Raw genomic sequence first — 115343 nt, forward strand, 5'->3', positions numbered from 1 at the left:
GATATGTGCACCTCTCAAACCCCTCAAGAACAGATCGACAAATCCCATGGGCTCGGGCCTGTAATAGATGATGAATCGGCCGCTCAAAGTCATGCCATTACGCGCCTCATGGCGGGGTTCACCCTAGACCAAATGGTTTCAGAATATCGCGCCCTCAGGTCGAGCGTACTCAGACTCTGGCTGACCCAAGGATATTCAGGGGAAGACCATCAAATTCTGGACATGATCCGATTCAACGAGGCAATCGATCAGGCGCTTGTCGAGTCCATAGCAGCGTATGGACAAGCGGTGGAGACGACTCGAAAAACAGTATTGGGCGTGCTGGGACACGACCTTCGCACACCATTGGGTGCTGTGACGCTGGGTGCCGATCTGTTGAGGCAAACGGAGGAGCTGGGCACTCGTGGACAAAGAATAATTGCGCAAATTACTACAAGCGCTCAAACCGCCAACCAGATGGTGAATGACCTGCTGGACCTGGCACGCTGCAACCTGGGCACTGGAATCCCGGTACGACCGGAAAAAACTGACCTGACGTCTGTTTGCCAGTCAGTCGTGGATGAGCTCGCCACCGCGCACCCAAACGCACAAATCATTTTCACCGACTCGGGAACGGTAACCGGCCAGTACGACCCATCACGCATGGCACAGGTTTTCTCGAATCTCATTGGCAACGCCGTGCGACACGGCAAAGTGCAGTCTCCAATTAACGTCACCCTGAATGGGGATGGCGCCACCGCTTGCTTTTGCGTGCAAAATTACGGAGAGCCTATTCCACCCAACGCCCTCGCCTCTCTCTTTAATCCGAACAGGCGTTTCTCCAAGTACTCCCAGGGAGAAAAAGGAGCATCATCTGGCCTCGGGCTGGGATTATTCATAGCGGCTCAGATTGTCGAGGGCCATGGAGGAAAGATAGAGGTCGAGTCGACACTGGTGCAGGGCACAATTTTCCGTGTGAATTTGCCCATTCGCTAATATCCATGGTTCTGTCGTTCAAGTACTGCCGAATCTGTCGTGCTTATGGTGAACGGCTGTGAGGCTGGTTTGCCTGAACCAAGAAGATCCGAGGATGCTCCGCGGAGCTCGGAAGCATTGATGCGCAACCCGCTCGGTATGCAAACAGTGGTACCGGTGCTGCTCGATGAAGCAGAACCGAAGCCCCCAATCTGCCGTGTTATACAGAGATCGTAGCTAGTGCGCATACATTGGCAGGGAATACTCGGAGCCCGACGATGCCATTGAGAAAAGCAAGTGCCCTCTTATCCGCCTTTTTTGTATTCACGACAACGGGCTGCCAACCCTCCAACGTTCAGCCGTTATCAATCACTGGAGATGCCTCAGCACGGTCTCAATCGGCGTGTCAAAAGGAGGATTTCATCTGGAATTACAAGATTGTGCCTTCGGTCTACGGTTCTGAACTCCCAGCGCTGACTGCGCCAAGCATCGGCGATACCTTAACCTTGGCAATGTCGAGTTTTACGGTTAAGTCGCTGACTGCGCAAGGAGATGAGCTGGAGCAAGGGCGGCGAAAATTGGTGCATGCATATGGTGCAGAGGCGCGCTTCCGGTTTGTGGCGAACCATGCAGTGGAGAGTAGCTATACCGGCATCTTCCAAAGCGGCACCGACTGCGTGATTGGTCGTCTTTCGTTGGCGACCAAGCCGACGGATACCCACTCTGTGCCAGCCTTGGCTTTGAAGTTTTTCATTGACGGTAATCACCCGTCGGTCAATTTACAGGTTATGAATTCCATCGATGGCCAAGAGAGATACAATTTCTTCGAGAAGACTTTCAGCAACATCATTCCACCCGCAGGCTCTTTTTCGACGCGCTTACTCGCCGGTTTCTTTGAACGGGCAGCCATACGTTTTGGGGCTAGAGATTCAGACCCCGGTCACTTGACCGTTGAGCATCTGGCCGATATTAACGTCGATGGCTCTGAAGTGGCTGCGCCAAGGGCGCCTTACCAACTTCTTTTTAAGCCGCGGCCGGCAGCAACTGCTCGCTTCAACGGGGTGACAATGCAGGATGACTTTCGGATAAGGTTGACTGACTTCCCTGTCGGAGAGGTGCTGTACGACGTTTACGCCTTGGATAAAGGCGAGACGGTCGAGCAGGCTAAACTTTTAGGTCAACTGGTTCTAAATTCCAGGATCGTGGCGTCTCGGTATGGCGACGAAAAGCTCTACTTTCAACACAATATGCAAAGATAATTCCGCCGTTGGACAACGGCAGCTTTGGCTCGTTTTCTGCCGGTCATGCCCATTAAGCGTTCTGGTCCAAAATCAATGAAGCTGCCGTTGCCTCTGTAGTTCCCTCTTCAGCCAGGTGCGTGCCGGTTGTGCGCCTTCTGGACATCGCACCTCATAGGCTCGGCCACTCATACTGCTTCTAGTGGCAGCAAGATCGATGAAGTCTTCTGCGCTGTTCACCATATTCTTGCCTTCGAGATAATTCAGCTTCTTCTCCAGATGCGCCCGAGCCCGGGGACCAGAGAATTCGTCCCCGTTACGCACAAACTGACATTCACTATGCTCGACAAAGTCCAGCAAGCCCTTTATCTCTTGAGTGGTTTGAGGTGTGGCTTGAGCCTGCACATTGGTTACGATTGCGATAAGGCTGATACCAGTTGCCATCATGAACTGGCTGATGGGCCTGGTCGCCGCTCCTATCCACATACACATGATTCATCCTCGTGCTGAAAGTGGAATGAATGTAGCAACCTCCAACAGCTACTACCTGTGCCAAGGGCTTTGCGAAACTCTTCGTCGATGTGTTTTTGTTGCTGCGCCGGCAAGTCATGTGCGCTGTATATCGCAAAGCCCAAAAATACGATGAACGTCCGTAAAATCAGTTCGAGCCCGAACCTGATCCAGAATGAATCGTCCATACCATGCAGCCCGATGATAGTCCTTGAGTTGTACTGCCTGTAAACGTCTAATGAAATCGAAGGCCACCTTGCTATCGTTATCCTGGGTGGGTTAGTGACCTCGCGCACGCGTTGCACGTTGGAAGCGTTGAAAGGTGGGAGGTCGCATCGTTAGCCGCGTCACGCCCCCTCCCCTGTAATCGAAGAAAACGAAACCCGACTTGGCCAAGGCGATCAGCGTTGCGTCCTTGGGGCGCGTGATGCGGAAAATGATATCGCCGCCGTATTTGTTGAAGTCCATCAGGCCGACCTCAAACAGCAAAACATCGCGTGCGTGGGCTTCAGCGCTGTAGACCGTGGCCAGATCGGTGACGATGATGTCGTCGGCGTTTACGTCGTATTCGAACAGCATCCTTGCCCGAGCCTCGGAAATCATCGAGATCATCGAGTCGTTTGCCAGGTGTTTTGCCGTGTTGATGTCGGTGACCCTTACGGTCATTTGCGTGGTGAACACATACTGATCATCGGGAAATGCAAGTTGCAGTCGGGCCATGTCTTGCTCTCGTCGCTTGGCGAAACAGCGGGCGGAATCAACCGCCCGCAAATGGGATTTACTGGGCCGGTTTAAGCTGCTGCACCTGTTGCATGACCTTCGCTGCCTTGAGCGTCTGGTAGTTGATGTTCGCAGGGTTGAGATTGACGCCTTCCTGGAACGGATACTGTGACAGCGTGGCGAGAAACTTCTGGACCTTGTCCTGTACCGGCACGAACAGCCAGGCCTGATCCCCCATCCAGCGTGCGTACATGCGTGACTCGTAGGGCGCCGTTTCGTAGGGATCAGCTTTCAGGTTGGTGATGATCGGCATATTGCTGACCTTGCGCGAACCTGACGCGACACCGCCTTCGACGTTGGCGAAACTCACCTTCCAGTCACGCCAGCGCAGTGCATTCAACTCACCGCCCATGCCGAAATAGAAGTACTCCTCACGGGGGCTCTCCTTCGCATCGCCTTTGAAGAACGGCAGGAAATCGTAACCATCGAGATGCACCCGGAATTGTTTGCCATTGAGGGTCATGCCCTTGGCCAGGTTCTCAGGAAGATTGGGCAGGCCCGCCGCAGTTGCCAGGGTTGGCATCCAGTCGTTATGCGCAATCAGCGTGTTGCTGTGACTGCCCGGCTTGAGGACACCCGGCCACTTCACCAGCAGCGGTACCCGATGCCCGCCCTCGAACGATGACCCTTTCTCGCCGTGAAACGGCGAGCTGCCTGATTCGGGCCAGGTTGCCTTCTGGGATCCGTTGTCGGTGGTGTAGATCACGATGGTGTTATCGGCGATACCGAGATCGTCGAGTTTCTTCAGCAACTGGCCGACCTGTTCGTCGTGTTCGACCATGCCGTCAGGATAAAGGCCGATCCCTGTCCTGCCATCCGAGCCTTCCTTCAGGTGAGTCCAGACGTGCATTCGCGTGCTGTTGAACCAGACGAAAAACGGTTTTTTTGCCGCATGGGATTTATCCATGAAATTTTCGGCGGACTGCACAAACTCATCGTCGATGGTCTCCATGCGCTTTCTGGTCAGTGGCCCGGTGTCTTCGATCTTGCCGTCTGCGTAGGAGTGGATCACCCCACGCGGGCCGTATTTCTTCCGGAACTCAGGGTCCTTCGGGTAGTAGTAGGTTTCCGGTTCTTCCTCAGCATTCATGTGATACAGGTTGCCGAAAAACTCGTCAAAACCGTGTTTGGTCGGCAGGTGTTCGTCACGATCACCGAGGTGGTTCTTGCCGAATTGTGCGGTGGCATAACCCTGTTGTTTCATCGCATCGCCGAGGGTCGGCGCCCAATCCGGAATGCCATGGGGCGAACCCGGCATCCCGACCGTCAGCAGCCCGGTGCGAAACGGGTGTTCGCCGAGGACGAACGCAGCGCGCCCGGCAGTGCAGGTTTGCTCACCGTAGGCATGGGTGAACAAGGTGCCTTCCCTGGCGATACGGTCGATGCTGGGCGTCTCGTAGCCCATCAACCCCTGGTTGTAGGCGCTGATATTGCTGACGCCGATATCGTCGCCAAAGATCACCAGGATATTCGGTTGAGGTGCAGCCTCGGCCAGCGCGATGCCTCCAAACAGCGGGACAGCCACCAACGCAATGCGTAGCAAGCATTGTCGAGCACTCAGCATTTCTTGTTCTCCGATCAACGAACTGTGGCAACAGAGCAGCGAAACAGCCCGGCCTGGGCTTGATCGCACTGATTGAATGCCACTGTTGTTCACAACCGGACGATGATCGGTAGCACCATCGGACAAATTGTATTCATGCCCGGTGATATGACCCTGGTTGATGACGGCCTATCGCGGGGGCTGATCGCAATCTACTTTGTGGTGGCAGGCCGCTATGGGTCGGATGCAGCCGTACGTCAACGCAAGTCCCAAGACCGGTTACAAGGGGTATAACTATCAGAACAAAAGGCGCCTGCGGCGCGGAGCGATGTGATGAGTTCCAGAGCATGGCGATGGGCTCGCAAGAGCCTTCTTGGCGGCATCGGGCTGGCCTTGCTGGTCGCTCCACTGTGCGCCAGCGCCATGTACAAGTGCCAAGCCAGGGACGGAGCCATCAGCTACACCAGCCAAGCCATCGCCAGCGCCCGCTGCACTCGCGTCAATGGCATGGCGGGCGCCGGTGTCGGCGCCAAGACAACGGCCCTGCCACGGCTTGTGCAGGACGACAGCTCCGGCGCGGTGCGGGTTCGGGTGTTCACCTTCATCCACAGGGGTGTTCGTCAATATGTGAGCCGGCGCCCCGTCGGGATTTCCGCACGGGTCGATGTCCTTGAGCTCTATTACATCAAGGGCTGCTATCTATGCATGGCGCCGAAGGATTTCAAGGTCGCCTCACTGCGCCTGGACACCCAATCCTATCGGCGGGAGATCGAAGCCGCTTCGGGTCTTTATGGTGTCGACCGGGCGCTGGTCCGCGCAGTGATACATGCCGAATCGGCGTTTCGCCCCTACGCCATTTCCGAAGCCGGCGCCCAGGGGCTGATGCAGTTGATGCCCGCCACCGCCGAGCGCTTCGCCGTGGACAATCCGTTCGACGCACGACAGAACATTCGTGGCGGCGTGCGCTACCTGGCCTGGCTGCTCAAGCGCTTCAACGGCAACCAGGTGCTGGCGTTGGCAGGTTACAACGCCGGCGAAGCGTCCGTGGTCGAGTACAACGGAGTGCCTCCCTACGCCGAGACGCAATCCTACGTCACCCGAGTGCAGTCCTTGACCGAACGCTATCGCAACCATCGCTAGTACCGTAGGGCGCATAACCCGAAACAGGTAATACGCCGGACGGGGAATGACCCAAGCGATCTTCCACGCTCACCGGTCGCTATCGGCTGTGGATTCAACCGGTCGTTGCAACAGATTGGCTGAATCGTTCAGCGGGCGTTTCGCAATTCCGTGTTTTCCGAGGGCGGCTATTGAGCTGCCTTGGTTCTCCATCAGCAATTACGACGAATAGAGCTACGCTTGTCTGCAATGGAGGGACTTTGCGCAATCCTACATAGGGCAGCGGAGCCAAAAGACATGGGCATTGAACAGGATGTTTATCCTGCGGCTACCGTTCTGGTGGTCGATGACACGCCAGACAACTTGATGCTGATGACCGACCTGCTCAAGGACAGGTATCGGGTCAAGGCCGCCAACAGCGGCGAAGCGGCGTTGCGCGTGCTACAAAGTAATCCGCTGCCGGACCTGATCCTGCTCGACATCATGATGCCGGGGTTGTCGGGTCATGACGTGGCCCGGCAACTGCAGAAAGATCCGCGTACCCGCCAGATTCCAATCATTTTTCTCACTGCCCTGGCGTCAATGGAAAACGAAATCCAGGGCCTGGAGCTGGGCGCGGTCGACTACATCACCAAGCCGATCAGTCCGCCATTGGTCCTGGCCCGGGTGCAGACCCAACTGAAGATCAAGGCCGCGGCTGACTTCCTTCGCGATCAGAACGACTTCCTCGAACAGGAGGTCCAGCGCCGCACCCGTGAGGTGATGGCCATTCAGGACGTCACTATCCAGGCCATGGCTTCGCTGGCCGAAACCCGCGACAACGAGACGGGCAACCACATCCGCCGCACCCAACACTACGTCAAGCTGCTGGCTGAACTGTTGCGCGATCATCCGCGTTTCAGTCAATTCCTGAACGATGACAGCATCCGCCAGCTGTTCAGGTCGGCACCGCTGCATGATATCGGCAAGATCGGCATTGCTGATCACATCCTGCTTAAACCGGGGCGTTTCACCCCGGAAGAATTTGAAATCATGAAAACCCACACCACCCTGGGGCGCGATGCCATCCAGCGTGCCGAGGATCAGTTGGGCCTTTCGGTGGACTTTCTGCGCATGGCCAAGGAAATCGCCTACAGCCACCAGGAAAAGTGGGATGGCAGTGGCTACCCGCAGGGACTGGCTGGCGAAGAAATCCCGATGAGTGCCCGATTGATGGCGGTGGCAGATGTCTATGACGCGCTGATCAGTCGTCGTGTGTACAAGGCTGGAATGCCGCACGAACAGGCCGTGGAGATCATTCGGCAAGGACGCGCGATCCACTTCGACCCGGACGTCTGTGATGTTTTCCTTGCCAACGCCGAGCAATTCCATGTCATCGCCGAGCGTTTTGCGGACAGCGACCAGGACATGGCCCGGCTGGCCGACCTGCAACGCACTTCCCAGAAACCCTGAACGGTCAACACGCCGGGTTTACATCTACGGGGACCTACAATGACCAGAGTGCTCGCCCTGCTGGAAAAACTGCCCCTGCGCATCAAGTTGATCCTCGGTTTCGCGACGCTGGGGATGCTGGTTCTGGTGCTTGGCGTGCAGAGCCTGCGTACCCAGGATTTGCTGCAAACGGATATGCAGAGGCTGTACCAGCAAGAGTTGGCGGGCATCGAACCCTTGCAGGAAGCGCGGGTGCTAATGCCGCATCTCATGCAGGGGTTGCAGCATGCCGTCGGCAGCAACAGCGAAGATGATCGTATCAAGGGCGTCGAGCAATTTGGTGAGGCTCGACAACATCTTCAAGTGGCGCTGCTGCAGGTACAACCGACCCTCTGGCGCCAGGAAAACCTGGAGCGATTCGCCATGTTCGAGGTTTTGCTGAAGCGTTTGCTGCACGACGGTGAGGCAGCACTGGAACTGGCCGCTGCAGGAGATCAAGCCCAAGCCTTGCGGCTGATCAATAGCGTCGAGTTCCAGGGGCTGGATGAGCGGGGAGACGACTTGCTCAAACAGATGGCGCGAATCAAACACACCTCCATTCATGACACGGCCAAACAGATCGCAGACTTTGCCGGGCGCAGCACCCGGCTCACTTATCAATTGCTGCTGGGCGGCCTGACACTGGCGTTGTTGATGGGCTGGTTGATCAGCCGTTCGATTCGCCTGCCCCTTGACCGGGTGCGCGCCGCCGTTGACGAGCTGACTGCTGGCCGACTGGACGGGACGATTCCCTATACCGATCTGCAAAATGAAACCGGTGATCTGGCGCGTGCAATCGCGATGCTGCAGACCGAGTCGCAACAACTGGAGCGCCAGCGCTGGGTCAAGGCGCAAACCGAGCAACTCCAGGCCGACTTGCCACATGCGGAAACGCCACGCGAGCTGGCCCAGGTTTTTTTACGGCATATGGCGAGCATGCTCGGCATCTGCCGGGGCGTGCTCTATAGCCTGCAAGAGCAGGATGAAAGCCTGCAATTGATTGGCAGCTACGCGACCGATCCCGATTACCCGCCGGCGCCGACGGTGGCTCTGGGAGCCGGCCTTCTAGGGCAATGCGCGCTGGATCGTGCGCCCCGTGAATTGCAGGGGCTGACGCAGCCGCTCGGACGGTTGCATTCGCAGTTGGGTGAAGTGCCGGCCAGCTATCTGCTGGTGCAGCCGGTTTTGCGTGGTGAGCGTCTGCTCGGCATGCTCGAGCTGGCGGGTTATCAAGCGCTGGGGGTCCGTGAACAGTCGCTGTTGCAGGAGGCCATGCCCCGCCTGGCCGGTGCCATGGCGGTGATGGAGCGTCATCTGGCGGTGCAATCCTTGCTGATCGAGACCCGGCGCCAGGCCGACGAGATGGGTCAGCAGGCCTTGCGACTGGAGTTGCAATCGAAGGAGCTGGAAGCACAACAGACTGCGTTGCGTGCCACCAAGGCCTGGTATCGCGCGATCCTCGAGGCGGCACCAGACGGCATGATCGTCATCAATGCCGAGGGCTCGATCCTGATGACCAACCCGCAACTGGACACGCTGTTCGGTTATGCCACGGGTGAGTTGGTGGGCGAGACCATCGAGCGGCTGGTGCCTGACGCGGCGCGCGGCCGGCATGTGACGTTGCGCAATGGTTTCATCGCCCATGGCAGCACCCGGCAGATGGGCGCGAACATGGACGACCTCAAAGGCCTTCGCAAGGACGGCAGCCTGTTTTCCGTGGAAATCGGCCTGTCGCACTTGCCGCTTCTGGAGGGACGTGGCACCTGTATCTGCGCTTCGGTTCGCGATGTCAGCGAGCGACGGCAGATGCAAGCGGCGCTCAAATCCAGCGAAACGCAGTTGCGTGCGGTATTGGACAGCAGTCCGGTGGCCATGCTGATTCGTGGCGATGATGGCCGCCTGAGTTACTGCAACCCGGAGCTGGAGGGCCTGTTCGGCGTCAGCCGCGAGCAACTGGGCGAGATGGACGAAAGTCGCTTCTGGTGCGATGCACAGGCACACGACCGCTTCCTGGCCGCAGCCGCCAAGGGCGCGGTTTTAAACTTCGAGGCCAGCCTGCAGCGCGATGGAGGAAAGCGTTTCGAGGTCTTGCTCTCGGCCGTCCCCCTGACACTCGGTGAGCGCAACATCAGCGCCAGTTGGTATTACGACATCACCGACCGCAAGGCCGCCGAGGCGCTGGTGCAGCACGCTCGGGAGATCGCCGAAGAGGCGACACGGGCCAAGAGCGAATTCCTCGCCAACATGAGCCATGAAATCCGCACGCCGATGAACGCCATTATCGGCATGAGCCACCTGGCGCTGCGCACCGACCTCGATAACCGGCAACGCAACTACATTGTGAAGGTGCATCGCTCGGCGGAGAGCCTGTTGGGGATCATCAACGACATCCTCGATTTCTCCAAGATCGAAGCCGGCAGGATGGACCTGGAGCTTATTCCCTTCCGCCTGGAAGACGTGCTGGAGAACTTCACCAACGTGGTGGGCCTGAGGGCCGAGGATAAAGGCCTGGAGCTGCTCTACAGCACGGTAGCCGATCTGCCGACCGCACTGATTGGCGACCCGCTGCGGCTGGGCCAGGTCCTGGCCAACCTGGGCAACAACGCGACGAAGTTCACCGAACAGGGTGAAATTGTGCTTGGCATCGAGCGCGTCGGGAGTGACGAGGGCAAGGTCGAGCTGCATTTCTGGGTGCGCGACACGGGCATCGGCATGAGCGAAGAGCAATGCCAGAGAATTTTTCAGTCTTTCATCCAGGCCGATAGTTCCACCACTCGCAAGTACGGAGGGACCGGCCTGGGCCTGGCGATTTCCAAGCGTCTGGTGGAGATGATGGGAGGCCGCATCTGGGTCGAAAGTACACTGGGCAGCGGTTCGACGTTTCATTTTTGCGTGAGTCTGGGCCTGCAGGCAGCGGCGACTGCGCGACGCATGTTCACCGCCGATGAGCTGCTGGGCATCCGCGTGCTGGTGGTCGATGACAACGCCAGTGCCCGGGAAATTCTTTCGGGCATGGCGCACAGCTTCGGTGTCGAAGTGGACGTCGCCGAAAGTGGTCGCATGGCCCTGCGCATGCTGGCGCAGGCCGAGAAAGATTCGCTGCCTTTCGACCTGGTCCTGATGGACTGGCGGATGCCCGGCATGGATGGGGTGGAGACGGTCCGCCAGATGCGCTCCGCCAACCTGACACGCACACCGTCAGTCATCATGGTCACCGCCCTTGATCGCGAGGAGTTACTTGAACAGGCCAGGCACCAGGACGTACATCTGCCGGTGGTGCTGACCAAGCCGGTCACCCCGTCCACCTTGCTGGAAGCCATAGGCACAGTGTTCGGCAAAGTGCCCCAAACCGGTACCCGCGCCCATGAGCGCAACGAGCAGAGCGCTGACAACATGGCCCGCCTGAAGGGTGCGCGCCTGCTGCTGGTGGAGGACAACGAACTGAACAGGGAGCTGGCGTGCGACCTGTTGCAAGAGGCAGGCATCGAGTTCGAGCTGGCAGATGATGGCCAACAGGCACTCGACTGGTTGGCACGGGACAGCGATTTCGACGGTGTGCTGATGGACTGCCAGATGCCGGTGATGGACGGCTATACCGCGACCCGCAGGATTCGCCAGCAATCGAACTTCGCGGCGTTGCCGATCATCGCCATGACCGCCGACGCCATGGCCGGGGACCGCGAACGCGCCCTGGCCTGCGGCATGAATGACCACCTGTCCAAGCCACTGGACGTAGACGGCATGTTCGCCACGCTGGCCAGGTGGATCACGCCACGGCCCGGGCGTGGCGGCCGGGCGCGGGAGGCGACCGTTGCCGACACATCCGGACAGTTGCCCGCCGAGCTTGCAGGCATCGATCAGGTCGCCGGGCTGGCTGCCTGTTCGGGCAAGACGGCCCTTTACTTGCGACTGTTGCGCACATTCCACGCGACCCAGAAGAGCTTCGTCGAACAGTTCAAAACGGCAATCGCCGACGCCGACGCCGATCCGACGGCCGCTGTTCGAATGGCTCACACGCTGCATGGTAACGCGGGGAACATCGGCGCCAGGGCACTGGCACAGGCTGCGGCACAGCTGGAGCAAGCGTGCCGGGCTGGTGAGCCGAGCGATGGCGTGCAAGCTCACTTGACCGAGGTCAGTCGGTGTTTGATACCGGTATTGAGCGCGCTGGCGCTTTTGCCCGAGGAAAAAACGGCTTCAGGGGCGAAGCCGCCGCAGGCCGAGGCGGAACTCGGTGACCAGCTCACTCGGCTCGGGCAATTATTGGCCGAGAGTGACACCGCAGCCTTTGAAGCGCTTGATGAGTTACGGCAGTTGTCACTCGATGATGCATTGGCCAGGCGTCTGAGCCGGGTGGCCCAGCAGCTTGAGCGCTTCGACTTTGATCGGGCCCTGGCGTTGCTGCAAGGCGAAATCAAACGCTCCGCCCTGCCCCCCGAATGACCAGAGTGCACCGACAGCAAGGAACCAGGTGTCGCTTAGTACCGATAGGTTGCCTGCACTGAAACGCCGTTCGCACTATTGCGGTAGGTGGCACTGTATTCCGGTTGGAGACCGGAGTTGTTCGACTGCTTCACCGAGACTTTGGAATCCCAGAGATAGCCATAAGCAAAGTCTATCGTCAGATCTGGAGTCGGCGAATAAGCACCACCCAGGGTCACGGCTTGGCGATTGCCAACCGGAATGCGCACGCTGCGATCGGCATTTCTAATGGGCGACGGATCATAGGCGTAGCCGGCGCGCAGCAGCCATTGTTGGTTCAATTGATAGGAGGCGCCCACGGCAGTAGACCAAGTGTCCCGCCAGTTCATTTCTTCGGTCACACTTCCCAGACCCGCCGCCTGCCCCAATGGGGTAAGACCGCTGTTAACTGCCTCGACCTTCTTGATCCGGCTCCAACGTTTCCAGGTGGTCCCCAGGTAGCCCGTCCAGCGGCTATTGAAATGATGGGTGATGGACGTGTCCACGGATTCGGGCATCGTGAGGTCTATCTTGTTGTCATAATTTCCGTCCAGCGGGACAACGCTCGGGGAGCCGGAAACCTCAGTATGCCCTTCGAGTTCATAGTCCACCTTCGAGTGATAGTTAATCCCCCAACGGGTAGCCTCGGTAAAGTCAACCAGGATGCCGACGTTGTAGCCAAGTGCCGTGTCATCGCCTTTGATGGTCACCAGTGTGTCCTCGCCGTTGTTCAGGGCGCCGGTGGCCAGGTAGTTCTGAAGTTTTGCATTGAAACGGTTGATGGTCGGTCCACCACCAATGGATACGTAATCATTGATCCGCCAGGCAATGGTGGGCTGAAGGGTTACTTCCTTGGTCGTGCTATAGGAGCCATGGTAACGACCCTGAAAACTGCGCTCGTAATCATTGATCAGGCCACTCGGAGCATACAGGCCAAGACCCATCGAAAATCGATCGTCCAGCGGCGTCGACATATAGACGAAGGGCACGACCCCCAACGGTACCGAGTCCCCCTTATTCGTTCCCGGGGCTCTGCTCTGCGCATCACTGATGTCATCGCTCACCGAGACGACCGCGGCTCCGCCGGAAATCTCGGTTCGTTTCAATTTGGTCAAACCTGCAGGGTTTCCAAAGATCGTGCTGGCATCCAGCGCGGAAGATGACCTTCCCGCATACGCAGTACCCGCACTGCTTGCACTTTGCTCGTTCAAGGCAATGCCATTGGCCCCCGCACTTGTGCAAGTGCCGAGTATTACCGCGGCACCTGTGAATCTGATCCAGGAAGACACTTCTTGCACAGCTGAGAGACACGGAGTTGCACGGTTGCTCAGTTTCATTTCCCACCTCGTATTGTTTTTATTGATTGGTGCGCAGGCAAAGCTTCGCCTTCCGGTGCACTTGGCAGTGCCGGCAGGCGTTGTTCAAAGTTGTGAAAGGCCCTGTCTGACGACTACCAGGGCCGAGGTGCCGAACTTATGAAGCCGGGATCATTTGAGCCACTCCACTTGAAAGCTATAGCGACCAAGAAGGAGGGCCAAAGACTCTTGATCTGTTCCGGCCCGGATGCACGCGACTAACCCACGTTGTTCATGCTGAATGACCTCGACCGCAATGTCCTTCAGACACATGCGTTCCACTTCCTGCCGAACTGTTCGGGTCACTTCGCGCTGCTGCAAGGCGGGCTTGAAGATTTTGCCAACCGCCGTCAATGGCAGTGCTTCGAGGATTTCGATCCGCTTGGGAATGGCCGCCCGCTCACTGATGTGGTGCTGAGCAAATTGCTCAAGTTCTTCGATATTGCAGACGTGGCCTGGTCGCAGTTGCACGTAGGCGACCGGTACTTCGCCCGAATAGGCGTCCGGGCTGCCGATGGCCGCCGCCAACGCCACCGCCGGGTGGGCTTGCAGAGCCTCTTCGATTTGCTTGGGATCGATATTGTGGCCGCCGCGGATAATCAGCTCCTTCTTGCGCCCGGTCAGCCAGAAGTAGCCATTTTCATCCTTGCGCCCCAGATCGCCCGTATTCAGCCAGCGCTGACCATTTATGTTGATCCACAGGCCCCGGTTATGGCTTTCCTCAACGTAACCCTCGAACAGGTTCGGACCTGTGATGGTGATCACGCCAATTTCGCTGGGGTCAGCGTCGCGCAGATACTCTCCAGCGTCATCGAGCATGACTGCGCGCATGTCCTGGTAGGCAATCCGTATACCGATGGAGCCGATGTAGCGCTCGCCATGGGGTGGGTTGACCGAGGAGACGCACGCGCCTTCCGTGAGTCCATAACCTTCGAGGATCTTCACCCCGGTCCGGCCTTCGAACGCCCGGAAAAGTTCGACCGGCATCGGCGCGGCGCCACACATGGCATAACGAAGGCTGGACAGGTCACGGCCTTCCAGCTCGTTTTGCAACAGTGCGGAATAGACGGTTGGAACACCGGAAAAGAAGTTGATGCCGAAGTGCTCAACCATCTCCCAGAAGCGTGGCATCACCCCCTCACCGCGATAACCCTGCGGCGTGCCGAGGATGACGTGATCACCTTGGCTCCAAGGCATCAGGCCTGTCACCAGCTGTGCATTGACATGGAACAGCGGCAACCCACAGAAAATGACCTGACCACTCCCGCGTGGTTGCATGTGCGTGGCCATGGCCCACGCGTTGAAGACCTCCGCCCCATGGGTACGCATCGCAATCTTGGGCAGGCCGGTGGTACCGCCGGTGCAGAAGTAAGAGGAACGATCCCCCGGGCGAAACAGCCGGGCACTCTTCAAGTGCGTGCCTGGCTGAGCGTCCATCAGCGTGCGTAATTCGTGAATCGTGGTGCCCTTGTGCAACTCACGTTCTTTTTCTGCCAGGGACTCCAGGGATTCACGTTGAGCTACATCAACGTAGGGCCCCATGCCAACCCAAACGACGTGCTTGATCCGGGGAAGTTGATCCAGCTGCGAAGCCAGCTTGGGCCACAGGTCACTGCCCGGAGTCGGCGCGAGCGTGACCACCACGCTGGCGTTCGCGGCCCGCAGCAAGGCCGCTATCTGTTTGGCCTCTTGCAGCGGATTGATCGCCATGACGATACCGGCCGCTTCCCCCCCCCAGATGGTGAAGTGGGTTTCCGGCAGGTTGGGCAGGATGAAGGCCAGCACTTCACCCGGGGTAATGCCCAGGTCGTGGAAGGCATTCGCCGCGCGAGTGATGTCTTCGACGAGTTCGGCATAGCTCCAGTGGTGGGTGTTCCTGAAGCGGGTAGCGTCGGCGAAGAAACTCAGTGCCGGCGCGTTGGGGTCAAGCTCGGCTGTCCGGGTCAGTGCTTCATAAGTGCTTGAAGCCAAGCCACGCAATGCCAGCGGGACCTGCTCAATACTTTCAATGTCGCTCAGAGATCGCACCATCATTTTCAGGCCTCCTCTACGACTCGGTTGCGTTGCACGCCCAGGTCAATCACGCCATCGGCACTGCGAATGCGCGCCTCGACCACGTCGCCTGCCTTGAGATATTGCGTCCGCCCTTCCTGCGCCTTGAGGAAAAGCTTCCATTTGGTGGCTTCCGGCATCAGGGCTGCAATGCGCTGTTTGGCCGGCGAAGGGATGGTCAGTGCGCATCCCGCAGGCGTACCGGTGGCGATCAGGTCGCCGGGGGCGAGATCCTGGACGGTGGAGAGTTCGGTCAGGGTTTCAGCGGGGCCGTATACCAGGTTGGCCGTGCTGTCGCTTTGTCGGACTTCGCCGTTGACCGTCAGGCGCAACTGCAAGGCTTTCAGGTAATGCATGTCCTGGGCACCCAGCAGGCAGAGATATGGGCCGACCGGGCCAAAAGTACGGAAGCTCTTGCCCTTGTAGAACTGCATCTGAGGGATCTGGATGTCGCGTGCCGAGTAGTCGTTGACAATGACCACACCCGCAACGAACTCATGCAGGTTGGCGTCATTGACGGTCACTGCGCCGCTGATTGCGCGTTTCATCACCAGCCCGAGCTCGATCTCATAATCAAGGAAGCGCACGGTGCGCGGCTTGATCAGGACGCTGTCTGCGGCCACCAGGCAGCTGGTCGCCTTGGTGAACATCATGTTGTATTTCTTCGCATCCGGGTCCATGCCCGACTCGATCATGTGCTGCCGGTAGTTGGCCCCCTGGCAGACAAACTGTTGGTTGCGGGTCACCGGCGACAGCAGCTTCACTTCGTGCGCCTCCAACTGCGTACCTTCGAGTTGAGCGAGGTCGTCGATACTGTTCTGGCAGATGAAGTCACCCGTGGTCTCAAAAGTGCCCGGGACAATCGTGATACGGTCTTGGCGTAGCACGCCCCAGTGGATACCGTTCTCAAACTCAAAGCGGACGACGTGTACAGCGGACATTGAAGGTACTCCTGGGGCAGCGTTTGTCCCGCGCTCGATGGCGCGAGAACTGTGGTGTTGTTCTGAGAGTGGGCTGGCGACGCTGTAGAGCAACGAGCCGCTGGCGATCAAGGCTCCGGTTTTGAGTACGTCTCGCCGGCTAGACCGGGTAGCGATGCCCGACATGACGGCGGCTCTACCCGAACATCCGCATCAGCGTGATCAACTTGCGAATCGTCAAGTCCGGGCTGCGTCGCAGGTTGCGAACCAGCGCCCGCACATTGCTGAAGCTCATCTTGGGTTTTGTGAAACGCCTGGGCATGCGCTGCCCCCACTGCGCCATTGCTTCCGGGCTCACGGGATGGATGCCCGTAGGCCGAGTGGCCGTGAACACATCCCCGTCGCAGTAATGCTCGTGCTTATCGCCCCATGGGTCTTGCCAGTAATCGAAGATCTGGCTGCCCAGGATGTGCCGGCCGATTCCCCACGAGTGTTCCCACCCCTGCTCCCGCAGGACGCGCTGCCCCATGCCCACCGCATCTGCATCGACGACTTCATAGGCACTATGGCTATAGGCAGCCATGAACCCCTGCGCTATCGCGAGCGTATGGTGTGCAGTGGGCGTTTCGCCGAGGTCAAGGCGCATGAAGGCGACGATAGGCGAGCCGTCGGGGAGTACCTGCACATCGCTGGGAATAAATCCGAAATGCCGGGTATACCAGGCACAGGTCGACTGGTAGTCGGCCACTTCAATCACGATATGACCGAGTTTGAGTACCTCAGGCGGAGCCATCGGCGGGCGTTGTGTGGCGTTGATCCGCGGTTGCTGCTGCGCCAGGTTCCAGGATAGAGGTGCCCGATGTTCCAAAGGTCTGGCTGGCGTCCGGTCGCAAACAGCCTCCACGATGAAACCGGAAGGATCCTTCAGATGGACGCAATACCCGCCACCGGGATGTTCCGACTTCTCGATCGATGACGCACCCGGGATCTGAGTCAGTTTTTCCAGATCGTCGAGAGACTCTACAGCCAAACCGAACCCGACAAACCGTGCCTGCTCGGCACGCTGGACGCGGTAGCAGTATGAACTCGCTTCAGTAGCGCGCAGATAGAGTGTATCGGCGTCCTGATGACCTACCGTCAGGCCGAAGTCCGTCAGGAAGCACGCCGCCTGGTTCAAGTCCGGCCGTTGAAAGATCAGGTGAGTCAGATCCTGCGCCTTCACTGTCGGCTGTGGATGCCGGACCGGTTGCGGTGTCGCCAGCCGGTGCAGTTCTTTTTTGTGGGTCATTGTTGTTGTTTTCCGGTTTTTTAAGGCAAAGCTATCCCGCCCCCTGAAAAATCAGGGGGTGTTATCGGGTCGAGTGGGTTACGTGATCAGTCTGGAGACGGCAGTACCGGCAACTCCGAGGTTGCCAGCGCACGAGCCTCTTGCGGTGGAATGCCCAGTGCCCGCAGCACCAGCTCAGCCGTGTCAGAGCCCGCTTCACGCCACGTTCTATGCCCTTCCAGCACCAGGAAAATCGAGCCGAGGACGCCGCTCGATATCAGCGTCAGTATCGAGAGCAATTGCTCCTGGCGAAAGGTGTAGCGCCCACTGGAAAGTCCGTTCAGAAGATCGGTCGTCGCCTGGCCGCTGAACATTTCGCGCAATGCCGGGGTGCTCATGGCGAACTTATGGATAAAGGCCCCCCATTGGGAATCCTCATGCGCTCGACGAATGAAGAAGCGGATTCCATTGGCAAGCCGCTGAGCGGGATCGGACAGGGAGTTGAAGCTCTTGCTGACGCGCTCATGCATCTCCGCCGCAAGCTGCCCGGCAACTGCCTCGAACAGGCTTTCCATGTTGTCGATGTTGCTATAGACCGTTCCGCGCGCCACGCCGGCCGCTTGTGCAAGGTCCAGGATGTTCACTTGCGAGGTACCTCGTTCAGCGAACAGGCGAAAAGCGGCTTGATGAAGGCGGCGTTGCGTTGGATTCAGGGATTCCACGGTTCTCTCTCCAGGATTACCTTTATGACGCCAATTGAACACTCGTGTTCAATTGGCGTCAACAGCGGTTTTTGAATTAAATCCGTCAATCCCCATGAAAAGCGTTATAACTCTTGAAAACAGAGTGTACTAAGCCATAAAAGGCTCAGAATGAGCTCTTCGCACAGCACGTAAATGAACATGCATGTTCAGTATTTCCGCACAGTGGCTTCGGCCTGATAGCCACTGGCAGCGTCGGGATGACATCCGATCAGGCGGGAAGCGGTTTGCTGGTAATTTTCCTGGCTCTGGCAGGTGTTGCGCCCAGCGCCTGGAGAATCATTTCGCTGACCCGCAGATCGTGCTCCACCGCTGCACGGCCCTCGACAACCGAGCGCATTGCTCCCGTGGTGCATGACAAGACCATGTCCAGGGCAACGCCTTCGTCCACGTAGGCGAAAGTGCCCGCACGCAGCCCCTCGCGCAAATCGTCAAGGACATGGGTAGCCAGACGCGAGCGCATTGCCTGATCGAAATGGATGATGCGCAGCAACGCACTTGCCCATTGATGGTCGGTAGCGGCCCGACAGATAAACATGCGAACGCCAATCGAAAGCCGCTGCGCACCGCACTGCACGTCCGAGGTCAACACGGAAATGGCGTCAGAGAACTCCGCGGCCATGGCGATGCCCACCGCCTCCAGCACTTCGTCGCGCGTGCGGAAATAGTTGTAGATGGTCCCGTTGGATACCTCCGCTTCCGCGGCCACCTCCAACAGTGCGATCTCCCCCACCTCTTTGCGCGCAACCAGACGCAATGCCGCGTCCACCAGGCCGCGACGGGTGCGCTCACGCTTCTTGTAGCCCCTGGTAAGAGGTTGGGGCGCGGCATCTTCTGACGAAAGTGTGGGGGAATCCATGATCAAGCTCGCAATCGGGTGGGCTCGTTGATAGTAATGGAAACGCGGTCAGGCGTGGCGTCATCACGCATCAGCAGGCCCCGGCAGTCGCGAAGGAGACTGCCGGCCTCTGTGCCTGGGACGTGGTGCATGATGATACGGTCAGGACGTACGGCGACCAGTGTTCCTTTTGCAGCCAGCGGCAGGATGTCATGGTTCATGTCTTCGATGAAGTCACAACGGCCGCCGGAACGTTGACCCCGGGGTCTGACCTCCAGAAAGTGGCCCCCCATTTTTTCCCAGGAAACGATCTGATCAGTGGTGAGCAGCGACAACGGGTCAACACCGAATCCAACCAGGGTCAGGTTGTCTCCCAGTGCATCGTCGCTCAGCTTGATCTGCTTTTGCAGGGTGCGAACCCAGGCCTGGGGAAACAGGCTGCCACGTACCAACTGGTCACCCCTGCGATGCTGCACGAACAGGCCGTGCTTGAAGGTGTTTTTCGGCTTGATGTCCAACTGCTCGAAGTACCTTCTGGTCGCGGGGGTCAACGCCAGCGTGCGCATCAGGCCATGGATGAAGAATGCGGCGACCTTGTTCTTTGGCATCACCAGGCGGCCCATGAGCTTTGCCAGATTGATCATGGACTGGGCATGCGGGCGGCGCTCTGTATCATAGGTATCGAGTATCGCAGGCGCGGCGTGTCCACGAAGGACCCAAGCCAGCTTCCAGGCAAGGTTGGCACCATCACGAAGGCCCGCGACGAGACCTTGCCCCACAAAAGGAGGGGTGATGTGTGCGGCGTCGCCGACGAGGAAGGTACGTCCCTTGCTGAATCGATTGCAGCAACGCGCGTGGAATCGATAGACCGCCTTGCGCTCGATTTCCAATTCCTGCGGATTGACCCATGGCGCAATGAGCCGCGCGATGCTTTCCGGGCTTTCCAGCTCTTCCCGGGATTCACCGGGTTGCAGCATGAATTCCCAACGCTCCCTGCCACCGGGGGCGGGCATGTGCGGCGTGGGCCGCCGTGGATCACAGATAAACTCAATGTGATCAATGGCTGACTGATGCCGGTTCCTGGCATCGACAATCAACCAATCCTCCGCATAGGTTTGCCCTTCGAACTCCTGGCCGATCAGGGCCCTGACCCTGGAGCTGGCGCCATCCGCACCGATCAGGTACTGGGCGCGAACGGCATGTGACTGCCCATTTTCATCCCGTACGGTGGCGACCACGCCGTCCGCTTCCTCGACCAGACTCTCCAGCTCGAAACCACCCAGGCTGGTCACTGATTTCAGTCGGGAAACCTGGCCACGCATCGCTCGTTCGAGGTCGGGTTGATAGAACGTCACAAGCTTGGGGTGGCCATCGATGCACCCTTGAGTATCGGCTCGACCGAATTGCCCGAGGACCGGAGAGTGCATCCTCACTTCAGGGATAGCGATCTTTTCGAAAGCGTCCTCCGACAATCCGGCGAGTTGCAGGATGCGCAGGGCCTCGTTGTCCAGGGCAATGGCACGAGGCATCAGTACGATGTCATGGAGCTTGTCCAGCACCAGGGTCGTAACCCCGTAGCGGCCGAGCAGCGCCGCGATTGTCGCCCCTACCGGACCGTTACCGACGATCAGTACATCGACGGTGGAGGAAGGCAATTCGGAAACTTTCTTGTTGTTGTTCATCTTGAGCCCTTGTTGTGATTGAAGTCGTGAGGCGCACAGGTCTCATCGTCAGGCAGGGTCAAGGTATGCAATATTGAGGAATATTTCAATATTGATGTATTTGTCATAATTATTTGCGATCATTGAAAAGCCGTGATGAGGCCGAACGGGCGAGCTGAGAGGCTGGGCGTTACTGGCCGCGTCAAGGCAAAGAAGGTTCGTGACATGACGTTGTGGGTGCGCCAGTTTCCGACCGACGACGCTTGGCTTCAGCGTCGATCAGGGGTGTTATGGGAGCAATGGCCCATGATTGAAGCGCGTCACCGCGACGGGCCGAACCCAGGTCGAAGACGACCGATCCCGTGCGAATTTTCAGCACCCTGTTTTAAGTTTTCAGGAATTACCCGTGGCGCGTCCGCAGTCCCATCCGACCCCCGTTCTGCTGGGCTTCGGCGAGTTTGAGCTCGACGAGGCCAACGCTTGCCTGTTGCGTAATGGGCAAGCGGTGGCATTGGCGCCGACCCCTTTCTTATTGTTATGTGTGCTCGCCCGGCAGCCGGGGTCGTTGGTATCCAAAGACGCTTTGCTGGATGCCGTGTGGGGGCATCGGTTTGTCAGTGATTCAGTCCTGAAAACGGCCATCAGCGATCTGCGCAAGGTGTTGGGCGATGACCCCAAGCACCCTCGTTTTATCGCGACGGTGTCGCGGCGCGGCTATCGCTTTCTCTCCGTGTCGTCCTCTGCTTCTTCGATGCCACCTGCTGACACGGCCGTTTTGGCAGCCAGCTCACCTACGTTGCCGTCATTCATCGGTCGCATTGCCGAGATCGCCAGGCTGCAACGGGCCTGGGAGCGGGCCGGTGGCGGCCAGCGGGCCGTGGTCTTGCTTGCTGGAGAGCCGGGGATCGGCAAGACCACGTTGATCGAACATTTCCTCGCCGGCCTTGGCGGCATCGCTTGCGCACGTGGTCACTGCATGGAGCACTTCGGCACCGGCGAACCGTACCTGCCGGTACTGGAGGCGTTGGCCGATCTGTGCCGCAGCGCCCCGACCCTGCCAGCGTTGTTGCGCGAAGTAGCACCCACCTGGCTGTTGCAATTGCCGTGGCTGAGTAGCACGCAGGAACGAGACACATTGCGGCGCGAGCTGGCCGGCGTCGGCCCGGAACGCATGCTGAGGGAATTTGGTGAATTGTTGGACCGCTTCACAGAGCTGCGCCCGCTGTTGCTGGTAACCGAAGATCTGCACTGGAGCGACCGGGCGACGGTTCAGTTGATTAACTACATGGCGCGACGCCGTGGCCCCGCACGGCTCATGTGGCTATCAAGCTTCCGTCTTGCCGAAGTGGTGGCTCTCGAACATCCACTCAGCTCATTACGTCACGAACTGCGTCTGCAACGCTTGTGCGAGGAAGTAGTACTCGACCCGTTTTCCGAAACCGAGGTCGCCGACTATGTGGCGCTGCGTTCAGCCTCACTGGCATGCGATGAAGCCTTCGTGCGCGCCCTGCACGAACGGACCGACGGCGTACCGTTGTTCGTTTCCTCAATCATCACTGAAGTGATGGATGTAAAAGAGGACGAAACCACCATCGAAGCTCGGCTGGCGGATCTGGCGGTTCCCGAGAACCTGGCGGCCATCATCGATCACTACATTGCCAAGCTGGCTCCCGAGCAACGAACACTTCTCTGCGCGGCTGCGGTGTGCGGGTCCGATTTCCGGATTGAGACGGTTTCGCTCGCCCTCGAGCGCAATCTCACTTCGGTGATTGGTGCCTGTGAGGAACTGATGCGTGAGCAGGTATGGCTCACACAATCGCGGACACCCGATGTTGACGAAGCGGTAGAGCTGCCTTACTCGTTCCGCCATGCCCTTTTTCGTCAGGTGCTGTACGAACGCACGCCGCGTTCGTTGCGCATTGATCTCCATCGCCAGGTTGGCACTGTCCTCGAACGCGAGCGCTCGACCGGTGTGCCGGTTGCGGCCTCGGAACTGGCGATGCACTTCGACCGTGCTCGGCTGCCGATGATCGCGCTGCGCTATTACGCCGAGGCGGCAGAAGCCGCGCTACTGCACTTCAGCCCGGACTTGTGCATCGGCCTCACTGAGCGCGCCTTGGCCCTACTTATGCAGGCCCCCGAAGGAGCGGAACGCGATACGCTCGAAATTACCTTGGCCACGTTGCAGGGGGTTTCTGCTTTCCACATGTTCGGTGTCGGCAGCAAGGCCAAGGCCGCTTTCGAGCGGGGTTACACCCTGCTAGTGGAAGTCCCCGAGCACCCCATGCGCGGTCGCCTTTTGCACGGATTCGGCTATCTACTCGGTCTACGCGGCGACTATTTGCAGGCGTTGGACGTGGCAGAGCGTGCTGAAGCGCTCTCCCTTAACGCAAACGACCAAGAGCTCATGCTGGCGGCATGCATCGTTCAGGGCGAGGTGCATCACCTCCAGGGCCGCACGAAAATGACACGCAGCTGGTTAGAGCGCGCCCTCGCGATCGCCGAGCCGCTGGGCATAGGGACAAACGAGATCTTTGCGGCAGATCCCCAGGTCATGCTGCACGGAATGCTGGCCATCGAGCTGGTTCGGTCTGGTCTGATTGAGCAAGGGCGAACCCATATGCAGCAGGCACGAACCCGCGCGCATACGCTTCGACAACCTATGACATGGCTGGTCGCTACCTGGCAGGAGGTGTTGATCGAGGTACGACTGGGAAACTCTGTGCGGGTGGCAGCGCTGGCTGATGACATGCACAAGCTCGTCGATGAATATTCGCTCGCGCTTGGGCGCACGGCTTGCCGCTGGTGGCGCGGCTGGGCCGACGCGCGCAACGGTGCCCCTCACGACGGCTACCGTCACATCCGTGAGGCCTACGAGGAACACACTGGACTCGGTATGCGCTCCGGTGCCAGCGAAGTACTCGGCTACGCCGCCGAGGCGCTGCAACTGACAGGCGATTACGACGCAGCGCACGTTGAATTGCAGGAGGCCCTCCGGGTGGGAGAGGAATTGGGCGAACGCGTTTACCTGCCGCAGCTGTTGCTGTTGGAGGCCGCGATCGCTCGAGCTCAGGATCGGTCGGATGCCGGTAACGCGGCGGTACGGGCTGCGATTGAAGAGGCACGCGACCAGGAAGCATTGTGGCTGGAGCTGCTCGCGCTGATTGAATTATGTGAGTACCACGACGCCGTACCAGCGGATCGCCAAGCATTGGTGATGCTGATTGATCAGTTACCCGAAACGCATGCAACCGAACAGGTCAAACGTGCACGCTCGCTGATTGAGGCTGCTAATCGGGGTTGAAGTGACGGTTGTGGGAGCGCAGGTCATCCGACCGAAGTCCGACCTTTTGCTTACGACTCGAACCAGGGGGACGGCTTACGCTGGCATCGAACCTTCTAGAACCCCAGGTCTGCGATGAGCCTTAACCCTGAATCCAAATACCCGAGCCGCCGCGCATACGTCGTCAAGCTGCGCAGTGATGCCAGACCGGAGGCCCTGATGGGCCGACTCGAAAACCTGGTCACCGGACGTCAGCGCGAGTTCTCGTGCGCCGAAGAGTTGCTGGAGTCGATTGGCGAGGATCTGGCGACAGCAGCCGGTGAGCAGGCGATAGAAAGCGATGGTGAATGATCCTTTCCAGCATCGACAGACAAAGCGCATGGCGACCGAACGCTGACGGTTCGCTGACGACTTTGCGCACGCAGCCCCCTACGCTGACGCCACCTCGAACTACACGAGTCCATTTCCAATGCCGCGACTTTCCACCCCCCATCCGCTGCCCCGCCATGCGGATGGGACATCCTTGCAACGCACCAAGTGCCCAACCGCGTTCGCCCTGGCGGCAGCCTTGGCCACTTCGATCGCCATCGCCCTTTCCGGCTGCTCCACACCGGTTGTCAAGCCCTCGGTCGACTTGCCGAGTAACTTCACCGCGAGTACGGCGTCCGAGATGGAGCCCGAGGCGGCTTGGTGGGAGGTCTATCACGACCCATTGCTGACGGACCTGGTCCGTCGAGCCGCGCGGGAGAACCGCGACGTCAAGATTGCCGCCGAACGGTTGCGTGCCGCGCGTGCTGGAGAAACGGTCAGCCAGTCCTGGCTACTTCCGAGCGTCGGTGCGTCGGTCTCCGGCAGTGACCGCAGCACCGGCTTCAATTCGGCCATAAAACAGGGGTATCCGGATATCAAGACCGCCAGTGCGGGCTTGGACGTCTCGTGGGAACTCGACTTGAGTGGCCGCCTTAGAGCCGGCGCGGCGGCGGCTGACGCCGATGCGCTAGCCGCGGAACACAGCATGCGGGGAGTACGCCTGCTGGTGATAAGCGATGTCGTCAGCAACTACTTCACACTGGTCGGCGCGCAACGCCAGGTCGCAACGCTACGAGCAATCTCGGCGATGCAGGATGAAACGCTGCGCTTGGTTACCGCACGTCAACAGGTGGGGCTGGCATCCGCCTTCGACGTCGAACGCGCCCAAACCGACGCCTTGTCGGCGCGGGCGCAGATTCCGCCGTTGGAGACCCAAGTGGCGGTGGCCCGCCACCGTATCGCGGTGTTGATCGCCGACCAGTCTTTCAACAGCATCAACATTCAGCCCTCGAGCGGCGATATGACTGATGTGCCTGAGGCCAAGCCCGGGCAGCCGGCCGAATTGCTGCAACGCCGACCTGACGTGCTGGCGTTGATGGCTCAACTCGACGCTGCCAATGCACGTCGTCAGCAAGCGAAAGCTGAGTGGTTCCCGCAACTCTTTCTCGGTGCGTCCTTTGGCCGCCAGGGTCTGAACCTGAACGGAGCCGATCTTGGTGCTGCGCGCTTCACCAATGTCGCGGGTCTGCTGGCAATGCCGCTCTTCAACGCCGGACGCACGCAAGCAATCAACGATGCGGCCGAAAGCGCTCAACAAGAGGCAGTACTACGCGCCGAAGACGGCATCGTGCGTGCGCTTGAGGATGTGGAAAACGCCTTGGTCACGCTTGCGCAGGAACGCCGCCGTTCCGGGTCGCTGCAATTGGCCGCCGCTTCCGCAGAGACGGCGCAAAGTCGCGCCCAGTCGCTCTACAACCGCGGGCAGATCGACCTGTTGCCCCTGCTGGATTCGCAGCGCGCGCGCCTGGCGGCACGCCTGAGTTCCAACGAAAGCAACACCCGCCTGCTGCTTGATAGCGTGCAGCTCTACAAGGCACTGGGCGGGGGCTGGCAGGTGTTCGAACACCCCTCCAACCCAACCGCATCCGCCAAGGCCGAACGGCCACCACTTTCCTAAGAATCTGTCGTTTTCCAAAGAGGAACCGTCTTGAAGAATTCCCTTACTGCGGCCGGCGCCTTGGCCGTAGCGGTCATGCTGTCCGCGTGTAGCCCCGACCAGCCCTCTGTGCAGGCACCACGACCGGTGCGCACCGTTGCAATCAGCTACGACAATGCCCGCGACATCAGTCGCTATGTGGGCACCGTACAGTCGCGACATGAGGTTGACCAGGCCTTCCGCGTGGGTGGCAAGGTAGACCAGCGCAAGGTCGATGTAGGCCAGTTTGTGCGTGAAGGCGACATCCTGGCTGTGCTGGATGATAGCGACTACCGCCTCGCTGAAGAAACGTCGCGACAACAGTGGTCGGTTGCCGTCGAGCAGACTCGCCAAGCCGACTCGGACAATCAGCGCCTGTCCGCGCTGAAGGCTGACGGCTCGGTCAGTGCGGCCGATGCCGAGCGCGCGCATACCAATGCCCAGACCGCGCATGCGACCGCCGAGGCCGAAGCGCGAAAGCTCGAACTCGCGCGCAACCGGCTCAAGTACACCGTGCTGCGCGCCTCGCGTAGCGGCGTCGTCACGGCTGTGCGCTTTGAGGCAGGGCAGGTCGTGCCGGAGGGTCAACCGGTTGTCTCGATCGCGAACCCGGGCGAATCCGAGATCGTCATCGACGTGCCCGAGGATCAACTGGCTGTCTTCAAGGACGCGCGCTTCAAGGCCTCGCTGGCCAGTGCGCCGAACGAGATCTTCGATGTCACGCTGCGCGAGCTGTCGCCACAGGCGGCAGCGCAGACACGCACCTATCGCGCGCGGCTCAAGCCGTTACAGGCACTGCCGCTGGGCGCCACCGCCACGGTGATGGCCGAGCGAGTCATGACCAGTGTATCTGTGGCGGCAGTGCCAGCCACGGCATTGACGCAGAACGGCGGTCAGCCGGCGCTGTGGGTGGTCACGCCCACGGGCAAGGACCCCTTAGGCATCGTAGATCTGGAGCGTGTGGCAGTTTGGGGTTACCGCAACGACCAGGTGCTCGTCTCCGGGCCGCAGGCTGGCGCATTGATCGTCACCGCCGGTGTCCAGAAGATGACGTCCGGACTGAAGGTCGCGCTTCCCGGCGCGGCGATTGTTGACGCGAATACCACGCAGCAGGCCACTCGATGAACAATTTCAACCTCACCGACTGGGCGCTGCGCCATCGCGCCATCGTTCTGTTCATGCTCCTCATTGTCGCGGTGGCCGGTGCCTTCAGCTTCACCCGGCTCGGTCAGCTCGAGGATCCGAACTTTTCCGTGCCTTCCATGACCGCCATGGTCATCTGGCCGGGCGCCACTGCCCAGCAGTTGCAGGACCAGGTCCTCAACCGTATGGAGAAGAAATTCGAGCAGATCGACAACTTCGAGAAGGTTGTCACCTACGCGCGGCAAGGCTATGCCGGCATGACGCTCACCGTGCGCGGCGGGACTTCCAAGGCTGACCAGCGCGAAGCCTGGTACCAGGCGCGCAAGAAACTCAACGACCTGAGCCTCGAGATGCCTGACGGCGTGATCGGCCCGATCCTCAACGACGAGTACGGCGACGTGTATGGCCTGATGTACGCGGTCAAGGGCGACGGTGTCGGCCACGCCGACCTGTCGGACGCGGCCGAGGACATCAAGCGCCAGATGCTGAAGGTGCCGATGGTCAAAAAGATCGATCTCATCGGCAAGCAGGCCAAGCGTGTCTACGTCGAGTTCTCACACGAACGCCTGGCAGCGCTGGGCATTACACCGCTGGCCATCGCCGAAAGCCTCAAGAGCCAGAACGCGATGTTGCCCGCAGGCCAGATCGACACCCGAGGCGACCGTGTCATGGTGCGCGTGAGCGGCCAATTCGCCAGCGAAGAGGCTATCCGCAATGTGCCCATCTCCGCGGGCAGCCGGCTGATCAAGCTCGGCGACATCGCAACCGTTACACGTGGCTTCGAGGATCCGCCGACCTACACGGTACGCCACAACGGCCAGCCAGTGCTGATGCTCGGCATCACAATGACCAGCGACGGCAACATCGTGGACCTTGGCAAGGCGATGGACATGGCAGTCGCCAGGATCCAGTCGGAACTTCCGCATGGCGTGGAACTGGAACTCGTGGCCGACCAGCCCACCACGGTGAGGGATGCAATCCTGGACTTCGGGCGTGCGCTGGCCGAGGCGCTGATCATCGTGATTGCGGTGAGCCTGGCCAGTCTGGGCTGGCGCGCAGGCCTCGTGGTCGCGGCCACAGTGCCGCTGGTGCTGGGCGGCGTGGCGCTGGTGATGCTGGCAATGGGCTGGAACCTCGAGCGCATCTCGCTCGGCTCACTGATTATCGCGTTGGGACTACTGGTGGATGACGCCATCATCGCCATCGAGATGATGGTGGCGAAGATGGAAACCGGCATGGATCGCGTGAAGGCCGCCGCCTTCTCCTATCAGTCCACCGCCATGCCGCGCCTGACTGGCGCGCTGATCACGGTCGTGGGCTTCCTGCCGATCGGCCTCTCGAAGTCCACCACCGGCGAGTACGCGGGGGGCATTTTCTGGATCGTCGGCGCCGCGGTGCTGTTCTCGTGGATCTGTTCCGGCATCTTCACACCGTACCTGGCGGTCAAGATGCTGCCCAACGACTTGGGCACGCACCAGCACGCTGATCCGCACGACACCAGGTTTTACCGCAACCTGCGCCGCCTGATCGACGCCGCCATCGAGCGCCGCTGGGTGGTCATCGGTGCGACGGTGGGTGCTCTGGTGCTCGCTCTGGCCTGTATCAAGCTGGTGCCGCAGCAATTCTTCCCCAACAGTTCGCGTCCTGAACTGGTCATTGACCTGCGTGTCAAGGAAGGCTCTTCGTTCGCCGCGACGACCCAGCAGGTCAAACATATGGAGGAGATCCTGGCGAAAGACGAGGACGTGCGTTTCTATACCGCCTACACCGGCGCTGGCGCACCGCGCTTCTATCTCTCGCTCAACCCCGAGCTGCCCAATCCGGGTTTTGCCCAGTTCGTTGTGATGACCAAAAATCTGGAGGCACGCGAGCGAGTACGTGCGCGACTGGTGGCCTCGGCTGACCAACAATTCCCGCAGGCGTGGGTGCGCGTGACCCGGCTCGAGTTGGGGCCGCCTGTCGGCTACCCGGTGCAGTTCCGCGTCGTAGGCCCCGATACCCAGGTGGTGCGCAAGATCGCCCGCGACGTAGAGAAGGTAGTGGCGTCCAATCCGAAGGTGCGCGACCTCCAGCTCGACTGGAATGACCCGGTGCGAACACTGAAAGTGGAGCTTGATCAGGAGAAGGCGAGCGCGCTTGGCCTCACGCCGGCCGACGTGTCGCTGGCGACCCAGACCGTGATGAACGGCGCAACCCTGTCGCAGCTGCGTGAGCGCGAGGACCTGATCGACATCGTGGCCCGTGCCGTGCCAGAGGAACGCTTGAACCTCGACACACTGAAAAACATCAACCTTTACACACGCCAGGGCACAGTGGTGCCGCTGTCGCAAGTCGCCCAGGTGCGCGCTGAACTGGAAGAGCCAGTACTGTGGCGCCGTAACCGCGACATGGCGATCACTGTGCGCGCCGACGTGAAGGATGGAGAGCAAGGTGTATCGGTGACGCAGGAAATCCAGCCGTTGCTCAAGGACATTGAAGCCAAGCTGCCGACCGGTTACCGCATCGATACAGGCGGAGCGGTTGAGGAAAGTGACAAGGCCAACAAGGCGCTGCTCGCGGTGGCTCCGTTGATGCTGATCACCATCCTGCTGTTGCTCATGCTGCAACTGCAGAACTTCTCCCGCATGTGGATGGTGATGCTGACCGCACCGCTGGGCTTGATCGGTGTGGTGCCGGCGCTGCTGGTATTTCAATCGCCGCTAGGCTTCGTCGCGATCCTGGGCATTATCGCCCTGGGTGGCATGATTATGCGAAACGCGGTGATTCTGATCGATCAAATACAAATCGAGATCGCTGAGGGCCGCGACCCCTGGAATGCTGTGCTGGATGCCGCCATTCACCGAGCGCGTCCGGTGATGCTGACGGCGCTGGCCACCGTCCTCGCAATGGTCCCGCTCACGCGAAGTGTGTTCTGGGGGCCGATGGCGATTGCGATTATGGGGGGGCTCACCGTGGCGACGCTGCTAACGATTTTCTTCGTCCCGGCATTGTACGCCGCATGGTTCAAGGTACGTCGCGGCGTAACGGCTGACGCCCAGCGGGTGATGGCAGACACCTCCCTGGTTCCTGAGTAGCAAGGGGCCGGAAATGCACGAGCCCTTGCCGCTGGAGGTCGCTCGTGCAATTTCCGCCGGTAAGGAACGATCCGACCTCTGTGGCTCTGTTTTACGCATTCATCATCAATCTGAGCGTCGTCGAACAGGCCCCATCTCATTTTTTACCCAGCCGCGCACCAGGCTTGCCTTGAGAGCTCAACCAGAGCGCTCAAGGCAAGCCTGGTGCGCGTCTTCATGGAACAACCAACACCATGTGGAAAATTCTAGGGGTAACCCTGATTGCCTTGGTCGCCGCGGCCTGTACTGCGTTGGGGATTTTCTTGACCCAGTTCGAACCCGCTATCCAATCTGCCGTCGAGAACGAAGGTGGGCTGGCCACCCAAACTTCAGTGCTCGTGGGCAGTGTCCAATTCTCGCCTTTTACAGGTGCTGGCACGCTAGATGGGCTTACCGTAGGCAACCCAAATAATTTCTCATCGCCTTATGCTGTCGTGGTGAACCGTATCGCCCTACAAGTGGAACGTAGCTCCCTTTTTGGCAGTGGCCCCATCGTCGTAGAAACCGCGACCTTGATTGCCCCGCAGATCACTTACCAGGCACAAAATCCGACAGCCACGAGTAACCTGGAGACCATCAAGCAGAATGCCCGGTTTTACGCCGGCACACCGGCCGCTATTCGGGCGGGAAACTCCATGCGCAAGGTCATCATTCGCGACCTGACCATAATGGGGGGGGCGATTTCACTGAACATCCCGTTATCCGCAGACAGGCTTACCGTACCGCTTCCTCCGCTGTATCTCTCCAACATCGGCGTGACCACCGACGGTGCCACCCTGCCCGAAATCATTCGCGCCATATCCGAGGAACTGGCGGATGCGGCCAAACAGGTAGTCGTCCAAGCTATAGTCCAGAAGATCAAATCCGTTGTTGAGCGGTTGCCCCCGCCTCAACGTGCACTACCAAAGTTGCCAGCGCCGCCGCCTTTGCCTCAGCCATCTCTCTCATCCGCGCTCTCAAGTGCGAAACCGGTACTACCCCCGCCAGATCTTCCTGGCAAAAAAATCCTGCCATCTCCTCCTGAACCACCTATCAGTAGTCGTCTGCCGACCTTACCCGAACCGCCACGGATCAAATCACCTCCACCCGGTATTTTGCCTTTTCCGCCGCCGCCTGGGTTTTAGAGCTCTATGGGGTGAAATTGCACGCCACTTGAGCCTCTGTTTGCATTCGACTTGACCGGCAGCTATCGCCGACGAGCGGCAGCCTTGCGGCGGCCCAATGCGCTAGCCTTTAAACGCTTGCCCGAGCAGCCAGCGAGCCCATGGGACGGTGCATGCCGCCCACAGGCATCACGACCGCCATCAATTCCCGGAAGAAGCACCGTGGCCAAATACCTGATCTCTTTTCCAAGCGCGGCGATGGTTGTGCCCGAAGGCGAATGGGGAGCGGTGCGCCGCGACTCACACGCTGTGATTGATGAGGCGAAAACCGCCGGTGTCTATGTCTTCGGCGGCGGAATCGACAACTACGTACCGCCCATACTCGTCTCTGCCGACGGCGCGGTTGCAATGGGCGGCTATCCTTGGGCGCCCACGCTCGACGGCGGCTTCACTGTGCTGGAACTGCCTTCGCGCGATGAGGCCATCGCGTGGGCGGCGCGCATCGCCAAGGCCTGTCGCTGCGCCCAGGAACTGCGCGTCTTCGGGTTCGACCCGCAGTCCTGAGGGCAGCACTGAAACCGGCAAGTGCGGCCTGACACTTCATTCATTGCAGATCATCACAGGTACGCCCCACCATGCGAAATCCACTCAAGCATTCAAGCGTTCGTCTTGGTTTTTTACTGGGTGTTATCTCAATGGGGCTGACCGCTTGCACCAGCGACGAGAACATGACTGCAGCGACTAAAGAAATTACTCGACCCCCTGTCGATGACAGCGAGACGTCGTCTGTGCGAATCACAACGAGTTGGCTACAACACTCACTTAGCCAAACGGGCTGCCTGCAGCACGCCAGAGCGGCTCTTACAAAAGCGAGATATTTTGTTGAAGCAGGAGAAAGATCAGTCTATGGGTTGCGTGAAGGCATGACTTTTTCGATTCGCTGCGACTACGAAGGCGTTGCTTTTCTCGCAGTAGCTTATCGCCACAGGCCAAGTACTCAAACCCAGGATCGGATCTTGAATGAAATCACCAGGCTTTTTTAAGGACTGCAGCATTCGGCCAGGAGCGGACGTAACCATGATGCCTTGATATTCTGTGTGACCGATCGCCGAAGGACATCAACGCACATGGAAATTGCACCACGGTTCATCATTCATGAAACCGATCATTGGATACTCAATCATCACATGTCATCCGCGCTCCCTGGTTATTTGATGCTCGGTTCGCGGACTCACGCCAACTCGCTGGCCGACCTTCCGGGCAGTGCCCTGACAGAGTTGGGTGGCCTGCTCGCAGCAGTTCAGAAAGCCATTGAATCGCGACTAAAGCCGAAGTGGATCTACATCAGTCGATTCGGCCATGACCCTGGCTATCCCATTCATTTCCATTTCATCCCTGTGTATCACTGGGTCGAAGAGCTGTTCTGGAAGGATGCGAGATACAGACTCCTGGAGACCTTCGCTACAGTGGAAAGCGCTCAATCACTGACTGACGGAGCAGAACTGACACTGTTCATCTGGCGCGAATTTGGGGAGAGCCCGGAGCCACCAGCCACCCAAGGACCTTCCATCAACCAAGTCATTAATGATTTTCGCGAATCATTCAAATAGGACCACGAGCCTGTCCGCTTCGGCTCGAAAATCAACCCTTGGTGACAGACCACAATCGGCCAAAAACAGTCATCCACCGAGTTGTTGGCGAAACAGGAGAAATCGCCTCATCGGCCGTTTCATTTGACAGGTTTACTGTGGATCACTGACCCGCTTGCGTACTGTTTTAGCAAGCAGCGAATAGAAAACGATGAGCAAGGGAATTGGCAAAGCCACCAGCAACACTGCGCGAGTGACGTGCGACAGGCCGCCAGTATTGATGGTCCCCGGCAACGAGGCCAGTGTAATCATGATCACCAGAGACGCACCCAGATTGCACATGCAGATGGCCATGGCCCGGTAAAAAATTGGCTAGAAGCAGACGCTCTAGTCACAGCATCATTGGAGCCTTCAAGTCGGGGATAGTCGTCTCGGGGATTGATGTTGGGGACTTCAGGTAACCACCCTTCGACAACGTAGACTTCACATGCATCAATGCTCGATAAAAGACCGGATGACATTCGGTAAATGGTAAATCATCAAGGGATGCCCAAAAAAAACTAAAGGCGTGGCCATGGTCGTCGAGCGTGTAATGAGTCCATTCCTCTGGCAACTGTACTTGCGCTTCACAAAGTTGAAACGACCAAATCTGATCCAGATGCTGAGCAATCCAACAGCCCATATCACAAACAACCGTGGCAGCAATACCGGACTCCTCTTTCAATTCGCGTAGCGCGGCCTGAGGTGGCGTTTCGCCGGACTCGATTGTACCTTTGACCAGTTGCACGCCTGCCAGTGGGTGACGGAACAATAGAATGCGTGGGACCGACGAATTCAAAAGAATAACGGGGCAGGCTTTGTTGGGTGTCATAGCGATCTCCTTATCGACTGCGCATCACATGATACCGCCATCCCCTACCTCCATGACCAGATTCTGGATGTCCGCGTTGGGTTGTCGATTGCTCCGCATCGTGACCGAGAGCAATCAGCCAAATGCAGACTTCAACGCCGGCACGCGGTTATGATCCGGGATACCCAGGCGCCCTTGGACCTACGCTCATGCCAGCCTCGAAAATCCTCCCCTCCCCCGCGCCGCTGCTCAAACCCGGAGAGACGGTGGTGTTGTTCGACGGTGTCTGCAAGCTGTGCAATGGCTGGGTGAGGTTCGTGATTCGCCATGACCGTCAGCGGCGCGTGCGGTTGGCGGCGGTTCAGTCACCCGAGGGGCAGACGCTGCTCGCCTGGGCAGGTCTGCCCATGGATCAATTCCACAGCATGGCGGTGATCCGCGACCGATACTACTGGGAGCGTTCCCAAGCTTTTTTCGAAATCTTTGCCCAGTTGCCCGCCATCTGGCGCCCCGTGAACCTGTTGCGCATCATCCCTCGCCCACTTCGAGATTGGGCCTACGACCGCATTGCGCTCAATCGTTATCGGCTCTTCGGGAAGTACGACACCTGTCTGTTGCCGGATCCAGATCATGAACAGCGCTTTTTGAAAGCGCCCCGGTGAACGCCTTGAGGCGACGTGACGAGCTGGATCAATACTCGGGTTGAAGCTATACCGAAAGGGTTCCGGGCGGGGATGGACCACACGCTCGATTAGCGTCTGAGGAGCATTTCACGGTGTCGAATCAGTTGGTCATACGCAACATGACCCGTCCCGAGCTGGACGAACTCGTCGAGTGGGCTGCCCGTGAGGGTTGGAATCCCGGCCTTCACGATGCCGAGCTGTTCTGGGCCACGGACCCTGCCGCCTTCATCGCGGCGTCCCGGGACGGCGAATTGATCGGCGGCGGCGCCATCACCTCCTACCATGGCGAATTCGGTTTCATGGGTTTTTTCATCGTCCGGCCTGAGTATCGCAGCCAGGGCTTGGGCAATACCCTCTGGCACGCACGCCGCGAGCGACTCCTCGCCCGCCTGCGCCCGGGCGTGAGCATCGGCATGGACGGCGTCTTCGCGATGCAGGACTACTACGCCAAGGGTGGCTTCGTCTTCTCCCATCGCAACCTGCGTTTTCGTGCCGAGATCACCGAGCGCCCGACGACCTCGCAGGCAGACGACCAGGACATCGTCCCGTTGGCCGCCTTCCCGTTCGATCAGGTGGTCGATTACGACCGCACCTGCTTCCCCGCCCCGCGCGCAACCTTCCTGAGCGGGTGGATAACCCAGGCCGATGCACTCGCCGTGGGTTGTCGGCGCGAAGGCAGGCTGAGCGGCTATGGCGTAATAAGGCGCTGCCGGGAAGGCTGCAAGATCGGCCCCTTGTTCGCCGATGACGCCCTGGCGGCCAATGCCCTCTACGCGCGCCTGGCGGAATTTGCGCAGGGTGGCCCGCTGTTTCTCGACGCCCCGGAGAACAACCCTGCCGCGATGGCGCTCGTGCACCAACAGGGCATGACGGAGGTGTTCGGCTGCGCACGCATGTACCTCGGCCCTCCTCCGGCGATCGCGCACGAACGTGTGTTCGGCGTCACCACCTTCGAGCTGGGCTGATGTCCGCCCGCGACCTCATCGGTTATGGCGGCCACCCACCCCACCCGCGATGGCCCGGTGAGGCGCGCGTCGCGGTGCAGTTCGTACTCAATATCGAAGAAGGTGCGGAATCCTGCCTCCTCAATGGCGATCCCCAGTCGGAGGCCTGGCTTCACGAGCTACCGGGCCGCCCGCCGCGTGTGGGGGAGCCGGACTTGAGCGTCGAGGGCATGTACGAATACGGATCGCGCGCAGGTGTGTGGCGCATTCTGGAACTGTTCCGCGCCCGAGGCCTGCCGCTGACCGCCTTCGCCGTCGGCCGGGCACTGGAACTCACCCCGGCGATCGGCCAGGCGCTCTGCGCGGCCGGGCATGAGATTGCCGGACATGGCTACCGTTGGCTGGACTATCGCGACATGCCTGAAGACCAGGAACGGCGCCATATACGCCTCACCCTCGACGTGATCGAGCAGGCCTGCGGTAAACGCCCCGTCGGTTGGTACACAGGAAGGGTCAGCCAGAACACCCGTCGCCTGTTGCGTGAGGAAGGCGGGTTTCTCTACAGCTCGGACGCCTACAACGATGACCTGCCCTACTGGCTCCCGGGCACGCCCGCCCACCTGGTGATCCCCTACACACTGGTCAACAACGACGCCCGCTATCTGCTGCCGAACGGTTTCGCCTGCGGTGAAGACTTCTTCCGGCTGCTCAAGGATGCGTTCGACCAACTGTGGCAGGAAGGCGCGCAACACCCGAAGATGATGAGCGTCGGCCTGCACGGGCGGATCAGCGGCCACCCTGGTCGTGCGATGGCGCTGGCGCGCTTTCTCGATTACGTGCAAGGCCACGACGCGGTGTGGATCTGCCGGCGCGAAGAGATTGCCAGGCACTGGATCGCCCGGTTCCCCGCCTGAGTGGGGTTCGGAACGGGCTGAGCCACGCTGGCTAATCAAAATCACCCGTGCTGTATCAGGCGCCCTGCTCCGCCTTGAACATCGCCGAGACGTTGCCTGCCACTGATGTGCGTTTTGGGTCGGTTTCAGCCGATCATGGAAGGCAGAAACCGACCCAAAGCTGATGGTGGCGACCGGTTGAATCCACAGCCAAAAGCAATGGGATGGACTCCTCCTCACCTCGGCATCTTGAGTGCCAGACTGAAGGTGCGAACCGCAGTCAACCGTGAGAAGGAGTCCACACATGAAGCTTATGCGCATTGGGGTCGACTTGGCCAAGAACGTGTTTCAGATCCACGGCGTGGATCGTCATGAGCAGCCAGTCTGGCGGCAGCGTCTGCCTCGCGATCGCTGGCTGCAAACGGTGCTGGAGAAGATCGAACCCGGCTGTGAGATCGGCATGGAAAGTTGCGGTGGTGCGCACCATTGGGCGCGGCAACTACAAGCACGCGGATTTCGGGTGAGGCTGATCGCGCCGCAGTTCGTCAAACCGTACGTCAAGAGCAACAAGAACGACGCCAACGATGCCGAGGCAATCTGCGAAGCGATGAGCCGCCCCAGCATGCGCTTCGTCGCCGTCAAGACCATCGAACAACAGGATATCCAGGCGACGCATCGCATCCGGGCCGGCTTAATCGAGCAGCGGACGGCCAAAGCCAATCAGATTCGTGGGCTGATCGCCGAGTACGGTCTCGTTGCGCCGAAGGAATTACTGATGCTGCGTCGCGCAATACCGTGCTGGCTAGAAGATGCAGATAACGGTTTGACGGCACGCTTTCGTCGTCTGCTGAATGGCTTGTGGGATGACCTGCGCGCACTTGATGAGCGCGTGAGCGAACTCGATGGCGAGATATCTGCGATCGCGGCAAGTGAGCCATCGGCCGTCCGTTTGCAACAACTGCGTGGCGTCGGCCCGATGATTGCCACTGCGCTAGTTGCTGCCATCGGTGATGCCAGTCAGTTTGCTAACGGCCGACAACTGGCCGCCTCGCTAGGGCTGACGCCAAAGCAACACAGCTCTGGCGGCAAGGATCGACTGCTTGGCATCAGCAAACGTGGGGATGCTTATCTGCGAACGCTGATGATCCACGGTGCGCGGTCGGCACTGCGCACAGCCAAATCCAAAGACGATCGACTCAGCCAATGGGCTGTCCGTTTAGCCGAGCGCTCACATCCCAACGTGGCCGCCATCGCACTGGCCAACAAAACTGCACGCATGGCTTGGGCGATGCTGCGCAATGGCACTGATTACCAACCGGGTCGGGCAGCGGCCTGATCCATTCATCCCGGGAGAAGCCCCACACACCACGATTGCGAAGCAACCCGAGCAATGGCAAACCGGTCGAACCGGCGTCGGCAAAACCCTTTAACGTCCAGGTGCGTAAAGCACGTAAAAGCGATTGGGAGCTGACGCGCGAATAGCCCATCATGGCCCTGCATCAAAACGATGCCGCAGTAAGAGGTCGAATATACGTGTGCAGTCGGCACGGGCGCCAAAGCGAAGGAGGCTTGCAACGAGGAGGAGTCCATATACGGACGCTCCGCCTGACTGCTATCTCACAATAACATTCAGGCGGATGCGGCTAGCAAAAAAGGGGCAATGCACATTGTTACAAATGCCCTCTACTGCTCATCATCCAGCGACTACGCTCAGAGATCCTAAACTTGCTGGAGCCTCATAATGACGAATGGAATTTTTCACGTTGACTTTCGCGCAAGCACCGGTGACTACGGTGACGGTTTGGTGGTTGTGAAAGATGGCACAGCAAATGGCGGGGATCCTCACTACCTTTATCAAGGGCAAGTCCCTACAGTCTCGGGCTCGTTTGAGTCAAAATTCACTGTGAGAAAGTGGCGCGACGGGAATACAAATGTGGTTGGGGTTGACAACTACACCCTTGACGCGAAGGGTCTCGTCAACTATGAAACTGGAACTCTCGAACTTCAGGGATCTGTAGTCGGAGCCCCTCACCTGACCATCCAACTGAAAGGAAAAAAAATCCAAGACGCCATATAGTTTTGGATACTGGGGGGGCTGCCGTTATTGATAAAAGGCAGCTCCTTTTTTTATTTTCCCCCTATTTGTGCAATCTACCTGAGCCATGCCGCAACCTTCTGCTTTTGATTAACATTTCTATCGGCCCACAACGGACGGTGGCACCACAAGCGATTCAGTCAGGCGCGACGATGGTACGGGTCCAGTGCTACCCATCACGATGGGCATTTATCGGCCAAAAACAGACCATGGACACGCAGCTAATACTTCATTAATGTGCAAAAAAATATGCCGTTTTCCCCCTTCTTGATGCTGCGTTTACAGACTCGATTTTTTATTGCTTAAGGGATTACGCATGAACATGGAAAGTTATGCGACATCGCATACCGCAAAATTAATTATCATGCCAAAAGCCGTACGGCACCTCAAAATTGAATGATAGGAGCAATAAAGTGGAAATCAAGATTGATATATTGGATTCTCCAACGGAAAAGGATCAAGGAGTTCTGAATAATAGGTTTTCAGAATATCTTCGAATCCAATATCCAGATCTACCGCCAGAATCGGAAGATAAAATATTTATGGTGGTTGCACACGATGAAGTAGGCGACTACATCGGTGCAATAAGCTGTAATTGTTACTGGGATGGCTTAGAAATTGACACCTTTTGGGTTAAGGAATCTCATCGCGGTAAAAAAATAGGCTCTATGCTATTGGAAAAAGCAGAAACGATTGGCGCCAACAATGGTGCAGTAGTTGCATTCTTAAAAACCGTTGATGCTAAACAGTTCTATGAGCGGCATGGGTATGAGATTTATGGTGTTCTTGAGGATCGACCAATCGGGACTAACCTGTATCATTTAAAGAAACGGCTAGTAAAACATGCATAACAACTGGTTCAAACCGTTCGCGTCGCTCACTGGCACGGGCTAAAGCCCGCCCCTTAACCAAATGCTGGTCTGCGTCCGCATTGGGTCGGTTGCAGCCCTTCGTTACAGGTCTCAACCGACCCTAAGCGATCACTCGAAACATTGATCAACGTAAACCCGTAGGAATGTATCTTCATATGGACACTCTGAATTCCGAGGACTTGCTGCCGGAGTTTTGCACTCAGTTTTTGCCGCCACCACCCCATTAAAATCACCGACCCAGCGCCGGCGTTTTCGTTATCGTCACGCAGCGTACAGCCAGCCCGTCAGGCTCATGGGCCTGGCCGCTATTCACTGCGCAGAGCCGCCACCGGATGCAGGCGGGCCGCCCGCAGTGCCGGCGCCAGGCCGGCGAGAATGCCGAGCACCGCCGCCAGCAGCAGTGCCAGCAGCAGAAACAGCGGCTGCAGCGCCAAGGGCAGGCTCGGCATGGCCAGGTGCAGTAGCCCGAGCAGCAGGCCCATCAACAGCAGACCCAGCAGACCACCGGTCAGGGACAGCAGCGTCGCTTCGGCGAGAAACAGCCCGAGCACCTGCCGCGGACTGGCACCAATCGCCCGCAACAGGCCGATTTCCGCCGTGCGCTCGCCCACAGTGGTCGTCATGATGGTGAGAATGCCGACGGCGCCGACCAACAGGGAAATGCCCCCCAAGGCACCAATGGCCAGGCTCAGGGTGCCGAGAACGCGGTTGAAGCTGCGCAGCATGTCGTCCTGGGTGCTCAGGCTGAAGTCCTCCTCGCCGTGCCGTTCGCCGAGCACCTGGCGAATCTGCTGACTCAACACCCGCGAAGTGGTGCCGGCGCCGAACACCACATGGACTTTGACCACCCCGGTGCGGTTGAACAGGCTTTCGGCCCAATCCACCGGGATGTAGGCGATATCGTCGAGGTTGAAGCCGAGCAACTGGCCCTTCTGCGCCATCACGCCGATCACCCGGAAACGCACGCCGCCGACGCGGACCAGCTCGCCCAGCGGATTGCGTGCACCGAACAGCTCGACACGCAGCTGATGGCCGAGCACCACATAGGGCGGCGAACGACCGTCACGGGCCACGGGCAGGAACTCGCCCAGGCTCAGTTGCATGCGCCAGGCCTGCGCCAGCTGATGGCCGCCACCGAGAATGTCGCTGCGCCGGCTCAGTTCACCGAACTGGATATCCCCGCTGCCCGGAATGATCGGCACCGCCGCCTCGACATGCGGCAAGCGCCGCAGGGCGTCGGTATCACTGATGGTCAGTGGCCGTACGCTGCCGAGCAGACCGCCGAGGCCGCTGGTCTGGGTCTTGCCCGGGCGCACGGTGATAATCCGCGTACCAAACTGCGCGAAATTCTCCAGCACGTAGCCGCGCACGCCTTCGCCTATGGCCGTGAGCAACACCACGGCGGCTATCCCGATCGCTACCCCGAGCAGGGTCAGCAGGCTGCGCAAAGGTCGACAGGTCAGCGCCGAGCTGGTCAGCCGGAAACCATCTTGCCAGCGCATCAGTGCGCTCCCGGCGGGCGTAGCGCCGCCACCGGCTCCAGCGCCGAGGCCCGAGCGGCCGGCAGCCAGGCGAACAGCAGCGCCGTGCCGAGTGCCAGCAGCACCGCGCTAACCCGCGCCCACCAGGGTGCATAGAGCGGCAGATCGAACGCCAGGCGCCCCAGCCAGAGCAAGGTTTCGGCGAGAAGTAACCCCGCCAGCGCCCCCGCCAGGGCGAGCAGCGCCGCTTCGCCGAGGAACAGCAGGCGCAACTGCGCCGCCGTCACACCTATGGCTTTGAGCAAGCCGATCTCGGCGCTGCGCTGGCTCACCGCAATCCAGGTCACGTTCATGATCAGGATGCCTGCCACCAGCAGGCTGATCGCGGCAATCCCGGCCACCGCCAGGGTCAGCACCGTGAGTATCTCGTCGAAGGCGCTGAGCAGGCTGTCCTGGCTGATCAGGGTGATGTCTTCCTCACCCTCGTGGCGCTCCTTGAGCGCGGCGAGTATCAGTCGCTTGCTGCGGTCGAGAAAGCTCGGCCCACGCACCTCGACAAACACCCGCAACAACCCCTCGCGATTGAACAAGGCCTGGGCACTGGCCACCGGAATGATCAACATTTCGGCGAAATCCATCCCCAGGGATTCGCCCCGCTCATCGAGGATACCGACCACCCGGAAGCGCCGGTCGCCGGCGCGCAACCATTCACCCAAGGCCGGGCGCGTACCGAATAGTTCGCGCCGGAGTTTGCCGCCGATCACGCAGACGGCCTCGCCCTGCTCAGGGTCCAACGCCGGCAGGGGCTGGCCCTGGACGACCGTCAGTTGGCGAATGGCGAAGAAGTCCCGTGTGGTGCCCAGGGTCAGCACCTCACGATTGCGGTTACCGACTATCACCTCCATCTGCCCGGCCTGCATCGGCGCCACCCGGCGGATGCCCGGCAACCGGGTGATGGCCTGGACGTCCTGCAAGGTCAACTCGTGCGGCGTCAGGCCGGTGAGCGGCGGTATGCGCCCCGTGGTTTCCTTGCGGCCCGGGAAAACGATCAGGATGTCGCGCCCGAGCAGCGAGAACTCGTTCAGGACGAAGGCCCGCGCGCCCGCACCGAGACCGGTGAGCAGATTGACCGCCACCACTCCGATAGCGATGGCCAGCAGCAGCATCAGGCTGCGCGAGCGATGCCCACGCAAGGCACCGAGCCAGAAGGCCAGGGCATCGGCGGCACGCATCAGGCCAGCGCCTGCTGCGACGCAGCACTGTGGATCCGCCCGTCACGCATGTGCAACTGGCGCTGCGCGCGGGCGCCCAGGCTGGCGTCGTGAGTCACCACTATCAGGGTCAGCCCCTCGTCGTTGAGCTCCTCCAGCAGGCTGAAGACTTCGGCGCCGGCCTGGCTATCGAGATTGCCGGTGGGCTCGTCGGCCAACAACAGCGCCGGTTGCATGACCATCGCCCGGGCAATGGCGACGCGCTGGCGCTGACCGCCGGACAGCTCGCCCGGGCGGTGGGCAATGCGATCGCCCAGCCCCAGGCGCTCCACCAATTGGCTGCTGCGCTTGTGCCGTTGCGCCGCGCCGATGCCGGCGAGGACCATCGGCAGCTCGATGTTTTCCAGCACCGTCAGCCGTGCGATCAGGTGGTAGGACTGGAACACGAAACCTATCAGTTGGCTGCGCAATTGGGCGCGCCGCGCCTCGCTCAGCGTCGCCGTGGCCTCGCCCTGCAGCCAGTATTCGCCGGCGCTCGGCGCATCGAGCAAACCGAGGATGTTCAGCAGGGTCGACTTGCCCGAGCCTGACGGGCCCATCACCGCCATGTAGTCACCGGCGGCGATGTCCAGATCCAGGCCGTCCAGCCCCATCACCTGCTGCTCGCCCAACTGGAAGGTGCGGCTGCCGCCGCGCAGGCGGATCATTGCTTGGTCTCCGCCGCATCCACCGGGATCACCGCCACGGTGTCCTTGAGCCCTTCCTGCTCGAGGCTGGCGACTATGCGCGCGTTCTCGTCCAGCCCTGCGAGCACCTCGGTCCAGCGCCAATTGCTCAACCCGGTTTGCACCTCCACCTCGCGCAACACCCGGGCGCTCGGGTCATAGCGCAGCACGCGCTGCCCCTCCAGCAGGGTCTCGGTGGGGATGCGCAAAGCACGTTCGCGCTGCTCCAGGAGGATCTCGACATCGGCGCTATAGCCGGTGAGCAGGACCAGATCGGCCGGCGGCTGGTCGAAACGCACCTCGACATCGACGGTGCGCGCCTGCTTCTCCAGTTCACGCACATAGGGCGCGATGCGGCTGACGCGGCCAGCGAATTGCTGGCCACGGAAGGCATCCAGGGTGATCCGCACCGCGGTTCCGGGGTGAACCCGGGCAGCGTCCACTTCATCGATCGGCGCCTCGACATACAGGCAGCTGTCGTCGATCAGGTCGACCGCCGGCGGCGTGGGAATACCCGGTGGCGAAGGGGTGACGAACTCGCCAAGTTCGCCGTTGATTTCTGCGACTATGCCGGCGAATGGCGCACGCAGGGTCGTCTGCTCCAGCAGTGAACGCTGCAACTGCAGGCTGGCGTCGGCCTCGCGGATCAGCACGTCACTGGCATTGCACATCAGCTTCGCCAAGTGAGCCTTGGTCTCGGCCTGATCGAGGCGATCGGCGGCAACCAGCTTGCGATCGGCCAACTGGCCCAGGCGATCGAGGTCGCGCCGGTCCAGATGAGCCTGCTGGCAGCGCTGTTCGCGGGCGTTGCGTTGGGCCTCCAGCCGCGCCTCGGCCTCCTGCAACCGGGCCTGCTGCTCGTCCTGCCGCAAGCGCATGAGCACCTGACCCGCCTGGACCCGCTGGCCCTCGGCGATCAGCAACTCGGCAACCTGGCCGCCGACATTGAAGGAAAGATGCGAGCGCCGACAGGACTTCAGCGTACCCGCGCGGGTGTTGGCCACCAGCGTCTCCACCGGCCCCCGCTCAACCCCCAGCAGCCTGACCGGCAACGGCTGTGGTCGACTCAACCAGCCGCCCAGCACCACCAGACAAGCCAGCATCGACGAGGCAATCAATAATTTGCGCATGGACTTCACCTCCTCCCCACATGGCTTGAGCCTAGGTCAGGAGGTTAAAAGAACAACGCAAAACGTCATTTATCCGACGATTTTCAGACGAGTGTCAGATAAATGGCGAATGAGATTTATTTCTCTCGCAACGGCTAATCCCAAGCCATGCCAACTCAATAAAATTCCTTGCCACGGCAAACGCTACGACGTCGAAATTTCTCCGGAAACTGTGCCACGCCTTGCCCATACCCGAATCTCTTCAAGCGGTCACTCGCAAGTCAACTGAAATGGGTGGCGATTCGGCTCATTGCGACTTTATTACAGAATAATGACAAGAATTACGCCCGATTAATCTAGAAATGCGACACCGGCGTTGAGCTCAAACACGGGCTGATATAGAACACCCTGGCAGCATTTTCCGAAGTGGTTCAATACGCGTTCCAAGGGCTCGAATATGAAAATAAAAACAAACAAAAACCTGCTCTCCCCCTTGCTCCTCTCTCTAATGATGCTTCACGGTGCTCCCACCTTTGCCGAGGAAGTCGCCAACCCGCCTTCAAATCTTTTAACCGCAGCCGTCGCCTGGAAGCAAACAGCCGCCGAGTTTGAAGCGCTTTATTATCAAGGGTTCAACGTAGCAAGAATGCAACTGGATCGAGCCCTCCAGGCTCACAAAGCGGGTGACCGACCCTTAGCTATCATCAGCGATGTCGACGATACAGTGCTCAGTAGCAACAGCTATTGGGGCTATATGATCAATGCCAACAAAGAGTTTTTCGACGATGCAGCATGGGATAGATGGGTGGCTGACAATGGCCCGGTTGCCACGCCTGGCGCGGTGGATTTCTTGAGCTATGCACAATCGAAGGGTGTGGAGGTTTTTTACGTGACCAGCCGTGACCAAGGCGAAAAAACCTTTGAATACGCATTGGCGAATCTTCGGAAAAACAATCTTCCATTTGCCGATGATAAACACCTGACGGTTTATCGCGACAGCTCCAACAAGGAACCACGCCAATCAGAGATCGCCAAGGATTACGATGTGGTGGTGATGCTGGGTGATAACCTCAACGACTTTAAGCGCAAGTATTACGTCGCTGACGTTAAACAACGTAATAGCCTTATGACTGAAGACAAGGAGCAGTTTGGCCGCAAGTTCATCATCTTTCCGAACCCTACCGATGGCCACTGGCTCAAAGCCATTTTTGGCGATTCAGAACCACCGGCCACACCGGAAAACCGTGCGAAGTTCAAGGCAGCTGCCAGCACTACAGCTTGGCAGCTTAAGCAATAACAAGGCTGGGTGGCAGCAGGTTTTAGGGGGTGGCAACCATCGTTCCCCCCTGAAGTCTCAATGACGATTTCAGACAGGCAGCTTTGAGTGGCTGTGTGTGTCCGTCGGGATAGGCAGAAAACGGCCAGAAGCGCTCAGTCGCTCAAAACACTTAAAAACCACTGATTGCTAAAGTCATCAGGATCCGAAAATAGCTCACTCGGTCGAAGGGACGGATGTTTTGCTGCCCAAGCGGATGAGTTCATTGGAGAAACACAGGCCGACGATGATCAGTGCCGCTCCCGCGTACAGGCTTTCGCGTGGTACTTCATTGAGTGCCACAAACGCCAGCAGCGCGGCGAACAGTGGCTCGGTCAGCTCCAGCGCTTGCACCTGGGATGGCTTGAGATACTCGATGGCCTTGGTGGTGCAGAAGAAGCCCAGGATTGTCGGCAGCGTGGCCAGCGCCAGCAGCACGACGATCGCCAGCGGTGACAGCTCACCTATCGCGAAACCATCGGCCGCAGCCGGCATCAAAAGGTACAGGCTGCCAAAGAACAACAATTGTCGGGTGAAGTGCAGTCCCCCCGACACACCCATACGCTTCATGGCAACCGAAAAGGCCCCATAGCCACAGCCGGCCATGGAGGCGAGCGCAGCACCTTGCAAGGTAAAGCCTTGCTGCAGGTCGCCGCCGAAGATCACCGAGATCCCGGCGATAGCCAGTGCGGCGCCAACGGTAGCGTTCGCGGTGATGGCATCCTTGAGGAAAATGCGCCCCAGAATGATCGAGGAAATTGAGGCACTGGCCATCAGCACCACCACCACACCTGCCGCAGCGTAGTGTCGATAGGCGGACGTTTCGAAATGGAACAGCACAAAGATGCCAAGGAATGCGCAGATAGCCGCCTGAGTCCATTTGGTCGACGCCGCCGGGCGCTTGAGGACAAATAATAAGATCGAGAGCAGCACGCATCCCAGTACGGTCTTGATGACAGCGACACTGCTAGCGGTGAAACCATTACTCATGAGTATTTTGCTGAGTACACCGATCGTTGCGTTCAGTGCCGCAGCGGAGAGTGCAAATATGACGCCTTTGCTGAAAGTAGATTGCATTGATGACGATCCCTGTCGCTGAATTGTCGTTCGATAGAATGCCGCCCTACATCGACGGCGCAAAGTTTGAGGATACGAAGATCCGACCAACCCCAGTATTTATTGTGGCATAAGCTGGATCGCCCAGTAGGATGCTATTCGCCTTCTTGTCGCCGCCAAGGGAGAAGTCAGAGGGCCTGGCCCTTGGCTATGCAATTTGAGTTGACGAACATTGCAGTGTGCTGCAAAGACTGACGTATATCCGGTTTGGCTATTCCATGCCTGTTGGCAAATTGCTCGACCGCCGCTGTATCAAAACGAGTGGTCTGGATAAAGTCCAAGGCTTCGGTTTTTGTATTCAAAAACCGCGCGACGGGAGGAATACTCAGTAGCAACTTCAGCAATCGGAGTGAAATGTAATGCTTGGGAGACTTTAAGCCCAAAGGTTGTGCCACCTGTACCAGGAGTTCTCGCAAGTTCGGTGTTTGGTCATCAAGCGCCAGCAGTTCCTGGCCCACCATGGCAGGATCAAAAGCACAAACCGCCACCAGCTCAACCAGGTAATCCACGGTGACCAGTGGCAGCCAGTGCTCGGCGGTACCGGGCACTGCAGTCAGCTTTCTCTGCACAAGGTTGCGTATCAGCTCCACCAGCGGCTGACCGTCAAGGATATGCCCAGTGCGGCTGTGGCCACAAACCGTCGCGGGGTGGACAACGGTAATCTCCCCGCCCTTGGTGGACATGACCTCCAGGGTCGCAAAATGCGCCTCCAGCTTGCTCCCCTCGTAACCACCGACATGTCGGTAGACGGCAGGCCAATTCGTCAGCTCCGGATAACGAGGATCAATTCCGATGCGTTGCAGATGTTCATGATTTTTCAGCATGTAGCCGCCGATCATCACTAGCCGGCTTTTTTGCTCAGCCGCCAACAGCGCCACGCGCTTTGCCCCTTCCACATTCACCGCACGAGAATGCTCCACTGAAAGCCCCCATGCGAAGTGGGCGCCCAGGTGGAATATGACTCTGGCGTGCCTTAGAACTTCTCGGTCAACAAGACTCAGCCCGAGGTTGTCCCGTTCCAGATCGCCAGCCACGGCAAATACCCGGGTTGCACACCCTCCCAAATTGTCGACTTGCTCCCGCAGTGCAGCTAGTCGCTCTGGGCGACGCATCAACACCCGAATGGTGTGCCCTTTTGCACTCAGATACGCCACCAAATGTTGACCGATGAAGCCGGTCCCCCCCGTGACAAAGCACTCCACGCTCATTTCCCTGCTCCTTGTTTAAGGTGAAAAATCAAGCGTAAACTATCGACCCAACTCTATAGTCAAGCGGTGTTTTCATGAAAATCGGCGAACTCGAGGCCCGCAGCGGTGCCAGCCGCCATACGCTGCGTTACTACGAGCAAATCGGCCTGATCTCACCGCTGCGGCAAACCAACAACTATCGCGTTTACACAGAGCAAACGCTGCAGGATCTGGACTTTATCCAGCGCGCGCAAAGCATGGGGTTTTCCCTGGGGGAAATAGGCGAGATTCTGGATGCGCAGCGGAACAAGCTGATCGATTGTGCTGACGGCGCCAAGTTAATTGAAAAGAAGATGGCGGAAATCAAACAGAAAATCGCCAACTTCCAAAGCATTTATCGGTACCTGGACCAAGAGCGTGCAAACCTCGAAGCCAGTGCTGCCAAGCAACTTGAGCTTCAGCAGCTGAACAACTCTGAATTGCTCCGGATTTGCTAGACACATGATGTCTGCTTTGGGTCGATTGCTGCCTGTCACGAAGGGCAGCAACCGGCCAGGAGCCGCCATTCAACGCGACTCGATAATACTCACCCGACCGTGCATCATGATGCTCGCCATCATCTCCTGTGGCACCAGGGCCAGAAGAGCAGAACACTGTTACCGCGAATCAGGTATTTACACTGCCCGCCCCTGGCGAATGAGCCTATTGAAATGGAAGTCATCTCATGTTTGAACGTAACAAACTGGTTCCAGAGTTAATGGTCACTGACCTGGATAGCAGTCAGGCTTTTTGGGTGTCTTGCCTAGGGTTCGAAGTAGCTTATCAACGCCCAGAGGATGGATTCGCTTACCTCGACTTGAACGGTGCTCAAGTAATGCTTGAGCAGGTTGATCCGGACGCAGGCCAATGGCTGACTGCGCCCCTGACCAAGCCGTTTGGAAGAGGAATAAACCTGCAGATTGACGTTATGGCCGTAGTACCAATCATCCAAAAACTTGGCCAGGCTGGATTTCAACTCTATCGAGAATGCAAAGACACCTGGTATCGGGCTAGCAATGTAGAAGTAGGCCAGCGCGAATTCATCGTCCAGGATCCCGATGGTTATCTCGTGAGGTTGGTAGAGCGGTTGGGTGAGCGGCCGGTTTGATCAATCTGAACACAGACCAGGGCGACCGTCCGTTTAGGGTCATTTGCCGTCACTCGGGTTCGACAACCATTCCGGATGGCTGCACTGTTTAGCCGACCCGATCTGATGTGACAAAACCTGTTCCAGCGCTGGGATTTCTACTGTGCGCGGGGCTCGGATGGAATGAGGACGACCAGATCCGTATTACCTATGTCGACACCCGCTTGTGAAAATAAGGTAGTCGCTTGCCCACGGTGATGCGTCTGGTGGTTGAAGAAATGCATGACCAAACCATAAAAGTTCTTGTCGGCGGGCACTCCCGTCATGCTTGTGTAATTGAGGGTGTGATCTAAATTCGCCTCTGTAATGGAGCAAGACCACTCGATAATGATCCTGTCGAGCCACACTCGATGTGCCGAAAGTTCTCGGATATTTGAGAATGTTGACTGGTCAAGGCTTTTGGGGGCAGGAAGCTGCCGAATCGGCTCCAGAGCCAAGTGGTTCGCCGGGTGCTCGGCGAATCGCTTGAGCCAGATAGTGTCCCCGGCCACTAAGTGGTTCAACGTCCCGAGAATAGAACCAAAGAATGCTTTTCTATTCACTGAAAGCTCTTCATCTGGCAGGCTTTTGGCTGCCTCATAAATCTTTGCGTTCATCCACTCGTTATAGGTCGCCATCAAGCAGATATGGCCGGTGCGGCTCATTGTGTTCATCCTTTGAGTGAATATTTGATCAGCGGTCCACGCTCATCTTGAAGCCCCGTCTAGTACTGGGCTTCGTTGTGTTCAGTGTGGCGCAACAGAGTGGCCTCTCTCGCTTGGAGCATGCGTGTAGCCCGGCGAAAGGGGAATGGAAATGGTCGTGTCGAGTGGTGAGGGCATCAAAAAACTGCCTTAACTGCGTTATGGATTGATGAATAGTCTGTGGGTGTGCGTTGAATTGCGCTACCCCGATGTCCGCTTTTGGGCCGTTTTCTGCATGTCTCCACCGGCAGCTATGGGTCGGAAGCCGTCGCTCATGAACGTCCGTATATGGACTCCTCCTCGTTGCAAGCCTCCTTCGCTTTGGCGCCCGTGCCGACTGCACACGTATATTCGACCTCTTACTGCGGCATCGTTTTGATGCAGGGCCATGATGGGCTATTCGCGCGTCAGCTCCCAATCGCTTTTACGTGCTTTACGCACCTGGACGTTAAAGGGTTTTGCCGACGCCGGTTCGACCGGTTTGCCATTGCTCGGGTTGCTTCGCAATCGTGGTGTGTGGGGCTTCTCCCGGGATGAATGGATCAGGCCGCTGCCCGACCCGGTTGGTAATCAGTGCCATTGCGCAGCATCGCCCAAGCCATGCGTGCAGTTTTGTTGGCCAGTGCGATGGCGGCCACGTTGGGATGTGAGCGCTCGGCTAAACGGACAGCCCACTGGCTGAGTCGATCGTCTTTGGATTTGGCTGTGCGCAGTGCCGACCGCGCACCGTGGATCATCAGCGTTCGCAGATAAGCATCCCCACGTTTGCTGATGTCAAGCAGTCGATCCTTGCCGCCAGAGCTGTGTTGCTTTGGCGTCAGCCCTAGCGAGGCGGCCAGTTGTCGGCCGTTAGCAAACTGACTGGCATCACCGATGGCAGCAACTAGCGCAGTGGCAATCATCGGGCCGACGCCACGCAGTTGTTGCAAACGGACGGCCGATGGCTCACTTGCCGCGATCGCAGATATCTCGCCATCGAGTTCGCTCACGCGCTCATCAAGTGCGCGCAGGTCATCCCACAAGCCATTCAGCAGACGACGAAAGCGTGCCGTCAAACCGTTATCTGCATCTTCTAGCCAGCACGGTATTGCGCGACGCAGCATCAGTAATTCCTTCGGCGCAACGAGACCGTACTCGGCGATCAGCCCACGAATCTGATTGGCTTTGGCCGTCCGCTGCTCGATTAAGCCGGCCCGGATGCGATGCGTCGCCTGGATATCCTGTTGTTCGATGGTCTTGACGGCGACGAAGCGCATGCTGGGGCGGCTCATCGCTTCGCAGATTGCCTCGGCATCGTTGGCGTCGTTCTTGTTGCTCTTGACGTACGGTTTGACGAACTGCGGCGCGATCAGCCTCACCCGAAATCCGCGTGCTTGTAGTTGCCGCGCCCAATGGTGCGCACCACCGCAACTTTCCATGCCGATCTCACAGCCGGGTTCGATCTTCTCCAGCACCGTTTGCAGCCAGCGATCGCGAGGCAGACGCTGCCGCCAGACTGGCTGCTCATGACGATCCACGCCGTGGATCTGAAACACGTTCTTGGCCAAGTCGACCCCAATGCGCATAAGCTTCATGTGTGGACTCCTTCTCACGGTTGACTGCGGTTCGCACCTTCAGTCTGGCACTCAAGATGCCGAGGTGAGGAGGAGTCCATCCCATTGCTTTTGGCCGTTTTCTGCCTTTGGTGACCGGCAGAAATCGGCCAAAAAGAGACAGTCAGATACGTCTGGAAAATCAAGGGTGATTCACTATGCACCACCCTGCCAGATGCCAGATTCAGAGCTTCCCCCCGCGAGTTAAAGTATAAAGTCCGCCGTGGTCGCGCTGTTGAGACCGACTATCTGGATGGCGAATTCGGCGGCGCTATCGGCATCGGTATTGCCGTAGAGCACGCCCCCTGCAACTTTCAACTGTCCGGCCGCATTGAAGGCAGCGCTACTGCCGATGATCGAGCTGAAGGCTTCATTGGTGTTCGTCGCCGTGTTGGCATCGAGCGTCGACAGGTCAATCTTGTCGGCTCCCTGGGTGAAGTCGGTGATGATGTCCCAGGTGGAGCTGGTCAGCCCCGTTTCAGCGAGGGCATTGAAATCGAAGATATCGTTACCGACGCCGCCGGTGAGAACATCCTTGCCCATACCGCCAACCAGGATGTCGTTCCCGCCCCCACCGTTCAGCAGGTTGGCGGCGGCGTTGCCCGTGAGCGTGTCGTTATAGTTGGACCCCGTGAGGTTTTCGATGGCGATCAGGGTGTCGGAGCCTGAGCCACCGGTGGCCTGGGCCGTGGTCACAGACAGGCTGACGGCGACTGCGCTGCCGGCATAGACGTAGGAGGCCGTGTCGACGCCGGTACTGCCATTGAGGACATTGTTGCCGGCCCCGGCAAACAGGGTGTTGTTGAGATCGTTACCCGTCAGGGTGGCGATCCCGGTGGCGAGGACCCGACCATATTCGACATTGGCACCGAGGGTGTAGGCGCTGAGAAAACTGTAGACCGTGTCGCTGCCGCCGGTGCTGGCCGTGGCATTGGTTTCGATCACTACGTCGCCAGCGTTGTCGACGTAGTAAAGGTCAGACCCATCGCCGCCCGTCATCCTGTCAACGCCTGCGCCGCCATCCAGAACGTCATTGCCCGCCCCACCGTCGAGCGTATCGTTACCGCTGCCACCGCTCAGCAAGTTAGCCGCGGCGTTGCCCGTGAGCGTGTCGTTGTAGTTGGAACCGGTGAGGTTTTCGATGGCGACCAGGGTATCGGCGCCCGAGCCGCCGGTGGCCTGGGCCGTGGTCACGGCGAGGCTGACGGTGACTGCACTGCTGGCATAGAGGTAGGACACCGTATCGACGCCGGTGCCGCCATTGAGGACGTTGTTGCCGATTTCGGCATAGAGGGTGTTGTTGAGGCCGTTACCCGTGAGGGCGGCGACCCCGGTGGCTAGGAGGCGACCGTTCTCGACATTGTCGCTGAGCGTGTAGGCGCCGAGAGAGCTGTAGACCACGTCGCTGCCGCCGGTGCTGGCCGTCGCATTGGTTTCAACCACGACGTCGCTGGCGTTGTCGACGTAGTAGATGTCGGAGCCATCACCGCCCGTCATCCCGTCGGAACCAGTGCCGCCATTCAGAACGTCATTGCCCGCGCCACCGTCGAGCGTATCGTTTCCAGCGCCACCATTGAGCAGGTTGGCGGCGGCGTTGCCCGTGAGCGTGTCGTTGTAGCTGGAGCCGGTGAGGTTTTCGATAGCGATCAGGGTGTCAGCGCCTGATCCGCCGGTGGCCTGGGCTGTGGTCACGGCCAGGCTGGCAGTGATTGCGCTGCCGGCATAGAGGTAGGAGGCGGTGTCGACGCCAGTGCCACCATTGAGGACGTTGTTGCCGACCCCGGCATAGAGGGTGTTGTCGAGGCCGTTACCCGTCAGGCCGGCGATCCCGGTGGCGAGGACGCGCCCGTTCTCGACGTTGGCACCGAGGGTGTAGGCGTTGAGAAAACTGTAGACCGTGTCGCTGCCGCCGGTGCTGGCCGTGGCATTGGTTTCAACCACGACGTCAGCCGCGTTGTCGACGTAGTAGATGTCGGAACCATCATCCCCCGTCATCCTGTCGACGCCTGCGCCGCCATTCAAAAAGTCATTGCCGGCACCGCCGTAGAGGTGGTTGGTGGCGGCGTTACCGGTCAGCGTGTTGGCGAGATCGTTACCGGTGCCTGTGAGCGCCGCGCTGCCAGTGAGGGTCAGGTTCTCCTGGTAGTTGCCGAGGGTGCGGCTGACGCTGGAAATGACGGTGTCGACGCCGCCGCTGGCGGAGGTTTCGGTAACCACGTCGCTGGCATGGTCGACGTAGTAGATGTCATTGCCCAGGCCGCCGATCATCACATCGGCGCCGGCACCGCCGTTGAGCGTATTGGCGGCGGCGTTGCCGGTCAGCGTGTTGGCGAGGCCGTTACCGGTGCCATTGATCGCTGAAGCCCCTGTCAGTATCAGGTTCTCCAGGTTGGCCCCCAGCACCCAGCTCACAGCCGACTTGACCGTGTCAGTGCCGGCGCCCACCTCCTCACGAAGTTGAAGCAGGTCATCGACCACAGCATAAGTATCATTGCCAGTGCCCCCAGCCAACAACATGTTACCCTGACCGTTCAGCGTGTCATCACCGCTCCCGCCATTGACCTCCAGCCGTGCCGCGGTTCCATCGGCACTGAAGCGCTGGACATGGATACCGTCATTAACATGACTGGACTGTCCTATAGACATCCAGGTCACTGCCCAGCCGCCGTCTTCCAGAGACGTGACCTTGGCGGAAACCTGTGAACCGTCAGTGGTGGTGTTGACCAGCGTTTCGCCACCGACGGTTTGGCCCGCTGCGTTATAGCGCTGGGAATAGATAGCCACCCCACTGCCATCCTGTTCGCCGCCCGCTTCCCAGGTCACCACCCAGCCGCCATCAGCCAATGCCGTTACATCGGAGAAACTCTGAGACTGAGTGGCATAGAGAGGGCTGGTTATGACGAGGGTTTCACCGCCGACCGCCTGACCATTGGCGTCATAGCGCTGGAAGTAAATATCGCTACCATTGGCAGCTACGCTGAAGGATGACCAGCTCACCAGCCAGCCACCATCGTTCAAGGCCGTTACCGCAGGAATGTACTGGTCATTCAGCGTATTGGTGTTTACCTGCGTTTCGCTGCCTACCCTGTTACCGGTTGCATCGTAACGCTGGGCATAGATATCGAAGCGGCTTTCGCCTGGGTGAGTCGCATGCCAGGTCACCAGCCAGCCACCGTCCTTCAGGGCTGTCACGTCAGAGCTGTAGTGTACGATCTGATTATCCCCTGTCGTCGTGTTGACCTGGGTTTCGCCCCCCACAGCGATGCCCGCTGCGTTATAGCGTTGGGCCTCGATCGTGAAGTTATTGCCAGCGACGTCCCGCGACATCCATACCACCAGCCAACCGCCATCACCCAGTGCTGTAACAGCCGGGCTGTTCTGGCTTTCAGCCGTGTGGGTATTGACGCGCCATTGATCGCCCATGGGATCACCAGCCGCGCTGAACCGCCGGGCATAGATGTCGCCAGTTTCGACCATCTGATAGGTGTACCAGGTAACCACCCAGCCACCGTCAGCCAACCCAGCGATATCGGAATATCCCTGAGAGTGTTGCGAAGGGGCGACAGCAATCTCATCGCCCACCTTCTCGCCTGCTGCACTGTAGCGTTGGATTAAAATATCGTTCCCATTGACTGGATCTCTGGACTCTAGGGACACCAGCCATCCACCGTCGGCCAGCCCGGTAATGGAGATATTGTCCTGAGTCATCGTCATAATCGTACTGACCCGGCTTTCACCGCCCGCTTTGACGCTCAGAATCCTGTCGGCGAATTGCAGGCTCTCGATGTTGCGCAGGTAATCGGTACCCTCATCGCCATCAACGACATTCAGGTCGGTGACCGTCAGTTGGCCGTTGCTCCATCCAAAGCGATAGTCGCCAGCGTTGCCCGTATAGATAGCCGTATCCTGGCCCGCACCGCCGTCGAGGGTGTCGTCCCCCGCCAGGCCGGTAATGCTTTCGGCCTCACTTGTCCCCAATAGAACATCGTTGCTCGTAGTGCCTGATATCACGGCCATGTGGGATTTTTCCTTTATTCAAGTAACAGGCAAGGTAAAGCCGCCGGGCATTTCATCGAAATTCGTCGAGGCCACGTAGGTCTGCACTCATTTTCATTCAGTTCACTCATGGCCAAGGTGCTTGCGCTGGTGAACCGGGTGACAAACCGGGCTGGGCTGGGCTGTCCGCCCGCTTGCAACCTTCTACTGCCCGGCCGCACAGATAGTGGCACTCATTGTATATAGCCATCTGCCACTTCGCTTGTCCGGTCGTCGCCTCCTATCACGTGGGCAAGCCGATCAGGACAGAACAGTGGGTGACATACTTTCCAAAATGGACTCCGATGGCATCACCAGCTCTCGACAGTGATCGTTACTTTTTGACATACGCAAGGCATAGCCCGCAGACAAAATGCGAGAAGGATTCAGGGGGAAACAAGGGGGTCCGCTTGACGATCACGAATGACTGCATCAGTCGACTGCGGCCCTTCGCGACAGGCAGAAAACGGCCAAAAGCCGACCTTCGCCCACCGGCCAAATTGATGCTGCCCTACAACGTTATCAATAACCAATGACCCCAGATGATTACCTTTGGCCGCTTAGTGACCAATTGGTTTTCAACGAGAACACAATGCGTTCCCGTGTCGATATCAGACACGGATGTGGCGTGATCAGGTAACTGAATCATCGGACAAGCCGGGTAAGGTGGCGCACCTTTTCATCGAAACGACCACGTCCGATGATGGGCTTGATAAGAACTGCAGCGTTTGAAGGGTGCTTCTTTCAGGAAGCCCGGCAGGCAGCAATGATGATCTGTTGCCCCTATCCATCCGCTTAAATGTCGATCGGCAGAGAAAAAAACCAATGATTAGCCCGAGCTCCAAGGATTCGAGTGGCCAATTGGCGCAGGGCTTCAAGCCTCGTCACGTAACAATGCTGTCAATCGCCGGTATTATCGGCGCCGGTTTGTTCGTTGGCTCAGGACACGCCATTGCGGCGGCTGGCCCGGCGGTGCTGCTGGCCTATCTATTCTCTGGTCTGCTCGTCGTTCTGGTCATGCGCATGCTCGGTGAAATGGCGGTGGCCAACCCGGACACCGGCTCTTTCTCCACCTATGCCGACCAGGCCATCGGCCGTTGGGCCGGCTTCACCGTCGGTTGGCTCTACTGGTGGTTCTGGGTGCTGGTGATCCCTATCGAAGCGCTGGCCGCCGGTCATGTATTGAACCAGTGGTTTCCCCAGATCGATGCCTGGCTGTTCGCCCTGGTGTCGATCATTGCACTGGTGGTGACCAACCTGTTCAGCGTGTCCAAGTACGGCGAATTCGAGTTCTGGTTCGCCATGGCCAAGGTGGTGGCGATCATCGGTTTCATCGGCGTGGGTTTTGCCGTGTTGATGGGCTGGGTTCCCGATCGGGAAGTCAGCGGATTGAGCGGCCTGATGGCCGAGCACGGCGGGTTTGCTCCCAACGGGCTGTCGGCGGTAGTCGGTGCCTTCATCACCATCATGTTCAGTTTTATCGGTACCGAAGCGGTCACCATCGCCGCCGCCGAATCCGACAATCCCTCGCAGAACATTGCCAAGGCCACCCGTTCGGTGATCTGGCGCATCGGGGTGTTTTACCTGCTGTCGATTTTCGTGGTCATCTCCGTGGTGCCCTGGAATGACCCGCTGCTGGCTTCGGTAGGCTCCTACCAGCGGGCACTGGAAATCATGAACATTCCCCACGCCAAGTTCATGGTGGACGTGGTGGTGCTGATCGCCGTGGCCAGTTGCATGAACTCCTCGATCTACATTGCCTCGCGCATGCTGTACTCGCTGGGCCGTCGCGGTGATGCGCCGAAGGCGCTGAAGGCGACCTCCTCCGAAGGTGTGCCGCGGGCAGCAGTCATCGCCAGCACTGTGCTGGGCGCGGCGATCACCGTGTGGAGCTACTTCATGCCCGCCGGGTTGTTCGAGTTCCTGCTGGCCAGTTCCGGCGCAATTGCCTTGGTGGTGTACCTGGCCATTGCGGTGTCGCAGCTGCGCATGCGCCGGATGTTGCGTCGGCAGAACGTCGAGCTGACCTTTCGCATGTGGCTGTTTCCCTGGCTCACCTGGTTGGTGATCCTGTTCATCTGCGCAGCGCTGGCGGTGATGATGGCCTCCCCTGATCACCGTACAGAAGTGAGCACGACCATTGGCCTGGCGCTGGCGATTTCCTTTATCGGCCTGGTGACATCGCGTCACCCTGCGCAGGCTGCGAGGGTGACATCGGCGGGATAAAACCCGGTAGGTAGTTGCGCCGAACCTGATACCCCCTACGCCAGGACTGGGGGTATGACCCGCTCCTGTGTCTCAGGCCGTCATCGCTTTTAGTGAGGACATGACCACGATGTCATCGAACTCCACCGTGTCCGACGGTAAGACTCAATCCGTCGGTTTTCTGCTGCTGGACAAATTCACACTCATTTCCCTGGCGTCGGCAGTAGAGCCACTGCGTATGGCCAATCAGTTGTCGGGGCGAGAGCTATATCGCTGGCATACGTTCAGCCCCGGGGGAGAGCCTGTCTGGGCCAGTGATGGCGTGCAGATCACTCCGGATGCTTCATGGAAAAATCCATTGGTGGCGGACACTGTAATCGTGTGTGGCGGTATTGGAATCCAGAGCGTGATTACCCGCGAGCACATTACCTGGCTGCAAGCCCTGGCGCGTCAATCCAGACGCTTGGGAGGTGTGTGCACCGGTAGCTGGGCGCTCGCAAAAGCCGGGCTGCTCGACGGCTACGAGTGCAGCGTGCATTGGGAATTTCTGGCGGCCATGCAGGAAGCCTTCCCGCGAGTCAGCATCAGTGCGAGCCTGTTCACCCTCGACCGAAACCGCTTTACAAGCTCCGGCGGAACGGCCCCCATGGACATGATGCTGCACCTGATCGGTCGCGATCATGGTCGAGAATTATCCGCCGCCATCTCCGAGATGTTTGTCTACGAGCGCATACGCAACGAACAGGATCATCAGCGCGTTCCCCTCAGGCATGTGCTCGGAACTCATCAGCCCAAGCTGCAGGACATCGTCGCGTTGATGGAGGCCAATCTCGAGGAACCGATCGACCTGGATAACCTTGCAGAATACGTTGACCTGTCACGTCGACAGCTGGAGCGGCTATTTCAGAAATACCTTCACTGTACGCCGTCACGCTACTACATGAGGTTACGTCTTGTTCGAGCGCGACAACTGCTCAAGCAAACATCATTGTCGATCATTGAGTTGGCGTATGTATGCGGTTTCGTGTCGACACCCCATTTTTCCAAATGCTATCGCGAGTACTTTGGTGTTCCCCCCAGTGAGGAGCGTTCCGGCTCGGAAATGAATCGCAAAATAGCAACGCTTGCGACGACGCAGCCGTCATTGACCAAACCGCCGACAGCGCTCGACCAGGCACGAAACGAATCGACCTTTGCCAGTGTTCGAATGATGGATCGCTCCGGTTTGGCGGAGTCGTGCTGATGGGACGGCTCGGCCGCATCCTCCGTAGTGCATGAGTTTACTCAACAAGAGCACGCAGGAAATATGCCTTGTGTTAGAGAGGCCTCTAGCAAACCGAGGCCGATCAGGCAATCAGATCGGTAGTGTTCAGCGTGCTCACTCCCAGCAACTGGATTTCGAACTCGGCGGACGAGTCGGCGTCGGTGCTGCCGTATAGCATGCCGCCGGCGAACCGTAGTTGCCCTGCTGCGTTACTGCCGAACGCGCTCGAACCGATAAAGATGAAGGCCTCATTGGTCGCGGTAGCGGTGTTGGCGTCCAAGGTCGACAGATCGATCTTGTCGCCCTCGCTGGTCTTGAAATCGCCCAGCACGTCGCGCAACACTCCCAGGCCCATTTCGCTCAAGACATTGAAGTCGAAGCGATCGGCCCCGCTGCCGCCATTCAGCCGGTCGACGCCGGTGCCGCCGAGCAGCAGGTCATTGCCAGCGCCACCATTGAGCGTGTCGTTGCCGGCGCCGCCGCTGAGGGTATTGGCGGTGGTGCTACCGGTAAGTATGTCGTTGAAGTTGCCGCCGGTGAGGTTCTCGAAGTTCAGCAGGATATCGGAGCCCGAGCCACCAGTGGCTTGCGCGGCCGCGCTCGCCAGACTGGCGGTCACGGCGCTGCCTGCATAAGCGTAGGACGCGGTATCAATACCGGCGGCCCCATCCAGACTGTTGTTGCCGGACCCGGCATAGATCAGGTTGTTGAGGCTGTTGCCGGTGCTGTTGGCGGTGCCGGTAGCCAGAACGCGCAAGTTCTCGACGTTGCTGCCGAGGGTATAGTCGGTGAGGTAGCTATAGACAGTATCTTCGCCACCGGTACTGACAAGGGTACTGGTTTCGTTGACGCTATCGCCGATGTTATCGACGAAGTAGATATCCGAGCCATCACCGCCGCTCAGCCTGTCGGCGCCTGTGCCGCCATTGAGCACATTAGCCAGCTGATTGCCGATCAGGGTGTCGTTGTAGTTGCTACCCGTAAGATTTTCGAAATTCAACAGGGTATCGAAGCCCGAGCCACCGGTCGCTTGTGCGGCGTTAGTGGCCAGGCTTGCGCCAATGGCGCTAGCCGCATAAGCGTAGGACGCAGTATCGATACCGGTACTGCCGTCCAGGATGTTGTTGCCTATTCCGGCATAGATCACGTTATTGAGACTGTTGCCGGTAGCGTTGGCGATGCCGGTTGCCAGTAAGCGCAGATTTTCGAGATTGGCGCCCAGGGTCCAGGACACCGAGGACTGCACCGTATCGATTTCGCTGGCCAGCGTACTGGTTTCGCTGACGACATCGAGGGCATTGTCGACCACATAGTTGTCGTTACCGAGGCCTCCGACCAAAGTGTCTGCGCCGGCGCCACCATTGAGGGTGTTCGCCGTCGCGTTGCCGGTGAGGGTGTTGTTCAATGCATTACCGGTGCCATTGATGGCGGCGTCGCCGGTCAGTACCAGCTTCTCGAGGTTGGCACCGAGGGTCCAGGTTGCCGAGGACTGCACCGTATCGATTTCACTGGCCAGCGTACTGGTTTCGCTAACAACATCGAGGGCATTGTCGACCACATAGGTGTCGTTACCGAGGCCTCCGGCCAATGTGTCTGCGCCGGCGCCACCATTCAGGATGTTCGCCGTCGCGTTACCGGTGAGGGTGTTGTTCAACGCATTGCCGGTGCCATTGATGGCGGCGGCGCCGGTCAGTACCAGCTTCTCGAGGTTGGCACCGAGGGTCCAGGTTGCCGAGGACTGCACCGTATCGATTTCGCTGGCCAGCGCACTGGTTTCGCTGACGACATCGAGGACATTGTCGACCACATACGTGTCGTTGCCGAGGCCTCCGGCCAATGTGTCTGCGCCGGCACCACCATTGAGGGTGTTCGCCGTCGCGTTGCCGGTGAGGGTGTTGTTCAACGCATTGCCGGTGCCATTGATGGCGGCGCCAGTCAGTACCAGCTTCTCGAGGTTGGCACCAAGGGTCCAGGATGCCGAGGACTGCACCGTATCGATTTCGCTGGCCAGCGTACTGGTTTCGCTAATGACATCGAGGGCATTGTCGACCACATAGGTGTCGTTGCCGAGGCCTCCGGCCAATGTGTCTGCGCCGGCACCACCATTGAGGGTGTTCGCCGTCGCGTTGCCGGTGAGGGTGTTGTCCAACGCATTGCCGGTGCCTGCAGCCGCTCCACTCCCCAGGGTGAGGTTTTCGACGTTGCTCCCCAGAACATAGTTGATAGTGGCGACGACCTTATCCGCACCTTCGTTGGCAACCTCCTTCACCAGGTCACCCAGGTTGTCGACGTAGTAGGTGTCGTTACCGGTACCACCGGTCATGGAGTCGTCGCCCCAATTGCCATCAAGGACGTCATCGCCAGCGCCGCCGTTGAGGGTGTCGACGCCGAGGCCGCCTTCGAGGGTGTCTGCACCTGCCGTGCCTTCGATGGTCAAGGGCTTGAAATTATGGGCATTGATGGCGGTAGCCATGACGTTTTTCAGGGTAACAGCGGTATGCCAGGTGTAGGCCGTGCCGGCGGCACCGTCTTCGTCGTACTGCAACAAGGTGTCAGCACCGCTTTGCAGCAAGCGCAGGTAACCTTGCTCGGGCCTCATCGGGTTGCCACCCTGATATCCCCGACCGTCTGCAGCGCTGTAGTCCAGTAGCGCGGAAACATCGAGGCGGTCGCCGCCAACGCCCGCAGCGAAGTCGGTGACCTTGTAGTTGGCGGTCGCCCCACCCGAGACAAGCTTGTAGGTATCGATGCCCGCACCGCCCGTTGCGGTCAGGGTGCGATTGCCGTAACTGGACATAAATGTCTGGATCAGATCATCGCCGGCACAGCCATCGATCAGCATCGTTTCAGCCGTAGGGCTGTAACTGGTGACATACAGAGTGTCGTCGCCGTCCCCCCCTTTCAGGGTGTCATTGCCTTCACCACTGATGCTAGTCAGGTAATCATTACCGGCACCGCCATCCAGATAGTCGTTGCCGGTATTGCCATCCAGGTAATCGTTGCCGGCGCCACCCAGAATGGTGTCATTGCCCGGGCCGCCTTGAATCCGATCCCCGCCCCACTGATCCAGCTCATCGCCACCAACGATGTAGTCTGCACCGCCGCTGCCGTTGATCTGGTCAGAACCGGCGCCGCCCTGGATGGTGTCGTTGAAGTAACTGCCCTGCAGCGTGTCATTGTTGACCGTGCCAGTCAGTTGCAGCCCCGGTACATCGGAGCCATCAGGTGCAATGGCGCCAACGAAGTTGGCGGCCGTCAGGGTGCTGGCAAGCACGTTTTGCAGGGTAACTGCGGTATGCCAGGTGTAGGCCGTGCCGGCGGCACCGTCTTCGTCGTACTGCAGCAAGGTGTCAGCACCGCTTTGCAGCAAGCGCAGGTAGCCCTGCTCGGCCCCCATCGGGTTGCCACCCTGATATCCGCGGCCGTCTGCAGCGCTGTAGTCCAGTAGCGCGGAAACATCGAGGCGGTCGCCGCCAACGCCCGCAGCGAAGTCGGTGACCTTGTAGTTGGCGGTCGCCCCACCCGAGACAAGCTTGTAGGTATCGATGCCCGCACCGCCCGTTGCGGTCAGGGTGCGATTGCCGTAACTGGACATAAATGTCTGGATCAGATCATCGCCGGCACCGCCATCGATCAGCATCGTTTCAGCCGTAGGGCTGTAACTGGTGACATACAGAGTGTCGTCGCCGTCCCCCCCTTTCAGGGTGTCATTGCCTTCACCACTGATGCTAGTCAGGTAATCATTACCGGCACCGCCATCCAGATAGTCGTTGCCGGTATTGCCATCCAGGTAATCGTTGCCGGCGCCACCCAGAATGGTGTCATTGCCCGGGCCGCCTTGAATCCGATCCCCGCCCCACTGATCCAGCTCATCGCCGCCAACGATATAGTCTGCACCACCGCTGCCGCTGATCTGGTCAGAACCGGCGCCGCCCAGGATGGTGTCGTTATCGACTGTCCCTTCAAGGGTATCGTTACCGTCCGTGCCATTGAGGACCGCCAAGGTAGCGGCATAGGCAGCCAGATCCAGCGTGTTTGCCTCGATCTCACCTGCATGGACTTCAAGTTGCGAATCACCCCCCTGACTAAAAGCGCCACTCAGGTCATCCGATGCTGCAACATCCGCTCCGGTGATTTGAGCCAGGCGCTCGATGAAGGCTTGCCCTTGCTCGCCCTGCGCCACATTGCAACCGTAGAGCAGAATGTCTCCTGCTGCGGCAAGTGATTGCCCAATGGACTGCAACTGACTCTGATAAGTGCTGAGACTGCTCGAATCCAGCACCGTCGAGCCGAGGTAAAGCGCCCCCACGCTGCCGTGCGAAATGATCTGGATCGAACTCAGGCCGCTATAGCCCGCGAGCACTGCCTGCATCTGCGAAAGGCCATCCTCATCCGCATCGAGCAGCACCCATTGCGTATCGCTGCCAAGCTGGGCAATCAGCGCTTCGTAATTCGCCACACGGCAATCAATAAAGAAAAGATTCTTGGTCATACTCGCATCCCTGCCGTATTGAGTGCCGACGAACCCGTTGGCTCGACGAACAAGCATTTCGATGGTTATTTGGGGAGCGCCTCCTCGATGGAGACCGATTCAGCGTTTGGTACCGTTACCGCATTCCAGCTTGAAGTCGCAATACTCGGCAAACCGCTTCCAATACGAATCGAAGCAAGGCTGCCAGAAGCGATAGCAAATCGCCAGTAAAAGAATCAAGCAGGAATGAGAAAAAAGACAGTAATCGGCCAAAAGCCGTCACTGGGATGCGTCTGGAAAACGCGTTGATTCAACGGGCACCAGAAATGACTGTGTGTATACCGAACGATGGCTGATATCTTTCCCGCGTACCTGATCGCGCCCAATCGACGCTGATCCCATCAAGGAAGATGAAAACAATGAAAACAGTGCTCGGCGCCCTGCCCCTTATCTGCCTGAACATACAGGCATTCGCTGGCGACAACCCCATCGGCTTCCCGGCCTCGACGTTGCCAGACACGCAAAATGACCGCCCGCTGGAGTTGGCCCTCTGGTACCCGAGTACAACAACTGCCCGCTGACAACCTGATGAGCGTCTTTCGCCAGTCGACTTCTCGCGGGCGCGAGCTCATTGCTAATGAACAAGAACTAAGTACTGCAGTGGCAACTCCGGGGTTTTCCCTCGATTCAGATCTGATTTAAACAACAAGGCCACATCAAAAATGAAAATATCATTCATCGCTTCGCTAGGAATTTTATCGCTCATTCAAACATCACTGTCCTTTGCGGATAATGTTAACGGGAAAAGTCTCTACTCACAGAGATGCATCATGTGCCACGGAACAGACCTCAAAGGAACAGGACCATTGGCTAATAAAAGCAATCCCCCAACACCTGACCTTACAACTTCCGCTTTCAAAAAACGACTGAATGATTATCCGGGCGTTATTGTATCGTCGATAATACTTCGTCCAAATGGAGACTTGATTCCAAGAACTTTGCAAGAGAATGGTGTAACGCTATCGCCGTACTCCTGGAGGATTAAGGATCTACGCGATATAAATCAATACATGAGTGGTGTGATTTCAAAAACTCGATGATCTTGAGTTGAGAGGCGGGCCAAAAAGGACACCCGGAAACTCACCCGCGCACCAGATAGGCCCCTGAAGGAACCCGATATCGCAGCTTCTTGCATTTACCCGGTGGAGGCTGATGCCCCGGCGGACGATCAGGAAACCAGATTCGGCATTTACCCGGAGGCGGCATATGGCCGCGGGGAATCTCGACCTCAGCGTACGCCCTCTCTGACCCGATACTAGCCATTTGCAGTTGTCCTTCGGCCCCTACTCTTCCCGCCGTCGGTACATCCGAAACCCGATTTACCTCAGCAGTAGTGAAGTTGCCAGCCTCACGCCCGGTGCCCGCAGTGGATTGCTCAACCACCGCCACTTGCGCTTCTCGGCGCCTTTGGGTCTCGTCCTCCAGCCCCTTCTGTACGGCGACCACGTCCGCGTTGGTATTGGGTGGGGTTCCCGAAGATTGGGCCTGCTGCGCCGCCTGGATCAATTGGAAGTTGCGGTTGCGCAACTGGACATTGTTACCGACCCGCATGTTCGAGCGCGCCGCCAGGGTTTCAGCCTGCTGGTACTGCCCCTGCTGAAGTCGCAACACACCGAGGTAATGCAGCGTCGCTGGATTGTTCGGCTGGATATGCAGGGCACGCTCAAGCGTGGCGGCGGCCTGGTCCAGTTGGCCGTTTTCGTATTGCCGCGAGGCTGTTTCGATCAGGGTGGTTGATGCGTTGTTGCTTTGCGCCGGCGCTTTTCGCTCGGCAGCGACAGCACTAAACGAGGCGACAGCGCAGAACACCAGGATGAGGACCGGCGGAAAACTCTTGTTTGGCATCGGGGGCGGACTCGACTGAACTCGGACGGCACTGCCGCAAAACAGACCACAGCGCTGCTCGGCACTTCCGATACAGGGCCGCTATAGACCTGACCAACACCCTGAAGTTCCTGTTGCAACGGTCGTCGCCACCGCTTCTGTTTGTTATCAGCCCACGACTGAGAGCGTTGGCTATTTAAGCAATGGCCCCTAGAACTTTTCCCTATTTACCGGTCTATGTGGATAGGCACATCCGCTCGGTAAGCACGCCCCCCGCAGGCTACCCGCCGCCAGATGGCCACACGTCCGATTGTCCATCAGAGGTTGTCTTCGCTCATGAAATTCCATGTCCCACGGAGGGTGCTCTTCGGCCTGTTCGCGATCGCGGCAGTGGGCTCGGCATCCGCCACACAGATGAAGGACTCAACCCCTGCTTTTGCAACTCAAGCCCCAGCCGTCGAGGCTCCCGTCCAGGCCACCGGCAACCCTTGGCCGACCTTGGCCAGCATGGCCGGCAAGCAGCCAGGGCCGTTGCTTGCCCATGACGACCGATACTGGCATGACGGCCGTTGGCACGATCGTAGAGACGATTGGCGCCGAGACGACTGGCGCAGGGATCAGTGGCGTAGAGATCAGTGGCGTAGAGAGCAAGCCCATCGGGAAGCTGAGCGCCATCGTGATTGGGAGCGCCACCAGGATCGGGCCATGCGGTACCGTTACGAAGACGATCAACGCTACTATCGTCGCTAGTGCGAAGCCCCGGAACAATCCGGGGCGCAAGCAGCCCTTCGTGACAGGCCGCAATCGGCCCAGAGTGTGTAAAAACGCATGCGCCGTTTTGAAGTCTGCGTTGCTACGTAAAATCTGCTGGTGCTTGTGTAATCAACAGACTAGAAAGTTGTGTAGGAGCGTGATTTTTGCTCCACCCCCCCACTGTCAGACGTGTTCTAAAATGCTTTTACACAGCCGCGGCCGTTCTCTGCCTATTATGGTTACAACGCGTGTTGGCCAAATCCGATGCAATCGCTGGTCAGAACGAATGCAAGTGGCTGGTCCGGTCGAATGCAAACGGGTGGTCAAGTTGAGCGCAATTTCGCAGCCAGGGCTGCGCGTTAAAAGTACAGTGCACACCAAGCACGGAGCGACGAGTTCGACGCTGGGAGCATGAAGCCGTCTTAGAGGAAATGCAGCTTCGGCTGAGCAACGCGCCAGAGATGATGCGCGTCCGAAAACGGACGGTTGAGCATCCCTTCGGGACGCTCAAACAATGGATGGGTGCAACGCATTTCCTGACGCGAAAGCTGGCTGGGCTGAGCGCGGAGATGAGCTTGAATGTGCTCGCCTACAACTTGAAACGGGTCATGAAAATCATCGGTGCCAACGGTTTGATGAAGGCGCTGTCGGCCTAAAAAAGGCTGATTTTGACCCATCCCAGAGGCTATAAAAGCAGCGTTAACGTGTTCCAGGTCGCGCCTGATGCGACACGCAGCATTTGCCTTGTGATCGTTCCTCCAAGAGCGTCAATGATCGAAGACGATGATGCCATGAGCGTTTTTACACACTCTGGGTCGGTTGCAGCCCTTCCCGACAGGCAGCAATAGGTATCTGTCCAGCGAGACAAATCGCCAACCTACACTCCAATGCTCCGCCTTTGTGCGCCAGATGGCACTTTTAAACACCGCTATATTGATACACCGTCGCACTCCAATACTGGCTGCCGTTACGTTTTTGGCGAACCCATCCATCGGCCACCAGTTGTTTGGCGATCATTCGATTCATAAAGCCATGACCGAGCAGCAGAACCGGTCCTTCGTTGGCAAGGGACTGAAGTCGTCGAGCTGCCGTGCTGGCGCGCATCCTCGCAGTTCCGGCGGATTCGACACTGCGTGAGTAACCGCACAACCATAAGACTCGAAGGATAAATGCCCAAGTAAACGGCGATAGCCGTGGCAGTTTCCAGTGACCATAAGGCAGTTGCGCTTCACAGAAAAGCGCGTCGACAAGGGCGGGCTTCAGGCCAAGAGCCTGGACGGAGGTCAGCGCACGAGGCGCGTTGCTTGAGACAATCACCTTGGCGGTTGCGGCGAGCTGCATGCTGGCATCCGGGACCGGGTGGTGGGTAATTTCGGACCGGTTGTATTGCTCGATCCAGTCTTCCATATCGAGCGCTGACACTTTGTCGGTTGTGACCAGTTTTGGCTGGCCGTGACGCATCAGGATTATTTCCCTACTCACTGTATGTTTACGTCCTTGTTCAGGTGTGCGGTCAATGTGGAGGGAGTGCTGTTCCGGGAACTTAAGGTTTGACTCTCAAACCAATCGTGATCGCGGTACCACGCCACCGTATCGGTGATTGTCAGCTCTAGTGGCCGGAAACTCAGGCCAAGCTCTTGTTCACTCTTGCGGTGGTTGAAACAGGTGCGGTCCTTCTCTCGTACCAACAGGCGCAACGTGGCCATGCTCAGCAGAATGGGCTTGCTGGTAATACGCGCATACATCTCCTGCACAGCCGCCAACGTGTATAGAAAGGGGAGCGGTAGTTGTCGAACGGGTGTCTTGACGCCCGCTATACGCCCAAGCATAGGCACCAGCTCACGCATTGTCATATGCCGGCCCGCCGCGAGATAGCGCTCACCTCGCCGCCCATGTTTGGCTGCGGCAATCTGCGCCAATGCCACATCGCGGGCATCGACAACGGAGAAACTACCAGGGATCAGTCCGGGCAGTTTGCCGAGCACGACATCGTTAACCAACTGTCCCGAGGAGGTGGGGCCCATGTCGGCCGGGCCCCACATCCAGCCTGGCAGGACCATGCAGGCATGCATCTGCGGATGGACCTCCAGGAACGACAAGACGACACGGTCGGCGAGAATCTTGCTACGATAGTAGTCATCCGCATCGGCGTCGGCCCGCAGACATGTCTCATCGATGGACGTGCCAGGTGCGCCGTCGAGCACGGCAATGGAAGACGTATGGATGAACCGTCGTATACCGGCGCGGTAGGCCTGATTTAGCAGGTGCCGCGTACCAGACACATTAATCTTTTCGAGTTCCTTCCAGTGGCTGCCGCCCTTGTAGTTGTCGCGAAAGAACGCCGCGGTGTGAAACACCGTATCGCAGCCTTGCAGCGACGCTGCGAATGCGTCGACATCGGCCATGTCCCCAACGACCAATTCCACACCCGGCAAATTGTTGAACTGCTGTTCACCTTTGGCTCTTGAACGGACCAGGGCTTTGACCGCGTAGCCACGAGCGACCAATTCACGCACCAGGTTGTTGCCCAACAAGCCGGTTGCGCCAGTAACGAATGCGCTGTGCATGGCTCAACCCTCAGCTGGATAGGCTAACGGCATCAGCACCGCACTGTCGAAGAAGGCCTCTTCACGGATGGCCAGCCCGTCTCTGAAGGTGAAGTGTGCGGCGTAGTACGCAGTAATATGGCGCCCATGAGGTGGAATCACCCGGCCTGACAGCACCAAGGGTGCGGCGAATGTGCCGGTCAGGAAGGCAGTCAGCGCCAAACGATCGTTACCGACGGCGAATGGGCTGAAAATCACTTGGGCATCGGGGAGCGCTTCGAGCAATGCGATCTCTCGTTTGCGCATGGCTTCGCGACCGGTTTGTATCCCCATGCTATCGAGGTAGATGAAGTCTTCGCAAACCAGCGCAAGCATCGCCTCCACATCACGGCGATTGAAGGCACTGGCGGCGCGTTCCGCATAGTCGTTGGGGCCAGTAGTCATAAAGTCCATTCCATTCGTCTTCGAGGGCTTGTAGATATACCTTTGAGGCCTCTCCCGAAAAACAGCGACTACTGCATAATGGATTTGCACATATGCAGACCAGGGAGGATATGAAGCATGGCGTTGCAAGCAAATTGGGATGATCTTCGTCTGTTGTTGGCAGTCTCGCGGCGTGGCAGCTTTCTTCAAGCTGGCCAGATGCTGGGTATTGCGGCGTCTACTGTGTCCCGCCGGTTGACCCAACTTGAGAGCGCCCTGGGCGAGCTACTCGTCGAGCGGGGCGTTGAAGGATGCTGGTTGACCTCGCGCGGCCAATCCCTCGTGGAAGTTGCCCTAGCGGCGGAGGCGGGCTTGAGGCGTCAAACCGTTGCGGGCATGTCCGGGCTACACACAGAGCTATTTGGCAGTGTCCTGGTCAGTGCAGGAGAGGGATTTTCGTCTTGCGTGCTGGAGGCTGCGAGTCGCTTCACCTCTCTTCACCCGCGTTGCTCGGTGGAATTGATGGCAACGGCCGACTTTCACAAGATTGTCCGCGGCGTGGCAGACATTGCTGTACGCACAGCTCACCTAGGCGAACCGTCGCTGATTTATCGACCAATAGGCCGGCTCGCTTACGGTGTCTTCGCCGATGCAGGTTATCTGAAACGGTATCCAGGGGTGACCCCGGCCACTGCGGTCAATATTGCCTTGCTTCCTCCGCTGGACATGTTGCCGCAAATGCGTGCGGCAACGGCCGCGGGTCTGGAGCGCGCGCAGATCAGGGTGAACTCGTTCGCGGTTCAGCTCGAATCGGTGAGGCGAGGAATGGGTGTGGCAGTACTGCCCCGTATTCTGGCGAAGGACCTGATCGAGTTGTTCCCGGATCTCCAACTTCCCGATATGGAAGTCTATCTGGTGACCCGGCCTCAGGCATTGAAACAGGCTCACATTAAATGTTTTTTTGCCATCCTGGAGCAGGTGCTGCTCGAAGCCCTTTCCATAGAAAATGTGGAAGGTTACCTCTTGGGGGCAACCTGAAATGGGTGCATGGGGGCGCTAACCAAAATATCAGACTGCCCTCAGACACCGGCCCTGCTCAGGCCGATTGTCTGCGCCAGGTGCCGGGTGATGTGCCGAACTGGCGTTTGAATGCGCGGCTGAACGCCGCTTCGGATTCGTAGCCCACTGCAAAGCCGATTTGCGCCACGTTACCGCGACCTTCGCGCAGGTGTTGAGCCGCCACGTGCATACGCCAGAGCGTCAGGTATTGCATCGGTGGCTGCCCGACCAATGCCGTGAATCGCTCCGCGAATACCGAGCGCGACATGCCCACTTCAAGCGCCAGGGCTTCTGCCGTCCAGCCCTCGGTTGGACGGGCATGGAGCAGCGCGAGGGCGCGCCCGATGTGCGGATCTCGCAAGCCCGCCAGCCACCCGCGCCGTTCAGGGGGGAGGTTCGCGACATACTGGCTGACGGCTTCGACGAACAGCAGTTCGGAGAGCTTGGCGATGACCGTTGTCGAGCCGACGCGTCCCGCCGCGATCTCACTGACGGCGAAACGGAATGAGCTTTCAATCCAGGCACCCGAAGCCGTCGCGCGCACATCCAGCTTCAACAAGGATGGCAGCGACGAAAGCAATGGGCTGAACGGTGTTTCAGAGCCGAGGAATCCGCACAGTAGCTGCGTGGCCTCGCCGCCCCCGCCGCACTTGATTCGTGATATGCCGCCGACTTCCGGCGGCTGAATGATTTCGCGCGCCGACATGGGCGCAACGCCTAGATCACTGCCAAAGGTATGAACGTCATTGCGCGGCAGCAGAATGAGTTCGCCTGCCCGCACGTCGAGGGTGGCACCATCGTCGACTCGCAATTGCATGTGCCCCGCCGCGACAAAATGTGAGGCAATGATATGTCGAGGGGCCGCCAGGAACGGTTTGCAATCGTCGGCGGAGATTCTTCCGCTCAGACACCAGGGCGCAGTGAACTCCGCCTCGAGGAAGACCCCTCCAGACAGCCGAATCACCCGCAATACATCAGATAGCGCATCCAGCAATTGCCAGCCCTCCTTTCCGGAGTCCCGAGCATGTAATCAGGCGCACTGGTCATTCGCCGCCTGAACGGCGAGGCCTAGATTAGCACCAACGCGGACTCAGTGATCGAGACGATCCCCAGACGCTTTACCGATTGTCATTGACTCCTGCGTTAACCGTAACTGGCCCATTCCAACTCGACCACGCAAGCCGGAGATCAGTATGAACACCGCCGCTACCCTGCCCCGCCCGGACTCGGGCAACGCCGTCCGTTATGCGCAACTTGTCAGATCCTCGAAGAAAGCGGAATGGCAGATCGATCGCGACTTGCTGCAGGACCGCAGCTTCGATTTCTCGCGCAAATTCTTGCCCGACGGCTTATCGCATATCGACCGCCTGACCTTCCTCGGCGCAGACGAGGCGCGCCTGCTCAGCCAGATTCAGGGCCGAACCTATGCGTACATTTTTGGCCTGGTCGAGCGTTTTATCAGTGCCAAGATGCTCGATCAGGGTCGGGCCCATGTATTTGACGATCAGCTCGCACTCGAAGCGCTGGTGCGCTTTTCCAACGACGAGATCAAGCATCAGGAGCTGTTCCGGCGCATCGAGACGATGATGGGCACTCGATTGCCAGCGGGATATCGTCAGGTTGCCGATCCGAACGATGTGGCGCGCGCGGTCCTGGCGGCCAGCACCTGGGCGGTCCTGGCGCTGACCTGCCATATCGAGCTGTTTGTTCAGACGCACTACGTGCAGAGCATCGCCCCGCGCGAGGAGTTGTGCCCACTGTTCAAGGACGTCTTCAAATTTCACTGGAAGGATGAAAGCCGCCACGTCGTACTCGATGAACTGGAGTGGGAGGCGGAGCACGCGAAACTCTCCCCGGCCGAACGCGACCAGGCCGTGAACGATCTGATTACGCTGGTGGCGGCCGTCGACGCGATCCTGCAAGCACAATCGGCATCCGATGCCGACTACTTCATTGGGAGTGCTTCACGGTCGTTCAGCGTCGATGAGACCGCGCAAATCAACGCCTGCGTGCTGAGCGCCTATCGCTGGCAATACATTATCTCGGGCGTGCAGCATCCACACTTTGGCCGGCTGCTTGCGCGAATGACAACGCCAGCCCAGATGTCCAGGGTTCAGACCGCGCTGGCACCCATCATGGGCCATTGATCGACAGGGGGCGACCGACCGCGTGTCGGTCGCGCGACAGTAGGATGACGTGCTGACAATGATGGATTGAGGATGGCAGCCATGACGATTCCGATGTGGATGCTGCTGGGATTTGCGACCTGGACTTTACTGCTGTTGATGGCAACCGTCGGCGTCTATCGCTGGGTCAGAATCCTGCTCTCGAATGTTCCGATCGCTTCTTTCCGAAGCGATCAGCTCGAAGGCGAGGATTGGTATCGGCGCGGGACAAGAGCACACGCCAACTGTGTGGAAAACCTGCCGGTCTTTGGCGTCATCGTGCTCGTGATTTCAGCCCTTGGTGTCGACGGCCCTGCAGTGAACTACTTGTCCATCATCGTCCTGATCGCTCGTGTGTGTCAGTCTCTGGTTCACGTATCCCATGTGCAGACCGACAGGTTCGTGGCGGTTCGGTTTACCTTCTTTTGCATGCAGTTGATCTGTTTTCTCGCACTTATTGTCATAGCCGCTTGTTACGGCGCATGAATACTTTCGCCCCATGCTTGCCCTTCACCCTGAAGCAACTTCAGGACTTCTTCGCAGCGCTCAACAGCTCTTCGATTTCCTGCGCGACCAGGCTTTGAATGCGCCCCATATTGCGGTCACGAATGCCATGCTCTTTCAGCATTGTCACGGTCCGGAACAGATATTGCGCCGCCGAGCCCCAGTGCCCGGCGGCGCGAGCCAACACATGTGCAACCTGCTTCATCGGTAACTTGCCTGCATAGGCCATTCCCTCGCGTGCGGCGACAAAGGCCAATGCACGCAATATCCCGGTCTCGGTTTTAACCGAAATCCAGCGCGGAACATTGGTCGGCGGGTTTGCGTCAATTTCCCGGAACATCAACAGTCCCAGTTGTTTGAAGTGATCTTGCGCAGGAAGCCGGTACGCCAACCCCTTACAGCTTCCGCCACGATCGAGGGCCAACATCAGGGCTGGCAACTCGCGAGTGCCGCGCCAGCGGGTCAGTTTCAGGCAGAACGACCGATGCCAACCATAGGCGGTGGCATTACGGCTCTCCACAAATTCGAACTCCGGATTCCATATCAGCGAGCCGTAAGCGAAGATCCACAGATCTTCCGGTTCGTATTCACGCAAAAGTGCCTCCACCATTGCATCGAACTCTGCTTTGGTGTGTTCGATCGTGCCCGGTTCGGGCCCTGGATCGGGCTCAAACCGCTCAACACAAGCGACGAGTTCCGCTGTCAGGTCTCGCCCTTTGAATCGCGTGGTTTTTTCATTGTTCATATCGGGTTCCCAGGACCGATCAACCAGAAAGTCTAGCACCGCGTACAAAAGGGGCAGACAGGCCCCAGGCTTCAAGCAACAGCGGTTGGCTGGCGCAGGCATGATGATTTCCCGCCACCATCAGTGGGGCATCGAGTGCATTCCCAAAAGGAATAAAAACGGCCCGTCCTTTTGTCGATTTCCCAGCGTCCGGTTCGACTATCCGGCAGGGAATGCCTCAACTGATGCAGACTCCCCTGTCTAACCTCTTTCACCAGGACGAATCAGGAGAAAAGCATGCGCACACTTACAGTTGCCGCGTTCGTCAGTCTGGACGGCGTCATGCAAGCGCCCGGCGGGCCTGAAGAGGACACCAGCGGCGGATTCCGCTTCGGTGGCTGGATAGTGCCCTACGCCGACCAGACAACCGGCCAGGCCGTACAGGACCTGTTCTCGCTGCCGTTCGAGTTGCTGCTGGGGCGTCGCACCTACGACATCTTCGCCGCCTATTGGCCGCACGCTTCGGCCGACTCCCCCCACCACACCATTGCCGACCTGTTCAACGGCGTACCCAAGCACGTGGCCACCCATCGTGGCGATTCGCTGGAGTGGCACAACAGTCATGCGCTGCCGGGCAACCTGGTCGACGCGATCAGCGCGCTCAAGCGTCAGGACGGTCCTCGGCTACTGACCCAAGGCAGCGGCGACCTGGTGCGCCAACTGCTCGCCGCCGGCCTGGTGGACGAGTTGCGGCTGATGATTCACCCCATCCTGCTGGGACGCGGCAAGCGCCTGTTCGACGACAACGCTCAGGCGGCGGCCTTCACCTTGCTGAGCTCGATCAGCTCGCCCGGCGGTGTGCTGATCGCCCGTTACACCCGCAGCGGCGAGGTGCGCACAGGTACGTTCCAAGGCGGCGGGGGGCGATAACCATCGCCTCTCTCGGTTGGGGAATGCCTCACGCCACCTGCAGCAACTTCGCGTAAGCCTGCAAATGGTGATCGTCATCGCCAAACTGACGCGCCACCATCAGCAAATGCTTGGCGTGGTGCGACAGCATGTACTCCCAGGTCAGGCCGATGCCGCCGTGCAACTGGATGCTCTGGTCGGCGACAAAGCGGCTGGCACGACTGACGATGAACTTGGCGGCGGCGAGGATGCGGCTGCGTTCGTCACTGTCCGCCTGATCGGCCACACAGGCCGCGAGCAGTGTCATGGACGTGGCCTGGTCCAGCTCGATGCGCATGTCCACCATACGGTGTTGCAGCACCTGGAACTTGCCAATGGGCTGACCGAACTGCTGGCGGGTTTTCAGGTAGTCGAGGGTCAACGCGCACGCCGCTTCCATGCTGCCGACGGCCTCGGCGCATTGCGCTGCCATGCACCGGCCCTGCTGATAACGCAGCGCCGGCAAGGCCTGCCCCACTGCGCCGAGTACCGCACTGCTTTTGACGAACACGTCGTCCAGGTACAGCTCGCAGGCCATCCGCCCATCCTGAGTGGCGAAGTCGCGTCGACCGACGCCGCTGTCTTGCGGGTCGACCAGAAACACAGTGATGCCCTGCTCGTCCCGAACTCCATGACTGGTACGCGCCGAGACGAGAATCAGTCCGGCGCTCTGACCACCGATGATCACCGACTTGCGGCCATTGAGCTTCCAGCCTCCGCTGACCGCCTCGGCGGTCGTCTGAACGTCGTGCAACTGGTAGTGACTCTGCGGCTCATCGAGGGCCACGGCCAGTTGCAGGCTGGCGCTGCCGAGCTGCGGCAACAGCGTGTCTTTCTGGGCGGCGGTGCCCAACTGGTCGACCAGGCCACCGGCGAAAATCACCGAATGCAGGTAGGGTTCCAGGCACAGACCGCGACCCAGCTCGGTCATGATCAGCATGTTCTCCACACCGCTGCCACCATAGCCGCCATAGGCTTCGGCAAAGGGCACGGCGCAGAGGCCGAGGTCGCCCAGTTGCTGCATGAACGGGTCGCTGAAGCCGTGCCTGCTCTGGCGATATTGCTCGCGATGCTCAAAACCATACACGTCGCGCACCAGGCGCGCCGCGGTTTCCTGCAGCATCAGTTGCTCTTCTGTCAGTTTGAAATCCATGATCGGGGCGCCTTACAGTTCGAGGATCATTTTCGCGATGATGTTCTTCTGGATTTCGTTGGCGCCGCCATAAATCGAGGCCTTGCGCGCATCCAGGTACTGGTAGGTGGCCGCGCTGCTGTAGTCGGTGTACAGCAAGGGTTCGCTGCCGTAACCCAGTTCATCTTCAATGAACGGCAACGCGTACGGCCCCACGGCCTTGCTGATCAGGTAGGTGATGGCCTGCCGGATCTCGGTGCCCTTGATCTTCAGGAACGAGCTTTCGGCACCGGGGACTTCGCCGTTTTGTGTCGCCGCCAGGGTTCGCAGGCTGCTCATTTCGGCCGCCATCAACTGCATCTCGACTTCAGCGATCTGCGTGCGGAACAACGGGTCGTCGATCAATGGCCGGCCATCGCGGACTTCCTGGCTGGCAATGCGCTTGAGCCGGGTGAGCAATGCCTTGTTCTGCGCGATCCCGCCGATGCTGGTGCGCTCGTGGGTCAGCAGGTACTTGGCGCAGGTCCAGCCCTCGTTCTCCTGCCCGACCCGATTCGCCACCGGCACCCGCACATTGTCGAAGAACACTTCGTTGACTTCGTGCTCGCCGTCGAGGGTGATGATCGGCCGCACGGTAATGCCGGGGGTTTTCATGTCGATCAGCAGGAACGAAATGCCCCGTTGCTGACGCGCCTCGGGGTCGGTGCGCACCAGGCAGAACATCCAGTCGGCGAAATGCGCCAGCGTGGTCCAGGTTTTCTGGCCGTTGACCACATAGTCATCGCCCTCGCGCACCGCACGGGTTTTCAATGACGACAGATCAGAACCGGCACCCGGTTCGGAGTAACCCTGGCACCACCAGTCTTCACAGGAAAGAATCCGCGGCAGGAAGTGTGCTTTCTGCTCGGTGGTGCCGAACTTGATGATCACCGGGGCAACCATTTTCAAACCGAAGGAAGATACTTTCGGCGCCCCGGCCGCAAAGCATTCCTCGTCAAAGATATGCTTTTGCACATCGCTCCAACCGGTACCACCGAACTCGACAGGCCAGCCCGGTGCGAGCCAACCTTGCCGGTTGAGTGTGCGCATCCATTGCACCTGGTGCGCTTTGCTCAGGCGCTTGCCCAGGGCAATCCGCTCGGACAGTTCGCCCGGCAAATTGTCGTGCAGGAAGGCCCGAACATCCTGGCGAAAGGCTTGTTCGTGCACCGAGAATTCAATGTCCATCCATCCACTCCAAAAGCATTGGGGCATGCCCACAAACATTGTGGGAGCGAGCCTGCTCGCGAATACGGTTTTAATTCCAACGAAGATGTTGGCTGACATACCGCTTTCGCGAGCAGGCTCGCTCCCACAGGGTTATTCGAAAACAATCACCGAACGCGCCAATTCACCGCGACGCAGCTCATCGAACGCCTCGTTGATCTGGTCCAGACGGATGCGCTGGGAAATCATTTCATCGAGCTTGAGCTTGCCGGCCATGTAGAAGTCGACCAGGCGCGGCATGTCGACCGGGAAGCGGTTGGAACCCATCAACGAACCCTGGATACGGCGTTCATGCAGCAGTTGCAGAGGGTCCAGCTCGATTTTCAGGCCGGGCTTGAGCATGCCGATCACGGTGGCAGTACCGCCGCGCGCCAACATGGCAAAGGCTTGCTCGGCGGTCTGCTTGAGGCCGATGCATTCGAAGGCGTGGTGCACACCGCCACGGGTCAGTTCCATCACTTGCTTGGCAGCATCGCCGTCCCTGCCGTTGATCAGGTCAGTGGCGCCGAACTGTTGGGCCAATTCCAGCTTCGAGTCGAGCATGTCGATGGCGATGATCCGCCCTGCCCCGGCCAGTGCCGCACCGTTGATGGCCGCCAGACCGATGCCACCGCAACCGATCACGGCCACGGTCTCGCCCGGCCGCACCTTGGCTGTGTTGAACACCGCGCCGGTGCCGGTGGTCACCGCGCAACCGAGCAGCGCCGCACGGTCCAGCGGCATGTCGCGGCGGATCGCCACACAGGCGTTTTCGTGCACCAGCATCTGCTCGGCGAACCCGGACAGGTTGACGAATTGCGGCATCGGTTTCTGCACGTAGGTCAGGCGTGGTTCTTCATCCTTGTCGCGCTTTGTTTCCGGGGAAACGCAACGCGCCAGATGGCCGGTCACGCAGTGTTCGCAATGGCCGCAGAACACCGTCAGGCAGGTGACCACATGATCGCCCGGCTTGACCGAACGCACTTCGGAACCGACCTGCTCGACCACGCCGGCGGCTTCATGACCCAACACCATCGGGCCGGGAAACGGAAACGAGCCGTCGATGACGTGCAGGTCCGAGTGGCACACCCCCACGGCTTTGGTGCGGATCAACACTTCACGCGGGCCCGGTTTGCTGATGCCCACCTCTTCAATGACCAGCGGGGCTCCAACCTGATGGAATACGGCAGCTTTCATGACAGTTCTCTCGACGATGATGTGGGGTTCAGGCCGGGTTGGCCGCTGTACGCAAAACGGCTTTGGCGTGGCTGAAGGTGCGGAAACCGTCGATGCCGTGATAGGCCCCCATGCCGCTCTGGCCGACGCCGCCGAAGGGCAGGCCTTCGGTGCTGGCATGGCTCATCACGCCGTTGAGGGTCACGCCGCCGGAACAGGTACGGGTCAGCACCAGGGCTTCTTCGGCTGCATCGTTGCCGAAGTAGTACAAGGCCAGCGGACGCGGCCGCGCATTGATCTGGGCGATGACTTCGCTGAGGGTTTCGTAGGGTTTGATCGGCAGCAGCGGACCGAAGATTTCGTCCTGCATCACCTGCAGGTCGTCGCCGGGATTGCACAGCAGCGTCGGTACGATCTTGTTCAGCGGCGACTGGCTGAAATCTTCAGCGCCGGCATTCAGTTCGATCAGCTCGACACCGGCGGCGCGGGCCTCGCTCAGGTAACCCTGCAAGCGCTCGAAATGACGGGTGTTGATGATGGAGGTGTAGTCGGGGTTGTCCTTGAGCGTCGGGAAGAACTTCGCCACCACGGCTTTGGCCACGCCAATGAAAGCGTCTACCGACTCTTGCGGGACAAACACGTAGTCCGGTGCCACGCACAACTGACCGGCATTGAGCAGCTTGCCGATCACGACCTTGGCCACCGCTTCGTTGAAGTTTGCCGAACGCGAGATGATCGTTGGCGACTTGCCGCCCAGCTCCAGAGTCACCGGCACCAGGTTTTCCGCCGCGGCCCGTAGCACGTGCTTGCCGATGCTGGTGGCACCGGTGAACAGCAAATGGTCGAACGGCTGGCCGCAGAACGCCTGCCCGACGTCGGCGCCGCCCAGGACCACCGCCACTTCGTCTTCGGCGTAGACCGAGCGGATCAGCCGCGCGATCAGGTCCGACGTATGCGGGGTGAATTCCGACGGTTTGATCATCACCCGGTTGCCCGCCGCCAATGCGCCGGCCAGCCCGCTGAACACCATGTAGCCCGGCACGTTCCACGCCGTGACGATGCCCACGACACCCAGCGGCTGATATTGCACCCAGGCTTCGCCGGCGCGGGCCCGACGTTGTTCCGGGCGCATCCATTCGGCCAGTTCGGCCTTGGTCTGCTGCAGTGTCGCCAGTGGCGACAGCACTTCACTGCCCTTGGAGAAACCCGGGCTGCGATGGCCGAAATCGGCGGTCAGGGCCTCGATGATGTCCTGTTCGTGATTGACCAGCAAACCGATGGCCCGGTCGAGCAACTCACAGCGCTCTTCAAGGGTATAGGGTTCGCGGTCCTGGAAGGCCGCGCGTTGTTTTTCCAGGATCGTGCGGATGTCACAGCTCGTCGAACTCTCGATGGCGCTCATCACTACCTCTCTTGTTTTTGTCAGACCGCGGCCACGGCCGGGCGGCAATGCACAGGGTCTGGCTGCATGGTTGATCATTGCGGGCGCCGCGCCGCCACCCGGATCAGGTGGGTGGTGTCACGGCGATGGATTCAGGCGAGGATGCCCATGGCCTTGGCGCTGTTGATGGCCTGGGTGCGACGGCAGGCGCCGAGCTTGACGTTGATGTTCTTCGCGTGGGTTTTCACGGTGTTTTCCGAGATGAACAAGCGGCTGCCCACTTCGCGTACCGACATGCCCTCGGCCAGCAACTTGAGCACCGACACCTCTCGGGGGGTCAGGTCATCCTGGTAATCCGGCACACCAGCAGAGAGACGAGTGACAGAGGCATGGCCGGTTTCGGCGGGCTGTTCACGGGCCAGAATGCGATTTTTCTGCCGGGCAATCGGTGCCTGATACAAGGCGCTGTCGATCTTGCCCCACTGCATGCGCCGCTCGGCCTCATGCAGCAGCAGATGAGCCTTTTCCGGGTCGTGGTTGCGCGAGGCAATCTCCGCGAGCAGCAGATAGGCATTGAGCACAAAGGGTGCGCAGCAATCGCGGACCTGTAGCAACCCCGCCTGGATCACCACTTCGGCTTCGCTGCAATGCCCTTGCTGCAGCAGCAACTCGCCGCGCAGGAACAGCAGCCGACCGAGCAACGGATAAGGCTGCGACGGGAACGGGGCCAGCCGGTCCAGCTCAGTGCGCAACAGTGCCTGGGCAAAACCCGCTTGTCCCCTGAGCATCATCAGGCGGACCCGGTCGGCATTGACCAGCACCTCCGATTCATGACTGCCCCGGCGTCGGGCCAGCTCCAGCGAGTGATCGAGCAAGGTTTGCGCTTGTGCAAGATCGCCGGTGCCCATGGCAAGGCGCGCCAGGATGCAATGGCACAACAACACCGACAACCAGTCCTCGCCCCCCAGATAATCAAGGGCTGCACGGCAATGCAGGCGCGCCGGCCCGGCCTGTCCACGCAAGGCCTGCAAGGTGCCAAACAACGCCTGCCAGTTCGCCAGCAGGCGTTGATTGCGCACCGGGTCGGGCAACGGCAAAAAATGCCCCAGACGTGCCAGGCACTCGGCGGCTTCGTCCAGCCGCCCACTGAACAGCAAAGCCTTGGCGCACAGATAGATCAGGCGCAGGCTGCTGTGCAGCAACTGCGGCTCGATGCGCTCACGCCATTCCATCAGTTTGTTCAAGTGCCGTTCTCTGAGAATCCAGCTCAGCCACAGGCGCTCCATGTAATTGGCGGCCACTTCAGGTTGATCGGCACACAGCGCCTGCTCGACCGCGTCGTCGACATGCCCGAGTACGCTGAGCAGCTGACAGGCCCGCAGGCGCAGCCGGTTCAACGGCGCACCGCTCAAGTGGCTTTGCAGGGCTTGCGCCACCGCGGGTAACAGGCGGAACCAGCCGGGTTGTTGCTCGAGCGGGAACACAAAGGCATGGCACTCCAACAGACTATTGAACACCCAGGCCGCTTGCCGGCCTTCCCATAACTGTTCGCAGAAGTCCGCACTGACGCGGGACAAATGTGCCATCCCGCCCATCACTTCACGCTGCTCGTCACTCAAACGCGACAACAGTTCACGTTCCAGGTATTGGCCGAGCAATGGCGATGGCCGGGCATGATCCAGCGAAAGCGACAGACGAACACCGGCGCACCACCCGCCTGTCTCATGCCAGAGAGTTCCCCTGGCCAGCGCATCGGTGTGTGGCGCAAGGGCGTCAATCAGCGATTCGAACTCATCGGGGCGCAGGGCCAGTTGCCGGGCACCGAACTCCAGCAACTGACCGGTCAGCATCAGACGCGGCAGGTTCCAGTCCGGACGTTGGCGGCAGGTGACCAGCACCTGCAGTTGCCGGTTGTTGAGGGACAGGAGTCGGTCGAACCAGTGGTTCAGGTCTGCGGGCATCTCCACGGGAAGATCGTCGAGCACCAGGCGGATCGGGCGGGATTCACTCCTGTGTTCTTCCTGCAGGAACTCGTTGGCTGCACGGGCCTCTTCGCGAGCAGGCTCGCTCCCACAGGGAAGCACGGTCAACTGTAGGAGCGAGCCTGCTCGCGAAAGCGGCGTAACAGGCACCGAGAGTCCTGAATCGAGAAACGCCAATACCCCATCCGGCGCAGTATCCACCGGCAACCCAAGCGCCCCCGCCAACTTGGCAATAAAACGCTCCAGCGTCTGCCGCTGTCCGCCCAAAGCCATCCAGACCACCGCCCCCGGCGGCGCAATGCCTTGCAAGTACTGCTGCACCAAGGACGTCTTTCCATACCCGGCAGGCGCACAAAGCAGTTGCAAGCGGCACGGCTTGCCCTCAAGTGCATCGATCAGATGCGGCCGTGGCACAAACATGGCGGACCTCGCTGATGGGGAGTAAGCACCATCATTGAGCCCGACGCCGGATAACGCGCCACCCGCATCAGGTGGTAGGCGCCGCACAACGCACAACGCCCTGCGAACAGGGCGTTGTGCGAAGCGGGACAAAGAGTCAGCGAATGCCGTCGTTGCGCAGCGCAGCCGGGGTGAAGTCGGTCATCTTCGCGGTCATGCCGTACGTCGTCGCATGCCTGGACTGGTTGGTCATCGCCAGGACGTTGTAGCGACCGGCGATCAGGTCGTAGATGCCGAGCATGGAGAAGTTCGACGAACCGCGCTCGTAATCATTGACCGCATAACCTTCCGCCACTCGCCACAGCTGACCGCGGCCGTCGTAGTGATCGACCTCGGCCAGTTGCCAGGTGTCCTCGTCGAAGTACATGTCGCGTTTGGCGTAGACGTGGCGTTGACCGGGCTTGAGCGTGGCCTGCACGTGCCACACGCGGTGCAACTCGTAACGGGTCAGGTCCTGGTTGATGTGTCCCGGCTTGATGATGTCGTCGTACTTGACCTTCGGCGACTGCAACTTGTAGTTGTTGTACGGAATGTACAGTTCCTGTTTGCCCACCAGTTTCCAGTCATAACGATCCGGCGCGCCGTTCATCATGTCGGTGTTGTCGGCGGTGCGCATGCCGTCGGAACCGTTGCCCGGGCCGTCATACGCCACTTGCGGTGCACGGCGCACGCGGCGCTGACCGGCGTTGTAGACCCATGCCAGGCGCGGCTCCTTGACCTGGTCGATGGTCTCGTGGATCAGGATCACACTGCCGGCCATGCGCGACGGCGCGGTGATTTCCTGTTTGTAGTAATACAAAACGTTATCGGCCTGCCCGGCATCGACGCCCTCCATCAACTGTGGGAAGGCCAGTTTGTCTTCGTACTCGACGATGGAATAGGAACCGTTGGTTTGCGGTGCCGCCTGGGCCGCGATACGTTCCATGTTGCCGCCGCGATAGCGGTTGGTGTGGTTCCAGTACACCTCCACACCGTTCTTTGGAATCGGAAACGGGTAATAGCGGGTCTGGGTGAAGTTCACCAGGCCGTTGCCGTCGGGGGTCAGTTCGGTGGTCACCGCACTCTTTTTGGCGATGTCATAGATGTTCTGTGGCGACGCGGCCGTGCGTTGGGTCTTGTACACCGGGATCCTGTAGCTGTCCGGATAGCGCTTGAACATCGCCAGTTGGCCCGGGGTCAGCTTGTCCTTGTACTGCTCGACGTTGGCGGCCGTGATCACGAACTGCGGTTTTTCACTGGCAAACGGATCGCCAAGAAATCCATTGTCCAGTGGCGCCGCGCCGGGTTTGAGGCCACCGGTCCAGGCAGGAATGCTGCCGTTGGCATTGCCCTCTTTCTGCGCCCCCAACGGCGTCAGGGTGGTGCCCAGCTGAGCCGCTTCCTGCGGGGTGACAGCGGCCATGACCCCAGTGGCCAGCAACGACAGACTCAGTGCGCCGGCGCGCAGAATTAAACGTGCGTTCATGTTCAGTTTCCTCTGGCAGGGTTGCATCAGAAATTCACGCCGAAGCTCAGCGCGGCGTAGTCGCGGTCGACGTTGGTATTGAAATCGCCACCGAAGTAGTTGGTGTAACTGAGGCTGGCGGTGTAGGTGTTCTGGTAGTCGGCATCGACACCGAGGCTGACCGCCTTGGAACCTTCATCGAAGTTCGGGCCGTAGCCCTGAACGTCTTGAGACCAGGCAAGGTTCGGCGACAGGTTGATACCGGCGATCGCGTTCGGGTAATCGAGCTTGCCGCGCAGGCGATAGCCCCAGCTGCTGCTGGTGTAGAAGCCATCGTTGTTGCATTCCTGCGCCGGGTTGCTGGCTGTCGCAGTGCCGGCGGCGGTGCCGCGACAGGTGGCCGCGCCTGCGGCGCCCGGCAGTTCACCGGAACCGAAGGCCGGGCTGCGACCGAAGCGCAGGTCCGTACCGTCCGCCTTGCCCAGGCCGTTGATCTTGTTGTAACCCACCTCGCCCACCAGGGTCAGGCGACTGGCACCGAACACCTGATCGAAGAACTGCGTCGCGGTCACCTGCGCCTGGGTCACCGGCATGCGCTTGTAGCCATTGACCTCGCCACCCAGGGTGCGCCCGGCGAAACCGGTGGTGATCAGGGGCGATGTGGCGCCGAAGGTCGCCGCGGACAACAGGTCGGCGGTGTTCAGTTGCAGCGGCATGTTCGGCCGGTAGCTGAGTTCACCCCCCAGCGAAACGCCCGCGACGTTGGTCTGGAAGCTCAAGCCATACAGGCGAATGTCTTCCGGATAATCGATGAAGTAGCGGGCACTGCGTGCCGAAGCCACGCCCCCGGCCGGGTTACTCATCTGGTTGATGCTCAGGTACGGGTTGCGGCTGTGATAGTTCATCGCATAGGCGCCGAACTCGGTGTCGTTGGCTTCCGGCACGTACCAGCGCAGGGCCAGGCCATACTGGCCGCTGTCGCGTGCATCGTTGTCGTTGAGGCGCGGGATAAAGGCGTCATCAGTGCCTGCGGCAATGGCCGCCAAACCACCGGTGTTCTTCGCCACGCCCGGTGGCAGGTCGAGACCGGCGATCACCAGGCGGTCGTCACAGCCCTGCGGTACGCCGTCATTGCCAAAGAACGTGCCGCAGTTGTCCACCACCGACTTGTCCCATTGCAGCTGGTAAAACGCTTCGGCGGTGATGTTGTCGGCCAGGCCCTGGGACACGTAGAGCAGGTTGACCGGAATCAGGCCCTCCTTCACTTCCGCACCGGGACGACGCAAGGCGGCGACGTCGATCGGGTTGATGCTGTTGATCGAGTTGCCGATGAAGGTACTCTCGCCCCAGCTCACCACTTGCTTGCCCAGGCGCACGTTGCCGACCTGATCGCCAATCGTGTAGTTGTGGTAGACGAAGCTGTCGAGGAACATCGCGCCGGAGGACTTGGCCGCGCGATCACGCCCCGAGTCGTTGATGTCATAGAACGGGCGGCTCTCGTCCATCAGCTCGAAGTCGTACCAGTATTTACCGCGCACAAAGGCGCCGCTGTCACCGTACTTGAGCTCCAGGTCATGCACGCCCTTGAAGATCTTCGAGAAGGTTTCACCCTTCTTGAAATTCAGGCGGTTGTCGTCGGTGGTCCGGGACGCGGACTGACCGCCAGTAACGCCCTGTGAGTTGAAGTTGGAGATGAATTGCTTGTCCGGATCAGCCGTCGACCAGCTCGCCCCTATCGACAGCGACGAATCGAAACTGCCCTGAATTTCCCCGATATTGAAATCAACAGCGTGAGCCTGATTGCTCGCGCAAGTGGCAACCATTACAGCGACGGCCAGCAGACTCGGCTGGAAAACTCCGCGCATTGTTTTTGTTGTCATGCGGTTTCTCCGGTTAAGGATTAAGTGTTGGAGCGCCCATGCTAGTGGGGCTCCGGCCCGTCCCTCACACCCGAACGGGTGATTTGAAGGGGTGTTGGTCGCGAGGTTTCGCGCGGTGTAACAGCCCGGTGCAAGCCGGGCGTTACGCTCGGTGACATTCACCCGGTAAAGCTCGGTACGCGCTTGTCGATAAAGGCCGCCACGGCTTCGCGGTGGTCGGCGGTCTGGTGCGACAGCACTTGAAACGTCGCGGACATTTCCAGCAGCGTGTCGAGCCGGGTGTGCAAGGCCTCGCGCAGCAAGCGCTTGGCCAGACGCACGGCGTGAGGCGGGTTGGCGGCAATCGACGCGGCGATTTCCCGTGCCGTGTCCAGCAACTGTCCGGCGGGAACAACGCGCGACACCAGGTTCCATTGCTCGGCCTGGCGAGCGTCGATCATTTGCCCGGTCAGGGTCAGTTCGGTGGCACGGGACAGACCGATGATCCGTGGCAACAGCCAGGCGCCACCGTCCCCCGGAATGATCCCCAACTTGACGAAGCTCTCGGCAAACTTCGCCTGTTCGGACGCCACGCGGATGTCGCACATGCACGCCAGATCCAGCCCCGCGCCAATGGCTGCGCCATTGACCGCGGCGATCACCGGGACTTCCAGATTGAACAGCGCCAGGGGCAGGCGCTGAATGCCGGTGCGATATTCCTGACGCAATTGCATGCCCGACATCTGCGCATAGCGGTCCATGTCGCGCACGTTGCCACCGGAGCAAAACGCCGTGCCGGCGCCGGTGATGATCACTGCACGCACGCTGCTGTCGCGCTCGATGCGCTCGATGGCTTCGAGGAACTCCGGCACGGCACTGTTGCCGGTCAGCGGATTGCGTCGCTCGGGGTCATTCATCGTCAGGGTGACGACATGACCTTCCTGTTCGTACTTCAAAAACGGGTTCATGACTGGTTCTCAAGCAGTGGGAGACGGGGTGACGTGACGCACGAATTCGCAGGCCGTGACGTTCGGCTGCGTCAGCAACGCCTGGCCGACAATCCCGTTCCAGTACGTTTCCGAACCTTCGCTGACGCGCCACTCGTGCAGGCGCCGGGTGAACAGTTGCAGGTCCAGTTCTTCGGTCACGCCGATGGCGCCGAACAATGCATGGGCGATGGCCGTGACTTGAGGCACCGCCATGCTGGTCCGCGCCTTGGCAATGGCCGTCGCCATCAGCGGCGGCACCTGCGAATCGCCGACAAACGCCAGTTCAGCGGCGATGCGCGAAGCGGCAACCTGCTCCGCCATCACGCTGAGCTGATGCTGCACCGCCTGGAACTTGCCGATGGCCTTGCCGAACTGCACGCGGTCGTTGCAGTACTCCAGCGTCATGGCAAGTGCCTGCTCCATGGCCCCGGCGATGGCGGCGGCGTGGATGGCGGCGTTGAACACCCGTACTTCCTCGCCGTTATTGCCGATGGCGCTACCGAGTGAGTCCTGCGACCAGTACAAGGTGGCGCATTGACTGCCGTGAACGCCCGTGGGCTGACGGCGGGCCAGGCTGCAGTCGAGCAGCAACAACTGGCCTTCCAGGTTGACCAGGGCGAAATCGGCCATCAAGCCAAATGCCACACGCGGCACGCACAACAGGCCATCGGGCTGGCGATGGGCTGTACCGGCCAGGGTCAACATGCCGGCCGGGGGCGCGCTCGGGCAGTCACGCATCAACGCGCGAGCGGCAATGCTTTGCGCCGCCGGGACCGGCAGCGCGCAGCGACCGAAGGCAACAAAAATCGGCAGCAGTGCATTCAGCGCAAGGCCCGCTCCACCGGCATCTTCCGGCGTCAGCAATTCGAGAAAACCGCTGTCTTCCAGCGCGCTCCACAGCGTCGCAGCGCTGTCTGCGCGTTCCACGGCACGGACCCGCGCCGGCGTGCACAAGTCGCTGAGGATCTTTTCAATGGCTTCAGTGAACATGAAGTATTTCCTGTTGGAGGTGCATCAGCGCAGGCCGAGGCCACGGGCGATCATGCCGCGCAGGATTTCCCGGGTGCCGCCGCGCAACGAGAAGGTCGGTGCGACCTGGTTCAGGTAGGCGACCGTGCTGTAAAGCGCCTCATCGACCGGTACATCCGGATGGGCGCTGATCGCCGCGGCAATCGCCGCCGGGATCGCTTGCTCAAATTCGGTGCCGATGTCCTTGACCAGTGCGGCTTCCACCACCGGGCTTTCACCCCGTGCGAGCAACGCGGTCAGTGCCAGCGACAGGTTGCGCAGGCAAGTGAGCTGGCTGAGAAAACTGCCGAGCAATGAGCTCTCCTGGGCCGTCGCGCCCGTTTGCCGCAACGTCTCGGCCCACAGGTCGAGCAACACGATGCTGGAGTAGAAACGCTCCGGCCCGCTGCGCTCGAACGCCAGTTCGGCGTTGACCTGTTTCCAGCCACTGCCCTCCTCGCCCACCAATGCGTCTTCGCCGAGCAAGACGTCGTCGAAGGCCACTTCGGAGAAATGCGCGTCACCGGCCAGGTCAACGATGGGACGCACGCTGATGCCTGGCTGCCTGAGGTCGATGATGAATTGCGACAGCCCGTTTTGACGGTCCTCGGGCGCACCGCTGGTGCGCACCAGGGCGATCATGTAGTCGGCGTGATGGGCGTTGGTGGTCCAGATCTTGCGCCCGCTCAGGCGCCAACCTTCGGGGCAACGAGTGGCACGGCTGCGCACGCTGGCCAGGTCCGAACCCGAGTTCGGCTCGCTCATGCCGATGCAGAAAAACGCCTGGCCGGCGCAGATGCGCGGCAGGAAAAAATCCTTCTGTGCATCGCTGCCGAACTTCAGGATCAACGGCCCGCTCTGGCGGTCGGCGATCCAGTGTGCCGCCACCGGAGCACCGGCAGACAGCAGCTCCTCCACCAGCACGAAACGACTGAACGCATCCAGCCCGGCACCGCCATAAGCGGCGGGCAAGGTCAGGCCGACCCAGCCGCGCTGCGCCAGTTGCCGACTGAAACCTGCATCGAAGCCGGTCCAGCTGCGCGCTCGCACACTCGCCGAAACCCTTGGTAGATGCTCGGCCAGAAAAGCTTTGACCTCGGCACGAAAGGCTTCCGCGTGTGGCGGCAGAGCGGTCAAGCGAAAGGCGTCGAGCAAGCTGCTCACTGGGCACCTCCACTGACTTTGCCGTACAGCGTCACCACGCATGCGCCGCCCAGCCCGAGGTTATGGGCCATGGCCAGGCGCGCCCCGTCGACCTGACGCTGCTCGGCGTTGCCGCGCAATTGCTGGGTCAGCTCGTAGCACTGCGCCAAACCGGTCGCGCCCAATGGATGCCCCTTGGAAAGCAGGCCGCCGGACGGATTGATCACGATCTGCCCGCCGTAGGTATTGTCACCGTCCATGACGAACTTCTCGGCCCCGCCCTCGGGGCAGAAACCCAGCGACTCGTAGCAGATCACTTCGTTCTGGGCGAAGCAGTCGTGCAGTTCGCAGACGTCGATGTCCTGTGGGCCAACGCCAGCCTTCTCGTACACCTGGCCCACGGCGGCGTGGGTCATGTGGGTGCCGACCCAGTCGAGCATCGACGGTTTTTCGAAATTGAAGGATTCGGGCGTGTCGGTGGTCATGGCCTGGGCGACGATTTCCACGTCACGGCGCAGGCCATGTTTTTTGGCAAAACGCTCGGAGACCAGGATCGCCGCGGCACCACCGCAGGTTGGCGGGCAGGCCATCAGGCGGGTCATGACGCCTGGCAGAATCACCGGGTCGTTCATCACGTCTTCGACGCTGAGCACCTTGCGAAACAATGCGAGCGGGTTGTTGGCGGCATGACGGCTGGCCTTGGCGCGCACAGCGGCGAAGGTTTCCATTTTCGCGCCGTATTTCTCTATGTACTCGCGCCCGGCACCACCAAAGGTGCGGATGGCCTGGGCCATGCCATCCATATCGGCGGTCAGGCCACGCAGGATCGGCAGGAAACGTTCGCGCGTCGGCGGACGGTCATCCCAGTGCGACTTCAACGCACCGGCCTGCATCTGCTCGAAACCCACCGCCAGTACGCAATCGGCCGAACCGGATTCGATGGCCTTGCGCGCCAGGTACAACGCGGTGGAACCGGTCGAGCAGTTGTTGTTGACGTTGACCACCGGGATCCCGGTCATGCCGACTTCGTAGAGCACCGTCTGGCCGCAAGTGGAATCGCCGTAGACGTAACCGGCGTAAGCCTCTTGGACCAAGTTGTAATCGATCGCCGCATCGGCCAGGGCGCGACGCACCGCTTCGGCGCCCATCTGCACATAGGTCGGGCTGTCGCTGGGCTTGCGGAACGGGATCATGCCGACGCCGGCAACCAGTACTTTTTCGCTCATGGTGTCACCTGAAAAAATGCGGGGGAAGGAATCACAACTGGCGCGCGATGAGTTCGCGCAGCACTTCGCTGGTGCCACCAAAGACACGCGTCACGCGCATGTCGACGAAGGCGCGGGCGATCGGGTACTCCATCATGTAGCCGTAGCCGCCATGCAGCTGGACCATATCGTCGATGCACTTCCACAGCGTTTCGGTGGCGAAGAGCTTGGCGATGGCCGACTCCTGCACCGTGAGGCGACGACGCATGTGCTCACCGATGTAGTGGTCGATGGTCAGGCGCACGGCCGTGGCCTGGGCCTTGATGTCCGCGAGTTTGAATTTGGTGTTCTGGAAGTCCCAGACGGTCTGGTTGAACGCCTTGCGCTCCTTCACGTACTCGACGGTCTGCTCCAGCAGGCGTTCGAGCTTGGCGGCGCTGTACAGGGCGATCACCAGGCGCTCTTGCGGCAGCTCTTCCATCAGGTGCATGAAGCCCTTGTTTTCTTCGCCGAGCAGGTTGCCCACCGGCACACGGACATCGTCGAAGAACAGCTCGGCGGTGTCGGCGGCGTGCTGGCCGACCTTGTCCAGCTTGCGCCCGCGGCGGAACCCCTCGCGGTTGCACTCGACCACGATCAGGCTGCACCCCTTGGCCCCGGCGCTCGGGTCGGTCTTGCACACCACCACCACCATGTCGCAGGTCAGGCCGTTGCTGATGAAGGTCTTGCTGCCGTTGATCACCCACTCGTCGCCGTCACGCACCGCGGTGGTGCGGATCGCCTTGAGGTCGGAGCCAGTGCCCGGCTCGGTCATCGCGACGGCCAGTACGGTTTCGCCGGTGCAGATTTTCGGCAGCCATTTCTGCTTCTGCTCTTCGGTGCCCAGACGCACGATGTAGGGCGCGACGATGTCCGAATGCACGCCCAGGCTCCAGCCCGAAACCCCGGCGCGGTACAGCTCTTCGATCAACACCGCAGAGTGGCCGAAGTCGCCGCCACCACCGCCATATTCGGTGGGCACGGTGAGGCACAACAGGTTATGGCGGCCAGCCTTGAGCCAGGTTTCCCGGTCGACCTGCCCGGCCTCGTCCCACTGCGCCTGTTTGGGCAGGCACTCACGCTCGAAGAAACGCCGCGCGGTGTCGCGCAGCATTTCGTGGTCTTCACGGTAGACGGTACGGTTGATATGCATCGGGATCTCCAGTGGGTTGCCAGGCAAGGCTTGCGCCTGGTTCGTGGAACCACTGTATTGGCGGGGGGTGGGTCGTGAAGCCACCCGGATCGGGTAGCGATCACCGCCAACTGTCAAAGCACAAAAAAACCCTGTAGGAGCTGCCGCAGGCTGCGATCTTTTGATCTTGATTTTTTGAAGATCAGGATCAAAAGATCGCAGCCTGCGGCAGCTCCTACAGGGGCGGTTATTGGGGTTATTGGCGCAGTTCGCGCTTGAGGACTTTGCCGGCGGCCGACAGCGGCAGTTCGTCGCGGAACTCAACGGTTTTCGGGCATTTGTAGGGGGCGATGAATTCGCGGCAATACCTGCGTAATTGCTCGGCATCAACCTCGGTACCGGGCTTGCGCACGACCACCGCGTGCACCGCCTCGCCCCATTGTTCATGGGGAACGCCGATCACCGCGCACAGCGCCACGGCCGGGTGCCGCGCCAGGACGTTTTCGACTTCCGCCGAGTAAACATTTTCGCCACCGCTGACGATCATGTCCTTGAGGCGGTCGACGATGAACAGGTATCCCTGCTCGTCCATCCACGCGGCATCGCCGGTGAACAGCCAGCCATCGCGCAATGCCTTGGCGGTTTCCTCGGGCTTGTTCCAGTACCCCTGCATGATGTTCGGCCCGCGCACGATGATCTCGCCCACCGTGCCACGCGCAACTTCCTGACCTTGCGGGTCGACGATCCTCACGTTGACCCCCAACCCGCCGCGCCCGACCGAACGCGACAGACCACTCTTGCGTGCCTGCGGCGTGTGATTGCACGGCAGATTGCTCGACACCACCGGGCAGGCTTCGGTCAACCCGTAGGAATGAGAAAGCTCGAGATCCGGAAGCCGGGCCAATACCTGCTCCACCATTTCGCCAGCGCTGGGTGACGCACCGTAGGTCAGGCGTTTCAGGCTACCGAGGTCATGGCGATCGAAGTCCGGATGGGCCAGCAGCGCGAGGATCATGGTCGGCACCAGCAGCGTCTCGGTGATCCGTTCCCGCTCGATCACCTGTAGCACTTGGGCCGCATCAAAACTCGACAGCAGCACATGGCTTTCACCGGCCATGAACTGAATCAGTGCCCGAGCCATGCCGGCGACGTGGAACAGCGGCGCCACGTGCAACAGTCGACCGTCACGAATCGGCGGCATGTCGACCATGCGCGGCATGCACGCCGACCACAGGTTCAAGTGCGACTGCATCACGCCCTTGGGAAACCCGGTGGTGCCGCCGGTGTACATGATGCAGGCGAGGTCTTCACCGCCACGCCCGGCATCCTCGACCGGCGCGGTCTGGGCAATCAATTGCTCGAAACCCAGCATGCCCACCGGCACTTCGCCCTCGCCTGCAAAGATAAACCGTGGCGCATGGCGGGCGCTCCTGCGGATCTTCTCGGCCAGTGGTGCAAAGTGTTCGTCGACGATAAGGATGCCGGTACTGCAATCGTCCAGCGAATAGACGATCTCCGGCACGCTCCAGCGGATGTTCACCGGGTTGAGCACCCCGCCGCCCCACCACACACCCATGATGTATTCCAGGTAGCGGTCGGAATTGAGCGCCAGCATGCCGACCCGATCGCCGGCCGCCATGCCCAGATTCTGCAAGGCACCCGCCAGGCAAGCGACACGGTCGCCAAACTGGCGATAGGTCCGACGGCGATCACCGAAAACCGTCGCGAGTTGATCCGGATTTTGTTGCAGTGTGCGTTGCAGGCATTGGGTCATGTACATGGCATCTGACCTTTCCACGGGGTGAAGACACCGTTGGCACGCAACACCAGGCGCTCGCCGACCTTCAACAGGCAGCTGGCGTTGATGAAGGTGCCGCCGCGCTTGAGCACTTGCACATGCGCCTCCAGCCACTCGCCTTCGTGCACCGGACCGAGGTAATCGACGTTCAGATTGACCGTCACTGCCACCGACTGCGACACCGAATGGCGCCGCAAGATGACGCCGAACGCGCTGTCCGCCACCGTGGCGAGAAAGCCGCCGTGGGCGATGCGCACGTAATTGAGATGCTGCGGTTCGAGGCGCACCGCCAGGATCGGCAGCGTTTCATGCACATAAAAATCGCCGCAACTGCGCAAAAAACCCGAGCGTTGTTCCAGCGCGCAGAAGCCCTCGGGAATCACTGCGCCGCCGTTCACCTGTGGCATCAGCTGACACCCCGGTCCTTGCCGGCCCAAAACGGTTCGCGCAAATCGCGCTTGAGCACCTTGCCCGCGCCAGACAGCGGCAACGCAGTGCGGAACTCGACCGACTTCGGCGTCTTGTAGCCCGCGATCTGCCGCCGGCAATGCTCGATGATCGCGGCGCCCGCGGCTTCGTGATCGGGCTTGAGCACGATCACCGCATGCACCGCTTCGCCCCACTGCGCGCACGGAATGCCGATCACTGCGCAGGCAGCAACGGCCGGGTGACTGGAAATCGCGCTTTCGACTTCACCCGAATAAACGTTTTCGCCGCCGCTGACGATCATGTCCTTGAAGCGGTCGACGATGTAGATATAGCCGTCGTCGTCCATGTAGGCGCCGTCGCCGGTGTGCATCCAGCCGCCACGCAGGGCCTGGGCCGTTTCTTCGGGTTTGTTCCAGTAGCCGAGCATGATGTTCGGACCACGGACCAGCACTTCGCCGACCGTGCCGCGCGGCACCTCGTTGTCGTGTTCGTCGACGATGCGCACGGTCACGCCCAGCCCGGGGCGGCCGGCCGAGCGCAGGCGACCATTGGCAATACCTTCGGCGCTGTGGTTTTCCGGACCGTTGGCGCTGATCGGCGGCGCCGCTTCGGTCATGCCGTACCCTTGGGTGAACTCGACATTGGGCAACGCTTTGAGCGCCAGTTCGAGCAAGGGCACGGCAATCGGCGAGGCGCCGTAGGTGAGACTGCGCAGGCAGCTCAGGTCATGTCTGGCGAATTCCGGGTGCATGATCAATGCCTGAAGCATGGTCGGCACGATCAGGATGTCGGTGATGCGCTCGCGCTCGATGGTACGCATCACGTCCAGGGCATCGAAGGCCGGGACGAAAATGCTCGGCAGACCGAGCAGCGAGATCAGGATGACCCGCGACAGCGCCGCCAGGTGGAACATCGGCGCGATGTGCAGGGTCAGGGCATCCACCGGCACCGGCACATCGGCCGCACGGGCCACGGCAGCGGTCCACAGGTTCATGTGCGACTGCATCACGCCCTTCGGCCGGCCGGTCGTGCCGCCGGTGTACATGATGCTCGCCAGGTCATCACCGCCGCGAAAGGCGTCGTCCACCGGCGTAGCTTCACGAATCAGTTGCTCATAGGACAGCATGCCTTGGGGCAATGGCCCGTCGCCGATGTGAATCAGCAATGGTCGTACCTTGGCGCTGCCGGCGATGTCTTCGGCCATGGGCAGGAAGGTGTCGTCGATCAGCAGGATGCGCGTGTCACAGTCGTCCAGCGAGTAGACGATTTCCGGCACGCTCCAGCGAATATTCACCGGGTTGACCACGCCGCCGCCCCACCAGGTCGCCAGGAAATACTCAAGGAACCGGTCGGAGTTCAGGCCCAGCAGGCCGACGCGGTCGCCGGTCTGCATCCCCAGTTGCTGCAAGGCCCCGGCCAGACGAGCCACCCGCTCGGCCAGTTCGGCATAGGTGCGGCGGCGGTCGCGAAAGACCGTCGCCACGGCATGGGGACGTTGCTGCAACACACGGTGCAGGCCTTGGGTCAAATACATGGGGTTCTCCTGTGAATTATTGTTGTCAGGTCAGGACGAATGCGGCGCTTGCCTGTTGCGTCAGGTGCCGGTGTACTTCGGTGAACGCTGCTCGACCTGGGCCATGCGCCCTTCGGCGTGATCTTCGCTGTCGCGCAGCAAACCCCAGTGCAGATGGGCCTGGGTGACGAAATCCCGGGGTGCGAGGTGGGCGGTCTGCAACGCCAGGCGCTTGATCGACTGCACCGCGAGTGGACCATTGGCCGCAATGCGCCCGGCCAGATCCAGCGCCGCAGGCAGCAGACGATCCTTGGGCAGCAGCTCTATGATCAACCCGATATCCAAGGCCTCCTGCGCGCCGATCGACTCCCCGGTCAGGGCCATTTTCATCGCGTGTGCCGCCGGGATCGCACGCAGCAGGTACTGCACACCGCCGGCCGCCGGAATGGTCGCGTCGCACACTTCAGGCAAGCCGAACGTAGCGCCGGACGAAGCGATGCGCAGATCGCATTGCAGCGCCAGCTCAAGACCGCCTCCCAGGCAGGCACCATTGATGGCGGCAACCACCGGTTTCCAGATGTCCAGGTCGCTGAGGTCGAACAGTCGACTGTAGCCGCCCTCCTCGGCTTCGGTCTCGCGACTCTTTAGGGTGCCGGCGACGAAACCCGAAGCGGCCAGCAGCGACTCCTTGTGGCTCGCGCCGCTGCAAAATGCACGCTCGCCGGCACCGGTCAGGACGATGACCCGCACCTGTTCGTCATCCTGGCAGGCGCCCAGGGTCTTGCGCAGGTGCATCAAATCGCTGAGGGTCAGCGTGTTGTTCGACTGTTGCGCATCGAGCGTAACAAGTGCCACGTGATCGATGATCTTGAACTGAATGGCCATGGGTGACTCCTGCGCTGCACGGATCTTTATGTTTTTTCGGGGCGAACGCGTTCAGGCGCGCCATCCCAGACCCAGCTCACGCAAGCGCTCGATGGCCGCTGTGTCGAAGCCCCAGTCGCGCAGTGCGTCGCCGCCGTGTTCGCCACGCTCGGGTGCGGGTTTCGGTTGCGCCGATGGCGTGCCAAGGAAACGCGGAGCCGGGACCGGTTGCACCACCCCGTCAACCTCGATGAAGCTGCCACGGGCAACGCCGTGGGGATGGCGGGCGGCTTCGACAAGCCCCAGTACCGGTGCAACGCAAGCGTCGCTGCCTTCGAACGCGGCCACCCACTGCTCGCGGGTGCGGCCCAGGAACGCAGCGGTGAAGGCCTCACGCAGCCGCGGCCAGCCAGCGCGGTCGTGCTGATTGGGCAGGTCGGCGTTGGAGAGTCCGAGAATTTCCAGCATCTGTGCATAGAAGCGCGACTCGATCGGCCCGATTGCCATGTACTGGCCGTCGCGGGTTTCGTAGGTGTCGTACCAGGGCGCGCCGCCGTCGAGCAGGTTGCTGCCGCGCTGTTCTGTCCAGTGCCCGCCGGCGAGCAGGCCCCAGATCACCGAGCCCAGTTGCGCCGCACCTTCGGTCATGGCCGCGTCGACCACCTGGCCGGCGCCGCCGCGCTGCACATTGACCAGTGCCGCCAGCACGCCCATCGCCAGCAGCATGCCACCACCGCCGTAGTCGCCCACCAGGTTCAGCGGCGGCACCGGTCGCCCACCGACCGGGCCGATGCTCGACAACACACCTGACAAGGCGATGTAGTTCAGGTCATGCCCGGCGCGGTCGGCCATCGGGCCGGTCTGGCCCCAACCGGTCATCCGCGCGTAGACCAGGCGCGGATTACGCTTGAGCGCGATGTCAGGGCCAAGACCCAGACGCTCCATCGTGCCGGGGCGAAACCCTTCAATCACCACATCGGCACGTTCGATCAGTTCCAGCGCAGCGGCGACACTGTCCGGGCGCTTCAAGTCGAGGGTGACCGAACGACGATTGCGCCCGGTAATATCGGCACGCTTGCCTTCCAGCTTCGGCCCCAGGTCACTGGCCTTCTGCGGGCGGTCGATGCGCACCACGTCGGCGCCCATATCGGCCAACAGCATGGTGCCAAACGGCGCCGGCCCGATTGCCTCAAACTCCACCACCCGAATGCCACTCAGTACGCCCATTGCCAACGCTCCACTGTTCTGACGGAGCGCCACAGCACTCCTATTCTTGTGCCTTCCAGTAGATCAATCCGTTGATCGACGACCACCACCCGCATCGGGTGGTGGCCGCCAAAGACAGGGTCATGCCACCCATGCTCTGGGTTACACTCGATGAGATTCGACGCACTCACAAAACAAGAAAGAATCGGACAGCCCCATGGATAAACCCCGCAAGTCCAATGCATCGGACCCCCATGCCAGCCAGGCCTTCAATCCGGTTCAGTCCCCGATCGTCAGCACCAAACTGATTCCGCCGCGCAGCACCGGGCGTCTGATTTCCCGCGAACGCCTGCAGGATCAAATGCTCAAGGCCCGACGCCTGCGCTGCATCGTGCTCAAGGGGCCGGCCGGCTGCGGCAAGACCTCGACCCTGATCGCCTGGCGCCAGGCGCTGTTGCCGTTGGGGTTCGACGTGGCATGGCTGACGCTGTCGGCGGATGACAACGAACTGACGCGTGTTCTTGACTACCTGCTGGCGAGCCTCGGCCAAATCGACCCGGCACTCGTGCGGGACGCGACTCAACTGGAAGGTCGCGGCATCGACAGCGAGGCCGTGGAACGCACCGTCATCACTCTGGTGCGCAGCATTGCCAGCCGTGGCCGTGAACTGGTGCTGGTACTCGACGACCTGCACCACCTGACCGACGTGGGCATTCACCAGGCCCTGCAATGGCTGATCGACTACGCCCCGGCCAACCTGCATCTGGCGCTGGTGTCGCGCAGTGCCGTGCCGTTGTCCCTGGCGCGGTTGCGCAGCCAGGAACTGGTGCTCGAGCTGAACCTGCGGGACTTGCGCTTCACGGCGGTCGAGTCAGAACAGTTCCTCAAGGCGCAGTTGGGCGAGGTCAATGCCCGCGACGCCAGGATGATGCATGAGCTGACTGATGGCTGGGTCGCCGGCCTGCAACTGCTCGCCGTCAGCCGCAAAAAGAACCGCCCGCCTGCCACCCCGGACGCCACGTCAGTGCACACGCAACTGCGGGACGATCAGGCCTTCGCCAAATTTTTCGAAGTCGAAGTGCTGTCTCACCTGTCGCCGACCGACCTCGACCTGCTGCTGCTCATGGCCGTGTGCAATCGATTCTGCGCCTCGTTGTGCGCCGCTCTCAGCGGCCACCCGCAGGCGGTTGCCGAAGCGAATGCGCTACTGACGCGCATGGAGCGGGACAACCTGTTCCTGATCCCGGTGGACAGCGCCGAACGTGAAACCTGGTATCGCCTGCACCCGCTGTTGCGCGAAACCCTGCTCAAGTATTTCGACTCCCGCAGCCAGGCCGAGCAACACGCGGTGCACGTGCGGGCATGGCACTGGTTCCGTGACCACAATCACCTGGATGAAGCGGTGCACCACGCGGTCATGGGCGGCGACCCGGCTGCCGCCGCCGATCTGGTGGAGCAACACGCCGAGGCGCTCTACGCCCATGGCGACCTGCGCATGTTGATCGAGCTGGTACGGCTGTTGCCGGTCGAACAGGTACAGGCCCGGGTCAAGCTGCGCATCCTCAAGGCGCGGATGCAGTTGTATGCCAGGGATTTCGTGGCCTGCACCGCCAGCCTCGAACAACTGTTTCGCGACGTTCCCGAGAGCGAAGTCCATGACCACTTCATGATCTCGCTGCTGCGCGCCTCCCTGGCCCTGCAACGGGATGACACCGACGCGGCCATGACGGTCCTGCCGCAACTGCTCAACCCGCCGCCGGGCAGCAACAGCGTGGCCATCGGCTCCTGCGCCAACATCCTGTCCTGGCTGTACATGCACCGCGGCGAATACGAAAAGGCCCGGCAGGTGCAACTCGACCGGCCGAACCTGCTGATCAATGGCGAACCGCTGCTGGGGACCACGGCCGGCAGCCTTCAGGGGCGTTGCATGATTGGCTTGAGCCTGGCCCTTGAAGGTCAGATGACTCAGGCGGAAAGGGTTTACCGCGACGTGCTGCATGAGGCCGGCCAATGCGGCAAGGCCGGTGCCGACGCGACTTATCTCTCCGCCGCGCTGCTCGGTGAGGTGCTGTACGAAACCAACGATGTCGACGCCGCCTTCAAAATGCTCTCGGGCTGGATCGACCTGCTCGAACGGATTTCGATTCCCGATTCCGTCCTGCGTGTGCTGCAAGTGTTATGGAACGTGCAATGGCTGGCAGGTAACCATCAAGAAGCCCTGGCGTTTGTCGAGCGGCTGGATGAGTACGCGATCAAACTGGGTCTGGAGCGCCTGCAAGCCTACTGCCTGACCTGGCAAGTGCGCTGGTTGCTGATTCTCGGGGAGACGGCACAAGCCCAGACCAAACTGGCGCGCCTGGAAGCCATCGACGCGCGTCACCCGGATGCCGGGCACACGGCCCTGAAGGAAATCCACATCCTGGCCGAGAATGCCCGCGCTCGCTGGCAACTGGTCCAGGGTGATCTGGACGGGGCTTGCGATCGCATAGAACGATTGATCGAAACCTGCGAGCGGCATCGTCGCCAACTCGGGGCAACGCGCCTGCTGGTGCTCAGCGCCGTGATCGAGTCCGAACGCGGCAACCATGAACGGGCACGGAGCAAAGTCATCGAAGCCTTGCGCCGAGGTCAACGTTTTGGCCTGGTGCGCAGCCTCCTCGACGCCCATCCGGATGGCTTGAAACTGATCTGCGATATCGCCGGCCGCGAAGTCCTGGACCCCGTGCTGGCGTTTTATGTCGAGCGCTTGCAGGCGGCCGAGGCCACGACCCCGGCGATCTCGAAGGCCAAACCTGCGACAACGGCCACCAGCAAACCGTTGACGGCCGGGATCGAGCCGTTGAGCGAACGGGAAATCGAAGTCGTACGCCTGCTGGCCCAGGCCCTGCCCAACAAGAAAATCGCCCGTGCCCTGGGGCTCTCGCCGGAAACCGTGAAATGGCACCTGAGCCATATCTACAGCAAGCTCGGCGTCAGCAGCCGCGACGAAGCGGTGGCCCGGGTGCGGGATCTGGAATCGCAGGATGGCAGCAACGTCCACCCCTGAAACCCTGTAGGAGCTGCCGCAGGCTGCGATCTTTTGACTTTGTTTTTTAAGAACAAGATCAAAAGATCGCAGCCTGCGGCAGCTCCTACATGGATTGTTTTTTCCCCCGCCACCCGGCTCGGGTGGCGTTCGGGCCACGGGCCCCACCTATCGTAACCCTCAGATCACAGGCGCAGTCCGCGCCTTGCGTAAGCGCTCGGCCCAAGGCCGGCCTGCCATGTTTGAGGAGTCTTGCGTGCACATCGCCCGAACCGTTTTCCGCGACGACCATGAGATGTTCCGCACCACCGTGCGGCGCTTTTTCGAACGCGAATGCCTGCCGCGCCAGGCCGCCTGGGACAAGGCCGGCCAGGTCGACCGCGAAACCTGGCTCAAGGCCGGCCGCGAAGGCTTGCTCGGCATCACCCTGCCCATCGAATACGGTGGCGGCGGCGGTGATTTCGGTCATTGCGCGGTGTTCAACGAAGAGTTCGCCCGAGCCGGGGTGAGTGGCGCCTACTTCGGCATGCATTCGGACGTCATCGCTCCGTATATCAATCGCTGCGGTAACGAAGAACAGAAACAGAAGTGGCTGCCGGGCATTTGCTCTGGCGAGACCATCCTGGCCATCGCCATGACCGAGCCCGGTACCGGCAGCGACCTCAAGGCCGTGCGCACCACCGCCGTGCGCGATGGCGACGAATACGTGATCAACGGCAGCAAGACCTTCATCAGCAACGGCCTGACCGCCGACCTGGTCATTGTCGTGTGCAAGACCGACCCGGCTGCCGGCGCCAAGGGCATCAGCCTGATCCCCGTGGAAGCCAGCCGCGCCGGCTTCAAGCGCGGGCGCAAACTGGAGAAAGTCGGCCAGGCCGCCGCCGACACCTCCGAGCTGTTCTTCGACAACGTCCGCGTGCCGGTCGGCAACCGCCTCGGCGAGGAAGGCCTGGGCTTTACCTATCTGATGGGCGAACTGCCCCAGGAGCGCTTCTCGATCGCGGTGTCCGCCGCCGCGAAGCTGGAGCGCCTGCTGGAGCAGACCCTCGAGTACGTGAAGGACCGCAAGGCCTTCAACCAGACCGTCTGGGACTTCCAGAACAGCAAATTCAAGCTCGCCGACATCAAGGCCCAGGCCACCGCCATGCGGGTGATGGTCGACTACTACCTGGGCGAGCACATGCGCCGGCGCCTGACCCTGGAAGAAGCGGCCATCGCCAAGCTCTTCACCACCGAGACCCTGTGGAAATGCATCGACGACATGGTCCAGCTGCACGGTGGCTACGGCTACATGATGGAGTACCCGATCGCCCGCGCTTTCGTCGACTCACGGGTCAATCGCATCTACGGCGGCACCAGTGAAGTCATGCGCGAAATGATCGCGCGCAAGCTCTGACCCTCTCAAACAACAAGGAAAACAACGATGAGCAATAAAGTGTTCGTTGCTGGCGTCGGCATGATCCAGTTCAAGAAACCGGGGACCAACGAGCCCTACGACGTCATGGGTGAACAGGCGATCCGCCAGGCCCTGGCCGATTCGGGTGTGGATTTCAATGACATCCAGCAGGCCTACGCCGGTTATGTCTACGGCGACTCCACCTGCGGCCAGAAAGCCTTGTACCGCGTGGGCATGACCGGCATCCCGCTGATCAACGTCAACAACAACTGCGCCACCGGCTCCAGTGCGCTGTTCCTCGCTCGCCAGGCGGTACAAAGCGGCGCGGTGGATTGTGCCCTGGCGTTTGGCTTCGAACACATGAACCCGGGCGCCTTGAAATCCGCCTGGACCGACCGCGCACCGGCCACCGAACGTGCCCTGGTGCTGGCCAACGAACTGATCGGCATGCCTGACCTGCCCAATGCCATCCGTCAGTTCGGCGGCGCCGGCTACGCGCACATGCAGAAGTACGGCACCCGACTGGAAACCTTCGCCAAGATCCGCGCCAAGGCCAGCCGTCATGCCGCCAACAACCCGCTGGCGGTGTTCCGCAACGTGGTGAGCAGCGAAGAAGTCATGGCCGCCCCGATGTTGTGGGAAGGCGTGATGACCCGACTGATGGCCTGCCCGCCGACCTGTGGCGCTGCCGCGGCCATCGTGGTGTCCGAAGCGTTCGCGAAAAAGCACGGCCTGCGCACCGACGTATTGATGGCTGGGCAGGCGCTGACCACTGACCTGCCGAGCACCTACGACGCCAGGGACATGATCCGCGTGGTCGGTTTCGACATGACGCGCATGGCTGCGGACATCGCCTACAACCAGGCCGGCGTCGGCCCGCAGGACATCGACGTCATCGAGCTACACGACTGCTTCGCGCAGAACGAACTGCTGACCTATGAAGGCCTGGGCCTGTGCGCCGAAGGCGGCGGCGAGCGACTGGTCAACGATGGCGACAACACCTATGGCGGCAAATGGGTGACCAATCCGTCCGGCGGCCTGCTCTCCAAGGGCCACCCGCTGGGCGCCACCGGCCTGGCCCAGTGCTTTGAACTGACCCACCAATTGCGCGGCACCGCCGAACAACGCCAGGTGCAGGACGCGCGCATTGCGGTGCAGCACAACCTCGGCCTGGGCGGCGCCTGCGTGGTCACCGTTTACCAGAAAAACTGACACGCCTGCTGAGCAAAGGAGCCATTTCGATGATCGACAAGAAACACATCGGCAGACAACTGCCCACTTTCCTCGTGACCGCCGAAGCCGGGCAACTGCGCTTCTTCGCCAAGGCCACCGGTGAAACCAACCCGGTTTACTTTGACGAACAGGCCGCACGCGATGCCGGGTATCCCAACCTGCCGCTGCCGCCGACCTTTCTGTTCTCGCTGGAGTTCCAGATTCCTTCGAACGCCTGGCGTGACGAACTGGGCATCGTCACCGCGCGCATTTTGCACGGCGAAGAATCCTTCCGTTATCACCGCATGGCCCATGCCGGCGACACGTTGCGCTTCGATGTGCGCATCGCCGACATCTACGACAAGAAAGGCGGCGCCCTGGAATTCGTGGTGCGCGAAACCCGAGTCACCAATCAGCACGGTGAGCATATTGCGGACCTGCGCAGCGTGCTTGTGCAGCGCAACAGCTGAAGCGGAGAACACTGATGAACGCGATTAGCCTGGAAAAAATCAACGTCGGCGACACCCTGCCACCACTGGCCTTGCCGCCGATCAACCGCACCACCCTGGCCCTGTTCGCCGGTGCGTCGGGTGATCACAACGCCATCCACATTGACACCGATTACGCCCGCCGGGCCGGCATGCCCGACGTGTTCGCCCACGGCATGCTGTCGATGGCCTACCTCGGTCGCCTACTGACCCAATGGGTCGATCAGCGCCAGTTGCGCGAGTTCGGCGTGCGCTTTCTCGGCATCACCCACCTGGGTCACCAGATCACCTGCACCGGCACTGTCGTCGACCGCTTCGAGGTCGAGGGCGAGCAACGGATCAAGGTCGAAGTGCGCACCACCAATCAATACGGCGAGACCAAGATCGTTGGCGACGCCGTGATCGCTCTGTAAACAAAACTGATCACTGAGGAGCAACACCCCATGGCAAAACTCGAAGGCAAAGTCGCACTGGTCACCGGTTCCGGTCGTGGCATCGGTCAACAGATCGCCCTGAAACTGGCGAGCGAAGGCGCGCGCATCGTGATCAACGACCTGGACGCCGACCCGGCCCACGAGACCGCTGAAATGATCCGCAAGCTGGGTGGCGAAGCCGCCGTCTGCCACGGCAACGTCAGCGCCCCGGACTTCGGCGACCGCTACGTCAAGACCGCGATGGACAACTTCGGCGCCATCGACATCATCGTCAACAACGCCGGCTACACCTGGGACGACGTGATCCAGAAGATGAGCGACGAGCAGTGGTACGCCATTCTCGATTGCCACATGACCGCGCCCTTCCGCATCCTGCGTGCCGCCTACCCGATCATCAAGGCCCAGGCCCAGGCCGATGCGGCGGCCGAGCGCGAGGTGTTCCGCAAAGTGGTGAACATTTCTTCGGTGTCGGCCCTCAACGGCAACGCCGGGCAGATGAACTACTCCTCGGCCAAGGCCGGCGTGATCGGCATGACCCGTGCGTTGGCGCGTGAATGGGGTCGTTTCAAGGTCAACGTCAACGCCGTGGCCTTCGGTTTCATCGAAACCCGCATGACCAAGGCTGACGCCCATGCCGGCGCCACGGTGAACATCGAAGGCCGTGACATCCGTGTCGGCATCAGCCCGGAAGCCGCCAAGTCGTTCGCCCAACGCAACCCGCTGGGTCGTCCGGGCACCGTGCAGGAAGCGGCTGATGCGGTGTACCTGTTCTGCTCGCCGGAGTCGAACTACATCACGGCGCAGACCATCGCGGTGGCCGGCAATCTGCAATAAGCATCAAACCCTGTGGCGAGGGAGCTTGCTCCCGCTGGGCTGCGAAGCAAGCCCATTTTTGGGGGCCGCTTCGCGCCCCAGCGGGAGCAAGCTCCCTCGCCACAAAAGCTCCTCCGCCACAACTTCGCTTGAGTTTTGATGACTGCAGGATCACTCCCATGAACATGACCGAAAGCAACATCCGCCTGGCCGCCATCAAACTGATCTCGCGCAACAGCTTCGGCTCGATGAGCCTGCGTCAGCTCGCCACTGAAGCAGGCATCAACGCCTCGACGCTGTACCTCTACTACAAAGGCAAGAACGAGCTGCTGCTGGAGCTGATTCTCGAGTATTTCCAGGGGGTGTCTCGGGAGTGGGCACGGCATCGCCCCAAAAAGTCCGCGACCGCCGATATCAAACTGCTCGCCTTCATCGCCTGCCACGTGCGTTATCACCTGGAACACCAGGACGAGGCCATGCTCGGCAATCTGGAGTTCAGAAGCCTCGCCGAAGAGGATCTGGAGCAGGTCCGCCAAGCCCGGCGCCAGTATCTGAATGCCTTGCAGGAACTGCTGGAACAAGGGGTCAAGGAAGGTTCGCTGAGCTGCGCCGAACCCAAATTGATGGCCCGCACCCTGTTCAACATGCTCACCCATGCCTGCGTCTGGTACCAGGCCGATGGCCGCTGGAGCATCGATGCCGTCATCCGCCATTACTCGGAACTGGTGTTGAAAATGCTCGGCGCCGCGCCTGTTCCGTCGCCCGGGATACCGGCCCCACGAGCCCTGATCACTCGCCGTCCGATGACCGCGGAGGCACGCCCATGAGCGATCCCATGCAACCGTTTTCCATGGCCGGCAAGACCGTCCTGGTGGCCGATGCCAGCACCCGCCTGGGCGCGCATTTCGCCCGTCTGATCAGCCTCGCCGGCGCCCGTGTGGCCCTCGGCGGCCAGCACCCTTCGCAGTTGGAGCAACTGGCGGCCGACCTGCATTGGGAAGGTGGCGAAGTCATGGTCGTCAGCCTCGACAGCGCCCGCAGACCGAGCATCGAAGCCGCCCTGAACACCGTGCAGGAGCGATTCGGCAGCGTCGATGTGCTGATCAACAACAGCGCCGAGCGCGAGCATGTTGCCCTGAACAATCACATCGTCCACTGCACCAGCCTGCACATGATCAAGGCCGAACGCGGTGGCAGCATCGTCAATATCGACCCGCCGCCGCGCCCCATCAGCGAGCCGAACCCGTGCCTGCGCGCCAATAGCAGCCTGATCCGCATGAGCCGCGCCATGGCCCAGTCGCTGACACCGCACCGCATTCGCGTCAACGTCATCGCGGCTGGTCGAGGCAAGGACGCCGGCCTGCAAGAACTCAACGGCCCCTTGTTACTGCTGGCCAGCGGTGCCGGCGCCAGCGTCACCGGCGCGGTGCTGCATATCTGACGCGGCGTACTTCCCTGCAGGAGCTGCCGCAGGCTGCGATCTTTTGATCTTGAAAAATCAACGTCAAAAGATCGCAGCCTTCGGCAGCTCCTACAGGTCAGCGCCACCTGATACGGGTGGCGCGAACCTTTTGACGACGTTCGAACATGGCCGCTGGTCGCCCTGCGCGACGCCCGTCAACAAGGAGCCAGTCAGATGACTCGCATAAAAAAGTGGCTGCCGAAACTCGCCCTGGTGGCGACAACGGTCATGGCAATGGCGGCGAATGCCGCTGAAAAACCCAACATTCTGGTGATCTTCGGCGATGACATCGGCCAGACCAACATCAGCGCCTATTCCATGGGCGTGGTCGGCTACAAGACGCCGAACATCGACCGCATCGCCCACGAAGGCATGCTGTTCACCGACTACTACGCGGAGAACAGCTGCACCGCCGGGCGCTCGTCGTTCATCACCGGTCAGTCACCGCTGCGCACCGGACTGACCAAGGTGGGCGTGCCGGGCGCGCCAATCGGCCTGCAAAAGCGCGACGTCACCATCGCCCAGGCGCTCAAGTCCCAGGGTTATGCGACCGGTCAGTTCGGCAAGAACCACCTGGGCGACAAGGACGAGTTCCTGCCAACCAACCACGGCTTCGACGAGTTCTTCGGCAACCTGTATCACCTCAACGCCGAAGAGGAACCCGAGCGCCCTTACTGGCCCAAGGATGACCCGGACTTCGTCAAATCCCGAACCCCACGCGGCGTGATCCACAGCTACGCCGACGGCAAGATCGAAGACACCGGCGCGCTGACCGCCAAGCGCATGGAAACCATCGACGACGAAACCACCGCTGCCGCTCAATCCTTCATCGAGAAACAGGCCAAGGCCGACAAGCCGTTCTTCGTCTGGATGAACACCACGCGTATGCATCTGTTCACCCACGTACGCGACTCGATGAAGGGCCAGAGCGGCATGCCCGGCAACGATTACGCCGATGGCATGCTGGAACACGACGGCGACGTCGGCAAACTGCTGAAGACCCTCGACGACCTGAAAATCGCCGACAACACCATCGTCGTCTACACCACCGACAACGGCCCAAACCAGTTCTCCTGGCCGGACGCGGCGACCACGCCGTTCCGTAACGAGAAGAACTCCAACTGGGAAGGCGCCTACCGCGTGCCGGCCATTGTGCGCTGGCCGGGCAAGATCAAACCGGGCGAAGTGTCCAACGAGATGTTTTCGGGCATGGACTGGTTCCCGACCTTGCTGGCAGCCGCGGGCGAAACCGACGTGAAGGAAAAGCTGCTCAAGGGTTGGGCACCGACCTCGGGTGGCAACAACTTCAAAGTGCACCTGGACGGTTTCAACCAACTGCCCTACCTGACCGGCCAACAGCCTAAAGGCGAGCGTCGCGAGTTCTACTACTTCAATGACGACGGCGTGCTGGTGTCGATGCGTTTCGACAACTGGAAAGTGGTCTTCGCCGAACAGCGCGAACCCGGTGGTTTTGCGGTGTGGAGCAGCCCGTTCGTGCCACTGCGCGTACCGAAGCTGTTCAACCTGCGCATGGACCCCTATGAGCGGGCTGACCTGGTCTCGGACCAGTACAACGACTGGCTGGTGAAAAACTCCTACCTGATGGCCGCGGGTGTGGCCAAGGCGGCGCGCTTCCTGCAGACCTTCATCGAGTACCCGCCGAGCCAGAAGCCTGCCAGTTTCAGCGTTGACCAGATTCGTGCTGCGGTCGATGCGAAAATTGAAGAGAAGCTGAAAAACCAGGCCAAACCCTAGGCGTATCGAGGCCGCCTGAATGCCAACGGCCAACCCGCCCAGGTGAAATTAAGCTTGGGCTAAGGTTGCTTGTTTAGTCTTCGAGGCTTTCAGGTAGTCGAGCATTTCGAAGATGGGCAGAGTCGATACAAGCGCCAAACCGCCGTTCAGCATCGTGCTGGTGAATTACAAAACCCTCGATCTGACCAGGATCTGCCTGGACCTTTTGCGTGAGCCTGCACGCAAAGCCGGCATACCCGTCTGGGTGGTGGACAACGATTCGGCGGACGCCAGCGTCGAGTATCTGCGCTCACTAGACTGGATCAACCTGATCGAACGCGATGCCCCCACCAAAGAACCCGGCCATATCGCCCATGGCAAGGCACTGGACATGGCGCTGGCCAGGGTCAATACCGACCATCTGTTCCTGATGCACACCGACACCTTCGTCTTCGATGCCAACATCTTTGCGATGATGATGGAGCACTGCACCAGGGATCGAAACGTCATCGCGGTCGGCTGCACCGAGCAACTCAATCGCGGGTTGCCAAGAACTGTCTGGCGCTTCACCTCACGCTTCGCAAAGCACCATTTCCGTCGTCTGAAACTGTCCCTGGGCCTGCGTTCAAGAGAACCCAAGCCCTACACCGAAACCTACCTGAAAAGCTTTTGCACGCTATGGAATTGCAGGCTGATGAAGCAGCAGGGTCTGCATTTCCAGATCGATGACCGGGTGCCCGGTTATGAGCTGCAGGACCGCGCGATCGGCCTTGGCTACAAGGTGGTGTTTCTGTCCCCCGGCAAAATCTTCAAGTACCTGGACCACGTCCAGGCCGGCACCGTCGCCGCCGCTGGCGGATATGGCCTGGATCACCGGCGGACCAGGATGTACCAGGACATTCTCAAGCGCTTCAGTGCCGCCAACCCCCCGATGGATTGAACAGATCGCACTCACAGAAAAGCCCACTGACCGTCGCCGGTTCAGTGGGCGGAATCCCGGGGGAACACAGATAACGAAATATCTGTAGGAGCTGCCGAAGGCTGCGATCTTTTGATCTTGCTTTTGCGATCTGGAGATTGCTGAAGATCAAGATCAAAAGATCGCAGCCTTCGGCAGCTCCTACAGGGGAACGCGTGCTCCACCAAACTGGCGACCATTGCCAGCTACCTGGACGGCGGACTCACTGGCTCATGATGAACGTCGCCAGGCTTTTCAGGTCGTCCGGACCCAATTGTGCGAAGGGCGGCATGGGCACATCCCCCCACTTCCCGCTGCCGCCATGCTGAATGCTGGACATTACCCGGGCCAGTGCCTGCGGGTCATTGGCATATTTGGCCGCCACATCGTGATAGGCCGGGCCAACGACCTTATGGTCGATTGCGTGGCAGGACAGGCAGGCGTTGTCCTTGAGCAAGGCCGAAGCCACTTTTGCCACCGACACCGTCGGCGGCTGCTCCACCGGCGGGTTCGAGGCCGCCTGGACATCGGCGTCGCTGGCCTTGGCACTGCCGTAGGTCGCCGCCAGGTAGGCGCCGATCACACTCACGTCCTGGTCGCTGATCGGAGCACCGTACACGTGCTGCATCTTGCCCGCTTCGGCAGTCCACTGCGCCAGGCTCATGCCAGGCGGCTGGAAGTTGATGTAGTCGGCCGAATGGCAGATGGAGCACTTCTGCTGCGCCAATGGGTAACCAGGCAGCGAACTGGGCTTGAACGCTGCCGTTTCGGGCGGCAAGGTGATCGAGAGTGGCGCGGCGTCAGCCAGGGTCATCAGGCAAACCTGAGCAGCGCACAGCAGGGAGGTCAAAAATTTCATGCAGCCCTCCTCAGGCGACGGTCACGTGGCGGGTTTCGACGACGTGGCGGCGGTAGCCACCGGGGTTCCAGTCCGCTTGCAGCGGCTGCGTCTCGCCAGCACTGTTGCTGGCTCGCACCATCAACTGAGTGGCGCCCTTGCGGGTAAAGGTGATCGGCAGCGCCCACTCGCGAAAGGAGAAACGGCCCAGGTCCTGCCCGAGGGTGGATTCACGCCAGGTGGCTCCGCCATCGATCGACACCTCGACCTTGTTGACCCCGACGCCGCCGTCGAACGCGATGCCCTTGAGCACCAGACTCTGGTTCAGCGGCAATACATCGCCGTGTTTGACGCTGGTGATGAAACTGCGCACCGGCAACCTGGAAATCGGTTGGGTGTTCGCCGCCGTGGTGCCGGGGGCAATGCACAGGCAATCGTTATCCGGGACCCGGTACCCCTTGGCCATGAAAAAACCGTCGTAGGTACGGTCGACGACTTCGATCTCACTCAGGTGCTTGACCCAGTACGTGCCGAAGTAACCGGGCACCACCAGACGAATCGGGTAACCGTTGAGAAATGGCAGGTCGGTGCCATTCATCGACCAGGCGATCATCGGCTCGCCGTCCATGGCATGGCTGATGTCCAGCGCCTTGATGAACTCCGGCGTGCTCGGCAGCACCGGTTTATCGAGCCCACGGAAGGTCACTTGCATGGCACCGGCCTTCACCCCCGCCTTTTCCAATACCGCCTTGAGCGACACCCCAAGCCACCGCGCATTGCCCATCGAGCCATTGCCCAACTGAGCCCCGAACACCCGCGGCATCGAGAAGCCACGGCTGTTGCCCGAACACTGATTGACGGCCACCACCTCCACCGGCTCGGCAAGCGTCTTGAGTTCGCCAAGGGAAAGCGACAGCGGCGTATCGACCAAGCCCTTGATCGTCAGGCGGTAGCTGTCCGGATCGATACTGGTCGGGAAATTGGCCAGGTGGTAACGCACGAAAAACGCGTCATTGGGCGTGATAGCCCCTTCATTGAAGACAGAGAACGGCGTCTCCAGGTGCGGCGGCCGCGTGGTCACCAGGGTCAACGGGCGTTTTTGCGGGTATTGCACCAACGGTCGTGGGCCCGCGGCAAAGGTCACTTCTTCAGTATTTTTCTCGGCGGCCCTGGCGAGATTTGCCACCGGCGAAGCCGCCAACGCCAACGTGAAAGCATCGCGTAAAACCCGCCGGCGGCTCGGCTGGCGGCTGTCTATAAAACTGAACTTCATTCTGCGCTCTCTATGATTGTTTTATCGAGATGCAACTGACTACTGTGGGAGCAGGCTCGCCCCTATAAATTCCCGCCAGGGCAAAGAGGTATCAGACTTACGGTTTCGCGTTACCCAGGTCGGTAAACAAACCAGTATCGTCAGGGCCAAACTGTCTGCTTCACATTGAGCGTCAGATACTTGGCAATTGATGACAGGGGTTACCGATATGTGCGGCATAGAGAGAGTGCTGTTCACTTAAGCAGATGCCTCAGACACACCTGCTTTCTGTGGCGAGGGAGCTTGCTCCCGCTGGGCTGCGCAGCGGCCCCAAAAAATGTGCCGTTTTTTTATGTGAGTGCTACGCACTCAAGCGGGAGCAAGCTCCCTCGCCACGGGTTTTCTCTGACTGAAGAGATGCTGAAGTGAACAGCATTACGGCATAGAGAAGCCTTTTCGAAAACGATGTCCTGATTATCGCCCACAAAAAACCCACTGACCGTCGCCGGTTCAGTGGGCTTTTTTTGATCCGGCGTCTACTTACAGAGCCATATCACTCGCAGCACTAGCCTTCGGTGCCTTCGCATCCGTATCGACAGTCACCGGCTTCACAGCCGGCGCAATCACCGCTGGTGGCGGAGTCAGTTCCAGCACCTTGGCGGTGTAGGCCCACTCTTCAGCGACTTTCTCAGGGCTGTTGTTCAGCTGGGTGCCGTAGCTCGGTACGATCTGGTGCAGTTTTGCCTGCCACTCTGGGCTCGCGACCTTGTCCTTGAACACTTTCTGCAGCACCGTCAGCATGATCGGTGCGGCGGTCGATGCGCCTGGGGAGGCGCCCAGCAGGCCGGCGATGCTGCCGTCTTGCGAAGCGACGATTTCGGTGCCCAGTTTCAGCACACCACCGGCGGCTTCGTCACGCTTGATGATCTGCACGCGCTGGCCGGCTTGCCACAGGCGCCAGTCTTCAGCCTTGGCGTTCGGGAAGTATTCTTTCAGGGCGTTCATGCGGTCTTCGTCAGACAGCATCAGCTGGCCGGCGAGGTACTCGACCAGCGGGTATTCCTTGATGCCGACCTTGGTCATTGGCCACACGTTGTGGGTGGTCGTGGTGGTCAGCAGGTCCAGGTACGAACCTTCTTTCAGGAACTTGGTGCTGAAGGTCGCGAACGGGCCAAACAGGATCACGCGCTTGCCGTCCAGCACGCGGGTGTCCAGGTGCGGAACCGACATCGGCGGTGCACCCACCGAAGCCTTGCCGTAGGCCTTGGCCAGGTGTTGTTCGGCGATGGTCGGGTTCTCGGTCACCAGGAACGAGCCGCCTACCGGGAAGCCTGCGTATTCCTGCGCTTCAGGAATGCCGGACTTCTGCAGCAGGTGCAGGGCACCGCCGCCGGCGCCGATGAACACGAACTTGGCGTCGGTTTCGGTTTTGCTGCCGTCTTTCAGGTTTTTGTAGCTGACGCGCCAGCTGCCGTCTTCGTTGCGGGTGATGTCCTGCACTTCGCTGGACAGCTTCAAGTCGAACTTCGGCGTGGTTTGCAGGTGTGCAACGAACTGACGCGTGATTTCGCCGAAGTTCACGTCGGTGCCGATCGGGCTCCAGGTGGCCGCGATTTTCTGGTTCGGGTCACGCCCTTCCATCATCAGCGGTACCCACTGCTTGATCACAGCCGGGTCTTCGGAGTACTGCATGCCGGCGAACAGCGGGCTCGCCTGCAGAGCGTCGTAGCGTTTTTTCAGGAACTTGATGTTGTCATCGCCCCACACGAAGCTCATGTGCGGCGTGGAGTTGATGAACGAACGCGGGTTCTTCAGCACGCCTTGCTGAACCTGCCAGGCCCAGAACTGACGGGAAATCTGGAAGGCTTCGTTGATTTCAACGGCCTTCGGGATCGAGACCTTGCCGTTCTCGTCTTCCGGGGTGTAGTTCAGCTCGGCCAGGGCGGAGTGACCGGTACCGGCGTTGTTCCAGCCGTTGGAGCTTTCCTGGGCGACGCCGTCGAGGCGCTCGATCATTTCCATCGAAGTGCCAGGTTCCAGCTCGTTGAGCCAGACACCCAGGGTCGCGCTCATGATGCCGCCGCCAATCAGCAGTACGTCGACCTTCTTGGCTTCTTCGGCCTGGGCTGTCGTCATCCCCAACGACAAGGCCAGCCCCAGCAGGGCTGTGTTCACTTTCTTAAACATCTGTAGCACCTATGATAAAACGCCATCCGCCCTTCCATCCTCATGCGCACAGCCCCGTGCTTCACGGCAGTCACGGATGCGGCACTCAAGGATTGCAGGGTGGGCACACAAGGCCGACTGACTGCATCGACCCCAGTTATATGTCCCTTCTGAACTGACTTCTTATCTTTTTTGGCTTCAGCTACTTGAGCGACAGTGATTCGTTCGCCCGTCGCGAGGACAGGTAAACAGAATAGGTCAAACCAAGTTGGGGCGAAGAATATCACGACATGGCAAACCCGCGCGTCTGTTCACGACTGTGTGGTCCGGTTGGCCCTTCAAGATCAAAAGATCGCAGCCTTCGGCAGCTCCTACAGGGATCTTTGCCCGTCCGCGATATCTGACCACTGTAGGAGCTGCCGGAGGCTGCGATCTTTTGCTCTTCGGGAGGAGAACTATACTCACTGGGCTTTTTCCGCCGAGGCTTGAGGTGTTGTCATGAGCGATAAAGACGATCTGCGCAAATATTCATCCCAGGTAATCGACGGCGTCGAAGCCGCGCCCGCCCGCGCCATGCTGCGGGCCGTGGGTTTTACCGATGCAGACTTCGACAAGCCGCAGATCGGCATCGCGTCCACCTGGGCCATGGTCACCCCCTGCAACATGCACATCGACAAGCTGGCGCGCGAAGCCGAAAAAGGCGCGAATGCCGCCGGCGCCAAGGGCGTGATCTTCAACACCATCACCATTTCCGACGGCATCGCCAACGGCACCGAAGGCATGAAGTATTCGCTGGTGTCCCGCGAGGTGATCGCCGACTCCATTGAAGTGGTCACCGGTTGCGAGGGTTTCGACGGCCTGGTGACCATCGGCGGCTGTGACAAGAACATGCCTGGCTGCCTGATCGGCATGGCGCGGCTCAATCGCCCCTCGATCTTTGTCTATGGCGGCACCATCCAGCCGGGGGCCGGGCATACCGACATCATTTCCGTATTCGAGGCCGTGGGCCAGCACGCGCGGGGCGACATAAGCGAGATCCAGGTCAAGCAGATCGAGGAAGTGGCGATTCCCGGCCCCGGTTCCTGTGGCGGCATGTACACCGCCAACACCATGGCCTCGGCCATTGAAGCATTGGGCATGAGCCTGCCCGGCTCCAGCTCCCAGGACGCCATCGGCGGCGACAAGGCCTCAGACAGTTTCCGCGCCGGCCAGCAGGTCATGGAGTTGCTCAAGCTCGACCTCAAACCCCGGGACATCATGACCCGCAAAGCTTTCGAGAATGCCATACGCGTGGTGATCGCCCTCGCCGGCTCGACCAACGCCGTGCTGCATCTGCTGGCCATGGCCAACGCGGTGGATGTCGAACTGACGCTGGATGACTTCGTCGAGCTGGGCAAAATCTCCCCGGTGGTCGCCGACCTGCGCCCCAGCGGCAAGTACATGATGAGCGAGCTGGTGGCCATCGGCGGCATTCAACCGCTGATGAAGCGCATGCTCGATGCCGGCATGCTGCACGGCGATGTGCTGACCGTCACCGGCCAGACCCTGGCGGAAAACCTCGCCGGCGTGCCCGACTACCCGGCCGGCCAGGACGTGATCCGGCCGTTCGACCAGCCGATCAAGAAGGACTCGCACCTGGTCATCCTGCGCGGCAACCTCTCGCCCACCGGCGCCGTGGCCAAGATCACCGGCAAGGAAGGCCTGCGCTTTGAAGGCACGGCGCGGGTCTATCACGGCGAAGAAGGTGCGCTGGCTGGCATTCTCAATGGCGAGGTGCAACCCGGCGAAGTGATCGTGATCCGCTACGAAGGGCCCAAGGGCGGGCCGGGCATGCGCGAAATGCTGTCGCCGACGTCAGCGGTCATGGGCAAGGGGCTGGGCAAGGAGGTGGCGCTGATCACCGATGGCCGCTTCTCTGGTGGCTCGCATGGTTTTGTGGTGGGGCATATCACGCCTGAGGCGTTTGAGGGCGGGCCGATTGCGCTTGTCGAGAATGGCGACAGGATCATCATCGATGCGCAAACCCGGCAGATTACCGTTGATGTGTCCGATGCCGTGCTGGCCGAGCGCAAGTCGCGTTGGGTGCGGCCGCCATCCAAATACACGCGCGGGGTGCTGGCCAAGTATGCGAAGACCGTGTCCAGTGCATCGGAGGGGGCGGTGACGGACAAGTACCTTTAAGGTCAAAAGATCGCAGCCTGCGGCAGCTCCTACAGAGGTACGCGATCCCTGTAGGAGCTGCCGCAGGCTGCGATCTTTTAAAGCCTGAACCGATCCACCGACTGCGACAACTGCCCTGCCAGGCTGGACAACTCATCCGTGGTCGAAGCCGTCTGCCCGATCACCTTGCTGTTGCCTTCGGACATGCCGGCAATCATCTCCACCTGATGGGCGATCTCGTTGCTGGCCAGGCTTTGCTCGCCGATGGTACGACTGATGTCATTGACCAGTTGCGTGGTGTGCAGGGTGGCATCGAGGATCTCGCGGATGGCGCGTTCGACATCGGCCGTCACCGCCATGCCTTTGTCGACCTGGGCCACGCCCTCCTCCATGCTGATCACCGCCTCGCGGGTGCTTTGCTGGATGCGTGCGACCATGCTGGCGATTTCCTGGGTGGAAGCGCTGGTGCGCCCCGCCAGGCTGCGGACCTCATCGGCCACCACGGCAAAACCGCGTCCCTGCTCGCCGGCGCGGGCGGCTTCGATGGCGGCGTTGAGTGCCAGCAGGTTGGTCTGGTCGGCGATGCCCTTGATCACCTGGATGATGTTGAAAATCCCCTCGGACTCCTTGTCCAGCGTGCGGATCACCTGCGCCGACTGCTGCGCCGAACGCGCGATGCCGTCCATGTCGCTGACCACCTGGTGAATCACCCGGCCGCCGTCCTTGGCCAGGGCTTCTGCCTGATTGGCCATGTTCAGTGCCCGCTCGGCATGCCGGGTGATTTCCTCGATGCTCGCGGTCATTTCGCTGGCGGCCGCGGCCATGGTGCTCGCCGCCGCGCTTTGCTGCTGGCTGCTGCCGGCCACCTCATGGCAGCCGTTGCTCAGCAGTTCGCTCATGCCGCTGACGCCGTGGGCGTTGCTGCGCACGACCTCAATCATCCCGCGCAAATCCCGCTGCATGGTTGCCAGGCTACGAATCAAGGCGCTGGCTTCGTCCTTGTGGGTGGGCTCGACAATCGGCTCGCTGAGGTTGCCATGGGCGATGCTCTCGGCAATGCGGCTGGCGGTTTGCAACGGGCCCATGATGCTCAGGATCGCCGAGCGCCCCAGGGCCAGCAGCAACAACAGGCTGGCGATCAGCACGCCGACCAGGGTCAGGTTGGCGTTGCTGATGGCAAGCGCTGTGCCCTGGCTGGTCTGTTGCGTGTTGCTTTCGATCAACTCGCTGAGGGCCTCCATCTGGTCTTCCAGTTGGCTGAAGACGTTGTTGAACGTGCCCAGCTCCTGTTGCGCAGCCTCCGGGTTTTCCAG

At 60.1% G+C, this 115343-nt stretch carries 90 protein-coding genes and 4 pseudogenes (2 of these 94 running past the window's edge); 43 read left to right on the forward strand and 51 right to left on the reverse strand.

Annotated features, from left to right (window positions below):
* Window positions 1-975 carry the 3' portion of a sensor histidine kinase gene (locus CD175_RS08635; protein ID WP_104448534.1) on the forward strand. It extends 150 nt beyond the left edge of the window, so the window shows 975 of its 1125 coding nt (coding positions 151-1125); its start codon lies beyond the left edge, outside the window; its stop codon occupies window positions 973-975.
* 257 nt (window positions 976-1232) lie between these two features.
* Complete coding sequence (locus CD175_RS08640) at window positions 1233-2213, forward strand: hypothetical protein (protein WP_104448535.1); 981 nt, start codon at window positions 1233-1235, stop codon at window positions 2211-2213.
* Window positions 2214-2285: 72 nt separating this feature from the next.
* Here CD175_RS08640 and CD175_RS08645 read toward each other — a convergent pair whose 3' ends face one another.
* The 3 genes from CD175_RS08645 to CD175_RS08655 form a co-directional block, all read right to left on the reverse strand.
* Entirely contained in the window at window positions 2286-2639 is a 354-nt protein-coding gene (locus CD175_RS08645) for a YfeK family protein (RefSeq protein ID WP_420849100.1), read from the reverse strand.
* Window positions 2640-2981: 342 nt separating this feature from the next.
* On the reverse strand, window positions 2982-3422 hold the full coding sequence (locus tag CD175_RS08650; protein ID WP_104448537.1) for a thioesterase family protein: 441 nt from the start codon (window positions 3420-3422) through the stop codon (window positions 2982-2984).
* Between the two features lie 58 nt (window positions 3423-3480).
* A complete protein-coding gene (locus tag CD175_RS08655) occupies window positions 3481-5046 on the reverse strand; it encodes an arylsulfatase (RefSeq protein ID WP_104448538.1) in 1566 nt (521 codons plus the stop codon).
* 312 nt (window positions 5047-5358) lie between these two features.
* Between CD175_RS08655 and CD175_RS08660 the strand changes: the two genes are divergently transcribed.
* The 3 genes from CD175_RS08660 (at window position 5359) to CD175_RS08670 (ending at window position 12057) form a co-directional block, all read left to right on the forward strand.
* Entirely contained in the window at window positions 5359-6165 is an 807-nt protein-coding gene (locus tag CD175_RS08660; RefSeq protein ID WP_104448539.1) for a lytic transglycosylase domain-containing protein, read from the forward strand.
* A 276-nt stretch (window positions 6166-6441) separates the two neighbouring features.
* Complete coding sequence (locus tag CD175_RS08665; protein WP_104448540.1) at window positions 6442-7596, forward strand: response regulator; 1155 nt, start codon at window positions 6442-6444, stop codon at window positions 7594-7596.
* 39 nt (window positions 7597-7635) lie between these two features.
* The gene (locus CD175_RS08670; RefSeq protein ID WP_104448541.1) at window positions 7636-12057 is read left to right on the forward strand and encodes a response regulator; all 4422 of its coding nucleotides are present in this window, start codon (window positions 7636-7638) and stop codon (window positions 12055-12057) included.
* Between the two features lie 35 nt (window positions 12058-12092).
* Here the strand turns inward: CD175_RS08670 and CD175_RS08675 are convergent, their stop codons facing one another.
* From CD175_RS08675 to mhpA, 7 genes are all read right to left on the reverse strand, one after another.
* Window positions 12093-13412 (reverse strand): outer membrane protein transport protein, encoded by a 1320-nt coding sequence (locus CD175_RS08675; RefSeq protein ID WP_104448542.1) that lies wholly within the window; start codon window positions 13410-13412, stop codon window positions 12093-12095.
* Window positions 13413-13562: 150 nt separating this feature from the next.
* A complete protein-coding gene (locus CD175_RS08680) occupies window positions 13563-15464 on the reverse strand; it encodes an acyl-CoA synthetase (RefSeq protein WP_104448543.1) in 1902 nt (633 codons plus the stop codon).
* 2 nt (window positions 15465-15466) lie between these two features.
* On the reverse strand, window positions 15467-16423 hold the full coding sequence (locus CD175_RS08685) for a fumarylacetoacetate hydrolase family protein (protein ID WP_104448544.1): 957 nt from the start codon (window positions 16421-16423) through the stop codon (window positions 15467-15469).
* 175 nt (window positions 16424-16598) lie between these two features.
* On the reverse strand, window positions 16599-17690 hold the full coding sequence (locus CD175_RS08690; protein ID WP_104448545.1) for a VOC family protein: 1092 nt from the start codon (window positions 17688-17690) through the stop codon (window positions 16599-16601).
* Between the two features lie 86 nt (window positions 17691-17776).
* Window positions 17777-18391, reverse strand: coding sequence for a TetR/AcrR family transcriptional regulator (locus CD175_RS08695; protein WP_104448546.1), 615 nt, complete (start codon window positions 18389-18391; stop codon window positions 17777-17779).
* 250 nt (window positions 18392-18641) lie between these two features.
* Window positions 18642-19289, reverse strand: a complete 648-nt coding sequence (locus CD175_RS08700; RefSeq protein ID WP_104448547.1) for a TetR/AcrR family transcriptional regulator — start codon at window positions 19287-19289, stop codon at window positions 18642-18644.
* A gap of 2 nt (window positions 19290-19291) precedes the next feature.
* A complete protein-coding gene (gene mhpA, locus CD175_RS08705) occupies window positions 19292-20950 on the reverse strand; it encodes a bifunctional 3-(3-hydroxy-phenyl)propionate/3-hydroxycinnamic acid hydroxylase MhpA (RefSeq protein WP_104448548.1) in 1659 nt (552 codons plus the stop codon).
* A gap of 385 nt (window positions 20951-21335) precedes the next feature.
* Between mhpA and CD175_RS08710 the strand changes: the two genes are divergently transcribed.
* From CD175_RS08710 to CD175_RS08745, 9 genes are all read left to right on the forward strand, one after another.
* On the forward strand, window positions 21336-24233 hold the full coding sequence (locus CD175_RS08710; RefSeq protein WP_104448549.1) for an AAA family ATPase: 2898 nt from the start codon (window positions 21336-21338) through the stop codon (window positions 24231-24233).
* 114 nt (window positions 24234-24347) lie between these two features.
* The gene (locus CD175_RS08715; RefSeq protein ID WP_104448550.1) at window positions 24348-24563 is read left to right on the forward strand and encodes a hypothetical protein; all 216 of its coding nucleotides are present in this window, start codon (window positions 24348-24350) and stop codon (window positions 24561-24563) included.
* Window positions 24564-24735: 172 nt separating this feature from the next.
* On the forward strand, window positions 24736-26199 hold the full coding sequence (locus tag CD175_RS08720; RefSeq protein ID WP_240628951.1) for an efflux transporter outer membrane subunit: 1464 nt from the start codon (window positions 24736-24738) through the stop codon (window positions 26197-26199).
* Window positions 26200-26229: 30 nt separating this feature from the next.
* Window positions 26230-27342: an efflux RND transporter periplasmic adaptor subunit gene (locus CD175_RS08725; protein ID WP_104448552.1), complete on the forward strand. Its 1113-nt coding sequence runs from the start codon at window positions 26230-26232 to the stop codon at window positions 27340-27342.
* Window positions 27339-30434 (forward strand): efflux RND transporter permease subunit, encoded by a 3096-nt coding sequence (locus tag CD175_RS08730; protein ID WP_104448553.1) that lies wholly within the window; start codon window positions 27339-27341, stop codon window positions 30432-30434. The genes CD175_RS08725 and CD175_RS08730 overlap by 4 nt, the downstream gene beginning before the upstream one ends.
* A gap of 233 nt (window positions 30435-30667) precedes the next feature.
* A complete protein-coding gene (locus tag CD175_RS08735) occupies window positions 30668-31597 on the forward strand; it encodes an AsmA family protein (protein WP_104448554.1) in 930 nt (309 codons plus the stop codon).
* Window positions 31598-31798: 201 nt separating this feature from the next.
* A complete protein-coding gene (locus CD175_RS08740) occupies window positions 31799-32140 on the forward strand; it encodes a YciI family protein (RefSeq protein ID WP_104448555.1) in 342 nt (113 codons plus the stop codon).
* A 71-nt stretch (window positions 32141-32211) separates the two neighbouring features.
* A complete protein-coding gene (locus CD175_RS31035; RefSeq protein ID WP_146094561.1) occupies window positions 32212-32619 on the forward strand; it encodes a hypothetical protein in 408 nt (135 codons plus the stop codon).
* 84 nt (window positions 32620-32703) lie between these two features.
* Window positions 32704-33186: an HIT family protein gene (locus CD175_RS08745; protein ID WP_104448556.1), complete on the forward strand. Its 483-nt coding sequence runs from the start codon at window positions 32704-32706 to the stop codon at window positions 33184-33186.
* A gap of 132 nt (window positions 33187-33318) precedes the next feature.
* Here CD175_RS08745 and CD175_RS31410 read toward each other — a convergent pair whose 3' ends face one another.
* Window positions 33319-33507 carry a hypothetical protein gene (locus CD175_RS31410; protein WP_146094562.1) on the reverse strand — a complete coding sequence of 63 codons (189 nt, stop codon included), beginning with the start codon at window positions 33505-33507 and terminating at the stop codon, window positions 33319-33321.
* 49 nt (window positions 33508-33556) lie between these two features.
* The gene (locus CD175_RS08755) at window positions 33557-34036 is read right to left on the reverse strand and encodes an NUDIX hydrolase (RefSeq protein WP_104448558.1); all 480 of its coding nucleotides are present in this window, start codon (window positions 34034-34036) and stop codon (window positions 33557-33559) included.
* Between the two features lie 188 nt (window positions 34037-34224).
* Between CD175_RS08755 and CD175_RS08760 the strand changes: the two genes are divergently transcribed.
* The 6 genes from CD175_RS08760 (at window position 34225) to CD175_RS08785 (ending at window position 39481) form a co-directional block, all read left to right on the forward strand.
* Window positions 34225-34677 carry a thiol-disulfide oxidoreductase DCC family protein gene (locus tag CD175_RS08760; protein WP_104448559.1) on the forward strand — a complete coding sequence of 151 codons (453 nt, stop codon included), beginning with the start codon at window positions 34225-34227 and terminating at the stop codon, window positions 34675-34677.
* 113 nt (window positions 34678-34790) lie between these two features.
* A complete protein-coding gene (locus CD175_RS08765) occupies window positions 34791-35663 on the forward strand; it encodes a GNAT family N-acetyltransferase (protein ID WP_104448560.1) in 873 nt (290 codons plus the stop codon).
* A complete protein-coding gene (puuE, locus tag CD175_RS08770; RefSeq protein ID WP_104448561.1) occupies window positions 35663-36556 on the forward strand; it encodes an allantoinase PuuE in 894 nt (297 codons plus the stop codon). The genes CD175_RS08765 and puuE overlap by 1 nt, the downstream gene beginning before the upstream one ends.
* A gap of 283 nt (window positions 36557-36839) precedes the next feature.
* Window positions 36840-37871, forward strand: coding sequence for an IS110 family RNA-guided transposase (locus CD175_RS08775; protein ID WP_104447599.1), 1032 nt, complete (start codon window positions 36840-36842; stop codon window positions 37869-37871).
* A 405-nt stretch (window positions 37872-38276) separates the two neighbouring features.
* Window positions 38277-38612: a GrlR family regulatory protein gene (locus tag CD175_RS08780; protein ID WP_104448562.1), complete on the forward strand. Its 336-nt coding sequence runs from the start codon at window positions 38277-38279 to the stop codon at window positions 38610-38612.
* A 431-nt stretch (window positions 38613-39043) separates the two neighbouring features.
* Entirely contained in the window at window positions 39044-39481 is a 438-nt protein-coding gene (locus CD175_RS08785; RefSeq protein WP_205886325.1) for a GNAT family N-acetyltransferase, read from the forward strand.
* A gap of 326 nt (window positions 39482-39807) precedes the next feature.
* Here the strand turns inward: CD175_RS08785 and CD175_RS08790 are convergent, their stop codons facing one another.
* The 4 genes from CD175_RS08790 to CD175_RS08805 are packed head-to-tail and all read right to left on the reverse strand — an operon-like array spanning window position 39808 to window position 44049.
* Window positions 39808-41004, reverse strand: coding sequence for an ABC transporter permease (locus CD175_RS08790; RefSeq protein WP_104448563.1), 1197 nt, complete (start codon window positions 41002-41004; stop codon window positions 39808-39810).
* Window positions 41004-42215, reverse strand: a complete 1212-nt coding sequence (locus CD175_RS08795) for an ABC transporter permease (RefSeq protein WP_104448564.1) — start codon at window positions 42213-42215, stop codon at window positions 41004-41006. Before CD175_RS08795 ends, CD175_RS08790 begins: the two co-directional genes overlap by 1 nt.
* Complete coding sequence (locus CD175_RS08800) at window positions 42215-42901, reverse strand: ABC transporter ATP-binding protein (RefSeq protein ID WP_104448565.1); 687 nt, start codon at window positions 42899-42901, stop codon at window positions 42215-42217. The genes CD175_RS08795 and CD175_RS08800 overlap by 1 nt, the downstream gene beginning before the upstream one ends.
* Window positions 42898-44049 carry an efflux RND transporter periplasmic adaptor subunit gene (locus CD175_RS08805; RefSeq protein WP_104448566.1) on the reverse strand — a complete coding sequence of 384 codons (1152 nt, stop codon included), beginning with the start codon at window positions 44047-44049 and terminating at the stop codon, window positions 42898-42900. Before CD175_RS08805 ends, CD175_RS08800 begins: the two co-directional genes overlap by 4 nt.
* A gap of 436 nt (window positions 44050-44485) precedes the next feature.
* Here CD175_RS08805 and CD175_RS08810 point away from each other — a divergent pair, with 436 nt between their 5' ends.
* Window positions 44486-45325 (forward strand): 5'-nucleotidase, lipoprotein e(P4) family, encoded by an 840-nt coding sequence (locus CD175_RS08810; protein ID WP_008002486.1) that lies wholly within the window; start codon window positions 44486-44488, stop codon window positions 45323-45325.
* Between the two features lie 195 nt (window positions 45326-45520).
* Here CD175_RS08810 and CD175_RS08815 read toward each other — a convergent pair whose 3' ends face one another.
* Entirely contained in the window at window positions 45521-46420 is a 900-nt protein-coding gene (locus CD175_RS08815) for a DMT family transporter (RefSeq protein WP_104448567.1), read from the reverse strand.
* Between the two features lie 167 nt (window positions 46421-46587).
* The gene (locus tag CD175_RS08825; protein WP_104448568.1) at window positions 46588-47667 is read right to left on the reverse strand and encodes an SDR family oxidoreductase; all 1080 of its coding nucleotides are present in this window, start codon (window positions 47665-47667) and stop codon (window positions 46588-46590) included.
* Between the two features lie 74 nt (window positions 47668-47741).
* On the opposite strand from CD175_RS08825, the gene CD175_RS08830 reads away from it, so the two are divergent.
* Window positions 47742-48143 (forward strand): MerR family transcriptional regulator, encoded by a 402-nt coding sequence (locus CD175_RS08830; RefSeq protein ID WP_104448569.1) that lies wholly within the window; start codon window positions 47742-47744, stop codon window positions 48141-48143.
* 227 nt (window positions 48144-48370) lie between these two features.
* The gene (locus CD175_RS08835) at window positions 48371-48793 is read left to right on the forward strand and encodes a bleomycin resistance protein (protein ID WP_104448570.1); all 423 of its coding nucleotides are present in this window, start codon (window positions 48371-48373) and stop codon (window positions 48791-48793) included.
* Between the two features lie 137 nt (window positions 48794-48930).
* On the opposite strand, the gene CD175_RS08840 is transcribed toward CD175_RS08835, so the two are convergent.
* The 3 genes from CD175_RS08840 to CD175_RS08850 all read right to left on the reverse strand — a co-directional run bounded on the left by CD175_RS08840 (window position 48931) and on the right by CD175_RS08850 (window position 55124).
* Complete coding sequence (locus tag CD175_RS08840) at window positions 48931-49476, reverse strand: DinB family protein (protein WP_104448571.1); 546 nt, start codon at window positions 49474-49476, stop codon at window positions 48931-48933.
* 581 nt (window positions 49477-50057) lie between these two features.
* Window positions 50058-51089 carry an IS110 family RNA-guided transposase gene (locus CD175_RS08845; protein ID WP_104448572.1) on the reverse strand — a complete coding sequence of 344 codons (1032 nt, stop codon included), beginning with the start codon at window positions 51087-51089 and terminating at the stop codon, window positions 50058-50060.
* Between the two features lie 222 nt (window positions 51090-51311).
* The gene (locus CD175_RS08850) at window positions 51312-55124 is read right to left on the reverse strand and encodes a beta strand repeat-containing protein (protein ID WP_104448573.1); all 3813 of its coding nucleotides are present in this window, start codon (window positions 55122-55124) and stop codon (window positions 51312-51314) included.
* A gap of 843 nt (window positions 55125-55967) precedes the next feature.
* Here CD175_RS08850 and gabP point away from each other — a divergent pair.
* Complete coding sequence (gene gabP, locus CD175_RS08855; protein ID WP_102699854.1) at window positions 55968-57368, forward strand: GABA permease; 1401 nt, start codon at window positions 55968-55970, stop codon at window positions 57366-57368.
* 109 nt (window positions 57369-57477) lie between these two features.
* Window positions 57478-58590: a choline metabolism transcriptional regulator GbdR gene (gene gbdR / locus CD175_RS08860; RefSeq protein WP_420849101.1), complete on the forward strand. Its 1113-nt coding sequence runs from the start codon at window positions 57478-57480 to the stop codon at window positions 58588-58590.
* Between the two features lie 103 nt (window positions 58591-58693).
* On the opposite strand, the gene CD175_RS31885 is transcribed toward gbdR, so the two are convergent.
* Window positions 58694-63103 carry a DUF4347 domain-containing protein gene (locus CD175_RS31885; RefSeq protein WP_158255660.1) on the reverse strand — a complete coding sequence of 1470 codons (4410 nt, stop codon included), beginning with the start codon at window positions 63101-63103 and terminating at the stop codon, window positions 58694-58696.
* Window positions 63104-63501: 398 nt separating this feature from the next.
* On the opposite strand from CD175_RS31885, the gene CD175_RS08870 reads away from it, so the two are divergent.
* Together CD175_RS08870 and CD175_RS31640 are read left to right on the forward strand one after the other, a co-directional pair.
* Window positions 63502-63663 (forward strand): hypothetical protein, encoded by a 162-nt coding sequence (locus tag CD175_RS08870; protein ID WP_338066204.1) that lies wholly within the window; start codon window positions 63502-63504, stop codon window positions 63661-63663.
* Between the two features lie 141 nt (window positions 63664-63804).
* Window positions 63805-64182: a c-type cytochrome gene (locus CD175_RS31640; protein ID WP_104448575.1), complete on the forward strand. Its 378-nt coding sequence runs from the start codon at window positions 63805-63807 to the stop codon at window positions 64180-64182.
* 40 nt (window positions 64183-64222) lie between these two features.
* Here the strand turns inward: CD175_RS31640 and CD175_RS08880 are convergent, their stop codons facing one another.
* Window positions 64223-64987, reverse strand: coding sequence for a tetratricopeptide repeat protein (locus CD175_RS08880; protein ID WP_104448576.1), 765 nt, complete (start codon window positions 64985-64987; stop codon window positions 64223-64225).
* A 1079-nt stretch (window positions 64988-66066) separates the two neighbouring features.
* Here CD175_RS08880 and CD175_RS08890 point away from each other — a divergent pair.
* Window positions 66067-66375, forward strand: a pseudogene (locus CD175_RS08890) (transposase); the annotation flags it as partial.
* A 262-nt stretch (window positions 66376-66637) separates the two neighbouring features.
* On the opposite strand, the gene CD175_RS08895 reads toward CD175_RS08890, so the two are convergent.
* The 3 genes from CD175_RS08895 to CD175_RS08905 are packed head-to-tail and all read right to left on the reverse strand — an operon-like array spanning window position 66638 to window position 68709.
* Window positions 66638-67180: a histidine phosphatase family protein gene (locus CD175_RS08895; RefSeq protein WP_104448848.1), complete on the reverse strand. Its 543-nt coding sequence runs from the start codon at window positions 67178-67180 to the stop codon at window positions 66638-66640.
* Window positions 67181-67197: 17 nt separating this feature from the next.
* A complete protein-coding gene (locus CD175_RS08900) occupies window positions 67198-68286 on the reverse strand; it encodes an SDR family oxidoreductase (RefSeq protein ID WP_104448577.1) in 1089 nt (362 codons plus the stop codon).
* Window positions 68287-68289: 3 nt separating this feature from the next.
* Window positions 68290-68709, reverse strand: coding sequence for an ester cyclase (locus CD175_RS08905; RefSeq protein ID WP_104448578.1), 420 nt, complete (start codon window positions 68707-68709; stop codon window positions 68290-68292).
* A gap of 117 nt (window positions 68710-68826) precedes the next feature.
* Here CD175_RS08905 and CD175_RS08910 point away from each other — a divergent pair, with 117 nt between their 5' ends.
* Complete coding sequence (locus CD175_RS08910) at window positions 68827-69726, forward strand: LysR family transcriptional regulator (protein WP_104448579.1); 900 nt, start codon at window positions 68827-68829, stop codon at window positions 69724-69726.
* A 58-nt stretch (window positions 69727-69784) separates the two neighbouring features.
* Here CD175_RS08910 and CD175_RS08915 read toward each other — a convergent pair whose 3' ends face one another.
* Window positions 69785-70741 carry an AraC family transcriptional regulator gene (locus CD175_RS08915; protein WP_104448580.1) on the reverse strand — a complete coding sequence of 319 codons (957 nt, stop codon included), beginning with the start codon at window positions 70739-70741 and terminating at the stop codon, window positions 69785-69787.
* Between the two features lie 199 nt (window positions 70742-70940).
* Here CD175_RS08915 and CD175_RS08920 point away from each other — a divergent pair, with 199 nt between their 5' ends.
* Together CD175_RS08920 and CD175_RS08925 are read left to right on the forward strand one after the other, a co-directional pair.
* Complete coding sequence (locus CD175_RS08920; protein ID WP_104448581.1) at window positions 70941-71894, forward strand: diiron oxygenase; 954 nt, start codon at window positions 70941-70943, stop codon at window positions 71892-71894.
* An 81-nt stretch (window positions 71895-71975) separates the two neighbouring features.
* The gene (locus CD175_RS08925) at window positions 71976-72398 is read left to right on the forward strand and encodes an MAPEG family protein (protein ID WP_104448849.1); all 423 of its coding nucleotides are present in this window, start codon (window positions 71976-71978) and stop codon (window positions 72396-72398) included.
* A 40-nt stretch (window positions 72399-72438) separates the two neighbouring features.
* Here CD175_RS08925 and CD175_RS08930 read toward each other — a convergent pair whose 3' ends face one another.
* Window positions 72439-73161, reverse strand: coding sequence for a gamma-glutamylcyclotransferase (locus CD175_RS08930; protein ID WP_104448582.1), 723 nt, complete (start codon window positions 73159-73161; stop codon window positions 72439-72441).
* Between the two features lie 276 nt (window positions 73162-73437).
* On the opposite strand from CD175_RS08930, the gene CD175_RS08935 reads away from it, so the two are divergent.
* Complete coding sequence (locus CD175_RS08935) at window positions 73438-74070, forward strand: dihydrofolate reductase family protein (RefSeq protein WP_104448583.1); 633 nt, start codon at window positions 73438-73440, stop codon at window positions 74068-74070.
* Window positions 74071-74098: 28 nt separating this feature from the next.
* Here CD175_RS08935 and CD175_RS08940 read toward each other — a convergent pair whose 3' ends face one another.
* The 17 genes and pseudogenes from CD175_RS08940 to CD175_RS09020 all read right to left on the reverse strand — a co-directional run bounded on the left by CD175_RS08940 (window position 74099) and on the right by CD175_RS09020 (window position 96113).
* Entirely contained in the window at window positions 74099-75241 is a 1143-nt protein-coding gene (locus CD175_RS08940) for an acyl-CoA dehydrogenase family protein (protein WP_104448584.1), read from the reverse strand.
* A gap of 12 nt (window positions 75242-75253) precedes the next feature.
* A complete protein-coding gene (locus CD175_RS08945; RefSeq protein WP_104448585.1) occupies window positions 75254-76447 on the reverse strand; it encodes an acyl-CoA dehydrogenase family protein in 1194 nt (397 codons plus the stop codon).
* Window positions 76448-76579: 132 nt separating this feature from the next.
* Window positions 76580-77662, reverse strand: a complete 1083-nt coding sequence (locus CD175_RS08950; protein ID WP_104448586.1) for a Zn-dependent alcohol dehydrogenase — start codon at window positions 77660-77662, stop codon at window positions 76580-76582.
* Window positions 77663-77690: 28 nt separating this feature from the next.
* On the reverse strand, window positions 77691-79043 hold the full coding sequence (locus tag CD175_RS08955; protein ID WP_104448587.1) for a coniferyl aldehyde dehydrogenase: 1353 nt from the start codon (window positions 79041-79043) through the stop codon (window positions 77691-77693).
* 131 nt (window positions 79044-79174) lie between these two features.
* Window positions 79175-81424 carry a LuxR C-terminal-related transcriptional regulator gene (locus CD175_RS08960; protein WP_104448588.1) on the reverse strand — a complete coding sequence of 750 codons (2250 nt, stop codon included), beginning with the start codon at window positions 81422-81424 and terminating at the stop codon, window positions 79175-79177.
* A gap of 136 nt (window positions 81425-81560) precedes the next feature.
* Entirely contained in the window at window positions 81561-82928 is a 1368-nt protein-coding gene (locus tag CD175_RS08965) for a DUF1329 domain-containing protein (protein WP_104448589.1), read from the reverse strand.
* 26 nt (window positions 82929-82954) lie between these two features.
* Window positions 82955-84787, reverse strand: a complete 1833-nt coding sequence (locus tag CD175_RS08970; protein WP_104448590.1) for a DUF1302 domain-containing protein — start codon at window positions 84785-84787, stop codon at window positions 82955-82957.
* A 158-nt stretch (window positions 84788-84945) separates the two neighbouring features.
* Window positions 84946-85734 (reverse strand): crotonase/enoyl-CoA hydratase family protein, encoded by a 789-nt coding sequence (locus tag CD175_RS08975; protein WP_104448591.1) that lies wholly within the window; start codon window positions 85732-85734, stop codon window positions 84946-84948.
* Window positions 85735-85743: 9 nt separating this feature from the next.
* Complete coding sequence (locus CD175_RS08980; RefSeq protein WP_104448592.1) at window positions 85744-86745, reverse strand: acyl-CoA dehydrogenase family protein; 1002 nt, start codon at window positions 86743-86745, stop codon at window positions 85744-85746.
* A 24-nt stretch (window positions 86746-86769) separates the two neighbouring features.
* Entirely contained in the window at window positions 86770-87927 is a 1158-nt protein-coding gene (locus CD175_RS08985) for an acyl-CoA dehydrogenase family protein (RefSeq protein ID WP_104448593.1), read from the reverse strand.
* The gene (locus tag CD175_RS08990; protein WP_104448594.1) at window positions 87924-89132 is read right to left on the reverse strand and encodes a lipid-transfer protein; all 1209 of its coding nucleotides are present in this window, start codon (window positions 89130-89132) and stop codon (window positions 87924-87926) included. Before CD175_RS08990 ends, CD175_RS08985 begins: the two co-directional genes overlap by 4 nt.
* A 31-nt stretch (window positions 89133-89163) precedes the next feature.
* On the reverse strand, window positions 89164-90303 hold the full coding sequence (locus CD175_RS08995) for an acyl-CoA dehydrogenase family protein (RefSeq protein ID WP_104448595.1): 1140 nt from the start codon (window positions 90301-90303) through the stop codon (window positions 89164-89166).
* 235 nt (window positions 90304-90538) lie between these two features.
* On the reverse strand, window positions 90539-92062 hold the full coding sequence (locus CD175_RS09000) for an acyl-CoA synthetase (protein ID WP_104448596.1): 1524 nt from the start codon (window positions 92060-92062) through the stop codon (window positions 90539-90541).
* Entirely contained in the window at window positions 92053-92487 is a 435-nt protein-coding gene (locus CD175_RS09005; protein WP_104448597.1) for a PaaI family thioesterase, read from the reverse strand. Before CD175_RS09005 ends, CD175_RS09000 begins: the two co-directional genes overlap by 10 nt.
* A pseudogene (locus CD175_RS09010) lies at window positions 92487-94046 on the reverse strand (acyl-CoA synthetase); the annotation flags it as partial. The pseudogene CD175_RS09010 and the gene CD175_RS09005, both read right to left, overlap by 1 nt.
* A gap of 57 nt (window positions 94047-94103) precedes the next feature.
* Window positions 94104-94907, reverse strand: a complete 804-nt coding sequence (locus CD175_RS09015; protein ID WP_104448599.1) for an enoyl-CoA hydratase/isomerase family protein — start codon at window positions 94905-94907, stop codon at window positions 94104-94106.
* Window positions 94908-94958: 51 nt separating this feature from the next.
* Entirely contained in the window at window positions 94959-96113 is a 1155-nt protein-coding gene (locus CD175_RS09020; RefSeq protein WP_104448600.1) for a CaiB/BaiF CoA transferase family protein, read from the reverse strand.
* A gap of 196 nt (window positions 96114-96309) precedes the next feature.
* Here CD175_RS09020 and CD175_RS09025 point away from each other — a divergent pair, with 196 nt between their 5' ends.
* From CD175_RS09025 to CD175_RS09055, 6 genes are all read left to right on the forward strand, one after another.
* Window positions 96310-99138 carry a winged helix-turn-helix domain-containing protein gene (locus tag CD175_RS09025; protein ID WP_104448601.1) on the forward strand — a complete coding sequence of 943 codons (2829 nt, stop codon included), beginning with the start codon at window positions 96310-96312 and terminating at the stop codon, window positions 99136-99138.
* 217 nt (window positions 99139-99355) lie between these two features.
* Window positions 99356-100513, forward strand: coding sequence for an acyl-CoA dehydrogenase family protein (locus CD175_RS09035; protein ID WP_240628953.1), 1158 nt, complete (start codon window positions 99356-99358; stop codon window positions 100511-100513).
* Window positions 100514-100540: 27 nt separating this feature from the next.
* Complete coding sequence (locus CD175_RS09040; protein ID WP_104448603.1) at window positions 100541-101725, forward strand: lipid-transfer protein; 1185 nt, start codon at window positions 100541-100543, stop codon at window positions 101723-101725.
* Between the two features lie 29 nt (window positions 101726-101754).
* Window positions 101755-102195 (forward strand): MaoC family dehydratase N-terminal domain-containing protein, encoded by a 441-nt coding sequence (locus tag CD175_RS09045; protein ID WP_104448604.1) that lies wholly within the window; start codon window positions 101755-101757, stop codon window positions 102193-102195.
* Window positions 102196-102209: 14 nt separating this feature from the next.
* Window positions 102210-102626 (forward strand): MaoC family dehydratase, encoded by a 417-nt coding sequence (locus CD175_RS09050; protein WP_102700352.1) that lies wholly within the window; start codon window positions 102210-102212, stop codon window positions 102624-102626.
* 30 nt (window positions 102627-102656) lie between these two features.
* On the forward strand, window positions 102657-103481 hold the full coding sequence (locus CD175_RS09055; protein ID WP_007974186.1) for an SDR family NAD(P)-dependent oxidoreductase: 825 nt from the start codon (window positions 102657-102659) through the stop codon (window positions 103479-103481).
* Between the two features lie 9 nt (window positions 103482-103490).
* Here the strand turns inward: CD175_RS09055 and CD175_RS32060 are convergent.
* Window positions 103491-103592: pseudogene (locus tag CD175_RS32060) on the reverse strand (N-acetyltransferase); the annotation flags it as partial.
* Window positions 103593-103639: 47 nt separating this feature from the next.
* Here CD175_RS32060 and CD175_RS09065 point away from each other — a divergent pair.
* From CD175_RS09065 to CD175_RS09080, 4 genes are all read left to right on the forward strand, one after another.
* Window positions 103640-104287 (forward strand): TetR/AcrR family transcriptional regulator, encoded by a 648-nt coding sequence (locus CD175_RS09065; protein WP_104448606.1) that lies wholly within the window; start codon window positions 103640-103642, stop codon window positions 104285-104287.
* Window positions 104284-104901, forward strand: a complete 618-nt coding sequence (locus tag CD175_RS09070) for an SDR family NAD(P)-dependent oxidoreductase (RefSeq protein WP_104448607.1) — start codon at window positions 104284-104286, stop codon at window positions 104899-104901. The genes CD175_RS09065 and CD175_RS09070 overlap by 4 nt, the downstream gene beginning before the upstream one ends.
* Window positions 104902-105096: 195 nt before the next feature.
* Window positions 105097-106677 carry an arylsulfatase gene (locus tag CD175_RS09075; RefSeq protein WP_104448608.1) on the forward strand — a complete coding sequence of 527 codons (1581 nt, stop codon included), beginning with the start codon at window positions 105097-105099 and terminating at the stop codon, window positions 106675-106677.
* A gap of 112 nt (window positions 106678-106789) precedes the next feature.
* Entirely contained in the window at window positions 106790-107596 is an 807-nt protein-coding gene (locus CD175_RS09080; protein ID WP_104448609.1) for a glycosyltransferase family 2 protein, read from the forward strand.
* Between the two features lie 241 nt (window positions 107597-107837).
* On the opposite strand, the gene sorB is transcribed toward CD175_RS09080, so the two are convergent.
* The 3 genes from sorB to mqo form a co-directional block, all read right to left on the reverse strand.
* Entirely contained in the window at window positions 107838-108473 is a 636-nt protein-coding gene (sorB, locus tag CD175_RS09085) for a SorB family sulfite dehydrogenase c-type cytochrome subunit (protein WP_104448610.1), read from the reverse strand.
* A gap of 10 nt (window positions 108474-108483) precedes the next feature.
* On the reverse strand, window positions 108484-109725 hold the full coding sequence (gene sorA, locus CD175_RS09090) for a SorA family sulfite dehydrogenase catalytic subunit (RefSeq protein WP_104448611.1): 1242 nt from the start codon (window positions 109723-109725) through the stop codon (window positions 108484-108486).
* 519 nt (window positions 109726-110244) lie between these two features.
* Window positions 110245-111891, reverse strand: a complete 1647-nt coding sequence (mqo, locus tag CD175_RS09100) for a malate dehydrogenase (quinone) (RefSeq protein WP_104448613.1) — start codon at window positions 111889-111891, stop codon at window positions 110245-110247.
* 477 nt (window positions 111892-112368) lie between these two features.
* On the opposite strand from mqo, the gene ilvD reads away from it, so the two are divergent.
* Window positions 112369-114051: a dihydroxy-acid dehydratase gene (gene ilvD / locus CD175_RS09105; RefSeq protein WP_104448614.1), complete on the forward strand. Its 1683-nt coding sequence runs from the start codon at window positions 112369-112371 to the stop codon at window positions 114049-114051.
* A gap of 77 nt (window positions 114052-114128) precedes the next feature.
* Here the strand turns inward: ilvD and CD175_RS32065 are convergent, their stop codons facing one another.
* Both CD175_RS32065 and CD175_RS32070 read right to left on the reverse strand, forming a co-directional pair.
* The gene (locus CD175_RS32065; RefSeq protein ID WP_371918122.1) at window positions 114129-114992 is read right to left on the reverse strand and encodes a methyl-accepting chemotaxis protein; all 864 of its coding nucleotides are present in this window, start codon (window positions 114990-114992) and stop codon (window positions 114129-114131) included.
* Window positions 114987-115343: pseudogene (locus CD175_RS32070) on the reverse strand (MCP four helix bundle domain-containing protein) (its annotated part continues 420 nt past the right edge of the window); the annotation flags it as partial. The pseudogene CD175_RS32070 and the gene CD175_RS32065, both read right to left, overlap by 6 nt.

The sequence above is a fragment of the Pseudomonas laurylsulfatiphila genome, assembly GCF_002934665.1.
GTDB classification, from domain to species: domain Bacteria; phylum Pseudomonadota; class Gammaproteobacteria; order Pseudomonadales; family Pseudomonadaceae; genus Aquipseudomonas; species Aquipseudomonas laurylsulfatiphila.

What these genes read in the sequence shown, in the direction of transcription:
- CD175_RS08640 (WP_104448535.1), top strand. Translation starts at nt 1,233, where the DNA reads ATGCCATTGAGAAAAGCAAGTGCCCTCTTATCCGCCTTTTTTGTATTC.
- CD175_RS08645 (WP_420849100.1), bottom strand. Translation starts at nt 2,639, where the DNA reads ATGATGGCAACTGGTATCAGCCTTATCGCAATCGTAACCAATGTGCAG.
- CD175_RS08650 (WP_104448537.1), bottom strand. Translation starts at nt 3,422, where the DNA reads ATGGCCCGACTGCAACTTGCATTTCCCGATGATCAGTATGTGTTCACC.
- CD175_RS08655 (WP_104448538.1), bottom strand. Translation starts at nt 5,046, where the DNA reads ATGCTGAGTGCTCGACAATGCTTGCTACGCATTGCGTTGGTGGCTGTC.
- CD175_RS08660 (WP_104448539.1), top strand. Translation starts at nt 5,359, where the DNA reads ATGAGTTCCAGAGCATGGCGATGGGCTCGCAAGAGCCTTCTTGGCGGC.
- CD175_RS08665 (WP_104448540.1), top strand. Translation starts at nt 6,442, where the DNA reads ATGGGCATTGAACAGGATGTTTATCCTGCGGCTACCGTTCTGGTGGTC.
- CD175_RS08670 (WP_104448541.1), top strand. Translation starts at nt 7,636, where the DNA reads ATGACCAGAGTGCTCGCCCTGCTGGAAAAACTGCCCCTGCGCATCAAG.
- CD175_RS08675 (WP_104448542.1), bottom strand. Translation starts at nt 13,412, where the DNA reads ATGAAACTGAGCAACCGTGCAACTCCGTGTCTCTCAGCTGTGCAAGAA.
- CD175_RS08680 (WP_104448543.1), bottom strand. Translation starts at nt 15,464, where the DNA reads ATGATGGTGCGATCTCTGAGCGACATTGAAAGTATTGAGCAGGTCCCG.
- CD175_RS08685 (WP_104448544.1), bottom strand. Translation starts at nt 16,423, where the DNA reads ATGTCCGCTGTACACGTCGTCCGCTTTGAGTTTGAGAACGGTATCCAC.
- CD175_RS08690 (WP_104448545.1), bottom strand. Translation starts at nt 17,690, where the DNA reads ATGACCCACAAAAAAGAACTGCACCGGCTGGCGACACCGCAACCGGTC.
- CD175_RS08700 (WP_104448547.1), bottom strand. Translation starts at nt 19,289, where the DNA reads ATGGATTCCCCCACACTTTCGTCAGAAGATGCCGCGCCCCAACCTCTT.
- mhpA (WP_104448548.1), bottom strand. Translation starts at nt 20,950, where the DNA reads ATGAACAACAACAAGAAAGTTTCCGAATTGCCTTCCTCCACCGTCGAT.
- CD175_RS08715 (WP_104448550.1), top strand. Translation starts at nt 24,348, where the DNA reads ATGAGCCTTAACCCTGAATCCAAATACCCGAGCCGCCGCGCATACGTC.
- CD175_RS08730 (WP_104448553.1), top strand. Translation starts at nt 27,339, where the DNA reads ATGAACAATTTCAACCTCACCGACTGGGCGCTGCGCCATCGCGCCATC.
- CD175_RS08735 (WP_104448554.1), top strand. Translation starts at nt 30,668, where the DNA reads ATGTGGAAAATTCTAGGGGTAACCCTGATTGCCTTGGTCGCCGCGGCC.
- CD175_RS31035 (WP_146094561.1), top strand. Translation starts at nt 32,212, where the DNA reads ATGCGAAATCCACTCAAGCATTCAAGCGTTCGTCTTGGTTTTTTACTG.
- CD175_RS08745 (WP_104448556.1), top strand. Translation starts at nt 32,704, where the DNA reads ATGGAAATTGCACCACGGTTCATCATTCATGAAACCGATCATTGGATA.
- CD175_RS31410 (WP_146094562.1), bottom strand. Translation starts at nt 33,507, where the DNA reads ATGTGCAATCTGGGTGCGTCTCTGGTGATCATGATTACACTGGCCTCG.
- CD175_RS08755 (WP_104448558.1), bottom strand. Translation starts at nt 34,036, where the DNA reads ATGACACCCAACAAAGCCTGCCCCGTTATTCTTTTGAATTCGTCGGTC.
- CD175_RS08760 (WP_104448559.1), top strand. Translation starts at nt 34,225, where the DNA reads ATGCCAGCCTCGAAAATCCTCCCCTCCCCCGCGCCGCTGCTCAAACCC.
- puuE (WP_104448561.1), top strand. Translation starts at nt 35,663, where the DNA reads ATGTCCGCCCGCGACCTCATCGGTTATGGCGGCCACCCACCCCACCCG.
- CD175_RS08775 (WP_104447599.1), top strand. Translation starts at nt 36,840, where the DNA reads ATGAAGCTTATGCGCATTGGGGTCGACTTGGCCAAGAACGTGTTTCAG.
- CD175_RS08780 (WP_104448562.1), top strand. Translation starts at nt 38,277, where the DNA reads ATGACGAATGGAATTTTTCACGTTGACTTTCGCGCAAGCACCGGTGAC.
- CD175_RS08790 (WP_104448563.1), bottom strand. Translation starts at nt 41,004, where the DNA reads ATGCGCTGGCAAGATGGTTTCCGGCTGACCAGCTCGGCGCTGACCTGT.
- CD175_RS08795 (WP_104448564.1), bottom strand. Translation starts at nt 42,215, where the DNA reads ATGCGTGCCGCCGATGCCCTGGCCTTCTGGCTCGGTGCCTTGCGTGGG.
- CD175_RS08800 (WP_104448565.1), bottom strand. Translation starts at nt 42,901, where the DNA reads ATGATCCGCCTGCGCGGCGGCAGCCGCACCTTCCAGTTGGGCGAGCAG.
- CD175_RS08805 (WP_104448566.1), bottom strand. Translation starts at nt 44,049, where the DNA reads ATGCGCAAATTATTGATTGCCTCGTCGATGCTGGCTTGTCTGGTGGTG.
- CD175_RS08810 (WP_008002486.1), top strand. Translation starts at nt 44,486, where the DNA reads ATGAAAATAAAAACAAACAAAAACCTGCTCTCCCCCTTGCTCCTCTCT.
- CD175_RS08815 (WP_104448567.1), bottom strand. Translation starts at nt 46,420, where the DNA reads ATGCAATCTACTTTCAGCAAAGGCGTCATATTTGCACTCTCCGCTGCG.
- CD175_RS08825 (WP_104448568.1), bottom strand. Translation starts at nt 47,667, where the DNA reads ATGAGCGTGGAGTGCTTTGTCACGGGGGGGACCGGCTTCATCGGTCAA.
- CD175_RS08830 (WP_104448569.1), top strand. Translation starts at nt 47,742, where the DNA reads ATGAAAATCGGCGAACTCGAGGCCCGCAGCGGTGCCAGCCGCCATACG.
- CD175_RS08835 (WP_104448570.1), top strand. Translation starts at nt 48,371, where the DNA reads ATGTTTGAACGTAACAAACTGGTTCCAGAGTTAATGGTCACTGACCTG.
- CD175_RS08840 (WP_104448571.1), bottom strand. Translation starts at nt 49,476, where the DNA reads ATGAGCCGCACCGGCCATATCTGCTTGATGGCGACCTATAACGAGTGG.
- CD175_RS08845 (WP_104448572.1), bottom strand. Translation starts at nt 51,089, where the DNA reads ATGAAGCTTATGCGCATTGGGGTCGACTTGGCCAAGAACGTGTTTCAG.
- CD175_RS08850 (WP_104448573.1), bottom strand. Translation starts at nt 55,124, where the DNA reads ATGGCCGTGATATCAGGCACTACGAGCAACGATGTTCTATTGGGGACA.
- gabP (WP_102699854.1), top strand. Translation starts at nt 55,968, where the DNA reads ATGATTAGCCCGAGCTCCAAGGATTCGAGTGGCCAATTGGCGCAGGGC.
- gbdR (WP_420849101.1), top strand. Translation starts at nt 57,478, where the DNA reads ATGTCATCGAACTCCACCGTGTCCGACGGTAAGACTCAATCCGTCGGT.
- CD175_RS31885 (WP_158255660.1), bottom strand. Translation starts at nt 63,103, where the DNA reads ATGACCAAGAATCTTTTCTTTATTGATTGCCGTGTGGCGAATTACGAA.
- CD175_RS08870 (WP_338066204.1), top strand. Translation starts at nt 63,502, where the DNA reads ATGAAAACAGTGCTCGGCGCCCTGCCCCTTATCTGCCTGAACATACAG.
- CD175_RS31640 (WP_104448575.1), top strand. Translation starts at nt 63,805, where the DNA reads ATGAAAATATCATTCATCGCTTCGCTAGGAATTTTATCGCTCATTCAA.
- CD175_RS08880 (WP_104448576.1), bottom strand. Translation starts at nt 64,987, where the DNA reads ATGCCAAACAAGAGTTTTCCGCCGGTCCTCATCCTGGTGTTCTGCGCT.
- CD175_RS08895 (WP_104448848.1), bottom strand. Translation starts at nt 67,180, where the DNA reads ATGCGTCACGGCCAGCCAAAACTGGTCACAACCGACAAAGTGTCAGCG.
- CD175_RS08900 (WP_104448577.1), bottom strand. Translation starts at nt 68,286, where the DNA reads ATGCACAGCGCATTCGTTACTGGCGCAACCGGCTTGTTGGGCAACAAC.
- CD175_RS08905 (WP_104448578.1), bottom strand. Translation starts at nt 68,709, where the DNA reads ATGACTACTGGCCCCAACGACTATGCGGAACGCGCCGCCAGTGCCTTC.
- CD175_RS08910 (WP_104448579.1), top strand. Translation starts at nt 68,827, where the DNA reads ATGGCGTTGCAAGCAAATTGGGATGATCTTCGTCTGTTGTTGGCAGTC.
- CD175_RS08920 (WP_104448581.1), top strand. Translation starts at nt 70,941, where the DNA reads ATGAACACCGCCGCTACCCTGCCCCGCCCGGACTCGGGCAACGCCGTC.
- CD175_RS08925 (WP_104448849.1), top strand. Translation starts at nt 71,976, where the DNA reads ATGACGATTCCGATGTGGATGCTGCTGGGATTTGCGACCTGGACTTTA.
- CD175_RS08930 (WP_104448582.1), bottom strand. Translation starts at nt 73,161, where the DNA reads ATGAACAATGAAAAAACCACGCGATTCAAAGGGCGAGACCTGACAGCG.
- CD175_RS08935 (WP_104448583.1), top strand. Translation starts at nt 73,438, where the DNA reads ATGCGCACACTTACAGTTGCCGCGTTCGTCAGTCTGGACGGCGTCATG.
- CD175_RS08940 (WP_104448584.1), bottom strand. Translation starts at nt 75,241, where the DNA reads ATGGATTTCAAACTGACAGAAGAGCAACTGATGCTGCAGGAAACCGCG.
- CD175_RS08945 (WP_104448585.1), bottom strand. Translation starts at nt 76,447, where the DNA reads ATGGACATTGAATTCTCGGTGCACGAACAAGCCTTTCGCCAGGATGTT.
- CD175_RS08950 (WP_104448586.1), bottom strand. Translation starts at nt 77,662, where the DNA reads ATGAAAGCTGCCGTATTCCATCAGGTTGGAGCCCCGCTGGTCATTGAA.
- CD175_RS08955 (WP_104448587.1), bottom strand. Translation starts at nt 79,043, where the DNA reads ATGAGCGCCATCGAGAGTTCGACGAGCTGTGACATCCGCACGATCCTG.
- CD175_RS08960 (WP_104448588.1), bottom strand. Translation starts at nt 81,424, where the DNA reads ATGTTTGTGCCACGGCCGCATCTGATCGATGCACTTGAGGGCAAGCCG.
- CD175_RS08965 (WP_104448589.1), bottom strand. Translation starts at nt 82,928, where the DNA reads ATGAACGCACGTTTAATTCTGCGCGCCGGCGCACTGAGTCTGTCGTTG.
- CD175_RS08970 (WP_104448590.1), bottom strand. Translation starts at nt 84,787, where the DNA reads ATGACAACAAAAACAATGCGCGGAGTTTTCCAGCCGAGTCTGCTGGCC.
- CD175_RS08975 (WP_104448591.1), bottom strand. Translation starts at nt 85,734, where the DNA reads ATGAACCCGTTTTTGAAGTACGAACAGGAAGGTCATGTCGTCACCCTG.
- CD175_RS08980 (WP_104448592.1), bottom strand. Translation starts at nt 86,745, where the DNA reads ATGTTCACTGAAGCCATTGAAAAGATCCTCAGCGACTTGTGCACGCCG.
- CD175_RS08990 (WP_104448594.1), bottom strand. Translation starts at nt 89,132, where the DNA reads ATGAGCGAAAAAGTACTGGTTGCCGGCGTCGGCATGATCCCGTTCCGC.
- CD175_RS08995 (WP_104448595.1), bottom strand. Translation starts at nt 90,303, where the DNA reads ATGCATATCAACCGTACCGTCTACCGTGAAGACCACGAAATGCTGCGC.
- CD175_RS09000 (WP_104448596.1), bottom strand. Translation starts at nt 92,062, where the DNA reads ATGTACATGACCCAATGCCTGCAACGCACACTGCAACAAAATCCGGAT.
- CD175_RS09005 (WP_104448597.1), bottom strand. Translation starts at nt 92,487, where the DNA reads ATGCCACAGGTGAACGGCGGCGCAGTGATTCCCGAGGGCTTCTGCGCG.
- CD175_RS09015 (WP_104448599.1), bottom strand. Translation starts at nt 94,907, where the DNA reads ATGGCCATTCAGTTCAAGATCATCGATCACGTGGCACTTGTTACGCTC.
- CD175_RS09020 (WP_104448600.1), bottom strand. Translation starts at nt 96,113, where the DNA reads ATGGGCGTACTGAGTGGCATTCGGGTGGTGGAGTTTGAGGCAATCGGG.
- CD175_RS09025 (WP_104448601.1), top strand. Translation starts at nt 96,310, where the DNA reads ATGGATAAACCCCGCAAGTCCAATGCATCGGACCCCCATGCCAGCCAG.
- CD175_RS09035 (WP_240628953.1), top strand. Translation starts at nt 99,356, where the DNA reads ATGTTTGAGGAGTCTTGCGTGCACATCGCCCGAACCGTTTTCCGCGAC.
- CD175_RS09040 (WP_104448603.1), top strand. Translation starts at nt 100,541, where the DNA reads ATGAGCAATAAAGTGTTCGTTGCTGGCGTCGGCATGATCCAGTTCAAG.
- CD175_RS09045 (WP_104448604.1), top strand. Translation starts at nt 101,755, where the DNA reads ATGATCGACAAGAAACACATCGGCAGACAACTGCCCACTTTCCTCGTG.
- CD175_RS09050 (WP_102700352.1), top strand. Translation starts at nt 102,210, where the DNA reads ATGAACGCGATTAGCCTGGAAAAAATCAACGTCGGCGACACCCTGCCA.
- CD175_RS09055 (WP_007974186.1), top strand. Translation starts at nt 102,657, where the DNA reads ATGGCAAAACTCGAAGGCAAAGTCGCACTGGTCACCGGTTCCGGTCGT.
- CD175_RS09065 (WP_104448606.1), top strand. Translation starts at nt 103,640, where the DNA reads ATGAACATGACCGAAAGCAACATCCGCCTGGCCGCCATCAAACTGATC.
- CD175_RS09070 (WP_104448607.1), top strand. Translation starts at nt 104,284, where the DNA reads ATGAGCGATCCCATGCAACCGTTTTCCATGGCCGGCAAGACCGTCCTG.
- CD175_RS09075 (WP_104448608.1), top strand. Translation starts at nt 105,097, where the DNA reads ATGACTCGCATAAAAAAGTGGCTGCCGAAACTCGCCCTGGTGGCGACA.
- CD175_RS09080 (WP_104448609.1), top strand. Translation starts at nt 106,790, where the DNA reads ATGGGCAGAGTCGATACAAGCGCCAAACCGCCGTTCAGCATCGTGCTG.
- sorB (WP_104448610.1), bottom strand. Translation starts at nt 108,473, where the DNA reads ATGAAATTTTTGACCTCCCTGCTGTGCGCTGCTCAGGTTTGCCTGATG.
- sorA (WP_104448611.1), bottom strand. Translation starts at nt 109,725, where the DNA reads ATGAAGTTCAGTTTTATAGACAGCCGCCAGCCGAGCCGCCGGCGGGTT.
- mqo (WP_104448613.1), bottom strand. Translation starts at nt 111,891, where the DNA reads ATGTTTAAGAAAGTGAACACAGCCCTGCTGGGGCTGGCCTTGTCGTTG.
- ilvD (WP_104448614.1), top strand. Translation starts at nt 112,369, where the DNA reads ATGAGCGATAAAGACGATCTGCGCAAATATTCATCCCAGGTAATCGAC.
- CD175_RS32065 (WP_371918122.1), bottom strand. Translation starts at nt 114,992, where the DNA reads ATGCAGCGGGATTTGCGCGGGATGATTGAGGTCGTGCGCAGCAACGCC.